Origin of the sequence: Corynebacterium sp. FDAARGOS 1242 (assembly GCF_016889985.1) — a bacterium.
Lineage (GTDB): Bacteria > Actinomycetota > Actinomycetes > Mycobacteriales > Mycobacteriaceae > Corynebacterium > Corynebacterium minutissimum_B.
This window is the reverse complement of sequence record NZ_CP069568.1, coordinates 2,585,346-2,700,688: the sequence shown is the minus strand read 5'-3', so window position 1 is coordinate 2,700,688 and position 115,343 is coordinate 2,585,346. Positions and strand designations below refer to the sequence as shown.

Below are 115,343 nucleotides of genomic sequence, written 5' to 3'. Positions count from 1 at the left end.
CATGGTGTTGCGCTGCTGCGTGGCCTTCTCCTCGGCGGCTGCGAGCTCCTTTTCCAGCGGCGGGATCTTGCCGTAGTTGATCTCAGAAGCCAGTGCTAGGTCACCATCGCGCTCAGCGATTTCCGCCTGGCGGCGCAGGTCATCGAGCTCTTCCTTGATGTTTTGGACATCATCGATGGCCTTCTTCTCATTAGCCCAGCGGGCCTTGAGCTCACCGAGCTTCTCGCGCTGGTCCGCCAGCTCCTGCTGGAGGGTCACTAGGCGGTCCTGGGAGGCGGCGTCGGATTCCTTCTTGAGAGCGAGTTCTTCGATCTCCATGCGGCGGACAATGCGCTCCAGCTCGTCAATTTCCTGCGGGGAGGAGTCAATCTCCATGCGCAGGCGGGAGCCGGCCTCATCGACCAAGTCGATGGCCTTGTCCGGCAGGAAGCGGTTGGTGATGTAGCGGTTAGACAGCTCCGCGGCGGACACCAAGGCGGAGTCCATGATGCGCACGCCGTGGTGTACCTCGTAGCGTTCCTTGAGTCCACGCAGAATGCCGATGGTGTCTTCGACGGAAGGCTCGGCGGCGTAGACCTGCTGGAAGCGGCGCTCGAGGGCGGCGTCCTTTTCGATGTACTTGCGGTACTCGTCCAGGGTCGTGGCACCGACCAGGCGTAGCTCGCCGCGGGCCAGCATGGGCTTAATCATGTTACCGGCGTCCATCGAGCCGTCACCGGTAGCACCAGCGCCGACGATGGTGTGCAGCTCATCGATAAAGGTGATGATCTGGCCCTCGGAGGCCTTAATCTCATCGAGCACGGCCTTGAGGCGCTCCTCAAATTCACCGCGGTACTTCGCACCAGCAACCATGGAGCCAAGGTCTAGGCTGATGAGAGTCTTGCCCTTGAGCGACTCGGGGACGTCACCGGCCACGATACGGCGGGCGAGGCCTTCGACGATAGCGGTTTTACCGACGCCAGGCTCACCAATGAGCACCGGGTTGTTCTTGGTACGGCGGCTCAGAACCTGCACCACGCGGCGGATTTCCTGGTCACGGCCGATAACCGGATCAATCTTTCCTTCGCGGGCACGGGCAGTAAGGTCCGTGGCGTACTTTTCTAGTGCCTGAAACTGATCCTCCGGGTTCTCCGAGGTCACCTTGGCGGCACCGCGCACGGACGGGAAAGCGCCTTTAAGCGCGTCATAGGTTGCGCCACGGGAGGTCAACAGCTCAGCCGCGTCTGATTTGGAACCCGCGATGGCAGCCAGCAGCACCTCGGTGGACACGTATTCATCACCGAGCTCCCCGGCCAGCTCCTGGGCACGGGTAAGAACGTTGAGGGCGTCGCGGTTAAAGTTCGGGTTCGCCATGTTGGCGCCCTCTGCCTTGGGCAGGGCATCAATAAGCTCGCGCGCCTCCTTAAGAACCGTGTCCGGGTCCACGCCGGTGGCCTTAAGGACCGGGGCGGCAATGCCGTCCTTTTGCTCGAGGATGGCTGCTAAAAGGTGTGCCGGGCGAATGTCCGGGTTGCCGTTAGCGGAGGCGACTTTCAGCGCCTGCTGCAGGGCTTCCTGCGTCTTGGTGGTGGGGTTAAAAGAATTCATGTGTTTATCTCCTTGTGTTTATTGCCCTCCCTCGCGCCAAGGTGATTGTGGTTGTGCCCTGTGCGGGGAAGGTGGCTTCACCGACTATAACGCCAAAGAACTTGAGTCTGTTCCACTCAAGTCAAACTTTTGTGGAGATTTTCTATCCGGGCAGGTTGATACAGGTTCGCTCAACTTTGTGGGAGGGTTTGCAGGCTTGCCCCGAATACAGAAAGCACGAAGCGCCCTCGGTGCGCGTGCAGGAGGGCGGGATGCGGTGCGTAGGTAGCGCGCGCGGTGTGGGCGCGCTACGTGGAGGGAGTGTTAGGCGCGGAGGCTGTGCTCGAAGGTGGCGAAGACGATGCCGATAACGGCGTAGTAGATCGACCACTTCTGTTCGAGGTCAATGGAGCGGAACTCGCCTACGGAGGCCAGGTGGCACATACCGTCGGCGCCGGCCCACAGGGTGAAGTTCTTGATGTAAACCAGGCGGTCCTTGGGCTCGAGGCCGGCTTCCCGCAGTGCTTCACGGTTAAAGCGCATGAGCTGCGCGAAGGACACGCCCATCTGAGTTTGGTCTACCTCGCCGTCCTCACTCAGCGGAACCACGGAGCCAGACGCAGCTGCGATGCAGGCACCGTAGCGGTCCGGAGCGGTCATGGCGTAGTGGAAGTAGGCCACGGCACTGCACAAGAGTTTGTCCTTGGCACTGGCATCCGCCGGCAGCTTGTCCAGGAGGTAGAGGATCATGTCCTCAAGTTCTTGGTCAGTTTCATGCTCGACGCGCTCACGCAGCACAAAATCATTGTCCACGAGGGATGCCACAAAAACGTCAGACACACCAAAGTATTCAGCGACGTTCTCAATGGTCACCGCCTTCATGCCCTGCCGGCCGGCAAGCTGAATGGCGCGCTCCATAATGGCGGCGCTGGCCCGCTCCGTAGGCAGTGCCGTGAGGTCCTCAATAGCGGAAATATCCGGTAGCGTTTCGCGGCCTGGGTCGTAGGCGGAAATACGCTCGCGGAAGACAGACATGCTATCGCTGACGTCGAGAAGCTCACAGGTCTCAGCGGAATGGAAAAGCGTTCCGATGAGCGCCTTGCACACCTCGCGAAGATTAAAGCGGCGTACCACCGGGTGCTGGTGACGCAAGACGCCAAGAACACTCAAGTGCGCCATGCCGTGAACGGTGGCCCAGCTGGCCACGCTGAGTTTTGCCAGGGTCTCCGGGCACACATCCGGGCCTACCTCAAGCCCAGCATGGTCCACGATGAGAGCCATGTTTTGGTGAACAAGATCCAATGCCAAATTGTTGGAGGGGCCACCCTTCAGCAACGCCTGCCATTCATCATTGAGAACGCGGGCCTTCTGTTCAAAGAGGTAGCGGAAAAGCTCCGGTTCACGCTCGGCATACTCGTAGTAGGACTCCACAAACGTGGTGAGCCTGTCAAACAAATCCGCGTAGCTCGGGACTGCCTCGAGGGTGTCCTTGAGGAAGTTCACCTTGCGTTGGGAGACATACTCGGGGATAGCGGAGATAATCTCCTCACGGTTAGGAAATACAGCAGTGACATCGGAGGGTTTCAGATCCGCGTATTTAGCCACCGATTCCGCAGTGACGGCATCGTCGCCCTGGGCCGCAGCCACGTGGATCGCCGACTCGAGGACGGCCTCGCGAGGCGAGTCCCCATAAAGATGCTTCATGTATTTTCCTAAAGATTGTGCCCAGCAGGCGAAAGAGAAGGATAGAGGCAGATTAACAGCCCCTCAGATTTTAGCCTGAGCAATCTTTAAACAGCAATGCGAGAAGGGTATTTAATTGCTATCTCACAGCAGCTATATAGCGTGAGTTCAATTAACCCAGCCGCAGCGCCTGCTGTAATTTCTCCTCAAACTATTTTAGTATTTTGACCATTTGCTCAGTTCCCCTTTTTCCAGGGCGAGCACGCGTGGCGGTGGGTTCTCTTGTCGCGGATTCTGATGGCTGTTGATCCTGATGGCCGTGGACGCATAGTAAAGCCCCCAGGCTGCTCGTTCATGCAGCCTGGGGGCCGAGGGATAAGGGCAATCTACTTTTCTACTTAGAGGCGCCGACGTGCCCGATGCCGTCTTTGAAGATGGTGCCGCGTGGCGGCATCATACCGGTGAACTTGAACACGAGGTAGATGACCACTGCAATACCCAAGGAGAGCCAGCCAAAGCCTGCGGTGAAGCCGTACATGACAGCCAGCGGGGCGATGATGGTCCAGGAAATCTCAAAGGGACCGAAGCCGATGTAGGCCATGCCGTACTCAGACAGCGTGCCGGACTTGAGTTTCGGGTCGACGATCTTGAGGATGGCAATACCCGTCGCCACGGTGGCGGTAGCCCAGCCCCAGCCAAAGATGCCGCGCTCGATCCACCGCTCGCCAAAGAACTCGGCGGGGAACCACATGAGGAAGAAAATGCAGTAGACAGTACCGAGGACGAAGAGCAGGAGGAGTGCCTGCCAGTAGGCGGCCACGGCAGCCGGCACGATGGCGGCCACGCCGAAGGCAATGAGGTAGTCGGTTGCTGCACCGGATACGGAGCTCACGGTGTCCTTATCCAGGTAGTCCTTGGCACCGATCATGTTCATAATGGCGCGGAAGAGGAGGCCGACGACCATGGACATGGCAAACAGCGGGATGGAGACGTTCTCCCAGAGGGAGGCGATGCCCTGAGTAATGCCGTAGGCGGTCATCACGGTCAGCGCAATGAAACCGACGTGGAGGGTGATGGGCTCAATGGCAGACGGGTTGGTCGTCGCACGGCCCAGGGACGGGCGATCTTCAAGGCGGGAGATGTAGCCGCGGCGCAGCTCCTCCGGAAGTTCCTTCGGAACATGGGACACCTTGCCCTTGCGAATACCCCAGTTACCGGCCACGATGCCGCCGACGATGGCAGCCAGCGTACCCACGGTGGCGGAAGTAAAGCCCAAGGAGGAGGCTGCATCCGCGCCCACGCCTTCGAGTGCGCCGCCCACGGCCGCGGCAGTACCAAAGCCACCGATAAAGCCCGCCGGAAGCATCATGCCGAACCAGTCCGGGGTGTCGAAGGCCGGCTTAAAGACCAGAAGACCCAGCACAATGAACAGGCCCCACTGGCCGGTGAACATCATGGTGGAATAACCCCACATATTGCGGGCACCTTTGCCCATGTTGCCGCCCATCTCCATGGAATACGCCATGGAGGCGAACACCACGGCGATGAGCAGGGAGGTGTAGCTGCCCAGGTTGTCCGATAGGCCGATCCAGCCTAAGACGTTGGGGCCTAGGATCAAGCCGAGCAAGCCGGCAGTAATGGGCGCGGGCAGGAGCAAATCCTGGAATACGAACTTGACCTGGTGGCGCAGAACGTTGCCGATGACCATGAGCAACGAGATCCAGCCGACATCGACCATGATCGTATACGCAGAGAATTCTTCCATGCGAAAACTTCCTTCCATGCCGCTGAACGCGGCGTCATAGAGATACGAGTCACCCTCTTCCGGGAAATGGACCGTAGATTACACTACAACCAGATGCCCGCTATGCCACCCCCTGCATATAACCCGTGGGTAATTGGTGGTTACCCCCGGCGACTAGGATGGGCGGGCATGAGGGAACTGGGTGAGCATCTGCGCAATCATGCTGAGGACTATCGCGACGCAGTACATAGCCACTTTTTCAGCACTGTGGCACAGGCTCGCCAGATCTTCGCTCTCTCCATGAAGGACACGCACCCTTCGATGGCGCCGGCCTTGGCGTGGGTGCTGGAGAATTTAGAGGATGGGGAGGTTCGGGGGGACGTCGCCAAGCGCATGGCCCTCATGGGCCGCGATCATCGCCGCCATGGGTTCCCACCGGAGGTGTATCCGCAGTTTGAGGCCTCGCTCATTCATGGGCTGGGGGTGCTGGGGCTCACGCCGCATCAACATGAGGTGGCGGCGCGGACGATTTCCCGTATCTGCGCGCTGATGCAGGAGGCGGCACAGCTTGACGACGCCTCCGGGATCCCCCCTGCCCACAGCGCCCAGGTCGTGGCCGTGGAAAAGCCGAATCGACGCACGGCCGTGGTGCGGCTGGAATCGGGTGTGCCGCTGGAGTACCGCGCGGGCCAGCACGTTCCGGTGACGTCGCAGCTCACGCCCGGTACCTGGCGCCTGCTGACTCCGGCTGCCCCGGCGGATCCTTCGGGTCAGTTGACTTTCCACGTGGCGTTGGCGGGCGAGGCCTCGTCGATGTTGGCCATGGCGCAGCCGGGCGATTGGTGGACGCTGGGCGCGCCTGCTGGCGAGCCGGTGACTTTGGATTCCTCCACGACGCTCATCTCGTTTGGCACGGGGTGGGCCGGTGCGCGGGCAGTGCTTCTCGACGCCCTCCCCGACCTCCCCGCCGGCCTGCGCGTGGTCGTCGTTGCTCCCACGCCGGGCAAGCACTATGACACGGAGTTTCGGGCCAACCTGATGGCCCTTGTCCCTTCCCTCGACATTCAGCACATTGTGCGCGATGCCCACGATCCCTGGCTGCTGGGCGCAACGGCGCCAGCGGAGGGCTTTGAGCCCCTCCTGGCGGAAGAACCTATGGAGCCCGTCCTTGCCCGCGGCACGGATCGCCGTTTCGTGCTCATTGGCCCGGCGGATCGCGTCGAGGTAGCCCAGGCGGCGCTACTCAAGGGCGGGGTGTCTCCTACATCCATCGTGACGGAGGGCTGGCAGCGCGGCAGTGAGTGGACGGCGTCGGCCGCCAAGCTCGACGGCTGGGGTGATGACTGGGAGGCCTGGGCTGCGTGGAAGAAATCGCAATGGGCCTAAGCGCTTAGGCGTCCAGGACGGGGAGGGATTCCCTAACCTTCGTCACGGTGTCCGCGTCCACCTCGCCGTAGAGGATCTCCGATTCATATCCGGCTTCGGCCACGCGGGTGCCATCGGGTGCCACGAGTACTGAGTGGCCAATCCCCGTTGGCCCCGAGGCCTCCCCTGCCTTCGCTTCCCCGCCTGGGCGCGCCTGGCCGGCAGCGAGGATGTAGCTGGTGGAATCCAGTGCGCGGGCAGCGGACAGCAGGCGCCATTGCTCTAGCTTGCCCGGCCCATCGGCCCAGCTGGTGGGCACGACGATGAGCTGCGCACCTTGGCGGGCGAGCTCCTTAAACTGCTCTGGGAAGCGGATGTCGTAACAGGTAGCCACGCCGACGGTGATGTCGCCGGCGTCGAAGACCACGAGGGACTCGCCGGGGCGCACGGTATCGGATTCTTTGTATTTAAACGCGTCGTAAGTGTGGATTTTTTCGTACCCGCCCAGCACACCTGGGCCGGCGATGAGCGCCACATTGGCCACGCGGTTGATTGTCTTGCCGTCACGCTCGACGGTATCGGCGGGGGCAAACATGCCCAGCACCACATAGACCTCGAGCTCTTCTGCTAGCTCGCGCACTGCTGTAGCCACGCGGCCCTCGAGCCCCTCCGCATTGGTGTCGAGGCGGCCTGAGTCAAAGCTTTGGGTGGTGGCCTCTGGCAAGACGATGAGCGTGGCGCCATTCTCGGCGGCCTCCCGAATCTTTTCGAGCGCTACCGCGAGGTTCTCCTCCACGTCTCCGGTGCTGGTCAACTGTACTGCTGCTACCTTCATGCGGCCCACGGTAGACGAGCCCGGGCTAGTTATCCACAGATTTCGTTCTTCAGTGTCTGTGCCTCTTTACCTTGCCGCGTTCGTGCCGCACTCTGGTCTGCATGAACCACCTCGACATTGACCCCGCAGCGCTTCCGCATATCCGTTCTCTCTACGACCACCGCCCGCCACCCGGCCCTACAGCTTTAGATGCCCCGCCCCGCACCGCGGCGGCTCTTGCACGTTTAGAATCGCGGTGGGAATCTTCCCGCCATTCCAGTGACACCGCGCGCGTGGCCCAATTAGAGGACCTGGAGCGTTTCGTGGTGGCGGCCCACGATATCGATTCTGGGCTATCAGCTCGCTTGGGTGGCGCCCGATGAGTATCGCTTATGCTCTCTATGCGACTTCCTCTGCGCTCGCCAGTTCATCCCGTGAGCTGGATCGTTATATCGATGCGTCCCACCATCATTGGGTAGCTCTAGCTATCTCCGGCGCCGCCGGCGATGCTGCCCGCTCCTCTCTTCGCCGCGCCACGGATAGCCTTCTCAGCCCTGCTCAGCAGATGCGTATGGCCGCCCAGATCGTGTCGCTCTATGCTCCCCTCCAGGAGAAGATTGAGAACCTTCGAGCTCGCCTCAGTACCTCCCCTCTTGCCCATCCACGCAGCAGTCTCATGGGCCAGCTCGATGCGCTTGCCGACGCCCTCGATTGGGCCTGCGCCCGCCAACTCCACGCCCTATGCACTCCGGAAATGTCCGCTCCCCCGACTCGCCTGGAGGACTTCGCCGACCTTTCTTTGGCTGAGCTCCATCAGGTGCAGCTCAGCGTCGCCAGCGACGAGGTCCGCGCGCTGGCCGCCGCGAACCCCGACATGACCATCCTGGAGACCAGCCCCGGGCGGCTCGTGGCTCTTATCGACCCTTCTGGACTCGCCACTCAGCCCGCACAGGTGCCTCAGGTCAACACCTTCGTGGGCGGCGTGGGTTCCTCCAATACCGCAGGCTGGCCAACCTCGCTTGAGCGGGCTCGCTCCATTGCCCGCGCCACCGGTGGGCCCACGGTGGCGTGGCTCGGTTACTCCGCACCCTCCTCCTTATCCCGCGCCGCGCACGAGGAGCCTGCCCAGCGCGGTGCTGCCGAGCTCATTCGCTTTCAACGTGCGCTCCGCGCCCGCTTCCCCCAGGCACAGCACATGCTTGTCGGTTATTCTTATGGCTCGGTCGTCGTGGGCAAGGCCGCGCACGAGGCGAAGGTTGCTGATGACATCGTGCTCGTCGGCAGCCCTGGTGCCTCCACCACCAGCGCGGACCAGCTCCACGGCCGAGTGTGGAGTGCAACCAATGCCGAGGATCCCATTGCTCTGACCACCGGCCCCCTCGGCGGCATCCACGGGCCCAGCCCGTCCTCCCCCAGTTTTGGCGCCTCTCCCCTCCCCGGCGCGAACGGCTTGCCGGGCGACCACGGCACCTATTGGAAAGACCCCGCATTTCTGCGAGGTCTAGGCTCTATTGCTCAGCGCCCTCATCTTGAAGACCACAATGTCCTACCGTAACGACGACGGGAACGTCCGAATGGTCTACGCTTGGGTCAATCGTGTCGAGATAGTCGCGTACCTGCGCTTCGGCGTTTTTAAGTTGAGCGGTACTTGTTGCGTTTTCCTCATCGATCACCAAGTCCCAGCCATGCTCCCACCGAGAGGCGGTAACAGCTACAGGAGCCACAGTTTTAGTCACCGCCGATCACCTTCCTCACTTCTTCGATATCTAGTCTCTAGAATAGGCCAGCGTGCTCCTCTGAGTAAGACACGAGCATGTTCTTAGTCTCCTGATAGTGCCCCAGCATCATAAGGTGATTCTCACGGCCGATGCCAGACTCCTTGTAGCCGCCGAAGGCACTGTGAGCGGGGTACACGTGGTAGTGGTTAATCCACACGCGTCCGGCCTGAATCTCGCGGCCAGCGCGGTAGCAGGTGTTCTGGTGGCGCGACCACACGCCGGCACCGAGGCCGAAGTTGGTGTCGTTCGCAATCTGGATGGCTTCCTCGAAGTCTTTGAACGTGGCGACAGAAAGCACCGGACCAAAAATCTCCTCGCGGAAGATGCGCATATCGTTGGTGCCCTTGAACACGGTGGGCTCGATGTAGTAGCCATTCTCCAGGCCTTCCACCTTGTTCACGTGGCCGCCGACGAGAGTTTCGGCACCTTCCTTCGGGCCCACTTCGAGGTACTCGGTGATTTTGTCCATCTGTTCCTGCGAGGCCTGGGCACCCATCATGGTCTCAGTGTCGAGCGGATGCCCAATCTTGATCTTCTTTACGCGCTCCACGGCCAGCTCAAGGAACTTGTCCGCGATGTCCTCATGGATAAGCGCACGCGACGGGCAGGTGCAGACCTCGCCCTGGTTGAGGGCGAACATGACAAAGCCCTCGACGCACTTCTCTAGGTAGTCATCGTCCTTGTCCATGATGTCAGCGAAGAAGATGGACGGTGACTTTCCGCCCAGCTCCAGGGTGACCGGAATGACCTTGTCAGCAGCGGTCTTGTTGATGATCTTGCCTACCGGGGTGGAGCCAGTAAAGGCAATCTTGGCAATGCGGTCAGAGCCGGACAATGCAGCACCTGCTTCCTCACCGACACCATTGACGATGTTGAGCACGCCCTTGGGCAGGAGGTCCTCGATAATCTCAATGAGCAGCAGGATGGATGCGGGAGTCTGCTCGGCCGGCTTCATCACGATAGTGTTGCCCGCAGCCAGGGCCGGGGCAATCTTCCATGCGGCCATGAGCAGTGGGAAGTTCCACGGAATAATCTGGCCCACCACGCCCAGTGGCTCGTGAAAGTGATACGCCACGGTGTCCTGATCAATTTGGGAAAGGCGACCCTCCTGAGCACGGATAGCGCCGGCAAAGTAGCGGAAGTGGTCCACAGCTAGCGGGATGTCAGCGGCGAGGGTCTCACGCACGGCTTTACCGTTCTCCCAGGTCTCCGCGACAGCAATCTTCTCTAGATTCTCCTCGATGCGGTCCGCAATGCGGTGCAGCAACAGTGCACGTTCTGCCGGGGTGGTCTTGCCGAAGGTCTCGAAGGCTTTTTCGGCGGCGTCGATTGCCAGGTTAATGTCCGCTTCCTTACCGCGGGCTACCTGGCAGAAGACCTCGCCGGTGACCGGGGTGATGTTGTCCATGTACTCGCCATCGACGGGCGCGACCCACCCGCCGCCGATGTAGTTGTCGTAGCGCTCGCGGAAGGAGACGATGGCATCAGCGGTTCCGGGGTTTGCATACAAAGTCATGTGCGTAGTGCCTTTCTTGTGGGTTCTTTTCCATCACGGCGGCCGCCCACACAAAGCCTCATGACAGTGATGGGCGACACAACGTTGAATGCGAGTGTAGCTATATATTTTGCCAAACTCACGTTTTTCCTCAAGAAAGCTTTTGGTATTGGGAAGTTGCCAAGAAGTTGGTTTAGAAAAAGGTGCCCTAACTGACGGAGATCTGGGCCCCAGAGCAATTTTGGGCAGGATCTTCGTCAGCTAGGGCCCTTGGGAGCGCGGCAGGCACGAAGGCCGGGCCCAAACAGTCGGCCGGGCTCAAGCGGGCGGCCGGGCAGGACCGAACGAGGCTAGAAAGGCCGAAAACAGTAGAACCCCCTCCATCGAGGAGGGAGTAAAGGCGCCTAGTTGTGGCGACCGCGGCGCGGTTTCCACATCACCACGGAGGTGGAGCGCGGCACGTGGACGAGCTCGCCACGCGAGGGACGGGCCTGGCTGCGCAGCCGTTCGACCTCTGCCTGGAGTTCATCACGCTCAGCAGCAAGGCGGTCACGCTCGGCAGTGAGCTCGATAATGGATTTGATGCCTGCCAGGTTCACGCCATCGTCCTGCGACAAGGTCTGAATCTTACGCAGCAGTTCAATGTCGTTTTCAGAGTAGCGGCGGCCGCCGCCCGAGGTGCGGGCTGGGGAGACCAGCCCCATCCGGTCATACGTGCGCAGGGTTTGCGCATGCATACCGGACAGCTCCGCCGCCACGGAAATGACGTACATGGCCTTCGGCTTTGCGGTATCGCTTCTGCCTGGTGTTTCCTTGTTCATCATTTACCTCTTTCTAACGCATGACCGGGTTTCCGGCCCAGCCCTTGCGCGGGTCAAAGCCGGAGTCCTTCTCCGCCTGCGCGTACGTGCGTAACGCCGAGGAGGCGGCAGCGTCCAAGGTAGAGGGCACGGCTACTTGCACGGCCACCATGAGGTCGCCGGCCTTGCCGGAACGCTTGGGCACACCGCGGCCCTTCACGCGCAAGGTGCGGCCGTCCGGGGTGCCGGCAGGAACCTTGACGCGCACCGGCGAATCGAGGGTAGGAACCGTAATGGTGTCCCCCAACGCCAGCTCGGCAAAGGAGACCGGAACGGTGACGTGCAGGTCATCGCCCTCACGGGTAAAGACCTCGTCCGGCTTGACAGTCACGGCAACGAAGAGGTCGCCGGATGGTGTGCCGTTAGGACCGGCCTCGCCTTGGCCTGCCAGACGCACCTTCTGACCATCAATCACGCCGGCCGGGATGCGCACCGTGATTGAGCGCGTGCGGTGCACCGTACCGGAGCCGGAGCAATCCGCACACGGGTCCTCAGCGCGCTGACCGGTGCCAGCGCAGTCGGTACAGGGAGCAGACAACCCAAAGGAGCCACGCTGCTCCGAGGTGAAGCCGGTGCCGTCACAGGTAGAGCACGTCGACAACTTACCGGTCTTCGAACCCGAACCGTGGCAGGTCGTACACGGCGCCTCGCCGCTGAGCTGCAGCGGGATGGTCGTGCCCTTGGCGGCCTCGCGGAAGGAAAGGGTTATGTGCGTTTCGACGTCGGCCCCCCGCGACGGCCGAGCTGAGTGGCCAGCACTACCGCCGCGGTTGAAAACGCCACCGAAGATATCCCCAAAACCGCCGCCTTGAGCCGATCCTCGAGGGGATCCTCCGAAGATGTCGGAGAGGTCGAAGTCTTGCGCACCCGGGCCACCCATGTGCGTGGATCGAAACCCGCCGGGAAACCCGGCGCCTCCTCTCCGTCCAAAGCCGCCGCCGCCGCTGCGCATCATGGCCTTGAACTGATCGTAGTTCTTGCGTTCGGAAGCATCTGACAGCACGTCGTAGGCTTCAGCCACCTGCTTGAACTTCTCCGCTGCCTCCGGGTTATCCGGGTTGGCGTCGGGGTGGTTCGCGCGGGCGAGCTTGCGGTAGGCGTGCTTAATCTCGTCGGCGGTAGCGGACGAGGAGACCCCCAGATCCGCGTAGTAATCTTTGTCTGCCCATTCTGGCTTAGCATTCACTGGGCATCTCCTCCTTTCAGGAGAATCTCAAAAGCTTGTATCTAAAAGAAGAGTGGCGCCAAGGACTCAACACCCTGACGCCACCATCTGTTGTTATTCTGCGCTATCCGGGTTGTCCGGACTCTCAGCCGAGCCGGCTGGGTCAGCAATAATCACCATGGCGGTGCGCACAACGCGCTCGCCTACCTTGTAGCCGCGGCGCAGCACGGTACCCACTGCCTGCTCATCACCAGTGGAGAGGTCCTGGACGGCCTCGTGCACCTCGGGGTCGAAGACATCGCCTTCCTCACCGAAGGGAACCAGCTGGTTGTTAGTGAGCACGCCGTTGAGCTTGTCCGCGATGGCCTTGAGCGGGCCCTCGTTGAGGTCGCCGTGCTGGCGTGCGAGTTCCAGGTCATCAAGGATAGGCAGGAAATCTGCCAGGACCTTGGCCTTAGAAGTCTCGATCACGGCCTGACGGTCACGCTCGGTGCGGCGGCGGTAGTTGGTGTACTCCGCGTTGAGGCGTTGGAGGTCCTCGGTGCGCTCAGCCAGCTGAGCCTCCAGGGAGTCCTCCACTGCCGCGTCGTCACCGGCAGCTGCTTCCTCGGCAATATCGCTCGCGGCGTCATTCACAGCAGCCTCGGCCTCAGCAGTGCCCGCAGTAGCGGCGTTGGCCTGAGCCTCAGCGGCCTCGTCCACGGCACCGTCGGCAGCAGCGGCCTCGGCGGCGGCAGCCTCCGCGGCGTCGGCGGAGGTTGCCTCAGGGTCGGTATTGGCCGGGTTGCCCGGGTCCTGAGGGGAGGTCATCGTTTACTTCTCCTTGTTCTCGTCGTCCTCGTCGACAACCTCGGCGTCGACAACGTTCGGGTCACCAGCGGCCTCACCAGCAGCACCCTCTGCGCCTGCCTCAGCTGCCTGGGCCTCGTACAGGACCTTGCCCAGCTCCTGGGACTCGGTGCCCAGCTTCTCGACGGCCGACTTGATGGCCTCGATGTCATCACCCTTGAGGGCCTCATCGACGGCGTCGGCAGCCTCGGTCACGCGGGTCTTGAGATCCTCCGGCAGCTTGTCGGAGTTCTCATCCATGAACTTGCGGGTCTGGTAGGAGGTGGATTCCGCCTGGTTGCGGGTCTCCTGCTCCTCGCGGCGCTTCTTGTCCTCCTCGGCGTGAGCCTCGGCGTCCTTGACCATGCGGTCGATCTCCTCCTGGGAGAGGCCGGAACCATCCTGGATCTTGATGGTGTTTTCCTTGCCGGTGGCCTTGTCCTTGGCGGTCACGTGGACGATGCCGTTGGCGTCGATGTCGAAGGTGACCTCAATCTGCGGAACACCGCGCGGTGCCGGGGCAATGCCACCGAGCTCGAAGGAGCCGAGCAGCTTGTTGGCGGAGGCCATCTCACGCTCACCCTGGAAGACCTGAATCTGCACGGACGGCTGGTTGTCATCAGCGGTGGTGAAGGTCTCAGACTTCTTGGTTGGGATGGTGGTGTTGCGCTCGATGAGCTTGGTCATCACGCCGCCCTTGGTCTCGATACCGAGGGAGAGGGGGGTGACGTCGAGAAGCAGCACGTCCTTGACCTCGCCGCGCAGAACACCTGCCTGCAGAGCAGCGCCCACAGCAACGACCTCATCCGGGTTCACGCCCTTGTTCGGGTCCTTACCGGTCATCTCCTTCACCAGGTCAGACACGGCCGGCATACGGGTGGAACCACCGACGAGGACCACGTGGTCAACCTGGGACAGGGACAGGCCAGCATCCTTGATGACCTGGTTGAACGGCTCCTTGGTGCGGTCCAGCAGATCCTGGGTGATCTTCTGGAACTCGGTGCGGGACAGGGTCTCATCCAAGAAGAGCGGGTTCTTCTCGGAGTCCACCGTGATGTACGGCAGGTTGATGTTGGCGGACTGGGAGGAGGACAGCTCAATCTTGGCCTTCTCAGCAGCCTCACGCAGACGCTGGACAGCGCGCTTATCCTTGGTCAGGTCAACGCCCTGGGAAGCCTTGAACTTATCGACGAGCCAGTCGACAATGCGCTGGTCCCAGTCGTCACCACCGAGCTGGTTGTCACCAGCGGTAGCCATGACCTCAACAACGCCGTCACCGATCTCCAGCAGGGAGACGTCGAAGGTACCGCCACCCAAGTCGAAGACCAGGATGGTCTGCTCCTGCTCGCCCTTCTCCAGGCCATAAGCCAGCGCGGCGGCAGTCGGCTCGTTAACGATACGCAGGACGTTGAGGCCTGCAATCTGGCCGGCCTCCTTGGTGGCCTGGCGCTGGGAATCCTCGAAGTAAGCCGGGACGGTAATGACGGCGTCGGTAACGTCCTCACCCAGGTAAGCCTCGGCGTCGCGCTTCAGCTTCATGAGCGTGCGGGCCGAAATCTCTTGCGGGGTGTACTTCTTGTCATCGATATCGATGGTCCAGTCGGTGCCGATGTGGCGCTTGACGGAGCGAATGGTGCGGTCAACATTGGTGACCGCCTGGTTCTTGGCGGACTGGCCAACGAGAATTTCGCCGTTCTTGGCAAAAGCCACGACGGACGGGGTGGTGCGGGAACCCTCGGAGTTAGCGATAACGGTTGCCTCGCCACCTTCCAGCACGGATACAACCGAGTTGGTGGTACCAAGGTCAATTCCTACTGCGCGTCCCATAATCTTTTCTCCTTGCGTGTTGGGGTTTGTTTTAAGTTGATAGTGCGCGACTCAACTTCTGCCGCGTCCAGTCAGCGACTCTAACAGAAGCGACACTCAGAGTCATCCAAACCTGAGCGCCGGTCACTCAACCTACACAACGCAGGCAAACTCAAAGTTGTTCCCGATCGACTCAACTTTTTTATTTATCGCCAACACGCTGGGAAAACAAACCCGGTTTGGCGGAGACTCACCCTACAGGGACGATTGCCGGCTCACCGTCCACATCTACAACGCGGACTGACAGCCCATAGAGTTCCTCAATAAGGGCAGGGGTGATGACCTCGCGCGGCACGCCCGCGTCCCGCACCGTTCCATCTTTCATCGCCACGACGTGATCCGCATAGCGCAATACATGCGCCAAATCATGAATGACCGCAATAAGGGTTTTGCTTCCTGCCAGCTGCCGCATCAGCCGCATGAAGGAATGCTGGTATCCAATGTCAAGCGCGCTCGTTGGCTCATCCAAGAAGAGCACAGGCGTTTCCTGGGCGAGGGCCATGGCCAACCAAGCACGCTGACGCTGACCGCCAGACAACGCCGCTACCTCGGCCGTCTCCAGTTGTTCAAGGCCCACCTTTGCTAGCGCACGACTAACGGCACGCTCGTCCTCCTGGCTCCTCCACCCCATAAATCCTTGGTGGGCGAATCGCCCGCGCGCAACCAGTTCCCTGACATTGATCCCTTCGGGAGCTATGGATTGCTGCGACATCACGGCGACGCGCCGAGCGTAGCTACGCCGAGAGAATGCGGCTGCATCTTCTTCGCCAATGCACACCGCGCCCGCGTTCGGCATTTCCAACCGCGCCAACACCTTCACCAAAGTGGATTTTCCACAACCATTGGGGCCGATAATGGCAGAAAATTTCCCGGCCGGAAAAGACACATCCACCGAGTCGAGAATTAACGGGGCAGTCCTCCCATAGGACATGCTCACCCCCTCAGCCCGCACGCTCGGCGCACCGTCACATACTTTTAGTTGGTTCACTTTACTGACCTTTCATTCCGGCAGATCGGGATTGCCACAGCAGCAAACCCGCCAGGTAGATGCCACCGGCGCAGACCGTAATAAGACCGGCAGGCAGAGTAATTGGGAAAAACAGCCGCTGCCCTGCTAAATCGGCAGCGAGCAAGAAAAGTGCACCGAGGACTCCAGAGAGCAACACCGGCGTCCTGTCTGGACGCGAGAGCAACCGAGCCATATGTGGGGCCGCGAGGGCAATAAATGAGATTGGGCCCGCTATCGCCGTCGATACAGCGACAAGAACTGTGCCAACCAGAACCATCACCACACGTGCACGACTCACGTTCAACCCCAACGCACTCGCCGTGCTATCCCCCAGGGCAAGCGCGTCACACCAGCCACGCAGCAGCAACCCAGCGACGCACGCCGCGCCTCCCAGCACCCCCAATGGAATAACTCGCGCCCAGGACACAGCATTCAATGTTCCAGCAGCCCAAGTCGCCGCACCTAGGGACTGCTCCAACTCACCACTAAGAATCAACCACTTGTTTATTGCTGAAAGGAAGAACGTCACTCCAATCCCCACCACAACCAGCCTTGCTCCCGTGAGCCTTCCGGCAAATGAAAGCCCCATGATGAGTAACGCAGTGATAGTCCCACCCACCAACGCGCCTAGCGCAATGTTGAATGCGGAGCTAAAGCTCGCCAAGGAGACCGCGATGACACCGGTATAGGCACCGGTATTAAACCCGATAATGTCGGGTGACCCCAGCGGATTGTGGGTGAGGATCTGAAAGATGGCGCCCGCTATGCCCAAACACATTCCTACGACAATCGCGGCAACCACCCGCGGAGCACGCCATTGCCACACGACGGTGGCTGCAAAGTCAGTGCTATTGGGATTCGTAGCCACGGACCACAACGCTGCACTATCCTGCCCGGCACCAGGCGAGAAGAGCGAATAGGCAGCAATAGCCAGCGCGACGATCACAATGCCCGCAAAGGACAAAACACTTCTCACGCTCACAATCACAGCCTCCTTCCAGCGCGATGGGACAGCGCAATCAATACTGGGGCACCAATGAGCGACACCGTGACGCCAGCCGGCAACTCAGCAGCAGTGAGGTAGCGGCCCACAATATCGGCGCCCAATAAAAACAAAGGCCCCACCACGGCAGCGGCGACAAGCTGTGCCCGCTCTTCGTATATCCCGCACAGCCTGACAACATGCGGGATAACTAGTCCAACGAACACAATCACCCCCGCCGCTGCGGTGGCGGTAGCAGCCAACACCGTTACCGCCGCGACAAGCCCCAAACGAGTCAGTTTGAGGTTAATGCCGAGACTCGCCGCAACGTCATCCCCCAGAGCAAGGGGCGGCAAGTGGCGAGCAAAGACAATCAGTAGCACCACGCCTACCACCAGTCCGCCGAAGGCAATCACCACTGGCGTCCACGAAGCAACGTCAACGGAGCCCGTCACCCAAGCACGGATTCTTGCAAAGGCGTGAGGATCTATCAGGATCAGCGCGGAGGACAGGCCCTCACATACCGCCCCGATGGCTACGCCTGCAAGAATCAGTCTCAGCGGATCAACATCGCCCGCTCTGCCACGCCCGACCGCGGTGACCAGCAGCATGGTCACTGCCGCACCGATGATGGCTGCGAGCGAAAACGCAAAAGGTGATTGCCACCCCCACCAGCCCAGAGCAATGGCGGCGGCCAAGCTGGCGCCTACGTTAATCCCGAAAACTCCGGTATCTGCCAAAGGGTTGCGCGTCATGATCTGCAGAACTGCACCAGCGAGGGCCAAAGCACAGCCTGCGCAAACAGCAACGAGTGTACGGGGAAGACGCCTCTCCCACACGATCGAGGAAGCTATACCAGGCTGTCCCCGAAGGGCGGCCAACACGTCGCTGAAGGGAATGCTACGCGCGCCCAACGCCAGTGACAGCGCCACGCCGATACAGAGAATGGCAAGGCCAGCAACTACTACCCAACCAAGACGCCGGGTATTTCTCTTTCCGGCGCGCAACCCCTGCTCAATCACCGACACCACCCAAATACCTTCATATGCTCACGTTTCCTTAGCTCGACCTAATTTAGGTTAGGCTACCTTTTATGAACATTCGAAAGAAAATCGCACCCCGCACCCCTCTCCTCCGCCTCACTGCTGTTGGTCTTACCGCAGCGCTAGCGCTCACCGGCTGCGCCAGCCTCGAAAACACCAACTCAAACGCTGACGCTTCTAACCCTGCGTCCTCACCGTCCGGGAAAGAATCAGGAAACTCCAATTCAGCCTCGGGAAATGACTCCGTGGCCACCGGAGGCGAAGGCTTTGCCGGGGCGAGAGAGAAAAGCCAAAGCTTTGGCAGCGATGCAGCCCCTGGTCAATTCCCACGCACGGTCACGCATGCACGCGGAACGACCGAACTCAAAGAAAAGCCACAACGGGTGGTTGTTCTAGAAAGCGGCGAACTCGATTCCGTCCTAGCACTCGGCATGAAGCCAGTCGGCATGACCACGTCCAAGGGCCAGAATCCCGTCCCGGATTACATGGCCGACAAAGCAAGTGACATCGAAACGGTAGGCACGATCAACGAAGTCAATATGGAAAAGATTGCTTCGCTCAACCCCGACCTCATCATCGGCTCGCAGCTGCGCATGGATAAGCACTATGACCAGCTCAATTCCATCGCACCTACCGTTTTCTCGATCCGCCCTGGATACACCTGGAAAGAAAACTTCCGACTCATCGGTGAAGCCCTCGGAGAAGAGGAGCGCACCGAACAAGTCATGGCCGACTATGACAAGAAGATCGAAGAAGTAAAGAAGGTCATTGAGGACGGGCCAGCTAGCGAAGACACCACCGTCACCATTCTGCGCTTCATGCCGGGCAAGGTACGCCTCTACGGGCGCCTTTCACTCATTGGAACGGTGCTTGATGACGCCGGCCTCGCCCGCCCCGCCAACCAGGACATCGAAGAGCTCGCTGCGGAAATCTCGCCGGAGAACATTGACCAAGCGGACGCCGACTACATCTTCTACTGCAGCTACGGAGATCCCTCCGCCACCGGCCAAGACACCGCCGTTTCTACCGCGGCGTTCCAACGGCTACCTGCGGTCAAAGACGGCCATGCCATCGAGGTCAGCGACGATACGTGGGCACTCGGCTTGGGGCCTCTGGGCGCACAGAAAATCGCGTCAGATCTCGCGGACTATCTCAGCCACTAACACGGGGGTAGCACCCTCCCCTCAAAACAACACCTGTGGGATTGACTCACCCCAACTTAAGGGGCTAGCTTTCATGTAAGCGAGATGGGTTACACGTCTACGATTTCTGTGCGGCGGGCCATATCAAGGTCACCGATTTCTCGCTAATCAGGCCAGGCCGTTGCCTGGCTGCTCCCCACACGCAAGAAGGGTGGTCGCACATGAATGCTCACTTCATTAGGCAGCGTCGTTCTTCCGATCGGCCACCGGTTGTGTACGCCAGCGTTAAATAAGCACCTCTTTTCACACAGACTGAACGGTACGGCGCAGAGTATGCGCCCGTGTTGGACTAGAAAGTCTGCAGTTTCCGCTTTCCGCAAGGCCGCACCAGTGTGCCTTGAGACCCATAAAGGTTGTAATCCATGACTAACGATGCTCACACCCCCGTTCCCGAATCCACCGACATTGACGCCGCGCTGATCGCCGACGCCGCGGCCCAGGCCCACTCCTGGCTCGCCTCCACCGCCGACGAGCAGGACCCGGCCACAGAACAACTCGCAGACTTATTGCGCAACCCGGACGGAGTAGCCTTCACCATGGACTTCGTCGACCGCGTCATGCGCCCCGAAGATGACAAGGTAGCCGCCCACGCACTGAAGTCCGTTACCACCACCTATGACGCCTCCTTCCTCGGCCTCATCAACGGTTCCCTCGTAGGCCTGGGTGGGTTCTTCGGGCCCATCCTGCCCAACCTGGTCATGCCGCTGGCACGCATGCGCATGCGCCAGATGGTCGGCCACCTGGTCCTCGACGCCGAGAGCGACGCCCTCAACAAGACCTTGGACAAGGCCGCCGAGTCCGGCGAGCAGCTCAACCTCAACCTTCTCGGTGAGGCTGTGCTGGGCGACGACGAAGCGCGCTCCCGCGCCGAGCGCACCCTCAAGCTCATCAATAACCCGCGCGTGACCTACGTGTCCGTCAAGGCCTCCTCCATGGTGGCCCAGCTCAACCCGTGGGATATCGAGGGTTCCTTGGTCCGCCTCAAGGAACGCCTGCGCCCGCTCTACGAGGCCGCCGCGCGCCGCCCCGATAAGGTCTTCATCAACCTGGACATGGAGGAATACCACGACCTCCACCTCACGGTGCGCCTGTTCACCGAGCTACTCAGCGAGCCGGAGTTCACCAACCTCGAGGCAGGCATCGTCCTGCAGGCTTACCTGCCGGATACCTTCGACGCCTTGGCGCACCTGGCAGAATTTGCCAAGCAGCGCGTGGCCGAGGGCGGATCCCACATCAAGATTCGCATCGTCAAGGGCGCAAACCTCTCGATGGAGCACGTCCAGGGTGAAATCCACGGCTGGCCGGCAGCACCTTATGCCACCAAGGATGAGGTGGACGCCAACTACTACCGCCTGCTCGACTACATCCTGCGCCCCGAGTTCGCCGACTGCGTGCGCATCGGCGTGGCCACCCACAACCTCTACACCGCGGCTTTTGCCTACAAGCTGGGCACCAAGCGCGGTGTCATGCGCATGATGGATTCCGAAATGCTCCAGGGCATGTCCCCGGCCCAGCAGGCCGCGGTCCGCGATGCCTTCGAGGGCCGCCAGATCCTCTACACCCCAGTGGTGCACATGGAGGACTTCGATGTCGCGGTCTCCTACCTGGTGCGCCGCTTGGAGGAAAACTCCGCACCACAGAACTTCCTTTACGCCCTCTTCGCCCCGGAGGAGCAGGCGCTTAAGGACCAGGAGCAGGTCTTCCGCGAGGCCGTCGAGCAGCGCTGGGATACCTTCGCCGGCCCGCGCCGCACCCAAAACCGCCTGGAGGAGGCCGAACACGCAGCCGGCCGCCAGGCACCGCGCACCGGCCGCTTCGCCAACGAGCCGGACACTGACCCGGCCCTGGAAGCCAACCGCGAGTGGGCCATCCAGGCTCTCAACAGCGACCCCGGCGCGCATGGAGTGGATGAGCTGACGGACACCACCGTCGTCGACAAGCACGTGCTCCGCGCCGCCGAACTCGGTGCCGAATGGGGTGCCCGCCCTGCTGAGGACCGTGCCCGCGCGCTGGAGGCCGTGGCCGATGAGCTGGCCAACCGCCGCGGCGAGTTCATCTCCGTCGCTGCTTATGAGGCCAACAAGACCGTCACGCAGACCGACCCGGAGATTTCCGAGGCCATCGACTTCTGCACCTACTACGCCCAGTCCGCGCGTCTGCTGGAGAACTACGCCGCTGAGTTCTCCCCGCACCGCGTGACCGTGGTGACCCCGCCGTGGAACTTCCCGGTGGCCATCCCCACCGGTGGTATCGCCGCAGCCCTGGCCGCAGGTTCCGCCGTCATCATCAAGCCCGCGCCGCAGGTGGTGCACTGTGCGAAGCTCGTCGTCGACGCCTTCCGCACCGCACTGGAAGCCCAGGGCCTGGACCCGGATCTGGTCCAGCTCGTCTTCACCGATGAGGGCGAGGCCGGCCGCGCGCTCATTTCCCACGCCGACGTCGACGCCGTCATCCTCACGGGTGCGTCCGATACCGGCCAGCTCTTCCGCTCCTGGAAGCCGGAGATGAACATCATGGCGGAGACCTCCGGCAAGAATGCTCTCATCATTACCCCGTCTGCCGACCCAGACCTGGCCATCCAGGATCTCTACCTGTCCGCCTTCGGCCACTCCGGCCAGAAGTGCTCGGCGTCTTCTCTGGTCATCTTCGTCGGCGCGGCCGGCGATTCCCAGCGCCTGCGCTCACAGCTTGTCGACGCCGTCGAGACCCTCATCCCCGGCCCCGGCCACGAAATCACCACCACGATGAACGGCCTGGCCGAAGCGCCCGGCGAGAAGCTCCTGCATGGCCTTACCCAGCTGGAGCCGGGCGAAACGTGGCTGATTAAGCCTCAGAAGCTCAACGAAGAGGGCACGCTGTGGTCGCCGGGTATCCGCGATAACGTGCGCCCGGGTTCCTGGTTCCACGTCAACGAGTGCTTCGGCCCGGTCCTCGGCATTATGCATGCGGAGACTTTGGATGAGGCCATCGAGTGGCAAAACTCCACCGGCTACGGCCTCACCGGCGGTATTCACACGCTGGATAACGACGAGATTGACTACTGGCTCGAGCGCGTCGAGGTGGGCAATGCCTACGTCAACCGCGGCATTACCGGCGCGATTGTCCAGCGCCAGTCCTTCGGCGGCTGGAAGCAGTCCGTCATGGGGCCGGGTGCCAAGGCCGGTGGCCCGAACTACGTGGCACAGTTCGGTACCTGGGCCGATGGCGCGCTGCGCCCCTTCGACGTCGACATTTCCCAGCCGGTGGCCGCCCAGCTGCGTGCCTTCGCTAACCTGTCCCTTTCTGATGAGGACACCGCCTGGCTGTGGCGTGCTGCCGAGCTCGACGAGCTGGCCTGGCAGCAGGAGTTCGGTCGCGACCACGACCGCGCTGGCCTGGTCTGCGAGGCCAACGTCTTCCGCTACCGCCCGCTGCTAAGCCCGCTGCAGGTGCGCATTTCTGAGGACGCCGAGCTTCGCGACGTCGCCCGCCTCACCCTCGCCGCTACCCGCACCAACTCCCCGGTTCGCTTCAGCGCCGCCCCGGAGAAGGCTGCGGAGCTGCGCGAGCTCGGCTTTGGCGTCGATGGCGTAGCACTCGAGGCTTTTATCCGCGAGGTCTCCAGTCTCGAGTCCGGCCGTGTGCGCTCGGTAGGCTCCGTGGAAGAGGGCGTCTTTGAGGCCGCAGTACAGTCCAACTCCGTGGTGCTGGACCAGCCTGTGCTTGCCGACGGCCGCCGCGAGCTCCTCCCCTTCCTCCTCGAGCAGGCCGTATCGGTGACCATGCACCGCTTCGGCATCATCCGCGAGGTGGGCAGCATCCGCGCATAGTTAATTTCCTGCGCTCATATGAGAAGATGTAGCGCATGAGTCAAAACACCGGTGATGCCACCGCTTCGGACGCCCAGCACGCTGAAGCCCCCGACGCGGTGGCGAAGCCTATCAATGAAGAAGCCACCCTTCACCCCTCAGAAACCGACGACAAGTCCCGTGTCCTCGGCCGCGATGCCATTTCCCTGGCGAAGATCTGCCTGATCTTCATCATCGTGGTCGCAGGTGTGGGCCTGGCCGGCTACCTGCTGAAATTCATCTGGGTAGGCCTTCTGCCCGTCATCCTGGCCATCCTGGTCTGCACGGTCCTTTTCCCGGTGACCGCTTGGCTGCGGGCTAAGAAATTCCCCCGCGCCCTTGCTGCCATCACCACCCTGCTCGGCTTCTTGGCCATTATCGGCGGTGTCTTCGCCGCGATGGCGCCGGTTGTCTCCTCGCAGGGAGCAGCCCTGGTCAACCAGGCAGAGGACGGCCTGAACAAGCTCGTCGTTATGGCCAAGGACCTTCCCATCGAGATTGATCCGGCGAAGGTGCAGGAAGTGCTTGATGACGTCATGGCGTTCGTCAAGGGCCAAGCCTCCCAGATCGCGACCGGCGTCATTTCCGGTGTCTCCATGGCCAGCTCCATTGTCATGGCCTTGGCCATCATGCTGTTCGTGTCCTTCTTCATTCTCAAGGACGGCGATAAGTTCCTGCCGTGGCTGCGCACCTACACCGGCTACTCCGCCGGCTGGCACGCCACTGAGCTACTGACCCGCGTGTGGAATACCCTGTCCGGCTTCATCCAGGCCCAGGCGGCCGTGGCGGCTGTCGACGGCCTCCTCATCGGCCTCGGCCTCTGGGCCCTGCAGGTCCCGCTTGCCCTGGTTATTGGCATGGTTACCTTCTTCGCCAGCTTCATCCCCGTCATCGGCGCGGTGACCGCCGGCGCCTTGGCCGTCATCATCGCACTGGTTTCCGACGGCCTCACCAAAGCCCTTCTCGCCCTGCTGCTCATCATCGTGGTCCAGCAGGTAGAGGGCAACGTCCTCCAGCCGATGCTCCAGTCCAAGGCCATGGGCCTGCATGCTGCCATGGTGCTGCTCTCCGTCACGGTCGGCTCCGCCCTGGCGGGCATCATCGGCGCCTTCCTGGCTGTGCCGGTCGCCGCCACCATCGCCGTGGTCTTCCGTTACCACCAGGAGATGGCCAGCCTTCGCGCCGGCGAGATCGAGGCGAAGAACATCAAGATCTCCACCACCGAGGGCCACGACACCGTCATGAAACTCTACGAGCACCTGGAGGCCAGCGGCGCCCGCTAGCCACACAACCGGCGCATGGCTCGAGCTTTCTCGGCCGTGCAACTGCCCTAGTTGCCAAACTTCTCCCCCGCCACCCGCGGCGGGAGCAATGGTTTTGGCAACTAGGGCACTTTCCATATGTAGGGCCTAGTCTGCGGTGACCGTGCCGAAAGCCTCGGCCAGCTCCTCCGCTGCGCGGTCCAGCACAGACGCCCACGTGCCATAGGACTCCTCGTTGGCGGTATCCGAGACCTGCTTGAGCAAGGTGCACGGCACGCCGAACTTCCGGCACACCGCCGCGATGGCATAGCCCTCCATGTCGCACAGCTCGGAATCCTGGGCAAGGCGCGTGCGGGTTGGGGTATCGGAGATAAAGGAATCACCCGTCGCCAGCGAGGCGGTGGGCAGCTTGCCGGAGGTCTCGAGCTCGATAACCTCCGGAAGGAGATAGCGGGAAACATCGCTGAGCACGTCCAAATGGAAGTCGTGCTTTCTTACGTGGGAGATCTCGAATACGCCTGAGAAATCGTCGACAAGCGCGCCCGCAGTACCAATGTTGATGACGCGCTCCGGCAGCACCTCAGCCGAGGCCAGCGCGTTCGTCAGCTCAATCGCGGCGGGCACCGTGCCGATCCCCGTGATGAGCAACGGCGCGCCGTCCGGGACGTGGGAAGCTTCAGCGTCAACGGCGGCAACAAACAAGACATTCTCCATGCCTGCGAGACTACCCGGTGACCCGAGGAATGTTCTCCGCGGCTCTGGTCTGGGGTCCACGGCCGCTTGTAGGGTCTGGAAACACACCGAGACCTCAGAAAGGAGAACACCATGTTCACACCACGAGCTTTCGCCGGAGCAGCACTACTCTGCCTCCCCCTCATCGCCTGCAGCAGCCCCGAAGAAGTCCAAGCCAGCCCCGTCGCCGAAGTCTGCGGGGTAGGAAACGCCCAAGCGGCTGTCAACGCCAACATCGCGCAGGTTCCGCAGTGGAATGGCCACAACTGGAAGGTTGTCGATAGCTCCCACTTCGACCCGTGCGCGGATCTGAGCTGGCAGACCATTTCCATCGAGGGCGGCACCGCTTCCTCGCCGCACCACATCATGCTCTTCCACAAAGGCCAGTACCTCGGCACCGCGACCGCTGAGCCCTATGGCTTCTTCCCCAGCATCGAGCAGGTCAACGGTAACGAGATTTCCGTGACCTACCACTGGCCGCAGGAAGGCGACGCCAATGCGGCGCCGACGGGCCAGACCCATGCCGGCTTCCGTTGGGACGCCGCCCAGCAGAAGGTCATCATGAACGGCGATGTTCCCCCGAAGGCCTAGATAAGATAGAGCCAGTCGTGCGCCCCACAGGAGGCGCACAATGCGAGGAAGGAACATCAATGTTGAGGCGTAGCTGTGCACTTTTGGGCGCTGCCCTTCTCTGCCTCCCGCTCGCCTCCTGCTCCGGCGACGCGGCGCAGGATAATTCGCCAGCGTTCGACACCGTCCGAAACAGCACGACGGACAACGCTCCGGATAACACGGAGAGCACTGATGACCCCGAAGCACCGGCCGCGGGCGTCTCGCCGACGCTTCCTGCTGAATCCCCGGCAGAAGAAGAGGACGCAGAATCCTGCGAGTCTATCGACGCCCACGCGGCCTATGAATCAGGAACCGGCACGATTCCTCCGTGGCAGGACAACAACTGGACGCTGGTGGATTTCTCACAGTTCGATCCTTGTGCGGAGCTGAGCTGGCAAATCATCACCATCGAGCGCGGAACGGCCTCTTCGCCTTACCACATCATGCTCTTCCACAAGGGCGACTACCTGGGCACCGCGACCGCCGAGCCCTACGGTTTCTTCCCCACCGTCGAGCAAGTCAGCGGCACTGAGATTGCTGTGACCTACCACTGGCCGCGCGAGGGCGAAGCCAATGCGGAACACACCGGAACTACGGAGGCCGGCTTCCGCTGGGACGACGCCCAGCAGAAGGTCATCATGAGCGGCGACGTCCCGCCGGGAAGCTAAGCGCGGCGGTTCGGCCGCCGCAACGCAACCTTTAACGTAGCCGCTGGCCCACAAACCCTGCGGCCAGCGTGTTGCCGCTGGAGGCATCGATGAGCAAGAAGTTGCCCACCGCGCCACGCGCGGCATAGTCCTCCACCGGCAGCTCCGTCTGGGTCTGGATGGTGACGTAGGCGATGTCGTTGAGCGAGGCCTTCTCCGGCGACTCGTCGTCGGCCACACCGTCGAGGTCGAGGATGCGATCCACCGATGCGATACGGGCCTTGACCAGGTCGGTGCCGTAGCGCAGCTTGAGCATTTGGCCTGGTGTGAGGTCCTTGTCGGTGAGCACGACCGCAGTCGCGGCAAACTCGCGGACCGCCTCGGGACGCTGCGAGCCGGCGAGGAGATCACCGCGGGCAAGATCGATGTCGTCAGCCAACAACAGCACGACAGAATCCCCAGCCGTGGCCTGCTTGCCTTCAGCGAGGGGGCCATCAGCGGTATCGATACCCGTTACGGTGGTGGAACGCCCGCCCGGTGTTGTCACGGTATCCCCCACCGCCACGTGGCCAGCCTTCACGCGGCCGGCATAGCCGCGGTAATCGGAAGCATGCTCACGGATGACATACTGAATCGGGAACCGGAAGTCTAGATCATCGGCGCGCCCGGTTGCCACGGGGACGGTCTCCAAAACATCCAGGACGGTTGGCCCGGAGTACCAGTCCATATTCGTGGAGCGCTCCACGACGTTGTCGCCCTTAAGCGCGGAAATCGGGATAGCCACAGAGTCGCTAAGGCCCAGGCGAGCGGCGAGTTCGGAGAACTCATACTCAATGGAGCGGAAGGTGGCCTCGTCATAGTCCACCAAATCAATCTTGTTCACGCCCAGCACCACGTGGCGCACGCCCAAGAGCGCTGCGACGTTGAGGTGGCGGCGGGTTTGCTCGACGACGCCATGGCGGGCGTCGATGAGCAGCACCACCACCTGGGACGTCGACATGCCGGTGACCGTATTGCGCGTGTACTGCACATGTCCCGGGGTATCGGCGAGGATGAAGGTGCGCTTATCGGTGGCGAAGTAGCGGTAGGCCACGTCGATGGTGATGCCTTGCTCGCGCTCGGCGCGGAGGCCGTCGACAAGCAGCGACAGATCCATGCCGTCAAAACCGCGGTCGGCGGAGGAACGTTCCATGGACTCCACTTGGTCCGCGAGCACGGACTTGGTGTCATAGAGCAGGCGTCCGACGAAGGTGGACTTGCCGTCATCGACGGAGCCGGCGGTGCACAGACGCAGGGTGTCGCGCTGCTTGAGCGCGCTAACATTGGGCGCGAGAGTCATCAGAAGTAACCTTCCTTCTTGCGGTCCTCCATGGCGGACTCGGAGAGTTTGTCGTCGGCGCGGGTAGCACCCCGCTCGGAGAGGGTAGACACAGAAATCTCGGCGAGGATCTCATCCGTCGTGGAAGCCGTGGAATCCACCGCGCCGGTGCAGGACATGTCACCTACGGTGCGGTAGCGCACAGTCCGGGTCTCCAGCGACTCGTCCTCGCGGGGCCCGCCCCATTCGCCCGGGGTCAGCCACATGCCGTTGCGCTTGAACACCTCGCGCTGGTGGGAGTAGTAGATGGACGGCAGCTCCAGGTTGCGGGCGCCGATGTATTCCCAAATATCGGACTCGGTCCAGTTAGAAATGGGGAACACGCGCACGTTTTCGCCGGCCATCTTGCCGCCGTTGTAGAGGTCCCACAGCTCGGGGCGCTGGCGACGCGGGTCCCAGCCGCCGAAGGAATCGCGGATGGAGAAGATGCGCTCCTTGGCGCGGGCGCGTTCCTCGTCACGGCGCGCACCGCCAAGGACGGCGTCGTAGCCGCGGTTGGCGATGGTCTCCACGAGCGGCACCGACTGCAGCGGGTTGCGGGTGCCGTCGGGGCGCTCCTGCAACTCGCCGCGGTCAATCCAGTCTTGGACCAACGCCACGTGCAGGCGCGCGCTGGATTCCTCAACGAGGCGGTCGCGGAATTCGATGACCTCCGGGAAGTTGTGGCCAGTATCCACGTGGATGAGCTCAAACGGCACGGTGGCGGGGGCAAAGGCGCGGCGAGCAAGCTCGAAGACGACGACGGAGTCCTTGCCGCCGGAAAAGAGCAGGCCTACCTTGTCGAATTGCCCGGCGACTTCGCGCAGGATGTGAAGGGATTCGTTCTCTAAGTCTTTAAGGTGTGGTGAAAGAGTCATTAGTCGTGCAACCCGCATTCTGTCTTGCCGTCAGCGAAAACGCGCCCGGAGCGCGCATCCTCGCCCTCGCCTACCGGGAAGGTCAACGGCGCGCAGCCGATAGAGCGGTACCCCTGGAGGGTGAGGGGGTGGATGATGAGGTCGTGTTCCTTGATGTAGGCGTCGGTGTCATCGAGGTCCCACGTAATAATCGGGGAAATCTTCAGCCGCCCCGTGCGGTCCAGACTCAGCGCCGGGGCGGTGGCGCGGTGCTCGGAATCGGCGCGGCGCAGGCCGGTGACCCACCCGACATACGGGTCCATAGCCATGTTGAGCGGCTCCACCTTGCGCATGCGGTTATACGCCGCCACATCGCGCGCATACAGGCGCGGACCGTAAATCTCGTCCTGCTCCTCGGGGCTCAGAATCGGCAGAACCCTCACCAAGGGCAGGTCCGCATAGCGCTTGGCGACGTCCCCCGCCACCCCCAACGTCTCCTCAAAGTGCCACCCAGTATCGATGAAGAGCAGGTCAGCGTCGAGCTTTGCTTGGTGGGCCAGCTCTGCGAGGACGGTGTTTTCCATAGACATCGTCACTGCCAGCCGGCCCGGCGCGTGCTCGGCGGCCCATTCGGTGATGGTCTCGGCGGAGGCGTCGTAAAGCTTGTCGGCCCAGGCGTCGACGAGTTCTTGGTTGCGCTGTGCCACTGAGGGGTCGAGAGGTGCCGTGTCTCGCGTGCCCTCGGGGCTGATGCTGGGGTCGCGGTAGTCGCCGCGGTCCAGCAGGTTGGTCGGTTCGGTCATGACACCTCACATTAAAGGGAGGCGGGCGTGTGCGCAGCCCCACAGTGGGGCGCGGGGGCTGTGAGCTTGGGTACTAGGAAGAATAAAAATTAGCCAGAATGAACCGAGCGGACTAGATTTACAGACTAGATAGTCTATTTGTTCCGAATTGATAGGGGTTCTCATGCAGCGTGTTGCCATCGTCGGCGATAGCCCGGCGGCGCTCTCCACCGCGGAACGGCTCATTGCGGCCGGTTTGTGTGTGGACCTCTTCTGCGAGCGCCCCGCGCCCTTCGGATTGCTGCGCCGCTTCGCTGGGCTTTCCGGTGCTGAATCTGCTCCTGCTCCGTGCCCGAAGGGAACAACGCCTAGGCTGCGGCTCATCGGCAACGTGCGCGTGGGCTCTGGCCCCGACGCCGATATTAGCCACACGGACCTCAACCAGCTCTCCGCGTCTGGCGACCGCCATCTGGTTTTGCTGGAGCTCATGGCGCGTGGTGTCGCCATCACGACGTGGGAGGGCCTATGCCGCCCCACTGCCGACATTGAGGATTGGGCTACCGTCGCGGCCCGAGCTCAGCGCGCCCCGGTCTGCTTCTAACGCGCGAGCTCATCGCTCGCGCAAAGTCCTCATCACCACGCGGCCTCCGCCCATGCGCGAGCGCGCGGGCTAGACGCGCGAGCTAGCGCTCGCGCAGACATTACGGATAAAATTGCGCGGTCAATGCCCTTCAGCGGCCCAGCGCAGAAACCGCGCGGCCGCCAACACGTATGAAACGCTGGCACATGGAACTCGTTCGCATCCTTTTATCCCGCTCCAAGCCCTATACCGGCTACGTCATCGCGGTCCTGCTCCTCCAAGCACTATCCACCGCGGCGACGCTCTACCTGCCGTCGCTCAACGCCCGCATCATCGACGAAGGCGTCGCCAAGGTCGACATCGACTTCATCTGGCGCACCGGCGGCATCATGCTGGGCGTGGCCTTCGTCCAGGTCACCGCCGCCATCGCCGCAATCTGGTTCGGCTCCCGCACCTCGATGGGCCTAGGCCGCGACCTGCGCTCCGACATCTTCCGCCGCGTGACCCGCTACTCCGCCGAAGACATGAGCCACTTCGGCACAGCTACCCTCATCACGCGCGGCACCAACGACGTCCAGCAAATCCAGATGATCTACATGATGATCCTCAACTTCATGGTCACCGCCCCCATCATGTCCATCGGCGGCATCATCATGGCCATCCGCGAAGACGCCGGAATGTCCTGGCTCGTCATCGTGTCCGTCGTCGTGCTGCTCGCCGCGCTCTCGGCAATCATCGTGCGCCTCATGCCACTCTTCCGCGCCTGGCAAGACAAGCTCGATACCATGAACGGCACCCTGCGTGAGCAAATCGCCGGCATCCGCGTCGTCCGCGCCTTTACCCGCGAGGAGCACGAGTCCGAACGTTTCCGCGAGGCCAACCGCGACCTTACAAACCTCTCGCTCAAGGTGGGCCAGCTGTTCATCCTCATGTTCCCCATCATCACGGTCATCCTCAACGTCGCCACCGGTGCGGTCCTGTGGTTCGGCGGCCACCGCGTGGACGAGGGCCTCGTCGAGGTCGGCTCGCTCACCGCCTTCCTCCAGTACCTGCTCCAAATCCTCGCCGCCGTCATGATGGGCACCTTCATGGCCATGATGCTCCCGCGCGCCATCATCTGCGCCCGCCGCATCACCGACGTTCTCGACCACGCCCCCTCCATCGAGGAACCCACCAACCCCGTCACCCCGGCCCGTTCCGAAGGCGTCGTCGAGCTGCGCAACGTCACCTTCCAGTACGCCGGCGCCGAGGAGCCTGTGCTTCGCGACGTCTCCTTCACCGCCACCCCCGGCACCACCACTGCCCTCATCGGCGCAACCGGTTCCGGCAAAACCACCGCACTTTCCCTCATCCCGCGCCTCTACCTGCCCACCGAGGGCCACGTGCTTCTCGACGGGACGGATGTCGCCGAGATGAAGCGGGGGGACGTCGTCAAGCGTGTGGGCCTGGTGCCGCAGAAACCGTACCTGTTTAGCGGCAGCGTGGCCTCCAACCTGCGCCTCGGCGCCCCCGAGGCGAGCGATGAGGAGCTGTGGGCCGCGCTGCGCACCGCACAAGCAGACTTTGTCGAGGACCTTGACATGCACATCGCGCAAGGCGGCACGAATGTATCGGGTGGTCAGCGCCAGCGCTTGTCCATTGCTCGCATGCTCGTCGCGCGGCCTTTGGTGTACTTGTTTGATGATTCCTTCTCCGCACTCGATGTCGTCACCGACGCCGCGGTGCGCGACGCCATGCGCGAATACACCGCCGAGGCGACGACGATTATCGTGGCGCAGCGCGTGAGCTCGATTGTGGATGCCGACCAGATTCTCGTCATGGATGCTGGGCGCATCGTCGCGCGCGGCACGCACGAGGAACTGCTTGACAGCTCCGAAACCTACCGCGAGATTGTGGAATCCCAAAAGACCGCGGAGGTGGCATAAATGACTGAGCAAGACAACGCTACGTTGAGCGAAGACGCTGAGTTTGAGCAGAAGACCGGCGAGAACGCTCCGCGCAAGGCCAAGAACTTCTGGCCTTCCGCCAAGCGCCTCTTTGGGCTGCTTGCGCCGTTCAAGGTGCAGCTTTTCGCGATTGCCGCCATGAATATCGTGTGCGTGCTGCTGGCTGTGGCCGCGCCGAAGGTCATGGGTATGGCCACCGACGTGATTTTCTCCGGCGTTATTTCGCGCCACATGCCAGCCGGAATCACCAAGGACCAGGCCATCGAGGCGCTCCGCGCGGGCGGGCAAGACAAGTTTGCCGACATGGCCTCCGCCATGGACTTAAACCCTGGCTTCGGCATTGATTTCTCCAAGCTCGGCACCATCATCCTGATTGTCATCGCGATGTATCTGGTGTCCTCCCTGTTCCAATGGTGGCAGGGCTTTATGCTCAACTCGCTGGTGATGAAGGTGGTCTTCGACCTACGCGAGAGCATCGAAGCCAAGCTCAACCGCTTGCCGCTCAATTACTTCGATACGCAATCGCGCGGTGACCTGCTCTCGCGCACAACGAACGACGCCGACAATATCCAGTCCGCCCTCCAACAGGCCATCTCGCAGCTGTTTTACAACCTGCTCATGGTCGTGGGCATTACGGTCATGATGTTCTCCGTGTCCTGGCAGCTGGCCCTCGTGGCGCTGCTCGCGCTGCCGCTGACCGCCGTCGTGATTGCGGTCATTGGTTCTCGCGCGCAGAAGCAGTTCAAGGCGCAGTGGAAAGCGACCGGTGACCTCAACGGCCAGATCGAAGAGGCGTTCTCCGGCCACGACCTCGCCACCGTCTTCGGCCGCATCGATGCCATGACGGAAGACTTTGACAAGCGCAACGAGGAGCTGTTCCGCTCCGCGTCGCTGGCGCAGTTCCTGGCGGGCATGATGATGCCGATCATGCAGTTCATTTCCTACCTGTCCTACGTGGTCATCGCGGTGCTCGGCGCGCTCAAGGTGGCCTCCGGCTCCCTCACGCTGGGCGGGGCGCAGGCCTTTATTCAGTACTCGCGTGAGTTCAACCAGCCGCTGGGCCAGCTCGGTGGCATGATGCAGCAGGTGCAGTCGGGCGTGGCGTCGGCTGAGCGCGTCTTCGAGTTCCTCGACGCCGAGGAGGAGCCCCTCGAAGAACCCACCTCCCGCCTCGGCGGCCGCGCGAAGGGCCTCGTCGAGTTCGAGGACGTCGATTTCTCCTATGATCCCGACTCCCCGCTCATCCAGGACCTTTCCCTGCGCGTGGAGCCCGGCCAGACGGCGGCCATCGTGGGCCCCACGGGTGCTGGCAAAACCACACTGGTTAACCTCATCATGCGCTTCTACGACATTGATTCGGGCACCATCCGCCTCGATGGCATCGACACCGCGGAGATTTCCCGCCACGAGCTGCGTTCCCAAGTGGGCATGGTGCTCCAGGACGCCATGGTCTTTGAAGGCACGATCATGGACAACATCCGCTACGGCCGCCTCGATGCCACCGACGAGGAGGTCATCGCCGCGGCGAAGGCCACCTACGTCGACCGCTTCGTCCATTCCCTCCCCGAGGGCTATGACACGAAGATCGACCAGGATGGCGGTGCAATTTCCGCCGGCGAGCGCCAGCTCATCACCATCGCGCGCGCCTTCCTGGCCCAGCCGGCGTTGCTCATCCTCGACGAGGCCACCTCGTCTGTCGATACCCGCACCGAGATGCACGTCCAGCAGGCCATGAACGCCCTGCGCCAGGGCCGCACGTCCTTTATCATCGCGCACCGCCTGTCCACGATTCGCGACGCCGACGTCATCATCGTCATGGAAGAAGGCCGCATCGTCGAACAAGGTACCCACGCCGAGCTTCTCGACGCCCACGGCGCCTACCGGCGCCTCCACCAGTCCCAGTTCCGCGAACCCTAACCCCCGCGCGGTGCTCCCGCACCGCGCGCTAGTCCACGCTCACCGCAATCACCGGCGCGGAGAAACTATCCCCGGTGAGGTTCGCCAGTTCGAGGGTGACGTTGGTGAGGGAGAGGCGGTCCATGAGGGCGTCGGGAAGCGCGGCGTCCGGGACGGGGTGTGGCTGAGGAATGCCGAGCTGGTCGAGGACGTGATTGATATCCCCGGTCAGATCCACGGTGACCGGCACGGTACGCGCGCCTTCAATGGTGGGCGTAGCGGTCAGAGACGTCGCGACGATGCGTACGGACCCCTCCACCGTGGTCTGCGCACCACCGGTGGTGAGTAGTCCATCACCGGCGTTGCCGGGCAGCGTGATGGCGAGATCCCGCGCGTCTAGGCGGTCCCCGGTGAGTTCCAGGACGCGCACCTCGCCGTCGCCGGTCGGTGTCGTGCTGATGGTGGCGCCCACGTTACCCCGCAACGCCACCTCCTTCGCGGTCACCGTGGAGAAATAAGGCTGGTCGGGGGCAACCTGCGCGCTCACGACCTCCACCCCGCCCTTCGCGCTCACCGCGAGGGCCACAACGGCCGCGATCACTGTGCTCCGTGAGCGCGAAGGGCGGGGCGCGCGGCGCGGGGTGTTCGGGCGGTGCTTAAACATCGCTCGGTTCCCAAGCCAAGGTGAGTGCGCCGCCAACAATGCCGAGCAGCGAGCCAACGAGGAAGCCTCCCAAATTAGACGCCGGCAGGGCAATGACCGCCACGATGATGCCCAGCACGCCAAGATACGTCGCGGTGGCGGGGCGAAACCACGCGCCGAGGCCAAACATGACGAGAAGCGCGCCGATGAGCAGCGTGGATACGCCCGACACGGTGGAAATCATGACGAGCAGGTCCGAAATCTGGACCGTGAAGTAGGCGGGCATGGCAATGATGATGCCCGAAAGGATGAGCAGCAGCCCCGGGATGAAAGGCCGCTCGCGGCGCCAGGCTTTAAAGCGCCTCCACGCTGACGGTTCGGGTGCTACAGAGCCAGATTGATCGGCATCGATTGAATCAGGTTCCACGGCGCTCGTTCCTGGAGCGCCACTAGCGTCATCAGCAGGCATGGCCACGGCCCCGCTCCACGGATACGCCCACGTTCTGCGCGGACAGGGTCTTCGCGCCGATGGAGGTGGCGCGGACGTCGTCGGCGGTCAGCGAAACCTGCTTGGAGTAGAGGCCCCAGGTGCCGGGGTCGGCGGCGTCGGAAAGCTGGCGGGCGTCAATACCCACGTTGGCGTCCTGCATGACCAGCGATCCTTCGATATCTGAGGCACCGACGAGGAGGTCGGTGGCCTCCACGCTGTTATCGCCCTTGGCCTTGAGCGCGAGCGTGGACTCCCCCACCGCGGGCAGATCTGTTGTGACATAAAGGCACAAGTCCGAGGCCACGGCGTGCTCCAGCTTGAGGCGCGCGGTGGGAACCTCCTCCTCGCCCTTCTTGTCGCTATCGATGAAGAGGGAAAAGCCCTCGCCCTCCAAGTGCCGCATGTTGACGTTAAAGAACGTGCCCGACAGCGCCAGGTTCGCCGTCAGACCGCCCTGCGCCACCGCAAAGCCCGCCACGCCAAATGCCGCGAAGCCCGCTACTAGGCCCGCCGCGGCTTTCGGCACACTGATTCTGCCCACAACGCCTCCTGAAAAGTTGACCCTCAGAATGATAGCTGAATCCCGACTCCCGGAATTGAGCAGTAAGGCTTTAAGGTAGGAAGCAGCATTGAGCCAAGCAATAAAGGAGCGCGCATGTTCGGCTGGGTTGCCATCGCCGCATCGATCCCGGTGTGGCTGTATTTCTTCTACCGAGTCGGTGTGCTCTTCCGTTTCATCCGCTCCGGTGGACCCACGCAGCTCAACCGCACCGACCGCCCGATGTCGCGCCTCGGCCGCGTCCTCGTCGAAGTCTTCGGCCATACCCACTTCAAGGGCCGGCCGCTGGTCAACGCCGCGCACTGGCTTGTCATGGTAGGTTTCCTCTTCGGCATTCTGGTGTGGTTTGAGGCCTATATCCAAACCTTCGCGCCCGATAAAGGCTGGCCGTGGCTCAGCGACTGGCCGGTCTATCACTTCATCGAGGAGGTTCTCGGCATCGCAACGGTGCTGGGCATTGGCTTCCTCACTGCGGTACGCCTCAAGCTCGGCCACACCGAGCGCGGCAGCCGCTTCTACAACTCGCAGGTCTTCCCGGCGTACTTGGTGGAGGCTATCGTGTTTATCGAAGGTCTCGGCATGCTCCTGGTCAAGGCGTCCTCCATCGCGACGTTTGGCGGTGGGTCGCCGTGGGCTGATTTCTTGACGATGCATGTGGCGGGGGTTATGGGGGCGTCGCCAAGCATGGTGCAATTCTTTGCCCTGGTGAAGCTGCTGTCGGGCCTTCTCTTCATCGCCTGCATCGCCCGCTACTTCCAGTGGGGTGTGATGTGGCACCGTTTTATGGCGTTCTTCAACATCTTCTTCCAGCGCAACGCCGACGGTGCAAAGGCGCTGGGTGCTGTGCCCACGCCGGACCTGGAGGACCTCGAGCCGGGGAGCTGGAAAATGCTTCTCGACGCCTCCTCCTGCACCGAATGCGGCCGGTGCCAGGACCTCTGCCCCGCGTGGAATACCGGCAAGCCGCTGAGTCCGAAGAGAGTCATGATGGACCTGCGCCAGGGTGCGCTGGATAATTACAACCCGCACGAGGGACTCAACGTGCTGGCGATGGCGGGCACGATTGATGATGACGTCCTGTGGTCCTGCACCAACTGTGGTGCGTGCGTGGACCAGTGCCCGGTGGATATCGAGCACATCGACCACATTGCGGACCTGCGCCGTTTCAAGGTTCTGGCGGAGTCGGATTTCCCGTCCGAGCTGACGGGGCTGTTTAAAAACATGGAGACCAAGGGCAATCCGTGGGGCCGCAATGCTTCGGAGCGGCGTACGTGGATTGATGAGGCGCGCGCCGACGGCATTGAGGTGCCGATTATCGGCGAGGATGCCGCGGATTTTTCGGACCTGGAGTACCTGTTCTGGGTCGGTTGCGCGGGTGCCTACGACTACCAGGGCCGCGCCACGACGCGCGCGGTGGTGGATATGCTGCACACGGCCGGCGTGAAGTTCGGCGTGCTGGCCACGGGTGAGACCTGTACTGGCGACCCGGCGCGCCGTGCCGGCAATGAGTTCCTGTTCCAGGTGATGGCGGAGCAGAATGTCGCCGCGCTTAACGACGCCTTCGCTAACGTCCCCCAAGGCCAACGCAAAATCATCACGACGTGTCCGCACTGCTTTAATACGATTCGCAACGAATACCCCGATTTCGACGGTCATTTCGACGTGCTGCACCACACGCAGCTGCTCAACCGTTTGGTGCGCGAGAAGTTGCTTGTGCCCGTGCCGCGCTCGCCGGAGAATCGCCGCCCCGTGACGTATCACGACCCGTGTTTCCTGGGCCGCCACAACAAGGTTTTCGACCCGCCACGTGAGCTCGTGGAGGCGACTGGTGCGTCGCTGGCAGAGATGGACCATAATCGCGACGAGGCCTTCTGTTGCGGTGCCGGTGGTGCGCGCATGTTCATGGAAGAAAAGCTGGGCCAGCGCATCAACGAGTTCCGCTCGGAGCAGGCGGTGGCCACCGGTGCTTCTGAGATTGCGACCGGTTGCCCGTTCTGTAACGTCATGCTCACCGGTGGCGTGAAGTCCGTCGCGCCGGAAACTCGGGTCAACGATGTGGCGCTAATGCTTCGCGACGCCATCGCCCCCTCCGGCACTCTCCCTTCCCCGCGCGAGAAGGCTTTCCTCGACACGCCGCGTCGTCTCTCCCCCGCTGCGTCGTCCGACCCCACCGCTTCCTCGCGGCCTAACACCTCGTCGGTGCCTGACTCCTCCGCGCCCGCCGTTGCCGCCGATAAGCCCACCACCCCGGAGCCTCAAGCATCTTCGGCAACGCCCCCTCCAACCCCACCGGCGGCTCCTGCAGCTCCCGCCACCCCGCCGGCTCCAACCGCCCCATCCGCGCCTTCGGCCCCTGCCACTCCCGCCACGCCACCGGCTCCAACCGCCCCAGCTGCGTCAGCTGCGCCAAGCGCACCTGCTGCACCGGCCGCTCCCTCCACTCCGTCGGTGCCCACAGCACCCAGTGCCCCCGCGGACTCTTCCACCCCGTCCGCACCTGCTACTCCGAAGCCACCTAGCGCTCCGGCAGCAACAAAGGCGCCAACCGCACCGTCCGCGCCCACGGCCCCTGCAGCTCCCGCCACGCCGCCGGCTCCAACCGCCCCATCCGTGCCAAGCGCACCTGCGGTACCGGAAGCGCCGAAGGCAGCGGAGACTCCTCGTGCGCCAGGAGCGCCGAAGGCTCCAGCAGCGCCCGCTGCGCCGGATGTACCGAGTGCCCCGGCGGCGCCTAAGGCTCCGAGCGCGCCAACAGCACCCCAGGCACCTGCGGCACCCGCGGCGCCGAAGGCACCAAGCGCGCCGAAAGCCCCCGAAGTGCCGGTGGCGCCGGGGGCGTCGGAAAGCGTGGCACAGGTGCCGAAGCCGCCGAGCCAGGACTAGGTCTTAAACTAGGCGCGATTGGGACGGCACAGGTAGTCTCTAGACATGCATTTTGACGTGACGTACGTCCTCGCCGCTGGCGAAAGCAACTACACCGACTCGCTCGTATCCTTCGCGTGGATTATGGCGGTGTCCCTGCTGGCGCCACTGGTCTCCCACCTGACGGGCAAAAAGATGCCGGCCGTGGCGCTGCTTATCTTTTTCGGCATGATTATCGGACCCTCGATGCTGGGTTTGGCGCACGAGGACCCGGGTATCGGCATGCTGAAGGAACTGGGCGTCGGCGCACTGTTCCTGCTGGCAGGTTTCGAAATCGACATTGCTGCGCTGAAGTCCAAAGAAGCTGTGACGGGCTTTTCGACGTGGGCCATCTGCATGGTGGCATGTGGCGTCGGCGCATACTTCCTCATGGACGACATCCCGGGAGCCATCGTGATGGCGATTGCTCTGACGTCGACAGCGCTCGGCACGATTACCCCAATGCTGAAGCAAGACAAGCTACTCGGCACGCGCGTGGGCGATTCCGTGTTGATTCACGGCGCGATTGGTGAGGTCGCGCCGATTACCGCGATGGCGCTGCTTCTGGGCTCGCGATCGACGTTGGCAACGATGCTGATCCTGCTGGCCTTCATTGGTATTGCAGTGGCCGTGGCAATCATGCCGTTTGCCATTACGACGCTCATGCCGTGGTTCAAAGACGCGTTCATCTCAAGCGCGGGGTCGACGAACCAGACCATCATGCGCCTCATCATCCTCATTCTGGCGATTCTTATGGCGGTGACGGCCGTGTTTGAGCTAGACATCGTGCTGGGAGCGTTCGCGGCGGGCATCATTCTGAACCGCATCATCCCGGATGAATATCACAAAGGCCTGGAAAACCGCCTTGACGTGGTGTTTTATTCCATGCTCATCCCGGTGTTCTTCGTGATTTCCGGCATGGCGATTGACTGGAACGTTATCGTGAGCGAGCCCATCAAGGTGCTGGGTATCCCGTTGTTGATTTTGGTTACGCGCGGCCTTCCGGTGTTCCTGCGTGAGAACATCCACCACACTGGCTCCGATGTCGAGACCACCCGTGAGCGCATCCAGGTTGCGCTCTATGCCGCGACGGGTCTGCCGATCATCGTGGCGGTGATGTCGCTGGCGGTGGCGTCAGGAATCGTCGACAACGAAATAGCCTCCATCTTCATCGCCGGCGGCGCGCTGACGGTGGCGATCTTCCCCTTCATTGCCAGCCTGGTGCGTGAAAAGGAGCCGGCTAAGTCGGAGAAATAGCCTGCTAGGATAGGTGCTGTGACTAATCCATTCAGTATGCGGCTTTCCGACGCCGAACGGACCGACGCCGTCAACGACCTCGCCCAGGCCTTGGGTGAAGGCCGTCTGACAATGGATGAGTTTGAAGAGCGCACCGACGCGGTAATGCAAGCCACGACCCGCCGCGAGTTGGCGGAAGTCTTCATGGATATTCCTACCAAGGCCAGCACGGAGCTCAAGATTTACTCCCACGGCGAGATGGAGCGCGCGTACCAATCCACGCGGAAGCCGCGTTTGGCCACGGCCATGGTGGGTACGCTGGGGCTGTCTTTTGGCGCAATCGCTTTTGGCGCACTCGCAGTCTTCAACGTGTTGCCGGGGCTGGCGGCCGCTTTGACGGGAACGGGCCTGATTTTCCTTATCCCCGCGCTGTGGATCATGCTTTACGTGGCCAAGGTAGGTCCGGAATCCTGGCACCGCCCCTCACCGCGGCAGATTGAGCGCCAGCGTATGCGAGAGCTCGAGGCGGCGACTGCGGAGGAACGCGCGCAGACGAGGGCGTTGGAGCAGGCGCAGTGGGTGGAGAGGCGTCGGCAAGCAAGTGAAATTACGGGAAATGCGATGAATCTGGCGAAACGTAAGTTAGACGAGTGGAACCGGAAGTAACATATCCCGCATGACTCACCACCGGATTTTTGATCAATCCACCAAACTACAAGATGTTGCCTACGATATTCGCGGCGAGGTGTCCGCGGAGGCCGAACGCATGGAGCTCGACGGGCACAACATTCTGAAGCTCAATACCGGCAACCCCGCGGTGTTCGGTTTCGATGCGCCGGATGTCATTATGCGCGACATGATTGCGGCGCTGCCGACCTCGCAGGGTTATTCCACGTCGAAGGGTATTATCCCGGCGCGGCGTGCGATTGTGACGCGCTATGAGCTGGAGGATTTCCCGCCCTTTGATGTCGATGATGTCTACTTGGGCAATGGTGTTTCAGAGCTCATTTCGATGGTGACGCAGGCGCTGCTTGACGACGGCGATGAGGTGCTCATCCCTGCCCCTGACTACCCCCTGTGGACGGCGGCGACGTCGCTGGCGGGTGGCACGCCCGTGCACTATTTGTGCGATGAGGAGGATGATTGGAATCCGTCCATTGAGGATATTCGTGCAAAAGTAACGGAGAAGACCAAGGCAATTGTGGTCATTAATCCGAATAACCCGACGGGTGCGGTGTACTCGCGTGAAACGCTGCAGAAAATCGTTGAGGTAGCACGCGAATACAATCTGCTCATTCTGGCGGATGAGATTTATGACCGCATTCTTTATGACGGCGCGAAGCACATTTCGATTGCCTCGCTGGCACCGGACTTGCTGACGATCACGTTTAATGGCTTGTCGAAGGCCTACCGCGTGGCCGGCTACCGCGCCGGCTGGATGGTGCTGACGGGCCCGAAGTCCCATGCCCGCGGTTTCATTGAGGGCCTGGATTTGCTGGCGGGCACGCGCCTGTGCCCGAATGTGCCGGCGCAGCACGCAATTCAGGTCGCGCTTGGTGGGCGGCAGTCCATTTATGAGCTCACCGGTGAGGGTGGTCGCTTGCTCAAGCAGCGCAACATTGCCTATGAGAAGCTCAACGAGATTCCTGGTGTGTCTGTGGTGAAGCCGATGGGTGCGCTGTATTGCTTCCCGCGTCTGGATCCGGAGGTCTACGACATCCACGATGATTCGAAGCTCATGCTCGACATTTTGCGCGCGGAGAAGATCCTCATGGTGCAGGGTACGGGCTTTAACTGGCCTACCCCGGACCATTTCCGTGTGGTGACGCTGCCGTGGGCATCGCAGCTGGAAAACGCGATTGAGCGCCTCGGTAATTTCTTAGTGAGTTACCGCCAGTAGCGCGGATTCGACCGACCCTGCGAGAAATGGAGTCGGCGCAAGGCTAAGCACCGCGGGGCGGGTCTGGTCCAGGCTCGGAGAGGGAAGCTGCGGTGGATTCGGCGGGGCCTGTCGACGAGCGTGGGTAATCACCGCGGCCAGCAGCGGGAGCGGCAGAGCCGGTGCTGCCAGCGACGCCGGCGGAGACAGTGCGGGCGTTGCGCAGACGCTGGGAGCGAGGCGCGCGGTGCGGATTGACCGGTTCGCGCGGATCGCGAGGCCCTGGCGGCTGCCACTTAATGCGCCCGTTCTCCCGCACAATGCGTCCACGGCCGGGCAAACCATTGATGGCATTGTGGTATTCACAAAGTGGGGTGAGGTTCTCGGGGTTAGTGTCGCCGCCGTTGCGCCACTCGGTGATGTGGTGAATCTGGGCGTAGTCCGCACCACATAGGCAGTCATGCCACGCGCAGATGGGCTGCTCTCCGATGGCCATGGTGCGCTGCTTGTCGGAGGCGAGTCGCTGGGTGCGGTGCAGTTCGACGGGGCCTTTGACGCGGTCGACGAGCATGACGAGGCCCTCCTCAGCGAGCTCACGCTCGATAAGTTCCGCACCGGTAATTTTCGCACCGTTGGAAAGCTGGACAACGATGTCTCCGAGGTCAGGTGCGGGGCCGGAGCTAGCTGCAGAAGTGGCTGACGCCCCTGCGGTGGTTGACGCGCCGGGGGCAGCAGTCGCGCCGGCGGTGGTTGACGCGCCGGGGGCAGCAGTCGCGCCGGGGGCAGCAGTCGCGCCGGGAAGGTGGGAATCGGGACGCGGGGTGGCGGGATCCCCGAGGCGGCCGAGAATCCGGGCGTACTCGGGAAGCTCCATAACGGCGAAGGTTTGGGCGACGGGGCGGGCGAGGCGGCCCTCGCGAAACGCGGCGGTGAAAGAACCCACGGGATCGTCCTCGTCAATGTTGTAGCGAAGGTCCTCGATGACCGACGGCGGGGCCGTCACCGTAAGCTTCGACATCTCCTTGCCGCGGCGAACGTTCACGCCGGGCTTCGGCGCGGGCGGAGGGGCAAGCTCGCGGATGCGAGTGCGGGCATGCCGAGCGACTGCCTCTTCATCGCCGCTGATGCTACACAGCTCAATGCGCAAGTCCCAGGCCTCACGCTGTTTCGTGAGGCGGCGGGCAAAGCGCTCGATAAGCATCAGCGTGGGCAAGTCATGACCATTGGCGCGGGCAGCATCGACGGCGCGGGCTTGTTTGCGGGAAAAGGAGGTGTGGGAAAAGTAGACGTCGTAAAGCGCTAGCAAGGACCGCGCCACCGACTCCGGGCCCCACGCCCGGAGCTGGTCAAGGCTGAGGCCCGCAACGGCGGCGACGAGCTCGATACCCGCCGCCTGGCTGCGAAGATGCGCTTCAACAAGGTTCATGACAACGACGCTATTGGGTGCCAAGAAAGTGCACAATGGTTCAAGAAAAAGCCTGTGGACAACTTGTTGACCGCGTCAGCATAAGTTTTCATTCTCATGACAATCGTTCACAATAGTAGGCATGACTAGCCTAAGCCCTTGGCGGACGGGACTTCTCGGATTCTTGGCAGTGGCAGCGCTCGCAACGGTGGCTGGCCTGCTTATACTCCGCCCCACCAGTGCACTAATGGAGCACACCAGCCCCGACTTCGCGTCGACGTACGCTCTCAACCAGCCGCAAGTTGAAGGTACGGTCACGACTGTGGATAACCACTTATGCAGCGACCCGCACACAGGCAAAGCCTTCGACGAGGCACCGCTTATCCCCGCCTCGGGCGATGACACGTCCTGCACGCGCGTACTCCTTGACCTGACGTCCGGCGACGACCAGGGCCGCTTAACGCAGCTCGTGTTTTACGGGGTGGCGGGCGACCCGACACTGAACCCCGGCGATGAGGTGATGCTGTCGCGCTCGGCTGACGGAACATATGCCTTCGCCGACTATCGACGCGGCGGAAACCTCGCGTTGTGGGCCATCATCTCAGCACTCATCATCGTGGGCTTTGCCGCGTGGCATGGCCTGCGCGCGCTGGTGGGTTTGGGGATTAGCCTGGCTATCGTCCTGTTTTATCTGGTGCCTTCGCTAGTGGAAGGGCACGCGCCGCTGCCGCTGGCGATGGTGGCCTGCGCCGCGATCATCTTCCTCGTCGTACCACTCGTCCACGGAGTGAATTGGAAATCCGCCTCAGCGCTGGGTGGCGTCTTGGTGGCGTTGGGGGTTGCGGGGGCGCTGGGGTGGGCGTCGATAAGCAGCACGGCGTTGACCGGGGCCAGCTCGGAAGACAACCTCAAGTTACTGCTCTACATGCCCGGGGTACCCGTCGTCGGCGTGCTGTTGTGCGGGTTCATTGTGGGCGCACTGGGCAGCCTTAACGACATCGCCGTGGCGCAGGCCTCGACCGTGCGGGAGCTGCACGCTGCCGACCCGACGGCGGGCCCCGGAAAGCTGTTTGCATCAGCAATGAAGGTGGGACGCGACCACATCGCGTCCATGGTCTACACCATCGTGCTGACCTACACCGGTGCCACGCTGCCGCTGCTCATTCTTATTGCGGCGGCGCAGCGCCCAGCGGGTCAGATTCTCTCCAGCGACCTCGTGGCGACGGAGGTCATGCGCTCGCTACTCGGTGCCATGGCCTTGACCCTAGCGGTGCCACTGACCACGGCAATTGCGGCGTTTACGATGCCGGAAGGACGCGCCCCAGGGCGTCGACAGTCCAGCCGGCGGCACGCCAAGCATCGACGTTGAGCACATTCCGGCCGTCAATGATGTGGCGGCGGGCAACAAGCTCGCCGGCGACGGCCGGGTCCAAATCGCGGAACTCCTGCCACTCGGTGGCCAGGATGACGAGCTCGGAGTCCTTGAGGGCGGCGTCGGCAGTCGGCGCGTAGTTGAGGGTCGGGAACACCTTCTTGGCGTTCTCCATGCCCTGCGGGTCGAAGACCGTCACGGCAGCGCCGGCGAGGGAGAGCGAACCTGCGACGGACAGCGCCGGCGAATCGCGGACGTCGTCGGAGTTCGGCTTGAAGGCAGCGCCCAGGACGGTCACGCGGTGTCCTAGGAGAGAGCCGTCGAAGGCCTGCTTAGCCAGGTCCACGACGCGGTCGCGGCGGCGCATGTTAATGGCGTCGACCTCGCGCAGGAAGGTCAGCGCTTGGTCCGCGCCGAGCTCGCCAGCACGCGCCATGAATGCGCGGATGTCCTTGGGCAGGCAGCCGCCGCCGAAGCCTAGGCCAGCGCCGAGGAACTTGCGGCCGATGCGCTCGTCGTGACCGATGGCGTCCGCAAGCTTGACGACGTCCGCGCCGGCAATCTCGCAGATTTCAGACACGGCGTTGATGAAGGAGATCTTGGTAGCCAGGAAGGCGTTGGCGGAGACCTTGACCAGCTCGGCGGTCTGCAGGTCCGTCACGATGAACGGGGTGTCCTGCGCGAGCGGCTGGGCGTAGACCTCGCGGGCGATTTCCTCGGCGTGGGTCTCGCCCTCGCCAACGCCGAGGACGATGCGGTCCGGGGTGATAGTGTCCTTGACGGCGTAGCCCTCACGCAGAAACTCCGGGTTCCACGCGATTTCCACGCTGGTGCCCTCCGGGGCGAGGTCATCGGCCATCTTCTGCAGCTCCGCCGCGGTGCCCACTGGGACGGTGGATTTGCCAAAGATGATGTGCTCGCCCTTGAGACGCGGCACGAGCTCCGTGATGACGGACTTTACGTAGGTCAGGTCCGCGGCATAGGAGCCGTGGGCCTGCGGCGTACCCACACCGAGGAAGTGCAGGTTGGCAAACTCCGCGGCGTCATCATAGCTGGTGGAAAAGCCCAGGCGGCCGGACTCGATGTTGCGCTCGAGTACCTCCGGCAGGCCCGGCTCGTAGAACGGCACGCGGCCATCCTTCAACGCCTCAATCTTCTTTTCATCAACATCTACACCGAGTACCTCGTGGCCGAGCTCCGCCATACAGGCGGCGTGCGTCGCACCCAGGTAGCCGGTACCAATAACAGTCATACGCATAACCAGCCATTTTAGGCGCTACGCGGGCGGCATGCGCGACGGAGCAGAAAAGTTTAACGGAAGTTCAGATAGGACTTCGACGGCGTCGGCCCGCGCTGGCCCTGGTACTTCGACCCCAGCGCGCCGGAACCGTACGGCGCCTCCGCTGGCGACGACATCTGGAAGATGGCCAGCTGGCCCACCTTCATGTTCGGCCACAGAGTAATGGGCAGGTTCGCCGTATTGGAGAGCTCCAGCGTGATATGGCCGGAAAAGCCCGGGTCAATAAAGCCTGCCGTGGAGTGCGTGAGCAGACCCAAACGTCCCAGGGAGGACTTGCCCTCCAAACGTCCCGCCAGGTTCGCCGGCAGGGTGAACTTCTCCAGCGTGGCGCCCAGCACGAACTCGCCTGGGTGTAGGACGAAAGCATCGCCCTCGGCCACCTCCACCTCGCTGGTGAGGTCCGGCATCTCCTGTTTGGGGTCGATATGCGTGTAGCGCGAGTTATTAAATACGCGGAAGAACTTGTCCAAGCGCACATCGATGGAAGAAGGCTGGACCATCTCAGCGTCGAAGGGCTCAACGCCCAGACGCTCGGGAACATCAGCGGCAATGGCGGCACGGATATCACGATCAGAAAGAAGCACGGATCATAGTCTACCTCCCCACTGGGGTATTTATGGCCTCAGGCGGCGGCAGTGCTAAGCTTTAGAGCGATGCACAATCTGCATTGCGCCGACGTAGTTTAATGGTAGAACTGCAGCTTCCCAAGCTGCTGGCGCGGGTTCGATTCCCGTCGTCGGCTCCACTTAATTTCCCATTTCATGGACTAATTTCATACCTACAGGATGGACCATGACAGCCCCGATCTTCACGCCCAAAACCACAGCGGAGTTTTGCGCTGAGCGTGAGCATCTACTCCAAGAGCTTGCGCCCCGCACAGTCGATGAACACCGCGAATTGCGCGCGATTGATCAAATCTTAACCATCGATGAGGCCACTCTGAATCGGTATGAAGCCCTGTGCTTCGTTATCGGTGACTAGACACAGAAACGATTTCTTTTAGATCTGCTTCTTCCCTAGTCTGAGGTTCTAAGAATCTCTTAAAACGCCCCACGTCAGCTCAGGGGCGTGCGGCAACAGACCCCACACAGGCAGGACACAATGGGCAAGCACGAACCAGCGGGAATCACCGACGCAGCCAAGAAAAAAGGCACCAACCACAACGCCATCATCGCGTTGATCCTGATTCTCGTCGGACTTGGCGTCCTGCTCTACCCCGTCGTTGCCACGCAATGGAATAACTACAACCAGTCCCGCGCCGCGGAGGAGTACGCGAAGCTCGAAAAGCAAGCCCCGCCTGAGATTCTGCACACAGCGTGGGACGAGGCGCAGTCCTACAACGCACAGCTGGGCCAAATCAGCGTAGGCGACGCATGGACCACCACCGATGACGAAGACTCCCCCGAGTACCAGCGCTACCGCCAATACCTGTCTGTGTTGTCCGAGACCGATGCGATGGGCCGCATTGTTATCCCCTCCATCGATTCCGATCTGCCCATTTATCACGGCACTTCAGAAAAGGTGCTCTCCCGCGGCGCTGGCCACCTCTACGGCACGGACCTACCTGTCGGCGGCGTAGGTGAGGGCGAGGGTCGGCACGCAGCACTTTCCGCCCACACAGGCCTACAAAACGCCACGCTGTGGGACAATCTCACCAAGGTCAAGAAAGGTGATGCTTTCTATATCGCCGCCGGCGGCGAGAAGCTCAAGTACGAGGTGCACGATATTCGCGTCGTCGAGCCAGCAGACACCAGCTCGCTTCACCGTGAGTCTGGCCAGGACCTCGTTACGCTCATTACCTGCACTCCCTACGGCGTAAACACCCACCGCTTGCTCGTCACAGGCCACCGAGTGCCGATGGATCCGGAAGACGAGGCCGCATTCAACAGCTCGGGTGTTCACTGGCAGTGGTGGATGTGGGCCATCCTGGCTGCCGCTGCCATCATCGTGCTTCTGCTCATCTACTGGTGGCGCAAATATGTCAGCAACGCCAAGGACGCCGCGCTTGACGACGACCCACAAGAGTCCTAACCGACAATGAACATGCAATAAGGCCCGCCCTTCCCTGGTTGGAAGAGCGGGCCTCATCTAAAAGTAGCCGCAAGCGCTGGTTCTATACCCGGCGACGTCGCAAAGCGAGGCACCCTGCCGCGACAATAGCGGCACCAGCGAGAGCCCACAGGCCTACGCCCTCACCACCGGTCTTGGGCAGTGCACCCTTGGTGATGTCAGCGACCTGAAGGACGCCGATCTTCTTCACGCAATTGGCAGCGGTGTCGGACTCAGCGCACCTATTACTCGTGATCGCGGTCTTTCCGGAGAGCACCTTGATGACTGCATTGCCATTCTGATCCCACTCCGTCGAGAACTTGATTGGCGCGGGCAGCAGGTTATAGCCGTCCGGCGCCTTGGTCTCGATGAGGTAGTACACGCCAGGGGCATCCAAGCCTTCGAGCTTGACGCGACCTCTGGTGGTGGTCGTGGACTGCTTCACTACGGGGTTAGCATCAGTATTGACGGTGCCATCCGCGTTGAGCTTCAAGTTGCCGTCAGCGTCACCGCGGTGGACGGTGAACTGCGCGTCGTCGAGCAACTCGTCGGTTTGGATCTCCTTCGGCTTGTCCGGGTTGTAACTTACCTTTTCAAGCAGGACATCCATCTGTTTGCTCTCCAGCGGGATACAGCCGGTATCCTTCCAGCCACCCATTTCCGCCTCGTTCATGAGGCCAAAGTTGGGCTCATAAAGGCCACCCTTGGTGTAGCAGCGGGAGTTACCGGCAGGCTGGCTCGGGTATCCATCCGGCACGGAGGTGCTATCCAGCTTTGTACGGTCCAGCTTGAAGCGCACCGTCACTTCGTAGACGTGCTGCCTGGTGCCCTCGGGCTTAATGATCTTCGGAGTCTCATTTTTATTGAGTTCGTACGGACCGGCACCCTGATAGGACTGCGGCTCGCTGGTCTTGTTGAACTCGTCCTTGAAGACCACAGAGGCTCCAGTAACCGAGGCTGCGCCAACGAACTTCGGGGTGTCCGTCAGCTTCCCGTAGATCACGTCGTTGGTGTCGAAACCAGGTGCGTCCGGTGCCTCCACCACGACGTTGTACTTCGCGGTGTATTCGTTCGACTCACCCGGGACCGGCTGCGGTGCACTGTCGACGGCAACCTTGCTGAAGCAGGCTTCAGTAGCGACGTTGTCATCTTCAGCCGGGCTCGACTCCCCGTCCGTGGCCTGGAAAGCCACCTTGTTCGGACTACACACCGTCTTAAGATTGCCGTTCTCATCTTTGCGTACAGGCGCCGAGACGACATACTCTACCTTTGCGCGTCCGGGAAGAGTACCAACGTAGCCCATCATGTACGGCGACTCACCAGCTGTAGCTGACGGCAGGGTCATTCCGGCATAGATACCAGTCCCCGAACCAATCTCTTTGGGACCTGGCGGACGTCCGTTGACGAGTGTGGAACCCGGCCCGAAGCCTTCAAACTTAGCAGTAGGATCCGAAGCGTTCACACCATAGTGGGTATCCGTCGGCAGGTACTCCCAAAACGTACCACCTGAGCTTGGGTTGTTTGTTGTATTTTCCACGGAGATGGTCCAGAAAGTACGCACCTCTCCGTCTACTACTTTGGTTTCAGAGCGTTGCTTCTTCACCGCAATGTTTGATTGCAGCGCTGGCGGCGGCGGAACTAGGTCGGAGGCCGCGTCCGTGTTAAATGAAGCAGGCAGGTTGTTCATTATGTTGACCAACTCGAACGTCGGACTATCGAGATCCGGGTTAGTGATTTTCAACTCAAAGCCCAGCTGATTCGCATTCGCACTACCCGAGCCAAAACCCAGGTTTCCATTGGAATAGGTCCACGCCTTACCCCAGGAAGCAGAAGGGTTAGAGATCGTACGCCCATCCAACGTCTTGATACCGGTGAGATCCCAAGTCGTGATTTCGCCGGTCTGTGTGTCAATGCGTTCAAGGATAAGCTTGTCGCCTGCCTTAGACTTACTCTGGAAACCCCACATATACTTCTGGGCTTGCGGGAGCACCGCCCAGTCCTCCGAAAAAGACTGCTGGTTTCCGAACACACGTTTAGCAGTGGCCTTACCGACATCGTTGACGTTACCGACATCGATTCTATAAAGGTGCCGAGTACCAGAGGTAGATGTGTTGCCCACGAAGAAACCCTCGCTGGTATACACGCCCGCGTTAAGCGCATCCCGGTCGCCGCTCGTTTCGAACGGGGTACCGGTACTTCCGGCCGCAAGGATAGGCCCAAGGTTATGTACCTTACCGGTCGCCGGATTAATCTGCAGGAGATTTCCTGCCGGATAGCAAGGATCACCATTTAGGCCGCGAATCTGACTCACCGCATAGAGCCAGTTATCGCTCGAGTTGAAGGCCAAAGAGTTATAGACCCATGGTGTCTTCTCGCCGACTTGCTGATAGTCACGCCCTTGGTCGATCTGGCGGCGCAGGACAGAGGTATCTCGATTCAGGCCGAGGGGCTCACTGGTCACCACGTAGATGGGGTTGCCGTCGGCAAATTCAGCTGGGGTAAGTTCACGCTTTGGTTGTCTGCTTGTTACCGGATCCTTGCATTCTTCCTTCGCAGGAACAGTAAAAGAAGCGGTAAACACTGTATTGGCCGGCCCGCGATGAACGCCTTTGAATTGTATCTGTGCATTACCGCCAATAGTGATCTGTGGAAGGGTGACCTGGTACTCTTTAGCGCTAATCTTTTTGTAGGTCACCTTCGCCTCGTACCAACTTCCGTTGGCACCTGTGTAATAGATCGTCAGGTCCTCATCGTTGGTCGATAAATAACTGTTAACACTGGATTTGAGGGTAACCACCGTGCCTTGTGGAATGGACAGCTGGCCGCCAAAAAGCTCACCGGACGGAATCTTAAAGTTCGGGATATAGCGGCTTCCCTTAAGCACGTATCCATCGTTTTGCATCGTGATGGTTCGGTCGCCTGCAGCGTACGGGGTAATGTTCGGTGCTGCCATCAGGCGAGCTGGAGCCTCGTCTACGTCAGCAATTTCCAGCGGCTCAGTCACTTCCGAAGGAGCTTCTGAGGTTTCGCTGGATTCCGTTGAAGACGTGCTGGTAGTCTCCTCGGCTACTCCACGCGCATCGACGGATATCCCGCTCAGTTCGGAATCTTCTGCGACCGCTGGGATCTTCAATGAGAAAGCTGCTCCCTCTGGCACGTCAGTAGAAAGGCCAGTGATGCGGAAAGTCACTGAAGAGCTGGTCGATTTTACAACGAGGTTGTCTCCTTCGCGGACGGGGATCACTTCGCCGTCGATAGTCAGTGTGTAGGCCGAGCCGTCGAACTCTAGTCCTGCAGTCTCAACAGTGAACTCCAAGTCCTCCACGGTTCCGGCGTCAATAACGTGGCCTTCAAACGTTGCGGAGTCGCCAGCAGTCAGGCTCAGCTGGTCTGCAGAATCGAGCTCAGCGCGCAGGGCCGTGGTTTGTGCTTCAGCGACAGCACCAATGATGCCGGGCAGAGCAGCCGGTGCAGCAACACCAACAATGAGAGCCAGTGCAGCAATGAACGCCGCTAAGACGCGCCAGCGGTACACTACCGGCTCGGCCGAGTGAGTATCTGTCCAGGACATTAGCGTCCCTCGCTTTCTGAATTCTTCCTGCGGCTAAAAGCAATCATCACGAAACCGGTAGCAATCAATGCCAACGCTCCGGCCACCACACCGAGTACTTCTGCACCGGTCATTGCCAATGAGCCTCCATTCCCTTGCGAACGGTTCGGGGAATCTGAAGTTGTGTTTGTACCAGATTCCGGGTTGTTAGGTGGCGTTGTCCCAGGCTCGTGCGGAGTCTCTCCTGGCTTTGTCGGTGGTACCGGGGGAATCAACGGAGGGAACACCGGCGGAAACTTTGGCGTTGTCCGCGGAGTACTCGAGGTTGTCGATGGAGTATTCGGGGTTGTCGGGGCCGTGGGGGTCGTCGGCGGCGTCGGCGTTTCACCCGGCTTGTGGGTCTTGGCCACAATCACTCCTGGCACTGGGTTCGGATTGTCCACCACTGTGTGGAACGGAACCACCACCACAAACGGACTAATCTCCCGGTAGGAGTCATCCGGGGCCGTCGACGTCACCACATAGAAACCATTGGCAAGACCACCAAACGTCACCTCTCCATTGGCATCGGTGACTTTCTCCGCGTGCATATCAGTGCGCCAATCACGAACCTCGTCGAGATTCGCGTTCCGTACGCGGGCTGCGTCGTCAGCGTTGGTCGGGTCCAAGCCGGCAAGCCGGGCCAGACGAATCGTAACTCCCTGAATCTTTCCCGCAGGCGCATGACCATCGTCATTCGGATTACCTTGTGTAAGCCGCACTGTCACCGTATCCGTAGCCATAGTGCGCTCCGAACCAGTGGACTGCTGCCCGGCAACCTGCACCGCTTCCGCAGCAACCGTGCCCGGCCCTGCGAACGCAACCGCACACGCTACTCCGACGGCAACCACTCGGGCCGACCATGCATTTGTCAACCTCTTCATCGCTTTACTCCCGCACGCTACTTTCCTTATTAATTACTTCTTGCACCCCGGTAGCCGCCTTCTGGCGCCGCAGCCACCAAACTAGCCAACAACCAATAACAATCACCGCAGCTAGCAGCACAAACATCCACCACTGCCAGCCCGGGCCATGGGAGCCTTCAAACAACGTTTCTTCCCCCGGCTCTAAGGCCACCTGATGGCCACGCACCAACAAGCGATGCGTATTGATCCCGTACGGGGTGCACGTAATCAACGTGACGTAATCCTTATTGGCGACTGGCCGCAGACTATCTACCTCACTCGGCAGAACCACTTGTATGTCATCTACAACATACTTCATTTTATGGCCAGCAACCTGGATATAGAATGCATCGCCCTTAGCGGCCGAATTGAGGTGATCAAACATCGTCGAATTTGATAGACCCGTGTGCCCGGTGATGACGGAATGAGTTCCTGCTCCTCCTACCGGCAAATCAGAGCCATACAAGTGCCCTAACCCACGCTGCAGTGTTTTGTCCGCAGTGCCATGAAACACCGGCAGATCGACGTCTATTGCTGGGAACACGAGGCGGGCCATCGCTTCGGTCTCACCCAACTGTTCCAGGTAAGCCTCATAATCGGGATTATCCACACCGATACGGTTCAGCCACGGATCCAAGATCGGACCCGACGTATGCTCCTCGTTGTACGCATGCGCAGCATCCCATACGGAGTCCTGCACCTGCGCCGGTGTCTCTTTGTCCAGTCGCGCATACTCTTGCGCCACCCGTGAGGCATTCCAGTTGTTCCAGGCGGTCGAGACCACTGGGTACAGCATCACCAACAACCCGACGACAACGATTACCGCCGGAAGAGCTAAGCCTCCACGGCGCCTGTGCCGCCTGCCAGTTTCTTGGCCTACCACCGAAGTCAACGACCCGCACCACCCAAAACAATGCCCCACGCGCTAGCGCAGCGCGACCGGGATTACAACGAAAGATAAAGATAGGGACCGGAATCTACGCCTAGTCCAGTCCCCTCATTGGGTCGGGCGGCCTACCTTGGCTACCCGACCCGCAGCGCAGACCACCATGGACAGTCTGCGCTACCGGAACTACGCCCGGCTATTAGTTACGCGCGGTACGACGAGCGAACCAAGCACCTGCCGCAACAATCGCTGCACCGATAGCTGCCAGGATGCCCACACCGGCGCCACCAGTCATCGGCAGGTTCGGGGTGTCGCGCTTGACGTTCTCAATCTCTGATACGAGGGTGATGGCATCGTCGCCCTCACCGGTCTTCGCGATATTCTCGCGGGTGAAGTCAATCTCGGTAACGTTCTTCTCCGGCAGTACATAACCAGCCGGAGCCTTGGTCTCCTTCAGACAGAACTTCTTCGTAGCCGGTGCTTCCTTGTTGTCCTCGAAATCCGTGACGTGCAGACCGTCGATGGTGATGGTGCCATCGGTACCCGTGGTCCATTTGTCCTGTTCCTTGACAATCAGCTTCGCGCCCAAGTTAGCTGCCGAGGTGCACTGGTAGAGCTCAAACTCAGCGCCTTCCAGGACCTTGCCAGTCTCCTTGCCATCCTTCTTCACAACCTTCAGCTTGCCGTGGTAGGTCACGACCTCGTTGGTCTTGTTCGTGACCTCGTTACCGGTATTCGGGTTGTTGAAGATGACGTCAGCCTGGTTCTTCAGCTCAGTGGTGTCGCCAACCTCCTTGCGCTTAACCTCGAAAGTCAGGGACATTTTGTCACCGGACTTGACCTTGGCAAGACCAGCATCGGTCAGCTTCACGACAAGCTTGTTGCCGTTCTCAGCGGGGTTGTTCACGGAATAGTCGCCGGCCTCAAGAACGGTGTCGCCGGCCTTGACCTCGGTAACCTGCTGGAAGTCCAGGCGCTTGTCCAGCTGATCCTCGAAACGGAAAGCAGTCAGCTTCTTGCCTTCGCCCCAGGTTGGGGCATCCGCATTGATGGTGTAGGAGTAGGCGTCCTGGATGTTCTTATCCGCATCCTTAACGGTCTTCTCGGTCTTGGTTTCCGTGTTCTTCGGGTAGGCCACAACATCGTAGTTCCACGCGTCGGAGGCCTCGTTAACCATCGGCACCGACACGATGAACGGAGCACCAGAAACGATGCCAGCCGGAGCGCCGGTCTCCTCAACGAGGTAGATGCCCAACGGAAGATCAGTGAAGGCTACCTTGCCCTCAGCATCGGTGGTCAGCTCGAACGTCGTGTTAGTCTTGTTTTCGTCCTTGACATCTGCAGCCGACTTCGGGAAGGTCGACCAGTCACCATTCTGCAGGTCGTAGTCAAGCTTGGTGATCTTGTAAATCACACCAGAAAGAGGGTCACCCGGTACGTTCCCCATCTCCCCACCGGTCGCGGGGGTGTCGGACTCAGCACCCTTCTTCTTGTAGAGGGTAATCGAACCCTTCTTGCTGAAATCGATGTTTGCCTTGTTCACGGCACCCTGCTCAACGGCAGGTGCTTCCTCGGCCAGGGCGCCCGGAGCGGAGATTCCCAGGGAGAGGCCTACGACTGCTGCGAAAGTGACCGAACGAGCGGTACGAGAGATCTTGTTCACGGAAACAGGTCCTTTACATGAGTTGTGTAATGAGACACCGCGCCTCATCAGCTGTACGCAATCCACTCCACACGGTTTACACACCATGGCCCGGCCCATCGCTAAGAGTCTTTCACCCACATAGAGCGACGTCCCCAAGAAGGTAAGGCACCTACCCGGGCCCCTTGTTGCGCGGGGGTATCTAGTAACACCGTGGTGACTATCCAGTAACGGGATGGTGAGTATCGAGTAACACTTTGGGAGAAGATTCTTCTGACCGCGTGACAAAAGGGCTCGCGGCATAATCAGAGGAGTCCGATCGTGACTGATTACCGGGCCGTGATGGATCTTGTCTTACAAGGCTGGTCCGTCCGTCAAATCTGCTCGACTGTGCGTTGCTCGCATACCACAGTTCAAAAGGCCCGCCAGGCAATGGCGGCACACCAGATCGCAACCGATGAACAACTCGCCGGTATCACCGACGAAGAAATGGCCACATGGTTTGTTGATGGTCGAAGTCTTGCCCAAGGAGATTTCGTGCCCATCGACTTCGACGCGGTGGCTAAAGCACGCACCGGCCGAAACAAAGTCACTCTCCAAGTCTTGTGGGGTCGCTACACCACCCAACCTGCTCGTCCGTCTCAGCGTTACTACAGCTACGAGCGGTTCCGCCAGCTTGTCGCCGAACACGTTGATGCCACAGGACTTACCGCACGCATTACGCATATCCCGGCACACACTATGCAAGTCGACTGGGCCGGTACCACGATGCGGCTGTTTGACCCGATTGATGCCCGGGGTACAAAAGTCAGTATTTTCGTGGCGTCACTGCCATATTCGGGAATGCTGTTTGCCTGTGCTTGCCCGAACCAGCGGCAAGCGGCGTGGCTGTGGGCACATATCCAAGCGTTTGAATACTTCGGTGGCGTTGCTGAAGTCATTGTGCCTGATAATGCTTCGACAGCGTCACACGCAATTGGTGCTGCTGACCGCAACCGGCAGGTTAATTCCACCTACGAGGAATTCCTCGAGCATTACAACACTGCCGCGCTGCCTGCTCGTGCTCGGCGTCCGAAGGACAAGGCGAACGTGGAAGCGGCTGTCAAGATCATCACCCAAAAAGTCATCCATACCCTCCACGGGCATCAATGCGTTGGGCTTGATGAACTCAATGCACGCATCCGCAGCCTAGTTGACGATATCAATGACGCGGTCCCGTTTCGTGGCACCTACACCAGCAGAAGAATGCTCTTTAATGAGTTTGAACGTGATGTGCTTGGCCAACTTCCCACAACACCGTGGCAGCATACCGAATGGAAACGTGCGAAAGTCGCCCCCAACTTCCACATCACCGTCAATACTGCTCACTATTCGGTGCCCTACCAGCTCGTCGGCCGGACTGTCGATGTACGTATCACTGGCAACGAAGTTACTGTCTTTGACGCTGGGCAGCGTGTTGCCACCCACCGGCTTGCCCAAGCCCGGGGGATCTATGTCACTGACGTGGATCATATTCCTGCCAACATGGCTGATACCACAGGGCTGTGGACCAGTGACTACTTCTACCGTGAAGCGGCCAAGATCGGGCCAGCGACCCAGAAAGTCATCGCAGAACTCATCAGCGCAAAGGCAATCCCTGCCCAGGCGTATCAGTCGTGTCGAAACGTACTAAATATGGGCAAGCACGCCAACAAGGCGATTTTGGAACAAGCCTGTGCCCGCTTGATCGCACCTGATGGCGCAAGGAGGGCCGTGTCGTATACCGCGGTGAAAAACATGATGGCTGCGGTACGCAAAGACCAATCCACCCGCCCGACAGGCCATGATCTTGCGCCAACAACACCGCCTGAAACACCACCAGCAGTTCACGCACGTGATACCCGCGGCGCGTATCTGGGTGGGTCTGCCCAGTTCAGCATGGAAAACCTTAGGAAGAAAGGACCTTCGAAGTCATGACACAGCCACAACCAGCATCAGCATCAGCACGCTTTCTAGATGAATCGGTCCTGCCGATCTTTACCGATCTGCGAATGACGGCCTTCGGGCGAACCGTGATTGATATTGCCGCAGATCCTGTCTTCGACTCGTGGAGTTTTTCCGACAAGGTGCTCTACGCACTCGATAAAGAAGTCGCGGCCAAGCGTGAGAGACGAGTCAACAAATTACTCAAAGCATCCCGATCGCCAAATCTCGATGCATGTATCGAAGACATCACCTACGCGCCCAGCCGCAACCTCAACAAAGAGCAAATCACCAGACTCGCTCACTGCCAATGGTGTCAAAAAGCGCAAAGCATTGTCATCCTCGGCAAATCATCCGTCGGCAAAACCTACCTGGCCCAAGCACTGCTTACCGCCGCGTGCAGAAACGACTACTCCGCCCGTTTCTTCCGCACAGACACACTAGCCAACCAGCTAATGGTGCTACGCCATAATGACACAGCACGCATGGAGTTTCTTCAAGACCTGCACCTGGCAGACGTCCTCGTTCTTGACGACTTCCTAACAACCCCGATTGATGCTGCCACAGCACACCAGCTGCTCAATATTCTTGCCGAACGCGAACACCGGGGATCAACGATCGTGACCTCCCAGTTCACGCCCGATGAGTGGTACAAATCCATCCCGGACGCTGTCATCGCCGAGTCAATCCTGAATCGACTCGTCGTTGGCGCTGAGATCATCACACTGGAAGGACCCAACATGCGCCTAGAAGCCAACGCAGAATAGTTGCTCATAGTCAACGCCCGGGTGTTACTCAATACTCACCCGGGCGTTACTGCTTGCTCACCACGGCGTTACTAAATCCGTGGTCCTAACACCCCTAGCCTAAGTAACGGTAGCCTGTGGATTACATAGCTAGACCCTATACCTAGAAGAAGAAATGCGATATCGAACAAATGCCCGCTTCCCATAAAACCAGCTAGCCCTCTCAAGTAATCGCCCCATTACGTTGTTAGCAGTTCCGCTTGAAGGAGCCCAGGATTCGTACTCCTAGCCCCATGCTGGGGCAGGCTATGTTTATCTGCGTTCCTTCTGCCTTGTGGCAGCGGAACTAGTCGCTGGCTTCGGTATGGCTTGTTTTCGTCCCTGTCTGAAAATGATCCGGGGGGTGATGCCGCCGAAGGCAGTGACATACTCCAGACTGCTAATAGGAACCTGACCCACACAGGATGTGTGAGGTCTCAAGTAATGTGGATGCCAGCGTGAAGTATGTCCGACCACCAGCGATGAAATAAGTCTCATACTCGTTCAATTCGCTAGGAGGTCTGGCATGACCTACGACTATGTCATCGGCATGGACGTTGGCAAATACTTTCACCACGCTTGCGTCTTAGATATCGACGGCGCCCAAGTGCTATCAAAGCGTATCAACCAAAACGAAAAATCCCTGCGCACACTCTTTTCAACGTTTAGCGCAAACGACCACAAGGTCCTTGTCGTCGTGGACCAGCCCAATAACATTGGGCGACTAACTGTCGCGGTTGCCCAAGATATCGGAATCGATGTGCGCTACCTTCCAGGTTTGGCTATGCGTCAACTCTCACGTATCCACGCTGGTAATGCCAAAACTGATATCCGGGATGCATATATCATCGCCCACGCTGCAAAGAACCTTCCGGAATCCCTCCGCAGTGTCGACCGCGTCGAAGAAGCCTTTCTCCAGTTGAAAGTCCTCAACGGCATCGACGAAGACTTAGCGCGCTCCTACACCAGGCTCATCAATCAGATTCGAAGTGCACTAGTTGGCTGCTACCCGCAATTCGAGCAAGCCCTTCGCGGCCAGGTGATCCACCGCAAATGGGTTCTGCACCTACTTGCACGCTACGGCGGGCCGACCAAGATAAAGCGCCTCGGAAAAGCCAAAGCAGCTGCCTTCGCTCGACGCTATAAGGCACGCAATCCCGAGCCCGTCATCGATGCCATATTCGCTGCCATCTCTGAGCAAACAGTCGCCATTGCTGGTGCACAATATGCCGAAATGGGCGTAGCAATGTCGGCGAAGGACGCGCTTTTAAAGCTCGAGCACCGCAAACAAATCGAGCAGGAAGTCATCGAGCTCATCAACGACATCCCCCACACTCAAATCCTGCTATCCATGCCAGGAATCGGGCCGAAGACGGCTGCCCAAATTCTCATGACCGCGGGCGACATGTCCGACTTCCCGACAGCTGCGCACCTAGCCTCTTACGCTGGCTTATCACCCCGAACGAATCAGTCCGGAACCTCAATCATGTCGAACTCACTGAACAGAGCTGGCAATAAAAAATTAAAGAACGCCCTATGGCAATCATCTTTTGCATCCATCAGATTCCACGAGCGTTCACGGCAATTCTATGAACGAAAGCGCCGTGAAGGCAAGAGACACAACGCTGCAGTCGTAGCACTAGCCCGCAGACGGCTCAACGTCCTATACGCCATGATGAGCAACCACGAGTACTACCGCGATCCCGACCAATCACAGGAAGTCAAAGCAGCCTAAACCCCAAGAACCAAACAGCCGACTGGGAAACCCCAGTCGGCTAACAGCCATGCCAGAAAACAACACGGCCAAACAACCCCGGCTGAAAAATCAACCCCGGCTAATCCACCCGCGAGGTTGACAAACTATATAGGAACACCCCCCCGCAGATAATAATTATATTCGCAGTTAAACTGCGGTATTGGTAGCTGCCATTCCACTTTGAGTGATATCGACCTCACCGCCCCCTTACGGGGGCTCTAGCAGCCTTGCCCGGGCACATTGGTGGCAACCATCTCGCTGCGAAACGCTTACCAAGAGTGCCATGCAACCACCAGCCCAACCATTAACACCGTCAATATCGCCAGGTAGACGTGAATCTTCATGGGCAACCACTGGGGCGCGGCAAGAAGGTACCTCAGGACAATCCCGAAGCCATATATTTTCTCGGTCTTTAACAAACTCCAGATAGAAAGTTAACATCCCTAGGTTTCTTGGCGGGGCTCTCTAAGAACGATCACCAGTAGTTTTCGCGGCACGAAGGAGCGCCGCATAAGCGCCATCGCGGGCAAGCAGCTCAGCGTGGGTGCCGCGCTCGGCCACGCGGCCGGCGTCGAGGACGATGATCTGGTCGGCGTCGTAAATCGTGGACAGGCGGTGGGCGATGACTAGGCGGGTAGCATCCGCACCAAACACCGCTTCCTGGATGGCGCGCTCGGTTTCATTGTCGAGGGCGGAGGTGGCCTCATCGAGGATGAGGACCTGCGGGCGGCGCAGCAGCGTGCGGGCCAGCGAGATGCGCTGTTGCTCACCACCGGAGAAGCGGTAGCCACGCGAGCCGACGAGGGTATCGAGGCCATCGGGAAGCTCCTTGACCACGTCGGCCACGTGTGCGGCATGAAGGGCCGTCCACATGTCCTCCTCCGTGGCATCGGGTTGTGCGAAGAGGAGGTTCTCCCGCACGGTGCCGTGGATGAGGTAAGTCTCTTGGGAAACTACGCCGATGACCTCCGCGCGCTGCTCAGGTGGAATATCGCGTAGGTCGACACCACCCAAAAGCACGGAGCCGGAGGTCGGGTCAGCCAAGCGCGCCATAAGTGCAGCGACGGTGGACTTGCCGGAACCGGTATGCCCCACAAGCGCGGTGGTGGTGTGGGCGGGGATGGAAAGGGAGACGTCGGAAAGCGCGTCGGTGTCCGTGCCGGGGTAGCGGTAGGAGACGTTGTGGAGGGTGAGGGAGGCGTCGGCAAGCTGCGCGGGCTCGGTGGTCTCCGTGAGTTCGGGCTCCAAGTCCAGGTACTCGAAGATGCGGCTGAACAGCGCCATCGACGCTACCCACTGCGCGCCCACGTTGAGCAGGCCGGTAATCGGGCGGAAGATTTGGGTCTGCAGGGTGCTAAACGCGATGAGGGTGCCGATGGTTATGCCCGGGCGCAGGCCGGCCACGAGATAAATCAGGGCTGGCATCACGCCGAAGATGATTTGGGTCAGCGCCATGCGCCAGCGCCCGGCCAGCTGGGATTCGAGCTCCAAGCGGATAAGGGAGCGCGAGGTGGCCGAGAAGCTCGAATAGACCCGGTCCTGCGCGCCCAACGTGGTGGCCAGGCGCATGCCGGAGACAGACAGGTTCTCCGAAATGGTCTGTTGGAGTTCCGCCTGGGCTTGGCTGTTTTTCTCCATGAGGCTGCGGCGCAGAACAGCGGCGCGGCGCGTGAGCCACACGGCGGGAGGCAACACCAGCAAGGACAGCAACGAGAGGGTCGGCGAGAGGGCCACCATCGCAACGAGGGTAGCCACCGTCATCGTGAGGTTGCTGGCCACGGACGTCGCGGTGGTGGTTACCATGCCACGCATCGCCGCGATGTCATTGGTCAGGCGCGATTGAATCTCGCCACCGCGGTTGTTGGTAAAGAACTGCAGGGATTGGCGCTGCAAGTTGGCAAAGACCTGCGTGCGCAGCTCGTGCATGATGGTGTGTCCCACCCGCGCGGACAGGAAGGACTGGATAACGCCAATGGCTTGGGAGACCACGGTGATGGCGAGCATACCGCCCACCAGCCACAGAAGCAGCGCGGTGTCGTGGTTCGGGATGGCCTCATCCACGGTGCGGCGCACGAGGAACGGCTGCACCACCGTAAGCCCCGAGGTCGCCACGATGAGCGCGAGCACAAGCAGCAGCGTGCCGCGGTGCGGGGCAAAGAGGCCAGCCACCCGACGGAACTCAACCGGGTGCTGGGCCAGCTGATCGACGTCCGCGGGGTCCTTCACCGCGGTATGCATCGGCCGCGTCATAGTTTAACCGCAGGTGACGATGGGCTGCGGGTCATAGACCGTGGTGGTGGTCTCCCGGGAGATTTCCTTGCCGGAGAGGTCCTTGATAACGCGGGTATCGGACGTCGTGAAGCCTGGCGCACCAGACGACGGCGAGCAGTCCTCGCTCACCGACTTGCGCTGCGGCTCGGTCTTGGCCCAACGGCCGTTGTTGATGGACTCAACCTCAACAGTCTTCACGCCCTTGAAGCGCACGGTGATGTCGCTGCCAAAGCTGGTCTCGATGCGCACCGGGTGGTTCGAGGTGTTCTTGAACTGCAGGTCAATCGCGCCTTCGTACACGGTAGCCTCACGGCCGGCCGGGTAGCGCGAAATGTAATAGGAGTGCGGGGTATGCGCCACATCCTCCATGCCGGCGAAGTACGCGGCGTTGTAGAGCGTGGTGGCGAACTGGGAGACGCCACCGCCCACGGCCTTGCCCGCGTGGCCGTCGATGATGATGCCGGATTCCACGTAGCCCTGCGCAGTGCCGCGCGGGCCGGTGTAGCCGTTGAGGGAGAAAGTCTCGCCTGGGTTGACCACGGCACCGTTGACCTGCTGGGCCACCAGCCGGATGTTAGTGCCGGAGGCCCCGGAGAAGCCGCCGGTGGAGAACTCCGACACGGTGTCATCGAAGGTGGCCTTCTCCGCCATCTCCGTGGTGAAATCCGCGGGGTCCGGCTTGTAAGCGGCGTCCCATTCGCGGTCCTCCTCGCTACTCACTCGGTCTTCGAAACCATCGAGGGTCTTGTCCCAATCGATGATGGAGCCGTCCACCGAGGGCGTAATCTGCTTGTCGTTGCCGCTGAAGGAAATCTTGGCGTTGGTGCCGGGCACCTCGGAGCCTTGCATGCGCTCTTGGAAGAGCTCGCGCGCGCGGTCTTTATCTACTTTGAGGCGCAGCTCGCCTTCCTCGGCAGCGATGGAAACGAACTGGGAAATCTCCGGCTTGCGCAGGGTTCCGGCGGTGTTGTTCTCACCTTTCAGAGTGAGCGGATTATCCAGCGCGCGGGCGGCATCACCGGTGCGCATGGCCTCAATCGCCGCGGCGTTAATTTGTGGTTCCACCACCATGGGAGTGACCTCCACACCGTCGGGGTCGAGCCAGTGCTTCTCGACGTCCCCCCTCAACGCCTCCTTCTCCACCGCCTGGCCCAGTTTAGGTGCGGTTTCTTTGAGGGAGCCGTCGATAAGCTCAAGGTTTCCGTCCTCCGGCTCGATCGCGAGCTCTTCGCCTACGCGATCCAGTGTGCTGTCGAGCTGGGCATCATCGACGTCGACGGCGACCGGGATTTCCTCGGTAGGTTTGATGAAGCTATAGAGGCGGGCAAAGGGGTTGAGCGAGGCATCCGGGATGCCGTCGACAGCCTTCTGGTAGTTCAGGCTCAGCCCCGAATCCTGCGGGATGAGCTCGGAGGTTTTCTCGCCTGCGCGCACGATGACGGGCCGGGTGGCCACGTCACCGAGTTCACTTTCCAGCTTTTCTACCGCGGCGGTGCGCTCCATGCGGGAGATGTCCACGCCGCCCACTGACGTCGCGCGCGGCACTTTGTGCTGATTAGCCATGACATCCCACGCGTAGGCGATGCCGGCGATGAGCACGAGGCCGACGAGCACGCCGAGGGTGACCTTGAGTCCCCGACGGTTGCGGTCGCGTCGGTATTGGCTGTGTCCGATTGCCTTTTTCACGTGTATGAGATTAACGTCTGCCAGCTAGTTTTTCCTAGTCGGTATCCTGCTGGGCCACTACGTCCGCCGCCGCATCGATCACCGCGTCAATGTCGTCATCGGTGGACCACAGCGGCATATCGGCGCCCGCGGCGAGGGCGGCGGCCACGGCTTCCGGCACACTGAAGTTCTCCGAAATCGAGGCCATTCCTCCCAGGTCATCGGTATAAATGGTGCCTTCAAAACCAAGTTCTTCGCGGGCCAGCTGGTAGGCGCGCGGGTTAAGGGAGGCCGGTTCGTCCCCCAGCCCCGGGACCACGAGGTGGCCCATCATGAGTGCTGCTTCCGGGGCTTGCGGAAGAGCTGTGTGGAAGGGGACAAACTCGTGGCCCGACAGTTCTTCCAGGGGCGGGGTAACAGCTTCACCCAGGTGCGTATCCCCGGAGGCGCGCCCATGGCCGGGGAAATGTTTGAATACGGCCTTGACTCCTGCTGCCTTAAGCCCGCGGGCAAAAGCCGCGCCATAGTCGCCGGCGGCCTCCGGGTCGGTAGAGAAGGAGCGGTCGCCGACGACCTCCAAGCCTCCCCCGTCTACGTCAAGCACCGGGGCAAAGTCCACCGTCACTCCATGCGCGCGGAGGCTGTGTCCAATCTCGGTGGCCATCTGCTCCACCTCTTCTGGGGTATGGCCCTCCGCCATGGCCTGTGGCGAAGGATAGTCGCCCAAAATTTCAGAAAAGCGCTGGACGCGGCCGCCCTCGAAATCGATGGAGACCTCGAAGTCGCGGCCCACCTCCTCACGTAGGGCGTTGATTCCCCGCGGACCATCGCTGAGTAGTTCCGGGTCAGCCCAACTCGGGATGAACAGCCCGCCAACACCCGCGTCCAGCTTCGCGCGGGCATCCTCATAGTTCAGTGCCGGCGGCATGAGCTTCGCTGCCGCACGGGCCCGCACGTCCTCGGGCGTCTCGGCCTCGGTTGTCTCAGCCTCGCTGGTCTCGTCCGCTGCGCCTGGGGCGGCGGACGAAGTTGGGGTGGGCGTTGTAGGGACGTCGGAAAGCACAGGCTCCGAACCGCACGCACTGAGGGTGCACGCGGTACTCAACAGGAGGGCGGAAGTTGCTTTTCTCATACCCACCAGTCTGCCTGAAGGACCCGCGCGGGCAACATCCGGTTGTTAGGATGGTCACATGAGCAACGGAGAAACCCTGCTAATCGCCTACGACGGCTCCGACCGCGCCGACCGCGCTCTCGAATATGCCGCGCACTTGCTACGTCCCACCGACGTCGAAATCCTCACCGCGTGGGAAACCTCCGCGCGCCAAGCCGCGCGCGCTGTCAGCCGCACCGGCCTGCACCAGTCCACAATCTCGCCGGACAGCGTGGAGGAGGACCCTGCTTATGAGGAAGCAGTGGCAATTTGCCGCCGGGGAATCGCCAAAGCGGAATCCTTGGGCCTGCGTGGACATGCCCACCTGGTGGAGTCGGTGACGTCGATTCAGAGCGCGATTGTCGACGCCGCCCAGGAACTCGACGTCGACGTCATCGTCACCGGCACCCGCGCGCTGACCGGCTTCCGCTCGCTGTGGACGAACTCAACTGCGGAATACATTGTGCGCAACGCCGGCCTTCCGGTCTTTATCGTGCCGCCGGAGAACGACGACGAAGACGACGACTGCTAGAATCTGGCGCCATGGCATTCGATAGCGATTCCCTCAACAAGCGCACCCTGGGCCCGGCCCTGGGCAGTGCTGTCGTTGGCGTGGCGTTGGGAGTCGTCACCATCCTGGGTATTGCCCAGTTCTCGCAGGCAGACGCCGTACCGAGCGATAACTCTGTCAAAGCCTCCGACGCCGTGATGGGCGGGCCGGAGTACGGCTCCCGCGAGTAAGCGTGCGCGCACGCATCGGGGGGCTTTTCTTTCTAGCCCTCGTGGTTCTGGTGCAGCCATGGGGGCTGACCGCCGCCGATACCAAACACGACTTGGTGGCTAACCCGGCCCACTTTCTGCGCGGCGCCCTGCATGCTTATACCGATACTTTCACGCTGGGCCAGCTGCAGAACCAGGCCTATGGCTACATCTTCCCACAGGGCTTGTTTTTCCTGCTGGCGGACCCGCTGCCGGATTGGATAGCGCAGCGCGCCTGGTGGTTTGTGGTCTTGGCCGTGGGCTTTCTGGGTTTCTCCCACCTAGTCCGCGCAGTACTTCCCGCCGCGCCGGATTATGCCGCGCTTGTGGGCGGAGTGCTCTTTGCGCTCTCACCGCGCACGCTGACCACGCTAGGGGCGATTTCCTCAGAGACCTGGCCGGTCATGCTGGCACCCTGGGTACTGCTGCCCTTCCTGCGGCCGGGCCGGCTTTGCTGGCGGGATGCAGCACCTTCGGTGGTGGCGGTGGCATGCATGGGCGCGGTCAACGCCACAGCCACACTTGCCGCTTGCCTGCCGGCGGGTTTGATCCTCTTGTGGCGGCGCGCGGGCAAAACCGGTCTTGCCTGGCTCGCTGGGTGCGCCGCGGTGTCCGCATGGTGGATTATCCCGCTTTTCATCCTGGGCCGCTATGCCCCGCCTTTTACGGAATTCATCGAGTCCGCTGGGGTGACCACGCGCTGGCTCAACCTGGCGGAAATCCTGCGCGGCACCACCAGTTGGGCGCCCTTTGTGGATACCGAGCGCATCGCCGGCAATGAGCTAGCCACCGAGCCGGTCTTCGTGCTTGCCACCGTGGCGGTTGCCGCCCTGGGTCTTGTGGGGTTGCCCCGCCTGCCGCGCGTGTGGAGTTTCATGCTGCTGGTGGGCGTGGCCGTGCTCGGCACGCATGCCGCGTGGTACCTCGATGCCCTTGACGGACCGTTGGCCGCGCTGCGCAACGTGCACAAATTCGACCCGCTGGTACGCATCCCGCTGGTGCTCGGCGTGGCCGCGCTGGTGGCGCGGGTGGAGTTGCCGCGGACGTTGAGCTTGGGGCGTCGTGAAGCAGCGGGCCTTCTGGTGTGCCTCGTGGTGATGGGTGCGACCGCCCCCGCGTGGGCAGGACGGCTGCTGCCCAAGGGCGCGTACGAAGAGGTTCCCGACTATTGGCATGAAGCTGCCTCCTTCATGAATAGTCTGGACACACGCGTGCTCATCTACCCACCAGCCTCCTTCGCCCGCCAGGACTGGGGCTGGACGCGCGATGAGCCGGCGCAGCCGCTTCTCGACGTCCCCTGGGCCATCCGCGACGCCATCCCCCTCATCCCGCCTGAAGCCATCCGTGGCCTGGACGGTGCGATGGCGCAGATTTCCCGCGACCCCGCGTCCGCACCGTTAGTGTTGCAGCGCCTCGGCATCGGGGCCGTCGCGGTGCGCCACGACCTCATCTCTGCTTCCTCGGCCCACATCCCGGGTGAGGTCCACACCTTCGGGGAGGTCGACGTCGTGGTCTTCGACCCCGACCTCTCTATGAACCTGGCGCCTGCCAACCCGCCGCGTGTGGCGGGCGGCGGGGAATCGCTCGCGCTCCTTTCCGGACCCCACGAACTGGTCTCTTCCAACGCAGACATCGTCACCGATACGCCCTCCTTGCGCGACCGCAACTACGGAACGCTTTCCGGACCGGTTTCCGCGCCGCTGGCCCCTGATGACCCCTCCACGGTGCGCAACCGCCTGCGCGACTACCCCTCCGCCGGCCCGCTGACCCAGGTGGTGGAGCACGATGGCCGGGTCACAGCGTCGTCGTCTGCCGCGGATGCCTCTGCCTTCGGCGGGGCGAACCCGGCGCGTTCTCTTACTGCGGCCGTCGACGGCGAGAACTCCACTGCCTGGTGGCCCGCTCCCGGCGATTCCGGCTGGCTGGAGCTGCATTCTTCCTCCACGTGGGCCTCACCTACGCTGCGACTGATGACCACCGGCACGACTGAGGTGACCATCCACAACGGCGCTTCCAAGGTGACTGTCACCATGGAGGCCTTCCGCGCCCGCGATATTCGCGTGCCCGGCGCGCAGGCCTCCACTATCCGTATCGAGCCGCAACGCCGCACCGGAATTGCGGAGGCCTCCATCGTCGACCAGCCCACCCCGCGCCGCCTCGTCACCGTTCCCGACACCTCGCCCGATGTCGAGCAGTTCCTCTTCCAGCAGGACAACGAACGCATCCTCATCCGCTCCTTTACTTCCCCGCGCGATATGACCGTGCGTGTGTTGGGTGAGAAGCCCGTGCTTATCGACGGCTCCCCCCACTCCCCCGGCTCCACCTTCGACCTGTCCGCCGGACAACACCTCGTGCGCACCACCGGCGATTGGGCGGCCCTGACAGATACCGCGTCCTCCTTGCCCGCGCCCCTGCCTGCCTCGTTTCCTGACATATCCGGTTCCGCCGCCGACTCGGCCGCCGCATCCGGCGCGGACCCGACAGCCACTTCCGGCGCGGTCCACGGCTATGCCCCGCTCGCCGCTGGTTCCCCCATCGAGCCCGCCGACCACGACCGCCTCCTTGTCACCGGCCGCGCCTTCAACGAGGGCCTGCGCGGCGAGCTCCGCTCCCCCAGCGCAACCGCGGTCTCGACGTCAGGTTCAGCACAAGATTCAGCGCGGGCCTCCGGCTCGGAACAACTGCTCCTCGAGCCGCGCTCCATCGATGCCGACACTCAAGCCTTCCTCATTCCCGCCGACGCCGGTGGCACCTTCAACATGACTTTTGTTGCTGACCGCGCCTACCGCGTCGGCCTCGGCCTCGGCGGCGCGCTCGCCGCGCTGACTACCGCGCTGTGCCTGCTCGTCATGGCCCGCGGCCCTTCCCCTGCCACATCCGCGTCTTACACAGCTCACGACTCGACCAGCCCGGCTGCCCTCCCAGCGAGCTCCACCACCTCCGTGGCTTCCCGTACGCGCTCTCCTGCCCGATCTCTCTCGGCGCGTGTCCTTCTGGCACTACTCGTCGCGGCAACGATGACGCTCGTCGCGGGCCTGCCCGGCGTGGCCGCCGCTGTCGCGGCGTGGGCCATCACGCGCTGGACCACGCTGCGCCCCGACTACTTGGCGGGCGCGCTCACCTTGGCCGCGGGCGCGATGCTCGCCCGCGCACCCTGGCCCTCGGAGGGCTACGCCGGTGATTCGCTGCTCGTGCAGCTGCTCTGCGTCGCGGCTATCACGTGTGCCTGCCTCCCACCCCGCCGCGCCGCTTAGGGACGCAGCCGCGCTGTGCATAGCTGTCCGCCCCTGCTGCTTCCTTCCGGGCCGCTGGTTTCGACGCGGACCCGCTACGCATGGTGCTCCGAGCAAAGCGCCTCTCAAAGGGCATCCCACAGATGGCTCCCCACAGAAGGCATCCCACAGACGGCATCTTCAGCGCTAAAAACGCCATCTAGAAGGGGCAAATGGCGTTTTTAGGAGCAAAGACGCCTTTTGACTGATGCCTTGTACAAAATGCCTTTTGTCAGATGCCTGCTGTGAAATCGGAGGCGAGGCCAAGAAGGCTAGTTAGGAAGCAGAATCAGTCGAGCCAGCGGTGCTGGCAAGGGATGCGGACCCCACGGTAGCGGAATGGGAAGCGGAGCCGGCAGGGCTATCTGCCTGGCGCGGCAGGGAACGCGGGACGGCGATGAGGCCGCGGGCAAGGGAGCGGATGAGGTCGCGGCCGGGGACCTCGACAAGCACGTAGGTCGCAGCAGACAGCACGCAACTGACCACCACTGTAAAGACCAGCACCACCGCGAAATCCCCGGCAGAACCGGAGAAGGCCGACACGCCTAAAAGCGGAAAAGCGATGGCCAGCACCGCCACATGCCACATGAAAACACCATAAGACCAGCGGCCCAACGCCCGCATCACGGCAGAGGAGAGCCAGCTTTCCCGAGGGGCCAGCGCCACCGGCACCACGATGCAGGCCCCACACACAGCGCCCACAGCAATGCGACGCGCAAATTCGTCCGGTGAAGGGTGGACCAAGCCCTGCGGTCCGAACCACTCGCGGCTGGCCAGCCACACGCAGCCCGCCGCCACCACCCAGCAAACCGGACGCACGATCCGCCCAGCGCGCACGCGCACGCCGGCCGACTCAGCCTCCGCGGCCAGCATCCCCACCGCGAACCACGAGAAGTACGCCGGCGGCCAAATCTGCGTATTGATATCGCCGGATTCATACCCGGCCACGAACGGCAGGAAACCCCAGAACAGACTCAGCACGCCAGCACCCGCAATAAGCACCACCCGCGGGCGCGCCGAAAGCTTATCCAACAACCACACCAACAGAGGCAACACCGCGTAGAAGGCGAACTCCACGCTCAACGACCACAATTGCGTTAACCCAGGCACCAGCCCATCGGCGATATACAGCTGCGTGCCGGTCAGGTTGGTGAGGAGTTGCGGGAGGGTTAAGGGGGAGGCGTCGGGAAGCAAGGCGAGTACCGCCACCACACACACCAGATAAAGCGGCGCCAAGCGCGCCACGCGGGAGAGCACATACTGCCGCGCCGTATGCGCGTGCCGCCGGCGCCACAGCAAGAACCCACTGAGCACGAAGAAGACCGCCACGCCGTAGTCCAAGCGCTCAGCCCAGTCCCAGCCGGTAGCCGTCTGGAAGGACACGTGCGTGACCACGACCGCCATTGCTGCCAGCGCACGCACGCCTTCGAGCTCAGGGAGAAAGCGCATGGCCCACTACGATACTATTTTTGCAGTACATCCCTCGACCGATCGGAGCTGACGTGTTCCTTCGCTCGCGCCTAGCGCAGGTGACGATTGCCGCCGCGGTCTTCCTCATCCTCGGGTCCATCCTGCCGCCGCTGTACAACAACCAGTCGAGGCCCCTAGCCACGGACCTTGCCTTCGAGGTCCGCGCGAACGAGGACGGCACCGCGCTGACCCGGCACACCGCCACCTCCCCTGCGGACAAGGATGCGGTGGCACGCACGCAGTCCACCATGGACCTCACCGTCGATGGCGAGACCGTCGTGCACATCACCGAGGATTCCCTGCTCAACCGCGAATCCACCTATCCGGTCGCCGGCCCGAACACGACGCAGCACATCGAGATCCCGGCTTTTGACCTGCAGGTGGACAGCGAGATCGAGCGCGATGGCATGAGCTATTTCTTTCCCGCCGGCGCGGAGCAGCGCTCTTATCCCTTTTTCGATCCCCTGACGCAAAGCGCCAAGCCCATCGATTTCCTTCGCGATGAAAAGCTCGACGGCATCCCCACCTACGTCTTCCACCAGGACGTCGCGCCGGTGTCGCTCCTCCAGGTCTTTGGCTTTGATGCTCACCGCGCCGGCCCCGCGGGTGACTTCTACTCGCCGGAATCCCTGGAGCGCTACCACCTGAAGCCGGCTTCGCACGTCATCCTTGAGCCCTTCTACGCGGTGAGCCGCACGGTGTGGGTGGAGCCCACCACGGGCACCATCGTGAAAGAGGTGCAACACCCGCGCATCTTCTGGGCCACCGACGCCACCCAGGCCCAGGCCATGGTCGACGCCGATGACACTAAGGAGCGTGCGCTTCTCGACGTCCCCCTCACCTGGTCCCCCGATACCCTCACCGAGCACCTCGACTCGGTGCGCCGGGTGATCGACACGGTGAAGGTCTTGGGTATCGTCGGCTGGCTGGGCAAGGCCATCGGCGTGGTGTTGTTGGCGGTAGCGGCCGCGATGTTCATGCGTGGCCGTGGCCAGAACGCTTAAGGGCGTCTGCTGTGTCCTCCTCGCAGTGCTCTGTTCCTCCGGTGTCCGGTTCCCGTGCGGTGAGCTGGGCCCTTGGGCTCTGGGGCGGGGTGCTCGTGCTTGCGGTGTGCTGGCCTTTTCTGCTGCCGGGTGAATTCGTGTGGCGCGATATGGTGCTGCTTGACCGGCCAGCTTTGAGCGCTTCTGCCTTCGGCGCCGGCGACCTGCCTGCGCGCAATGCGCCGCAAGATGGCGTGCTCGCTCTTCTCGGCGGTGCGTGGCTGGCTCGAGTTTTCATCCTTGCTGCTGCGAGTGCCTCGGCGTGGGTAGCGTGCCGGTGGGCGCGCACGTCTGGCCCGTGGGCAGCGGCCGCGGCGATGGCGTGCGCGGTGGCCAATCCTTTCGTCATTGAGCGCCTCTTGCAGGGCCAATGGTCCCTGGTGGTGGCCGCATGGTTAGCGCCCGTGATCGCGTGGGGTTGTCTGCAGGGGCGCCCCCGTCTGGCGTGGCTGGCGTTGTGGGCTGCGTCCTTGACGCCCACCGGCGGGCTCTTCGGGGGGCTCATCGCGGTTGTCTGTGAGCGCGAAGGGCGAAGAAGGTGGCTTTTTGCGGGCGGCTCGGTGTTGTTGTGGCTGCCGTGGTTGGTTCCAAGCCTCGTGGCTGGACATCCAGGCGCCTTTGGGGACCCCGCCGCCCAGGCCGCGGCCTTCGCCCCGCGCGCGGAGGCCTATGTGGGGACGATCGGCTCACTGCTTGGTTTCGGCGGCATCTGGAATGCCGCCGCCGTGCCGGCTTCCCGTGAGAACGGCTTCGCCGTGGCGGGACTAGCGGTCGTCGTCCTCGCCGTCTTGGGCGCCACTCGCCTTCCTCGGCGCGAGCTGCGCCCCCTCGCAGTTTTGGCAGTTGCCGGCATGGGCCTGGCCATCCTCGGCGCGCTGGCGCCTGGGTTGACTGCCTTCGCCGTCGAGCACATCCCCGGTGCGGGTTTGCTGCGCGATTCCTCCAAGCTCACTCTTCTGGCTTTGCCGCTGGCCGTCGCGGGTATCGGAGCCTTGCGCCACCTACCCGCCGCGCTCGCCCTGTGTGCCTGCCTGCTCCAAGCCCCTGATGCCCCGCGGGAACTCGCCGTGTTGAAGCCGCGCGAAACGGGCATCGACCGCCAGCTCGCCGAGGAACTCGACGGGCGGCTCACCTTCTTCGCCGACCGCCCAGCCATGGTGCCGCTCGACGACGGCATTGCCCTCGACCCCTACTCCAAGGCGGCGAACAAGCTCGATTCCGGCGAGCTCACCGTCGACGGCGTGACCGTGGATGAGCCATCTCCGCGCTACCTGGCCGCTGCCGAGGCCTGGACCACGCGCGACCTCGACCGGCTGGAGGAACTCGGCGTGGGCGCGGTCGTCGAAAAGGGAAGCATCGTTGCCACCACGAACGCCCAACCGGCACCCGTACCGTGGGGGCTTAGCGTCGCCTGGTGCGCACTTCCGCTTCTAGCAACTCTTCGAAACGCGCGCCGGTTTTCTCCCACGAAAAAGTAGCCGCCAACTCCCGCGCCGCGTGGCCTAAACGGCGGCGGAGGAGGGGGTCGTCGACAAGCATGCGTACCGCCGGCGCGAACTCTTCCTCGCGCTGCACCAGCACACCAGTCTCACCGTCGATAACGCTGTCTTGCAGGCCAAACGCGTACCCTACCGTGGGAACCCCATGTTGGGCTGCCTCCATGACTGCCAGTCCCCAGCCTTCTTTTCGGGAGGGCATCAGGTGGACGTCGGCACGCGCGAGCAGCGCATGTTTATAGTCCTCGGTGACCTGACCGCGGAAGCGCACGCGATCCTCCACCCCGTGGGCCCGGGCGTACTCGCGCAGTTGGGATTCCCACCAGCCGGAACCGATGACATCCAGAATCGCGCCCGGAATCCTAGCCACGGTGTCCATGGCGTGCTCGATCTGCTTGTGTGGCACCAGGCGGGACAGCGTCACCAGGTGGATATCGGCCTCGCGCTCCAAGGTGGGCACGTGCTCCGGCAGGGGATCCACGCCGTTCTCAATGATGTACGCGCCACGAATGCCCAGCTTCTCCAGGTCACGCTTCGAGGCCTCCGAGACCGTCACCCACGTGTTCTTTCGGTAGAGCGCGGGTACCACGCGGGATTCCAGGAACCAACCCAGCCGCGCCAGGACGGGTCCGGCCACCGGCCACTGCTCACGGTGGCAGTGGTGCGTCAGGATGACGACGGGCGCGCGGGTAGCCAGGCGCGCGAAGAAGGGAATGCCGTTGTGGGTATCCACCACGACGTCAAAGTCGCGCGCGCCAAACAGCATCCACAACAGCGCACGCGGATACACGCTGAACTTGGCGCCGGCACGCGAATAGAGCACCCCGTTGCGGCGCTCGCGGCTGGCGGCGTTCATGTGGCGCGCGGTGCGGAAGACCACCTCATGGCCTTGGGCAGCGAGGTACTCGCCGACGCGCTCGAGGTAGCGCTCGGAACCGCCACCTTGCGGGTGGGTAGAATCGCGCCAACAGAGTAGAAGGATTTTCATGTCGAGGAACTAGCCTAGTGGGTTATGAAACGCACCCGTGCCTTGGCCACCCTGCGCCGCTCCTGGCGGCTGCTGCGCTCCTTCCGCTTCGAGCAGACAGCGCCCGCCATCTTTTATGGCGGTTTGGCTGAGGACACCGCTGCGCTTATCGACGCCCTCTGCCACGACCTCTCCCTCCCTCTCACCGGCGCGCGCGTGCTCGACGTCGGGGGCGGGCCCGGCTATTTCGCTTCCGCCTTTGCCCAGCGCGGGGCCAGTTATGTGGGGCTGGAGCCGGACGTGGGCGAGATGGCCGCCGCCGGTATCTCAGTGGCCCAGGCTGTGCGGGGCGATGGCACGTGTTTGCCCTTTGCGGATGACACCTTTGACATCACGTATTCCTCCAACGTGGCCGAGCACATCCCGAATCCATGGGACATGGGCGAGGAGATGCTGCGCGTAACCAAGCCCGGCGGGCTGGTGGTCTTGAGCTACACGGTGTGGCTGGGGCCTTTCGGCGGGCACGAGACCGGCCTGTGGGAGCACTACGTGGGCGGCGCTTTTGCCCGCGACCGCTATACCCGCCGCCACGGCCACCCGCCGAAGAACGTCTTCGGTACCTCGCTCTTTGCGCTCTCCGCTCGTGAGGGCCTGGACTGGGCGCGACGCATATCGTCGCGTGATGCGACGCTGCTCGTCGCCGCTTTTCCGCGCTACCACCCGTGGTGGGCCTGGTGGGTAGCAAAGGTGCCGGTGCTGCGCGAGTTCCTCACCTCCAACCTGGTCCTCGTCTTGCGCGCTTAACCCCCGTAAAACGCCGAATGCTCCCCCGCAGGGGAGCATTCTTAACAGTAAAGGTTAGGAGGCAGCCTCAACGCGCTCCTTGAGCGCCTTGAACTGGTCCCACACCTCAGACGGCACGCGGGAGCCCAAGAAGTGCAGGTACTCCTTGTTGTCTTCCATGTCGCCAGCCCAGTCCTCCGGGTTGACGGCAAGGGCCTCGCGGACGTCCTCGATGTCGAAGTCCAGGCCGGTGAGGTCGATATCCTCTGGGCGGGCGGTGTGGCCCACGACGGTCTCAACGGCCTCGACGTTGCCCTCGATGCGGTCCACAATCCACTTGAGAACACGGGAGTTCTCACCGAAGCCCGGCCACAGGAAGCGACGGTCCTCGCCACGGCGGAACCAGTTGACCAGGAAGATGGCCGGCATGCGGTCGCCGCCGTTTTCACCCATGTCGATCCAGTGCTGCAGGTAGTCACCGGCGTTGTAGCCCATGAACGGCAGCATGGCCATCGGGTCGTGGCGCAGGGCACCGACCTTGCCCTCAGCGGCAGCGGTCTGGCCGGAGGAGAGCAGAGCACCAATCATGGTGCCGTGGTTCCAGTCGAAGGCCTGGGTCACCAGCGGAACGGTGTCTGCGCGGCGGCCGCCGAAGAGGATGGCGTCAATCTTGACGCCCTTCCAGTCGTCAAATTCCGGCGCAGCGGACGGGCACTGCGTAATCGGCACGCAGTAGCGGGAGTTCGGGTGCGCAGCCTTGGTGGTCGAAGCCGGAGTCCAGTCGTTACCGTGCCAATCGATGAGGTGCTCTGGGGCCTCGCCCATTTCCTCCCACCAGACATCGCCGTCGTCGGTCAGCGCGACGTTGGTGAACAGGGTGTTGCCCGGCTCCATCGTCTTCATGGCAATCGGGTTGGAGTCGTAGTTGGTACCCGGTGCCACACCGAAGAAGCCGTTCTCCGGGTTCACGGCGTACAGGCCATCCTCGCGCAGCTTCATCCAGGCGATGTCATCGCCCACAACCTCAGCCTTCCAGCCCGGGATGGTCGGGGTGATCATGGCCAGGTTGGTCTTACCGCAAGCAGACGGGAAGGCGGCTGCGATGTGGTAGTTCTTGCCCTCCGGGTTGGTGAGCTTGAGGATGAGCATGTGCTCTGCCATCCAGCCCTCTTCCTTCGCCATGACGGAAGCGATACGCAGCGCGTAGCACTTCTTGGCCAGGATGGCATTTCCGCCGTAGCCGGAACCGTAGGACCAAATCTCCTTGGTCGCCGGGAACTGCGTGATGTATTTCTTCTCGTTGCACGGCCACGCGACGTCCTCCTGGCCCGGCTCCAGCGGGGCACCGACGGAGTGCAGAGCGTGGACAAAGTCGCCATTCTCACCAATCTTGTCCAGAGCCTGCTGGCCCATGCGGGTCATGATGCGCATGGACAGCACAACATAAGCGGAGTCAGTAAGCTGAACGCCCAGCTTCGGGTCCGGGTCGCTGATGGGGCCCATGCAGAACGGCACGACGTACATGGTGCGGCCCTTCATGGAACCTCGGAAAGCCTCGGTCATCTCTTCCTTCATGGCTGCCGGCGGGGCCCAGTTATTGGTCGGGCCTGCGTCCTCGGCAGTCTCGGTGCAGATGAAGGTGCGGGACTCCACGCGGGCGACATCCGACGGGTTCGAGCGAGCCAGGTAGGAGTTCGGACGCTTCTCCTCGTTGAGCTTGATGAGGGTACCCTTCTCAACGAGCTCGGCAGCGAGGCGATCGGCCTCCTCCTGGGAGCCGTCAACGAACACGACCTCTTCCGGCTGGAAGAGCTCGACGCTCTCACTGATCCACGAAATGAGCTTCTCATTCTTCGTGGGCAAGTCACCTACAAGGCCTGGAATAGTTGCGGTCATTTCATATTCTCCTGTGTTCGGTGGGCCAGGGCACTTCTTAGCGTCGGTGGGGATCTTCTCCACCATCGACGTCTCGCCTTCCAGAGTACGGACGCTGGTGATACCAAGATGTGTAATAAGGGCCACCCTGGTTATATCCACCCAGCTCACGCCGACTATCCCAAGGGTATAGGACTGTGAAATACAGCACGGCAGGGAGAAACTCACCCCTGCACGGGGGTGAAAAATCCTCTATCGGCACGTACCGTACGGCCGTACTCCTACCCCCGACTCGCCCGATAGGGCATGACCGGGACCTTCTGCACGGCGCGGCACGTTGCCTCAAACCCCTGCTTAAGGGAAAGATATAAGCCGATGAATAGCGCAGACTCTTCCCAGAACCCCGCCGCCGAGATGCCCCATGGCCGCGGCCTCCAGACGGACTTCAATGCAGAGTTCAACAACGATCTGGACTACCCACGCCTGGGCAACGTCACCTTCCGCCGCGGCACCCTGACTGACAACCAGAACGCCCTCTTCGAGGAGCACTGGCCCAAGCTGGGGCAGATGCTTGCCGACGTCCCCCTCGACATCCCCTCCTGGTTCGGCCGCGAGGGCGCGAAGACCATCGTGGAGATCGGCTCCGGCACCGGTACCTCAACCGCAGCCATGGCGCCACTGGAAAAGGACACCAACATCATCGCCGTCGAGCTCTACAAGCCGGGCCTGGCCAAGCTGCTGGGCTCCATCGTGCGCAATGATATTGAGAACATCCGCATGGTGCGCGGCGATGGCATCGAGGTGCTCATGCGTATGTTTGCGCCGGAGTCCTTGGATGGCATCCGCATCTTCTTCCCCGACCCGTGGCCCAAGGCCCGCCACCACAAGCGCCGCATTATCCAGTCCGGCACACTCAACTTGTTCGCCTCCCGCCTGAAACCCGGCGGCGTGCTCCACGTGGCCACCGACCACGCCGGCTACGCCGAGTGGATTGATGAGCTCGTGGAGGTCGAGCCCTCCCTGGATTACAAGGGCTGGCCCTGGCCGGAATGCCCCATCCTCACCGACCGCCAGGTCATCACCAAGTTCGAGGGCAAAGGCCTGGATAAGGAACACGTCATCACCGAGTACCTGTGGGAGAAGAAGTAATGGCCGGCACCTATCTTCTGGTGTGGGATGCACCCAACATGGACATGGGGCTCGGCGCCATCTTGGGCGGGCGACCCACCTCCGCACACCGCCCGCGTTTTGATGCGATTGGCCGCTGGCTGGTGGAGCTGGCCTTCGACAACGACGCCACTCCCGAAGCCGCCGTGTTTACCAACGTCACTCCCGGCGGCGCCGACGTCATCCGCCCGTGGGTCGAGGCCATCCGCAACGTCGGCTTCGCCGTCTTTGCCAAGCCAAAGCTGCACGAGGACGATGACGTCGACCCCGACATGGTCGAATACATCAAGGCCAACCGCGAGAACCTCTCCGGTGTCATCGTGGCCTCTGCCGACGGCCAGAACTTCCAGCACCTGCTGGAACAGCTCTCTGCTTCCGGCCTGCCCACGTGCGTCCTCGGCTTCCACGAGCACGCTTCCTGGGCTGTGACCCATCCGGAGATTGAGTTCGTCGACCTCGAAGACATCGAGGGTGTCTTCCGCGAACCGCTGCCACGCGTTAACCTGGATAATCTGCCTCCAGGCGGCGCCTGGCTGCAGCCTTTCCGCCCGCTGTCCGCGCTGCTTCCGGACCGCGCGCCCGAGCACAGTTAGGAGCCGCATGTTTTATTCTTGGGGCCGCTTCTCCTATGCCCACCGCAAGGTCATTCCGCTTATTATCGTCGGGCTCATCCTCGGCCTCTTCTTCGGCTTCGGTACCCGCCTGGGTGACCGGATGAGCCAGGAGGGCTGGGAGGACCCGGGGGCGGCGTCGACAAGCGCTGCACAGATCGAACTGGAGACCTTCGGCCGTGACAATTCCGGCGACGTCATCCTGCTGTTCGATGACCCCGACGCCCACGCCGCTGAGGCCAAGGCCTTCCTGGATGAGCTCAAGGCGCAGCACCCAGAGCAAATCGACTCCGTCACCAGCTACTTCGATAAGCACAACCCAAACCTCATCACGCAGGACCACTCCACGGCCTTCGCCGCCATCGGCCTGAAAGGCGACGGCGAGCAAACGCTCAAGGATTTCCGCGCCATCGAGGATTCGCTGCACTCCAGCGGCCTACCCGTGCAGGTAGCGGGTGCCACCGCCGTGGCCGATGCGCTGGACGAAGGCATGGCCAAGGACATCTCCCGCGCGGAGAAAGCCGCCCTGCCGATCGTCGGCCTGCTGCTGCTGGTTGTCTTCGGCTCCGTCGTCGCGGCCTTCATGCCGCTCGTGGTGGGTGGTCTGTCCATCTTGGGTTCGCTGGGCATTCTCTCCATCCTGGCCGGTTTCCTGCAGGTCAACGTGTTTGCGCAGGCCGTCGTCACGCTGCTGGGCTTGGGTCTGGCCATCGACTACGGCCTGTTCATGGTCTCGCGTTTCCGCGAGGAGCTGGACAAGGGCCGCGAGGTCAAGGAGGCCGTGGCGATCACCACCGCCACCGCGGGCCAGACCGTGGTCTTTTCCGCCGCGATGGTGGCGGTGTCCCTCTCCGGGCTTTTCCTCTTCCCGCAGGCCTTCCTCAAGTCCGTGGCTTACGGCTCCATCTCCGCCGTCGGCCTGGCCGCTCTGCTCTCGGTCATGGTGCTGCCCTCGCTGTTTGGCATGCTGGGTCACAACATCGACAAGTGGACCGTGCGCAAGACTTCGCGCCGCGGGCGCCGCATCGAGGACACCTGGTGGTACCGGATGCCGCGCTGGGCCATGGGCCGCGCAGGTCTGATGACCACCGCCATCTGCGCCTTGCTCATCGCGCTCACCCTGCCGGTGCTGGGCGTGAAATTCGGCGGTATCAACGAGACCTACCTGCCGCCCAACCAGGACGCGCGCGTGGCGCAGGATCAGTTCAACGAGCAGTTCCCCTCCTTCCGCACCGAGCCGGTCAAACTCGTGGTGAAGAATGCGACGAATGAGCAGCTTGTCGACGTCGTCATGCAAGCCCGCTCCATCCAGGGCCTCACCGAGCCGATGGGCCCGAAGACCGCGACTGTCGACGGCACCACCGTCCTCGGCGCCGGCATCCAGGACCGCGAGGACTACGCACGCATCGTCCACGAACTCGAGGACATCGAGGCACCCGACGGCGTGGAGCTTTATGTCGGCGGTACCCCGGCCATGGAGGTCGAGTCCCTCGATGCGCTCTTCGACACGCTGCCCTGGATGGCCCTTTACGTGGTGCTGGCCACCTTCCTTCTCATGGCGCTGGTCTTTGGCTCGTTCATCCTGCCGCTCAAGGCCATCATCATGACGCTGTTGTCGCTGGGGGCCACGCTGGGCATTTTGACGCTCATGTTCGTCGATGGCCTCGGCGCCGGCCTGCTCAACTTCACCGCTGGCCCGCTGATGAGCCCGATTCTGGTGCTCATCATCGCCATCGTCTTTGGCTTGTCCACGGACTACGAGGTCTTCTTGGTCTCGCGCATGGTGGAAGCCCGCCGCCGGGGTGCGTCCACCGATGAGGCCATCGCTGCTGGCACCGCGCACACGGGCGGCATCATCACGGCAGCCGCGCTCATCATGATTGTGGTCGCAGGCGCCTTCGGTTTCTCCGACATCGTGATGATGAAGTACATCGCCTTCGGCATGATTTTCGCCCTGCTTATCGACGCCACCATCGTCCGCATGCTCCTCGTCCCCGCCGTCATGCACCTGCTTCGCGAAGACAACTGGTGGGCCCCGCGCTTCCTTACCCGCCTGACCCATCGCTTGGGCGGCGACAACGCTCCAGCTGCCGATCCGGCAGAGTCGCACCCGGCCCCCGTAACTCCGGCTGAACCGGCGGAGCAAGTCAAGATTCCGGAAGAGGGGGCGTCGCAAAGCACCGCGAACGAAGCCGCCGTACGCGGGGACCGCAGTGCCGATACTGACGAGGAGCTCATCCCCTTCTCTGAGCTGGTCAAGCGCCTCAATTCCACGGATGGTCGATGAATAAGAAGAACTGGCTGACCTGGATAATCTCCCTGCTGATTCTGGCTGCGCTGGCGTGGTTCTTCCGCGACCAACTGGACTTCATCTCCGAGGGATTGCGCCGCCTGCGCCACGCCGAACCTTTCCCCGTGGCGCTGGTGGTGTTCTTCGCGCTGCTCTCCATCGCGGGCATGGCCGAGGTGATGAAGCGGCTTATAGGTGCCGGCGGCGTCAAGGTCCCGCTGCGCGAGACCTACGCCATCACGCTGGCCTCCAACGCGTGGTCCACGACGCTGCCCGCGGGCCCTGCCTTTTCGGCCTTGCTCACTTTCCAGGTACAGCGCCGCTGGGGCGCGTCGGTGGCGTTGTGTAGCTATTTCCTGTTCTTGTCTTCGATTATCAGCTCGATGTTCCTCGCGCTCATTGGGCTGGGCGGGGTGTTTTTCCTCAACGCCGACATGGCCCTGGGATCGCTGATCACAACGATTGTCCTCATGCTCGCGGCACTCGGCGGAATTTTTTGGCTGACCTCGCATCCGGCGACCCTCGAGGGCTGGCTGCGCAAGCTGCGGCCCGGGCCTAAGCGGGATCGCGCCATCCAGGAGGTCCGCAACCTGGGAGAGGTCCACCTGTCGCGCGGCCCCTTTGCCGTGGTTGCCGGGGCGTCGCTGGTGCACCGACTGGCTGATATGGGTGCACTGTGGGCATCCGTGTGGGCAGTGACCGGGGAAATCCCCTGGCTGCGTGCGGGTGCTGATGACACCACCATTGCTGGCGTCGCCCTGGCTTTCCTCGCCGCGAAGCTGGCGGGTTCCGCGCAGGTCACGCCGGGCGGTGTGGGCACGGTGGAGGCCGCCCTCATCACCCCGCTGGTGGCGACAGGGTTAACCGTGGTGCACGCCACCTCCGCCGCCATCATCTACCGGCTTATTTCCTTTGCGCTCATCACTATCATTGGATGGGTCATCTACTTCGCCCACTACGCCCGCGATGGCTTCTCTTACGCGGCGTTGAATCGGAAGGAATCCTAAATGCGCATTGCCCCGCTTATCGACGTCCTCGCTCTCGCCCTCTTCGCCATCTTCGCCCGCCTGGCGCATGGCGGTTTGAGCTTCAGCTCCTGGCTTGATGCCTTCTGGCCGTGGACCGTGGGCGCGCTCGTGGGCTGGGTCATCATCATGGCAGCCAAGCTGAGTGGGTTGTGGAAGGAAGGCGTCGTCGTGTGGCTCAGCGCCATCATTGGCGGCATGGCTTTGTGGATACTGGTTAACGGCCGCCTGCCGCACTGGTCCTTCCTCATCGTGGCCACCGTGATGTCGGCGCTGCTGCTCTTTGGCTGGCGCGCCATCGCTGCTTTTACCTCCCGCTCCCGCGCCTAAACCCAACTGCGGACCCACTGCGCTGAATCGCATAGTCTGATTCCCTTGGTCTTACTCACCTGCTTGCACCCCGAAGAACCTTGACGGATGGGCGTTTGAACTGGACGTTTGCTGCTCCGGTTGCGGGATAGGTGGAGCGGGTTTAGTGTGTGAGCCATGAAGTTGGGGGACTTACTCGGGGTACTCGCACGCGGCATGCACGTCGTTTCTTTGTGCGCAGGCCACACGCTCAATGAGATGATCGCACTTGGCGCGACTCCTCGGGTGGCACGGCAGTTAGATGCGCTCCGTCGCGTCTATTTCGGGCAGACCGCCTACAGCGCCAAGCAGCGCCGCGCGCGGGAGACCACTCACGCGCTCGATACGCTGCTCACCATCGAGCGCCACGTCGCGCGCGTGAAAGATTCCCGCAAAGCCTGGGACCTGCGGGTGGAATTGTGCGAAACACCAGTGGGAGAGATTGCGGGTGTGGCGAAGCGCCGGCTTGCCGAGCTCACCCCGAAGCCCAGCCCCAGTGTCCGTGTGCGCCGCAGCGCTACCGGTCTGCACAGCATCACGATTACGGACCGTCCACGAGCGATCGCCGACATGGTGGGCACACTTCGGGCGACAAACGACGACCTGCTTAAAGCCGCCCACGAGGTCTTTAAGGGCAGCGGCGCGCCCGCGCCGGCGCTGCATGCCCATGTCATCGTGCGCCTCGACGAGCTGGACAAAATTGCGCGCGGCGAAGGCGATGACATCGTCCTGCAAGCCACCGACGGCGGCACGATGACCGGCGCGGAGTTCGTGCGCGCGAAGTTTGCCGAGCGCGGATTCGTCACTCTCATCCACCCCTCACAGGGCCCTGTGAGTCTCTACTTCACCAGTCGGTTCGCAAGCGACAAGATGCGGCTCATGTTGGGCGCGGAGCATCCGACGTGTGCGTGGGTGGGATGTAATAAACCCGTCACGGAATGCCAGATGCACCACATACAACGCTGGCAGGATGGCGGTCCTACCAACATCGCCAATCTGGTGCCTTTATGCCAGTACCACAACGCCATTAATGACGACGATCCCACTCGCCCCACCGGCCGGGGTCGGGTCGACCGCATCAACGGCAGAGTCCATTGGTTGCCGCCCGGTGGCGGTCCTCCAGTTCCCAGCCCCAGTCCTGCCTGGCCCTAAAGCACGGATCGAAAAAGCCCCTCCACAGGAGGGGCTACAGGCGCTGGTCTGCGACTACTTCGAGCTCAGAGAGGAACCGGAGACGGTAACACCGGCGCGGTTGAGCAGCATGATGACGAGGTTGATGATGTCGCCACCGAGGTCAATAACGCTAGACAGCATGAGGATTCTCCTTTATTCGATTACCGAGACTTAATGTTTATCGTGCGAGGATGCCCTTGACGTTACGCCTTGCGCGAAAAATCCGGCAATTTTTGGGGAATGACCCTAACCGGCCCCAGCCCCCACCCAGCACCGCGGCAGCATCATGGCAAGCCAGAAGGTTGACCGCCCCAGTAGAGGATTCGGCAGGGCAACCATCCCGCCGGCGCTGGCGATGCGCTAGAGCGGGGAGATGGTGTGCTTCTTGGGCAGGTCCTTCTCTTGCTTATCGGCAAGCTGGCGCAGCGCGCGGCGCAGGGCTAGACGTGACTCGGAAGGCTTAATCATGCCATCGAGGTATCCGCGCTCCGCGGCGACATAGGGCGCGGTCATGGTCTCGTCGTAGAAGTCCATGAACATCTTCTTCGTCATGGCGCGCTGCTCCGGGGTCTCGGCGGCCTCGAGCTGCTTGCCGGCAATCATGACCACAGCGGCGGCCGATCCCATCACGGCAATCTGGGCCGTCGGCCACGCCAGGTTGATATCTCCCGTCAGGTTCTTCGAGCCCATCACGGCATAAGCACCGCCATAAGCCTTGCGCACGATGAGCGATACCTTCGGCACGGTAGCCTCCACCACGGCAAACGCGAACTTCGCGCCGCGGTGAATCAAGCCCGCCTTCTCCTGGTCCACGCCCGGCAGGTAACCCGGCGTATCCACCACGAAGACCAGCGGGATGTTGTAGGCATCGCAAATACGGATAAACCGTCCACCTTTATCGGCGGCGTCAGCATCGATACAACCCGCCGAATGCATCGGGTTATTCGCCACAAAGCCCACGGCCTTGCCATCGATGCGCCCAAAGGCGGTGATGACGTTGGGGGCGTAGTTTTCCTGGATTTCGATGAGCTCGTCGTCGTCGCCAAGCTGCGTGAGCAGGTCCATCATGTCGTAGCCGGCATTCGTGTCATCCGGCATGAAGGAATCCAACTCGGTGTCCTGGGCCACCTCTTCATCAGACGGCGCGTCGAAGACCGGCGCCTCATCGAAGCAGGTCAACGGCAAATGATCCAGCAAGTCACGAACCAAATCGAAGGCATCATCCTCCGAGGGCACCACAACGGAGACGTTGCCGTTGAGCTCCTGCTGGCGGGCGGAACCTAGGTCGTGGGAAGAAATCTCCTCGCCCGTGACCTCCTTGATCACGTTCGGGCCCGTCACGTACATTTCCGCCTCACCATCGACGGCGATGATGAAGTCCGTGGTCACCGGCGCATACACCGCACCACCGGCGGACTTGCCCATCATGATGGAAATCTGCGGGCTGCGGCCACTAAGCGGCAGCTGGCGGCGGGCAATCTCGGAATACATGGCCAGAGACGTCACCGCATCCTGGATGCGCGCACCACCGGAATCCTGGATGCCGATGACCGGGCAGCCAATCTTGATGGCCAAATCCATGATGTCGGTAACCTTCTTACCAAAGGTCACGCCCACGGATCCGCCGTAGACGGTCTTATCGTGCGCGTAAATGCACACCGGGCGGCCGTTGATGCGGCCGTGGCCGGTGACCACGCCGTCGGAGTAAATCGCGTCCGGGTCGCCGGGGGTCTTGCCCAGGGCGCCGGTTTCGACGAAGGAGCCTTCGTCGAGAAGCGCGGCGATGCGTTGGCGCGGCGTGGAACGTCCGGCCTCGTCGCGGCGGGCACGGGAGCGCTCGCTGCCGGGGTCCTGGGCACGCTCGAGGCGCTCGCGCAGGTCCGCTAGCTTGTCAGCGGTGCTAGTCACTTCCGAATCTTCTCCTCGATCCAATCCTCCATGTGCTTGCCCACGATACCGATTGCCGGCTCGTCGGGAACCGCCAGGTGGTCGCCCGGCAGCTGCACAATCTCCAGATCCTTCACGATAACGCCCCAGCCGCCGTCCGGGTTAATCTCCGCATACGCCGGCTCGAGTTCGATGGCGCCGTCGTGCATACGCTCGGAGCGGAAGAGGATGACGGGCACGCTAACCGACGCCCACCTTCCCATATCCAGCGAGCCCAAAATCTGGTTGTCGACGAAGGACGCACGCTGGTGCTCGAGTACACCGGCGGACAGGCCGTGTTCGGAGGCGTCGGTAGAGCTGAGGAATTCCGCGAGCATGGCCATGAGCGCATCCTCGCCGACGGTTTCCAACATCTCGTAGGGCGGCTCGAAGTCGAGGCCATAGGTCTTCTTGGCGAAGGCGGCGTAGCGGCCCCAACGTGCCTTGGTTTCCTCCAGTGTCTTCGGGGCCGGATGCGCCGGCTGGGTGGTATCCAGCAGAGCGATGAAGGCAACCTCGGCAGTATCCTCACCGCGGGCTGCACGCTCTTGCAACTGGTAGGCCACCTCGTAGGCCAACGCGCCGCCGAAGGACCAGCCGCCGAGCACGACCTTGCGGCCGCGCGCGTAGTGCAGGATGTCCTCGATGTAGGCAGCGGCGCGATCCTCCAAGCTGCCTTCAAGGCGCTCCACGCCGTAGACGGCGACGTCGGCAGGCAGGCGGCGGGTCAGCGGCTGGTAGACCACGGTGGTGCCGCCGGCCGGGTGGAACATGAAGACGGCGGGGCCATCGGCCTCGCGCAGGACGCGGATGTTGCCCTCAACCTCGGTCTCCAGGCCCTCGCGGACGAGATCCGCCAGGGCCTCCAGTGCTTCGGCTTCCTGGACCTGCTGTGCGGTGACCTCGATGCCGGCGCGCTCGGTAAGGCGCTCGGCAATCTTCTCCGCTATCTCATCGCTGACCTCCGGCAGCGCGGAAGTCACGCCGGCGGCGGCCTTGCCGGTGAAGGTGGCCCAGGTGCCAAAGACCATGCGCTCGGAAGCATCACGCGGGGCGACGCCCACGCCCTCGGTCTCGCCGTCGCGCTCACCGTCGTCCTGTGCTCCATCCGCGCCGCGGTTGTCACCGCGTGCCTCGTCTGCGCCGCCCTTCGCGCTCACCGTGGAGGCGTCTGGGGTGGTGTCGTCGCTCTCGGTGAGCGCGAAGGGTGCAGTGTGAGCGTCTGCGGGATCGGTGGCCGGCGCGGCGGGGTCGGTTTGCTCGGCGACGGCCTCCTCGACCATGGTGATGACGTCGGCGAGGGAGGCGTCGCGAAGCGCCTGCACCTGCAGCGGCGGGATCTGGAAGTCGTTCTCCACGCGGTTCTTGATGCGCATGCCCATGAGCGAATCCAGGCCCAGGTCAATGAGCGGCAGCTCGCGCGGGAGGTCAGAGACGTCGTAGCCCATGGACTCAGAGACGATGAGCGCCAAGCGCTCCTCCACGCTCTCCTTCTCCGGGTCCCAGCGCACCGCATCAACGCCCACCTCGGGGTCGGCAAACTGCGGCGCGGTCACGGCCTGCGGCAGGCTCGGCTCCGGGGTGGCGGCGGGGGCTGCAAGATTCAGAGTAGAAGCGAAACCTTCCGCGATGAGCTTGGTCGAAGCACCATCCACGAAGTGCACCGCCACGGACAGGCCGCCGAGAGTGCGGCGCACAATGGTGGTGACCTCACCCTTCGCCGGCAGGTCCGCATGTTCCTCGCTGGCGGCAATCTGCGCGCCCGGGGATACGGCCTCGGCAGCAGCCTCCAGGATGGCCAGGGCACTCGGCGCCTGGTCCGCGTTCGTGGAAAAGGACACAGCACCTTCCGGAAGGGTGACGCGCGCGCCCGGCAGACCGGAGATACCAGCGGAAGGGCGGGCGTTGGTCCAGAAACGCTGGCGACGAAAGTGGGTCGAGGGGGCGGCAACAAGCGCGCCGGAGCCGAAGACCTTTGTGTAGTCCACTGGGACACCCGCAACGTAGAGCTTGGCCAGCACATCCAGCAGCGACTCGGTGGGGTCCACCTTGCGCTTCAGGCTGTACAGCAGCTGCGCGTCCGCCTTGCCTGCGGCGAAAGCAGTGGACATGAGGCCCATCAGCGCAATCGGGTTCGGGGAAATCTCCACGATTTGGGTATGGCCCGCGTCAAAGGCCGACTCGGTCGCGTCCTGCAGGTAGACGGAGTGGCGAGTCATGCGGATCCAGTAGTCTTCGTCGTGCAGCACAGTGCCCGGACGGTAGGCCTTGCCGCGGTCCACGGAGGAAAACAGCGTGGTATGCAGCGGGCGGGCCTCAATGCCGGCGATTTCCGCATAGAGCTCTCCCAGCAGCGGGTCGACGGCAGAGGTGTGGCCGGCAGCCTTCACGTTGAGCGCGCGAGCGAACTTGCCCTCGCCGTCGAGCTTCTCCACCAGCGCGAGGACCTCCTCGCGTGGGCCGCCCACTGTGGTCATGCCGGGGCCGGTGTAGACGGCGGGCTCGATACTGCCGGGCAGGGCGCCAATCTCCTCGGCGGAGAGTTCGACGACGGCCATGGCGCCTTGTTGATCGTCGGGAAGCGAGGCCTCGCCCTCCCCCATGAGGCGCGCGCGGTGGCAGGCAATGAGCATGGCGTCCTCCGCGGAGATGCCGCCGGACGCGTAGGCCGCGCCGATTTCGCCCATGGACATGCCGATAACGCCGGCCGGGCGCACGCCGAAGGCGGCGAACAGGTCCGTCAGCGCAATCTGGATGGCGGTAATCGCCACCTGCGCGGTTTCGGTGTTGTAGGTCTGGGAGTCATCGTGGACGAGCTCCAGAATGGACCAGCCGGATTCGCGCTGGACAAGGGCGTCGAGTTCCACCAGACGTTCTTTAAACAGCGGCGACATCTCAATCATGTCCTTGGCCATCTTGCGGTGCTGGGAGCCGAAGCCGGAGTACATGAAGACGGGGCCGTGTACCGACGGGGAATCCGCCGCGGCGATGCCCACGGAGACGGTTCCCTCAGACACCTGGCGGAGGCGCTTGATGGCTTCCTCGCTTGACGACGCCATCACTACCGCCCGCGAGCGCCCATGATTGCGGCGGGCGAGGGTGCGGGCCAGGGAGAGCAGGTTCGGATTCTCGGTCTCGATGTATTCCGCGAGGTCGGCCGCAGCCGTGGCGCGGCGTGAGGGCAGCAGGCCGGAGACCGGCAGGGCAACCGGCTGGCCTTCACCTACGGCGACCTGCGGGGCAGCCTGGTGGGTCAGCCCGCGGTAATCAGTAAGGACGACGTGGGCGTTGGTGCCGCCGAAGCCGAAGCCGGAGACGCCGGCGATTTTTTGGCCGGAGTATTCGGGCCATTCGCGTGGGTCCTCGACCACTTCGAGGTGCTCGGCGTCGAAGTCGATGTAGCGGTTGGGGCCGGCGTAATTGATGTTCGGCGGGATGACGCCATGGCGCATACCTTCGATGACCTTGATGAGGCCAACCACGCCCGCAGCGGATTCGGAGTGGCCGATGTTGGTCTTGGCGGAACCCAGAAGGGTCGGGGTGGCGGCATGGCGGCCTGGGCCGAGCACGCGGCCGAGGGCGGTGGCCTCGATGGGATCACCGAGGATGGTGCCGGTGCCGTGGGCCTCGACGTAGTCCACGTCTTGGGGGCGGATGCCGGCGTCGGCGTAGGCGCGCTCGAGGACGTCGACCTGCGCGTCCGGGTTCGGAGCGGTCAGGCCGTTGGAGTGGCCGTCGGAGTTAACGGCAGAGCCCTTGATGACGGCGGCGATGTTGTCGCCGTCGCGTTCGGCGTCCTCCAGGCGCTTGAGAACAAGGACACCGGCGGCGTCCGCGCGGACGATGCCGTCGGCGTCATCGGAGAAGGCATGGATGGCACTGGTGGGCGAGGTGACGCCGAGCTCGCTAAAGCCGATGGAGGCATGCGGCGAGGCCAGGATGTTCACGCCGCCGGCCAGGGCGACGTCGGCAGCACCCACGCGCAGGTCCTTCACGGCCTGGTTGACGGCCACGAGAGAGGCGGAGCAGGCAGTATCCACGTTGAGGGACGGGCCGCGCAGATCGAATGCGTAGGACAGGCGGTTGGCGATGATCGCCGAGGAGGTGCCCGTCATCGCGTAGGGGTGCATCTCTGCTGGGTCGGCGGTGATGAGCATGCCGTAGTCGTTATTCGTAGAGCCCATGTACACGCCAGTAGCGGTGCCGCGCAGCTGGTTGGCTGGGACCCCGGCGTCTTCCAAGGCCTCCCACGCCACTTCGAGGAGGATGCGCTGCTGCGGGTCCATGTTGGCGGCCTCGAGCGGGGAGAGACCAAAGAATTCGGCGTCGAAGCTGGCGATGTCATCGATGTAGCCGCCGTCGGTGTTCTGCTGCTCCATCTTCTCGCTGGTAATCGGGTCGGAGGAATACTCCGACCAGCGGCCCACGGGCAGCGGGCCGGTACCAGGCCGGCCCTCCACGAGCATGTTCCAGAATTCGGCGACGTTCTTTGCGCCTGGGAAGCGGCCGGCATAGCCGATGACGGCGATGTCGCCGCCCGCGAGAGCGGCAGGGCGAGGTGCCGACACTCCTTCCCCTGCCACGCTGTGGGAGGCGCCGTTGACCAGACGTTCCGCCAGCTGTGCAATCGTGGGGTACTCATACGCCACGGTGGGCTCGAGTTTAATGCCGAGAAGGTTTTCTAATTCACCGGAAAGAACCACGGCGTCGCGCGAGGACAGTCCGAAGTTCTCCAGCGGTTTGGTGTCCGTGATTTCCTCTGCGGAGAGGCCGGTGGTCTGCGCAACCCAGGTGCGCAGCCAGCCACGAAGCTCTTCAACGGTCATAAATCTCTAGCTTTCTAACGCGGACTATGGTCACAAGGCGGTCGATTGTGCGCAGCACGAAGGCGCGCTCGACGACGCTCCTATACGAGTTATCGGACAATTATCTCACTCCGTTAACTCAGGTTTCATAACCGACATACCCATTTACTCCCCCACCAGCGAAAACTCGCCACAGATCCGCACACTTACGCGCGCACGCGCGCGCGAGAGAGTAGGCGGCTTGGGCTGCGCGGGCAAGTGTTGCGGGGGCGCGCACGCGCGCGCGAGAGAGTGGGGGTTGCTCTAACGTGGCACGGTGAGCTCGATAGGCGCTAGCTCGCCTCATGCACGACAAATCCCACCCAGCCATAGTGAGCAGGGTGGGCAGCGCAGGGCGCGGACTAGGAAGCGAGGTACTCCTTCTTCGCCACACGGCGGGCAATCTTGCCCGAGGAGGTGCGCTTAATCTCGTTGGCGTTGAACCACTGAATGGCCGCCGGGGTCACGCCGTGGTGCGAGGAGACGGCGGAGCGAATGGCCTCGGAGGCAGCCTCGTCCTCGGCGGAGCTTGCACCATCCGCACGTTCAATCAGCAGGACGAGCTCTTCGGTGCTGCCGCCCTCGACGGAGAAGGCCGCGATGGAGTCGGCACGCACGTGGGACGAAGCCTCCTGCACGGTTCCTTCGATATCCTGCGGATAGTGGTTGCGACCAGCCACCACGATGAGGTCCTTGAGGCGGCCGGTGATGTAGACCTGATTATCAACAATCGCCGCCAAGTCACCGGTGGCGAGCCAGTTGTTATCCTCCGGGGCATTCGGCACACGGGAACCTTCAGCCAAGCGCTCACCTAGCGTGTTGTGGAAGGTGGACGAGGTTTCCTCTTCGCGGCCCAGGTAGCCGGCGGCGCGGTTTTCGCCGTGGAGCCAGATTTCGCCCACGCGGCCGTCGGCAAGCTCGGCTCGGGTCTCCGGGTCCACGATGGTGAGTTCCTGGGCAATAACGCTCTGGCCACAGGAAGCGTAGGCCACGGAGTCCGCAGACTTCTCCACGATGACCGCCTCGCCCTGCGCCAGGCGCTCGCGGTCGAAGTGCGAAATGATGGGGCGCTCCGGGGTCTGCGGCGTGGTGACGATGAGGGATGCCTCCGCCATGCCATACGACGGGCGCAGGGTCTCGCGACGCAGGCCGTACTCTTCCTTACCGAAGGTCTCCCAGAAGGAGTTCACTGCGCTCTCCGTCACCGGCTCCGAGCCAATCACGATGCCATCGACGTTGCTGAAGTCCAACTCCTCCCCCGCTGCCGGCGCTCCATACCGCGCTGCCAGCTCGAGGGCGAAGTTCGGGACTACGGCGTAGGTGCCTTGCAGGTGGGCGTCGACAGGCTGGCGCTTGAGCTGATCTACCCAGCGCTTGGGCTGCTGGACGAAGTCGCGCGGGGTCATAATCTCCAGGTTGAGACCCAGAATGGTAACGAAGACAGCAAGAATGATGCCCATATCGTGGTGCATCGGCAGCCAGGAGATCACGCGCGCAGGCAGCTTAATCTGCACGGCGGTGAAGATCTGCAGCACGTTAGTCATGATGTTGCGGTTGGTCAGCAGCACGCCCGCCGGAGTGCGCGTGGAACCGGAGGTGTACTGCAGGAAGGCCGGGTGATCCACCGGTGCGGTCTTCAGAGCAGCGAGGGCGGCCTTACCCTCTTCAGTCTCCAACGAGTTCACCCAGCTGGCGGCAAGGGAATCCGGCAGGGAATCAATAGAGATGATGCGCGGGCGCTCGGCGGCGGGGCGGTCGGAGAAGTACGCACGGTTGGCGGCCGCAGAGACGTTGTTGGTGAGAACAATCGGCGGGTTGGCATCCCCGAACACCGCGCGCAGGTGGTCAGTGTGGCCCGGCTCGTTCGGGTCATAGAGCGGAATCGGAGTCATGCCCGCGTACATGGCGCCGAGGAAGCCGAAAATGTATTCCGGGGAGTTGCCAGCCAGGATGGCCACGCGGTCACCCATCTTGCCTACCTGCTGCAAACGCGCGGCCACCACCTTGATACGGGTATTGACCTGGGAGCGGGTGAAGTCACGCGGGGTGCCTTCCGGGTTATCGGTGAAGACCCACTGGCGCATGACCGGGCGATCCGGAATTCCTGCCTGCTGCTCGGCGGCATAAACGTGTTCCGTCAAGCCTGCCAAGGTGAGGTGCGGCGGCAGGGTGATGGCGCCCTTCTCGTCGAAGAACTGGCCGATCAATGCTTTCAGGTCCATGTGGGACTCCTTTGTGGGATAGACAGGTCACGTACTTTTGACACTGAAAATATCAGACGCAGCGTGGCGAATGTTACATGGCGCGCCAATTTTAGTGTGCGTCGATGGTGTCCTTAGCCCACTGCGTGACCCACTGGTTGGCCGTGGTGCCCTCAATAACGTCCGGGTTTGAGGCATACATGGCATGCACACCGTTGGCTTCAATGAGGTCCATCGCGCGATCGAGCCCGTTACTGGCATCCAGCGGCGCATCACAAATAGAGTCGTTGGGCGCGCAAATCTGGAAGGTGCGGTCGGCCAGTTCGCCAAAGCCATTGGGGCGGGCTCCGCGCATGGTCGCTCCCGGCACGATGCCCTGGATCAGGGTCGAGACCGGCTGCAGCGCAATCTCCGCGCCGACGCCGCCAACTGAGGCGCCGGGATTGATACCGACGCCTTCTTGACGACGCCCATCCGCAATCACCGCCACACCAGCCACGCTGGAGGCAGGAATGGGACCATTGCCGCCACCGATACGGTCAGCGATATCTCCCACAATGACCGCGCCTTGGGAGAAGCCGGACAAGATGAACTTCGTATCCGGGCAGGTCTCGTGCATGTAGGTCAGCTCGCCCTCCAGACGGGAGGTTCCTTCATCACGTGATTCGTCGTAGCTCATCTCGTGCTGGGCGTTGATGTTCTTGAACTGCGCGGTATACGGCAGCGTCCACACCTTGACGTCCTCGGGAACGTACGCCTCCTTAAGAGGATTGGTGATGGAGAGCATGAAGGAGTTCGGGTTGGCACCGGGGTTGATGGGATCATCATCCGCGGCAGATTCCCACGTGCCCGGCGCGGAGACAAACTCGAAGCGCGGGCACCAGTCCGGCTGTGCGGGAGGCTCCTCCGCGGGCTGTGCCGGCGTGTCGGAGGGTTCGCTGATAATCCCGGGTTCGCCTTGGTCGCGGGTGTTGAGGAAGTGGACCACTCCGCCGCCGATGACTACGAGGAGGACAACGACGGCGAGGACGGTGATTGTTTTACGCATAAGGAAATTTCTACCTTGGGAAGGTGCGGGATTCCCTGGAGAATCCCTGCCATGGGGCTGGGTGCGCTTGACGACGTATCCCCCACCGCCCCGCCGCACCTACTCGGTGCAGAGCGCGCTGCCCTTCTCGCTGATGAGCTGGGTCAGTTGCTCGTGGCTGAGCTCGCTGCGGCCTTGCTCGATGAGCTGGCCGGCGACGGCGGGCACGGTGACAGTATCGCCTTGGCAGGCAGCCTGGGCGGCACCGACGAGCTGATCTTCTACACCTTCGGTGTTGACGCCGTCGCCGGAAAGCGCGGCCAGGAACTCCTGGTGCGGGCCTTCCGCGGGTGCGGGGGCGGGGATTTCGGAGATTTCGCGCGCACCGCGGTCCTCCGGTTCTTCGCCGGAACCGCGGGAGGAGCCGCTGCCGGACGAGGCCTTGTCGCTCGAGCTCGCTGCCGATGAATTCGACGTCGAGGAGGATTCCGCCCCTTCAGACGAGCCGGCAGAGCGCTCGAGCGGCGCCACGGAAGTTTCGGTGGCTTCGCTTTCGTCGACAGTGGCGGAGCCACAGCCGGCCAACAGGGCGCCGGCGGCCAGCAACGCTGCGGCTGTCACCCGGGCCGAGGAGCTTAGTCGTCGCGTGCGCATGGCTTAGTTCTTGTCTGCCTGGATGTTGCCCATGACCTTGCGGATGACTCCATGCTGGAAGGTCTGGGTCAGACCGCCAGCTGGGATCTCCTTGTAGTCTTCGGTCGGCCAGCCGAACTCGCCCTGCTCGAAGCCATGCTTGCCCCACTCGTCAAAGATGTCGCCCTTGAGGATGTAATGCGCGCCGGAGTCCATGGACCAGTAGATGTTGCCGTGCTCGAATTCCTGGAAGAAGCCGCCATTGACGGCCTTCTCTTCGCCGACGGGGTAGCCGAGGTCGGATTCAGCGGCCTTGAGCTCCTTGTACTTGGCGCCAATGGCGCCATGCACGATGTTGAAGGAACCGTCCGGGTTGTGGGTCAGCACGCCATTCTCGAATTCCTGAACCACACCGTCGCCGACCTTGCGGACGTCGGAGGTCGGGTACTTGAGGTCGCCCATCTCGAAGCCGTTCTTGCCCCACTCATCGTAGAGGTCCTTCGGAATCGGCCACGCGCCGTTCTCCGGGGTCCAGTAGATGGAGCCGTGCTCGAAGTGGACGAAGCGGCCGCGACCGTCGAGGGTCTTGCCTTCGCCGGTCGTCGGGAAGCCCAGCCAGGAGGTGGGTCCGCCCAGCTCAGAGTAGCGGGCGCCGATGCGGCCGATGATGGCGTGGGCGCCTGTCTCCGGGGACCAGTAGGCGGTACCAGCCTGGAAATCCTGGGCCTTGCCGCGCTCGGCGACGTCGTACTCGTTGTTCACGCAGGAACCAATGATGCCGGACTTGGTGGCCTCCGCAATAGCGCCCACCGGGGTGCAGTCAGCGCCGCGGTCAGACTTGTCGAGTCCGAGGGAATCAGCAATGAATGGCCATGCCTCGGTCATTTCGAACTGCCAGTATTCCCAGCTGTGCACGCCGGTTGGGCGGAACTTGACCACCGGCTCGACCTTGGCACGCTTGGCGTAATCGACGAAGGTTTGAGTAGACATGCGGGAAATCGCCTCGAGGCCCACGCCTGCCATGTTGGCCTGGCCCTTAGCCACGGAACCGATCTGGCCGTAGTCATCCTTGCCGTTGCCGGCGGAGACGTAGACCTTCATGTCCTTGAGGTTCTCAATGCCCAGCTTCGGGTCGTGGTCAATCCAGTCCTGGGAGTAGAGGTCGCCCCACATGTTGGTGGAGGTGTAGCCGCCGGCATCTGCCTGCGCAGCGGTAATGGCCTCCGGCATGCCGGTGGTCGTGGTGTCGAGGTAGCCCGAGAAGGAACCGACAAACTTGAAGGCCCACGGATTGCGCTCCGCCAAGTTCATAGCTGCAGTACCACCCATGGAGATTCCGGTAACAGCACGCTGGCCGTTGGAGCGGTAAGCCTTTTCCAAGACTGGGATGAGCTCCTGCATGAGGAAAGTTTCCCACTTGTAGTGCTTCCCATTGTCGGGCTTCTGCCAGTCGGCGTAGAAGGAGGACTCGCCACCGACCGGCATAATGAGGGTGACGTTACGGTCAGCAAACTGGGACAAAATGTTGGTCTCGATGGTCCAGCCGGACTCGTCATCGCGGGCACGCAAGCCGTCGAGAGCCCAGACCTCCGGGAACTTCTTGTCCGGGTTGGAGTACCAGTCGCGGGCCAGCTGAATCTGGACGACCTGCTCCTTGTCCGGCATAGCGGCGGACTTAATGTAAACCTTGAGGTGGCGGTTGGTCAGGTACTCAACACGGGAGACGGACACGCCGTCCGGCAGGCCCTCAATGTCCGGGTACTCGGTCTCAATCGGGGTGCGCTGCGGCGGGTTCGACGGCGCAAAGGAATCGGAGAAGTTGGAGCTTCCCAGAATGTCAGTAATACCCTCCCCGGAGCTGGAGCCGGAGGATTGGGCGTTGGCCATAGGTAGCAGCGCGAAGCCGACGGCCACGGCGGTGGGCAGTGCAGCGATGGTCAGGCCCTTGCGAGCGGCGGACGGGGAACGCAGGCCTGCTGCCTTGGAGGGCTGAGCAGACTTCTGAGAAGGCGCAGTGTTCGGCATTGGTGAATCCTTGCGATGTGTCGAGTGAAGGCACGTTGCATCGAGCGGGCTCCGCAGGTTCCCCTCCTGCGGAACACGCCACTGCAGACGCGGTGAGCGGTCTAACGTGAGCTCAAGTTTAAGTTGAACTTGAGACTTTTGGAAGAGGGACACGCCCACACTTTCCTTATCGAACACGACAAAGCCGGCTCGCCCAGCGCCTCTAGCGAATAATTCCGCGAGAAGGCGACGGCCGAGCCGGCGAAAGTAAGGTGCCTACCTGTTTACCAAGCGTTCATCACGTTGAGCACCTGCGGCTTGGAGTGCTCCAACTCGTAGCCAAACTGCTCCCAGTTGTGCAAGCCCTGAGCCGGGTAGTTCGTCTGGAGACGCACGCCCATCGCGCGCGCCTTGAGCTCCCACATGCGGGTCGTGGCATGCGCAAAACCTTCCAGCGCAATACCGGAGGCAATGTGCTCCGGCTTATAGCGCTGTTGATCCAGCGGACCCGGAATGCCGGAAGCGGCGGACACAAACACGTCGGTACCGTGAGCGGCCAGCTCCGGAATCAGGTTGAATGGGTCGTTGCTAAAGCGCTTCGGGTTGATGACGGAACCGTACATGGCGTTGATGTTGAAGCCGCCGGCGTCGAGAAGCGCGAGGCGCATAAAGGTCTGCGCACCCGGCAGAGTCGTGGTGAGGTAACCGGAGTAGGACAGAGCCTGGCGGAACTGCTCTGGGTGCTTGCCGGCCAGAGTAATGGCCGCGGTAGCACCCATGGACAGGCCAGCAACGGAGTTATTGTTGCGGGCCACACCGAAGTTGCCCTCAAGGTAAGCCGGCAGCTCCTTAGTGAGGAAGGTCTCCCACATGTAGTTCACCGGTTTCACCAGGTCATAGGTGGCAGGGCCGCGCCAGTCCGCGTAGAAGGACGCAGCGCCACCCACCGGCATTACGAGGGTGATGTTGTGGTCGACGTAGGTACGCGCGGCGTTAACGTCATTGATCCAGGCGTTGGTGCGGTCGGTAGCGCGAAGACCATCGAGGAGGTACAGGCCTGCGTTGCCGCCGTTCTTGGCCGGTTGAATCTGCACCGGGATGGTGCGGCCCATAGCATCGGACCAGACATCACAACGCTGAACCCAAAACCCCACGCGGTCCCACTCGCAGGCGCCGGTAGCATCGCCACGCAGCCAGTCACGGCTAGCTGCTGAGGCCTCCTGGGTACCGGCGGTGACGACGAGGCCCAGAGCAATAGCAATGGCGGCCACAACCGCCATGACACGCGTCCGCAGTGCGGAACTTAGTGCACTCATGTTTCTCCTTAACATTCTTACTGCCACTAGTACATCGCCAACACGCCAGCGATGGTTACGGATCAATAACGAGAATCTTCTGTAGCGTAACCTACCCGCCCGCGTTTTGTCTTCCTACGGGGGTGCCTACTTGGCGGTGAGGTAGTCCGCTGGATCCTCTGACAGCTGCAGCGAGCGGCCCGTCGTCAGGGAAAAGGCCAGGTTGGCACGGAAGCGCTCCCAGGACATGGGCTCGCTGTACGAGGCCACCAGCTCCTTGAGTTCCGGGGTCTCCAGCGCAGCGCGGGCCTGGCGGGTGATGTCCTTGTCGTACCACGGCGGCAGGTAGGCGATGTCTGCGCCCGACTGCGCCGCCTGCCATTCCAAGGCGAGGGATTTATCGTGGCCGATGCGCCCGCCTTCCTCGCGCGGCATCCGCGCCGCCAGCGGGGTGGCCAAACCGACGGTGTCCTGGATTCGAACATCAAGCGGCGCGTTCATCGACGTCATGCCAAGGTTCACTAGGAACAGCGACGGCGCCTGCTCGCGCCCTTCTGCACGCGGCACGGTGAGCCAATTGAGCTGGTCGGTAGCCTTATCCTCGACATAGAGGACGGCGAGGGCATCGCCGTCTTCGAGTTTGTCCATCGCGGCCGGGTAGCCATTCATGAACTTCATTGTGAGGTAGTCGCGCGCTGAGCGTGGCGGATGGCCGGCCTCACGATTGGTGGCGTAGGTCCAGAAATCGCGCTCATCCACGATGGACAGCGTCTGTTCATAGGCATCCCAGTCCGTGTCATGCCCCCTCAGCACGATGACGAGCGCCCACACCGCACACGCGCCCGCAGCCAGCCAGGTGACGAGCCCCTTGAGCGGCAGCACGAAGACCGGTAGCAGCGCTGCAAAGAGCGGCAGCAAAAGCATGCGGCCGTGCATGAAGTCACCGCCAACGCGCAGGATATAGAGCACATGGATGAACACCGCGCCAAGGAGCAGGTAGGTCACCGTCGTAGAACTGCGCAGTTCAGTTGGGCGCAGCTGATCGCGGAAGGCCCAGATACCTCCGGCCGCCAGCACGATGACGGGCAGGTACAGGGCGTAGGGCCCCACGAAATCCTGCAGATAGTTCAGGCCGCTGGCCCATGCGCTTTCCGACGCCGACTTCGCCACCGCCGTGTGCGGCGTCACCAACCCGTAGTACCCCATGCGGAAAATCTGGTACGCGCCCGGGATAGGAAGGGCCGCGCCAAGGATGCCGAGCCACACCTTCCAGTTGCGGTGCGTAGCCAAGAGCAACAGGCCGGTCAGCCCGCCATACAGTGCGAGCTCTGGGCGCACGAGCCACGATAGACCCGCCCAAAAGGCAAGCCAATAGGCGCTCATGACGCTGGTGTCCTCGGCCCAGCGCTGCAACAAAGCCCACAAGGCCGCGAGGTAGAAGATGGACAGCCCCCACTCCAAGCCAGAGGTGAAGAAGTCCCGGGCAGGCGGGAGCGCTAGGTAGACCAGCGCGCCGGCAGGTGCGACGAGCGGCACGGCGTTGCGGCCCGCCTCAGCGGCTTCGGAGCGGGAACGGTAGAGCCCGCGGGCCGTGGCCCACGTGCCCACCACCATGGCTGCCACCGAAAGCAGCAGACCCAGATTCACCGCAATGGATTCCAAAGAGGCATCAGAAACCCAGTGCACCAGCAGAATGAGGTACTGCCATAGCGTGGACGTGTTGGCTTCGACGCGTTCGCCCACGTTAAAGACCGGCCCATTGCCGGCCTCGAGATTGCGGACGGTGCGCAAGACAATGAGGCCGTCATCAGAAATCCAGCGGCGCGCGAATCCTCCCCAGAACGAGAAAACCCCGATCACCAGGACCGAGGCCAGCGCGCTTAGCGCCGCCAAAGTACGTGAATCGGGTTTTCGCATGAGGAGAGAGTCTAGCACCGAGACAGCTGAGAGTACTTATCCGCCCATAACCGGCATGACGTAGACCGCCATGGCAATGCAGGCCAGCCACGCCAGCGCAAGGATCTGCAGGACGCGATCCTCCAACGCAATCTCGTCCGGGGCTCCACCATTGCCGCGGTCGACGTCCGCAGCATAGCGCAGGATGGCAATAGTAAACGGAACCATGGACACCTGGTACCACACGCTTGCCGGACCAGCAGACTCGTTGGAAAGCTGGAAGCCCCACAGCGAGTAGGACATCACCACCGCGGTGGCGGCCAGGGTCCACACAAAGCGCAGGTAGGTCGGCGTATAACCCTCCAGGGACTTGCGAATCTTCGCGCCCGTGCGCTCCGCTAGAAGAATCTCCGAGTAGCGTTTACCGGAGGCCATAAACAGGGAGCCGAAGGCCGCCACCAGTAGGAACCACTGGGACAGCTCAATGCCCGCAGCCACGCCGCCGGCCATGGTGCGCAGCATAAAGCCGGAGGATACCAAGCCGATATCGATCACCGGCAGGTGCTTCCAGCCGAAGCAATAGCCCAGCTGCAAGCCGATGTAGATCGCCATAACGATGGCCAGGTGTGGGCCCGCAGTGGCCAAGAAGGACAGACCAATGGAGCCGACGATGAGCACACCGGCCATCGCGTAGGCCAGGCCGATCGGCAGCACGCCCGCCGCAATGGGGCGGAAGCGCTTCGTTGGATGCTCGCGATCCGCCTCCACGTCGCGGGCATCGTTGATCAGATAGATAGAGGACGCGCCCATGCAGAAGACGATGAAGGCGAGGAGGACGTCGAGAAGCACGCGCGTATGGAACAGCGCTTCTGCACCCGCCGCAGCGGGGGCAGCGAGGACGAGGACGTTTTTGACCCACTGCTTGGGCCGCAGCGCCTTGACCATGCCATCGGCGAGGTTTTTCGGCGGCTTGCGCTTGCGACCGGTATCGATGCCAGACGTGTGCGGCTCCGAGTGGAAGACTTTCTGGTCGCCGTCATCAACGCGTCGGGTGCTCATCGGGTCTTCCTTTCATAGCGGTGACAGGCCTCTGCGGTGGCGGCGCCGAGGAGGGCGCCGAGCGCGGTATCGGACGGATAATGTACTCCGAGCACCATACGCGAGGCCATCATGACCGGCACGCCCACGAGCGGCGCTGGGGTTCCCATAACGTGGGCAGCGCCGACGAGGAACGCGCTTGTCGACGTCGCGTGGGACGACGGAAACGACAGCTTAGACGGCGTTTTCACGCCGACCTTCACGTAGTCGTAGTCTGGGCGCTTACGGCGCACAATGCGCTTGATCACAACGCTGGCCGCGTGGGCGGCAAATGCGCCCACACCGACATAAACCCACTGGCGGCGTACCGCCGGTTTCTTGTAGTTCATGCCCGCGCCCACCGCGGACAGGGCCATCCAGCCCAGGGCGTGCTCGCCGAAGTGGCTAAGCGCTCGGGCAGTGGGCAGGACGCCGGGGGCGTCGAAGGCCACATCCTGGATCTTTTCCAGGACGTGGGATTCGGCGACGGAAAGCTTACTGGGCATCGAACACCTTTCGCCAGGATTCACGAGAGGTCAGCTCCGGCAAGGCTGCACGGTACTCGGCCCGCAGGTCATCGAAGTTCTCCTCGATTTCCTTGAGCAGCTCGCGGGTAGAGCTCACCAGCTCCTTGGCCAGGTCGCGGTCGCGCTTGCGGAAGGCCACGCCGGTGCCACCTGCGGTGGAGACCGTGGCGGAGTCGACGCGGGAAAGCGTAAACCACCGCGCCTCCTCCGGGGTGAGGTTGAGCTGCGGCGCCTCGTGATGGGCCGGGTCTTCCTTGGTAACCAGGTGCTTGGCAGACTTGATGAGCCACGGAATCTTCTTGATCTTGCCCAGGCGGCCGCCGATGTTGCGGGTGGGCACGCCCGGCGCGCCGGTGGGCGCGGGCAGCTGATCCGCCGACTCGATGATGACGGCGTCCGGGAATTCCTTGCGGATCGCCGCGATGCGCGGCAGCGAGGACTCCAGGATGTCGAAGAGCTGATCCGGGCCGGCCAGGAAGTCCTTCATGGCCTCCAGCTGGATGGCCATGGTGGAGTACTCCATGCACATGGTGTGCTTGAGGGTGGACTTGAAGATGGACTTGGTAATCCCGCGCGCATCGCCCTCGTGGTAAAGGGCCGCCACGATGAGGCGGTTGCGCAGGTGGAAGTAGGCCTGCCAGTCGATGGCATCGTCCTTATCCGCCCAGGCCATGTGCCAGATGGCTGCACCCGGCCACGTCACCGTGGGGAAACCCTTGGATGCTGCACGTAGGGAGTATTCGGTGTCATCCCACTTGATGAACAGCGGCAGTGGCTGACCGGTGGTCTCCGCCACGATGCGCGGGAAGAGGCACATCCACCAGCCGTTGTATTCCACATCAATGCGGCGGTGCAGCGCGCGGGAGTCGTACTTCTTCGGGTCCAAGCGGGATTCCTTGGTGCCGATGGCGCGCAGCGGGTACTTGGCAAAGTCGTGGTCGTACACAGCATGCTCGGCCGCGCCCCACATAAAGTCAGCGCGGTTGACGCGCTCACCGGTGGTGCGCAGCTGGGAGCGCTCCTGCAGGTTGAGCATCTCACCGCCCACAATGAAAGGCTTGGCCGCATAACGTGCCGCTTGGACTGCACGGAGGATGGAATCCGGCTCAATCGCGATGTCATCATCCATATAGAGGATGTAGGGCGAGTCGGTATTCTCCAGTGCTTCAAACATGATGCGGGAGTAGCCGCCCGAGCCGCCCAGGTTGCCCTGGCGGAACTCGCGGAAGCGCTCACCAAAATGCGCGACGGCCTCGTCGTAGCCCGGCTCGTCCGCTGGGTGCTGGTTGCCCTGGTCCGGCATGAGGACGTAGTCGATGATGCCATCCACGACGGGGTCCTCTGCCAGCGCCTGCAGCGCCGCGACGGCATCCGTCGGGCGGTTAAAGGTCGGGATACCCACGGCCACGCGCTTGTCCTGCGCCGGGTACTCGCTGCCGTCCGGGAGGAGCTGCGGGTTCGGGGCGTGGGGTGCGGCCCAGGAGGCGTCGGCAAGCACGGTGTCTTCCACCGCCGCGACGTCGAACCACAGCAGGCCGCCGTCCTCGAAATTCTTCAGAGGCAGCTCGAACTCGTGGTGGCCAGTGGTCACCACGTGGTTGGCCACGGAAATGCGCTGGCCGTCCTGCTTGGAGCGGTAGAGGGAAATGTTGGCCTCGCCCTCGACGTCCATCACCAGCACGATGGACTTCAGCTGAGACCAGCGGCGCCAATAGGCGGCTGGGAAAGCATTGAAGTAGGTCTCGAAGGAGGCTTCCTCGCCGGCCGGGATGGTCACGGAGGTGCGGCCGCTCCAGCTGAGGCGCTCGCGGTTGCGCTCCGATTCGATGAGGTAGAGCATGCGGACGTCGCTCGGCTCGCCGCGCTTAGGCAGCAGGATGCGCTGTACGGGTTCTAGCGTTTCGCGCGCAGCAGAATTGTTGGCAGTCACGATATCTTCGGTTCTCCACACAGTTTTCGACAGTTATCAGAAACCAAGATTAGTGGTTCAGCACTGCTGCGCTGGGTTCCCACGCGGCTGAAAGCTAAGCCGAGAGGGGTGCATCCTCCGAGATGGGTTCGATGCCCAGACGGTTGAGCATGTAAAGCACGCGGGCGCCGAGGTCGTCAGCCAGCTCGCAGGTCTCCTCTACGGTTTCTGCCGTAGCGATATCCCAAATCTTGATGTCCTTGCCGACTTCGTCGCCTATGATTGCGGCGCCAAAAGGAAATCGACCTCGATGGTCACGAACTCGTGGCCGCAATTGTCAGAGGCTCAAGAGAGTGTCGAATCGGAGGGAGATTGAGAAAGTAGAGAACAATACTGACTAATTTTTTGCTAACTGACAACTATTAACTCTGTACAATAAGAAGGATACTCCTCATAGCAACACATGATCAGAGTGTCTTTCTTCCTATTTCAGTCAGCTCAAAGAGTCGACTTTAGCGAACCTCTTCCCAACTGCTCCCCAAGTGAGATAAACGCCGGTACAAACAAGAAATGCTGCAAAAAGAACGCCAGCAAGGGAAAACGAAACCTTCAGAGAAATCCCCGCCATCACATGCCCCAATGAGGAACCAAGGATAGCCAGATGCAATGTAGAACTCAGCACAGCGAAAACTACCGACAAGGCCATTGACAAAGTCAAGTAACAAAAAGGCAAGCCGATGAACCGTGCGACATTGATCATCGGAGTTGCAACACCAATTCGCGCGAGCCGCTCAGTGGTGACTTTAATCTGGTCCACCCCCGCGAAAAAAGAAAAAACAGATAGCAATCCAACGAATAGCAAGGGAAGACCAAAGATGATAAGAAAATCCCAGTCTTGAATGCCCTGGCCAAACTGCTCTAATGCCAGCACCTCTGTCTGGGAAACCGACAACACAATAGCGGGAATGCCAAGCACGTAGCACAACGGGAGAACTATTGCCTTTGTCGCTGAATGAAGCTCGGCCGAAAGAGCACCAACTATTGAAACACCCGCAGCAATCTTCGAAAAAGACGCCAATAACCTTTCAAGAGAGACAACTACAAAAGCACTGTTCGACTCGAGAGCCAAAACAGAAAAAGCACCATCGGGGCAAACCTCACCCGCGGCCGCCCGGGCCCTGTCCATGGCCAAGCCCGGTCTGGTGCCCCCGGCGCCAACGACTTCCGGTGCCGCCCCGGGACGGTGAATTGCCCGTCATCCTCATTCCCGGGACCGGGTCGTCGAACAGCTCATCGGTACCGGTGCCTCGAACCACGGGCCCCGGGCGCACAGCGCAGCCGATCGCTTTGACGTCCACCCCGAGATGCGCCACGGATACTCCCGAAACGCCGGCAAAACGAACGCGCTTGCCTGGGAACAGCAGATCTCCGGTTCCATGCTGCTGAATGAGCTGACCATCGGCGACATCACTCGACCGGGCGTGCGGTACACCTTCCTGGGCACGCGGCACGACAATGCCGTGCTCCCCCACTAAAACTCCTTCGTGCGGGAACCCGGCGTCACCAACATCACCGTCCAAGACGTGTGCCCCGCCCACCGCACCGAGCACTACGGCTTCAATTACGACCCTGTCGCCCAGGGCATCGTCGAGGACCCGCTGACCGGGACGGCGTGGCGGGACCACTGCACCGGTACCGGACCGGAGCGATAGTCCTCGACGGACGAGGATCAGGCGCCCGGGGAGCCTCCCGTCCGGCACGTCCACGACTCGGCGTAGCGGCCGCCCTTCGCCAGCAATTCATCGTGCGTGCCCCGTTCTGCGACCGTCCCGTCCTCCGAAAGCACGACGATGAGGTCGGCATCGCGGACGGTGTGCAGGCGATGGGCGACGACGATCACGGTGCGATCGCCGCGCAACGCTTCCATCGTGCCGACAATCGCCCGCTCAGTGGCCGCATCCAGCGAGGACGTCGGCTCGTCGAAAAGCACCACCGGGGAATCCTTCAGAAGCGCCCGGGCGATGGCGACGCGCTGCCGCTCGCCTCCCGACAGCAGCGTCCCCTCCTCTCCCACCGGGTTATCCCACCCGGAAGGCAGCAGCTCCACGATGCGGTCCACCCCGGATCGCCGGGCGGCCTCGCGCAAGCGGTCTCCGTCGCCGGGCCCGGAACCGAATCCGGGGTCGGCGAAGACCACGTTGTCCCGCACGGACGCGTCGAAGAGGAACGTCTCCTGGAACACCGGGGTCACCAGCGAGTTCACGCCGTCGGTGCCGATCCGAGGCAAGGGCACCCCGCCAATGAGGATCTCCCCCGAGTCCGGATCATGAAACCGCGACAGCAGCCGCATGACCGTCGTCTTGCCCGCCCCCGAAGGTCCCACTATGGCGACCAGCGCTCCCTGAGGCGCACGGAAGCTGACGCCGTCGAGGACCTTCTTCTCCCCGTACCCGAAGCTCACGCCGCGGAACTCCACGTCATGCCCGTCGGGCAGCTCCGGTGCGGCAGGCTCGGGAAGGGCGGGGATCGCCCGCAGGTCACGCAGCGCAGCCAACGTGTTGCGGCCCGCGCCGAAACCGCCGGACAACGCTCCCGCCGTGGTGATCGGTCCGGTGAACTGGACGACCACAATGAGCATCGGCGCCAAATGCGCCGGTGACATCCCGCCCGTCGCGGCGACCGCCACGGCGACGACCACCGCCGCCGTGAACACCGCATGGACGACCGAGCCCAACCGTCCGATGGCCGCGCCTTGCGTCGACGTCGCCTTCGCGAACGCATCGTGTTGGGCCTGGATCGCCTCATCCACCATCGCGTCCGCCGCCGAACCGTCGCCCGCGGCGCGAATCACCTGCTGGCCGCGGGTGAACTCGATCAGCCTGCCGGAGACGGCAGCGACGGCGTCAGCATGCGCTTCGTCCGACTCCCCGCCAACCCGGCCAATGGCCCGGTAGGCGAAGAAGAGCACCGGCGCCGACGCGACGAGAACCAACCCGACGCGCCAATCCACCGCCAGAATTCCGAGAGCGATGACGGTCGGCGCAACCACAGCAGCGATGACGGGCCTCAGGATCACGTGCGGCACGGACGCCGCGAACGCCATGCCCGAAGACGCCATCTCCGAAAAGCGGCCGGCCGTGGACTTGGTGACGTACCCGAGTGGCAACGTCAGCACGCGTTCGCCCAGGGAACGCAGCAGGGACGACAGCACCGCTGCGGAATTCGCCCTGCCGACCGTCCCCGCGGCGAGGGACAGCACCGCATGGGCGGCCGCGAGGCCGGCGATGACGCCGGTGAAACGCCACGCCGTCGCATCATCTCCCACGGCCAGAGCCGACAGCAGCGGCAGCAGCGCGACGAACGCCGCACCCTGTGCCAGCGCGGCAAGCGCGGCCAACGCAATGAGCCACGCCAGCGTCATCTTCGAGCGCCGATCCGTCATCGACCACAAGTCCCGGATCATCGGTTCCCTACCTTTTCATCGTCTGCTTCAGTGCCCCGCGGGGCGGATGGTTCGTCGTCGAGCGCGAACGCGCGCCACAGATCCCGGTAGCGGCCACCGCGCGCAAGCAACTCGTCGTGGGTGCCCGCCTCCGCGACCGCTCCCCCATCGAGAACGAGGATGCGGTCGGCGTTGCGGATCGTGCTCAATCTGTGCGCAATCACGATCACCGTCCGCGAACGAGCCAAACGCTCGATTGCGGACTGAATGAGGGCCTCGGAAGCCGGATCCGCGTAAGCGGTTGCCTCGTCGAAGATGAGCACCGGCGCGTCCGTGACAATCGACCTCGCGATGGCCACGCGCTGCGCCTCACCACCGGAAAAGGTCACGTCGACGTTGACCACCGAATCCAGGCCCTTCGGTAGCGCCGCGATGACCGTATCGAGGTTCGCGAGCTTCGCGGCCGCCATGATTTCGCCGTCGGTGGCGTCTCTCCTGGCCAGCCGGATGTTCTCCCGCAAGGGCAGCGTGAGCAACTGCGGATCCTGGAACACCACCGACACCGAACGGTGCACGTCGCGCACGGCGATGTCGCGAAGATCGTCGCCGCCCAGCAGCACCGAGCCTTCGACAGGGTCGTGGAAACGTGCCAACAGCCGGGCGACGGTGGACTTTCCGGAACCGGAGGACCCCACCAGCGCCGTGAGGGTCCCCGGTTCGAACGTCGCGGACATCCCGTCGAGGACCCGCGGCCCATCCCCGTAGGAGAAGACCAGGTTCCGAACCTCGAGCGCGCCCCCGCGCGCGGGCACCGGATCGGCGGGCTCGGCGATCGGCGGCGTGCTCAGCACCTTCGCAATGGACTTCAGAGCGGCGAGCCCCGCGATGATGGGTTCGGAGTTCATAGCCACCCGCACGATCGCCGCGGAGAGTCCAAGGCCGAGAACCAGCCCGGCGACGAGACCCTCCGGTTTGCCGCCCGCGGTGTCCCTCAAAGCGAGGCCGGCGGCGCACACCACTGCGAGGACCGTGATCGGGGACGTCACCACGTCGATGAGCCCGAGATAGATGTTCGACTGCCGGGACCAGGCGGACCACGCGCGGACGAACGACGACGCCGCGGCATCGTAGCGGCCCGCGCCCTGGTTGGCGCGTCCGAAGGACTTCATCACAGGGATGCCGCGCACCAACTCGATGACCGCAGCCGTCACTTTTTCAGAGGCTCGCTCGTAGTCGCGCTGAAGATCGGCTCCGCGCGAAATCATCATGCCCATCAGGGCGAAGGTGACCAGCACTGGGACGACCGCCACCGCCGCGATCCGCCAATCGACCGCGACGAGCGCGATGAGGGAAAGCAGGGGAACCAGCACCGCCACCACGGTCTCGCCGACGGTGTGGCCCATGAGCTGGTGGACGGCCGCGACGTCCTTCTCAACCGACCCGATGATCCCCGACGAGCGCCGGGCGTCCAGCCAGCCCAGCGGCAGCTTCCGGATATGGGCAACCAACCGGCGCCGGAGGTGGAGCTGCAGGTCGTTATCCGCCCGGTGCGAGAGCATGCCGGCGGCGCCGTCCGCAGCCATTCGCACCGTCGCGGCGACGACGATGACAGCCACGGCCAACCACGTCCGATGCACCGGGGCCTCCGGGTACGTCATCGCGATGTCGATGATGCCGACCAGCGAAGCGACGGTAGCCACCGACGACAGGACGGACAACGCGACCACCGCACGCATCCGGGTCCGGATCGGGGCGAGCAGCGACCACGGGCCGACGGTCCCGTCCACGGCGCTCACTTCCCCGCCTCCCCGATCGCGCTTTTCTTCGCGAGAGTGCAGAAATACACCATGCCGGCGCGTGAGGCTCCGTCCAGCTTCAGCCCGTTGGCTTCGGCGAGGTCCTCGAGCTCGCTGCCCCGGAACACCCGGTGGCCCATCTTCGCCATGACGGCCATGTCGACCCGCTCGTTCACGTCGGGATCCTCGACGAACGTCTGCACGTAAGCGATGCCGCCGTCGGCGAGCAGCCCGGAGACCCTGCCGAGCGCGGCTCCCGCATCCTTCATTTGGTGGAGCGCACCACACACCCAGATTTCACAGGCCCCGCCGGGCTCTCCCGCGAGCGGCGTGAGGATGTCGGCAACGTGGAATTCCGTCCGGGCCCCGAGCCCGTCGGCGGCGGCGCGTTCGCGGGCGATGCGGATCGCATTGGGCGACAGGTCGTAGCCGACGATGTTCGCCCTGCGATAGCGAGACTCAGCGGCGAGCGTGCGGGCGAGCCACCCGGTTCCACAACCGAGGTCGAGGACCCGGGCCGGCGCATCCGGCCCGGGATCCAGCGCACGGAGCTTCCGGTACACGGCGGCGGCGTCCATCGGTTCGCGCGCATAGCGGCTTAGGAACCTCGGCTGGACCTTGTCCTCGTAGGCCGCGAGGAGCCTGCGGTTGTTCTGGACGATCTGGGCGATCGACTTCATCTGGTTCTGTCTCCGGGTGTGTGGGCCGCGTCCACGCGGCGGTTTCGGGTTAGATGCTCGGATTCGCGGGCCGTCATGCAGACTCCCCCGGCCTCGTTTTCACGGCGATGCCCCACGCCGCGAGCACGGCGATACCAAAGAACCAGGCCGCGCAGACCACCAGACCCGCAGCCCCGGTGCCGTTGACGGCCTCGCCGGCCGCGGATACGGGGGTGTGCCCGGCGATTCCGCGCAGGAGGGGACGGAAGTGGTCGGCGGGCATGAGCACCGTGTTGACGAACATCGCAACGATGATCAACGGGATAAGGGCCACGGATCCCTGGGGGCTAGTGATGGAGAACGCGATGTACGTGCCGGTGCATGCGGCCGCCGCGGCAACCATCGCGCTGGTCACCGTGATCCTCCACCACCAGGACACCTCCGGGGGGCCGTCGGAAAGCAAGGCGGCCACCGCCGCGACGACGACCGTCATCGCCATGATCCGGATGAACTCGGCGATGATCCGTGCGGTCGGCACGGCCGCGTACGGTGCCGGCATTGTGATCAACCGCTCGTGGAGGCCATTGCTGCGTTCAACGAACACGGTGGACGATCCCGTGATGGCCAAGATGAACGCCCACGCCGTCACGACAAGGATGACCGCGTCCCGGAGTTCGAACTCTCCGGTGAGCTGCCTGACCAGGCTACCGAACATGCGGTTGACGATGAACAGGTACACGAGCGGAGCAATGAACGTCATGAACCAGAAGTCAGGGCGCCGCAGCCAAGTGTGGACGATGCGCCGCAGATGCACGAAAATAGCGTCGATCATGATTCGCTCCTCAAGGTGAACCGGCGGATGAACAGGATGATTCCGACGACCGCCGCGACACCGAGCCACAGGGCTGCCTCTTCCCCGGCGTGATCCGGGAAGGCGCCCGGGGACGCCGCCCTGATCACCTCGATCACCGGCGAAAAAGGCATGTGGCGCACGATGTCGCGCAGGGAGCCGTCCAAAGCGGTCGCCGGAATGAACGCGGTGGAGAACATGAGCAGCAGCATTTCCAGCGCCTGGATCGATGAGGCCGTCGACACCGGGGCGGGCACCATCAGGATCACCCCGTCCGTGACCAGGGACAGGACCGCGGCGGCGAGCAGTGACCACAGGACTGTCCACGCGACGTCACCGAGAGCCATGTCGAGGCCACAGGCCCACGCGACGATCAGCAGCGCCGCGATCGACGCGGACATCCGCAGCACATCGGTGGCGAGCCTGCCGGCGACATAGCCGCCCGTGGCCCCGGGCAACACGCGCACACGGTCGACGAGCCCGGATTCGACGTCCTGTCCCACCGCCATCGCCGACGCCGCGGCGGTGAACATCGCCGCCTGGAACAGGCAGCCGCCGAGCACGAAACGCAGGTACCCGAAGCCGGATTGCCCTGCCGAGTACCCAAACACCGCGTACAGGCACAGCAGGAAGAGGGGAGGAACGACGAACATGGAGATCAGCGACGCGGTGTTGCGTCGCAACAGCAGCAGATCCCGACGGAGGAACGCCGCGACCGACGTCGCACTCATCGCGCCGCACCCCCCGCGTTCATCGATATGAACACCTCGTTGAGGGTGGGCGGCGACACGCTCAGCGAATCCGGCAACGCTTCCGAGGCCTCCATCGCCCGCGCCACCGCCTCGAGGACCTGCGGTCCGGGGTCGACGTCGAGGGACACCAACTTCCCCGCGACGCGGGCGCGGTCCAGACACGCTCCCCTTAGGCAGCGGGCGAATGCCTCCGCCCCGGCGGCGGTGGCGAAGGACACGCGGAGCACGTGCGACCCGAAGTTGCGACGCAATTCCTCCGGCGTTCCGCTGGCGACGATGCGGCGGTCCTTGAGCAGATGGACGTGGTCTGCCAGCGCCTCCGCCTCTTCCAGGTACTGGGTGGTCAGCACCAGGGTCATTCCGTCGTCCCGCAGTTGCCGGATGAAGCCCCACAACTCTTCGCGGCTGACCGGGTCCAGCCCCGTCGTGGGTTCGTCGAGGAACAGCAACCTGGGCACGACGCACAGCGACGCGGCGATGTCGAGGCGGCGCCGCATGCCACCCGAATAGGCCGACGCCAGCGTCGAGGCGCTGTCCGCGAGCGAGAATTGCGCGAGCAGTTCCGTCGCGCGGGCGGCCGCGTCGGCGCGGTCGAGTCCGCGCAGACGCCCGAAGAACTCCAGGTTCTCCCGGCCGGTGAGGTTCTCGTCGATCGCCGCGAATTGGCCGGTGATGGCAATGTCGGCGCGCACGCCCGCCGGATCCTCTTTCACATCGCGCGAGAAGATGCTCACCTCGCCGGAGTCTGCGGTGATGAGCGTCGACAGGATTCGGATGAGGGTGGTCTTGCCTGCGCCGTTGTGGCCGAGGAACGACACGATCGACCCGGCGGGCACGGTGAAACTCACGCCGTCGAGCACATGCTTGCGCATCCGGGCGCCGCGCTTTCCCTTGCGCCCGCCGTCCGGCGGAGCACCTGCCCCGCCTTCGGGCACGGTGCCGGCTGTGCCCGCAATCGGGTAGCTCTTCGTGAGGTCGCGGACGACGATCGCCGCACCCCGTTCAGCTTGATCCGTCATCGTTTCTCCTTTTCTTTGGTGTCGCAGTGGGCCGCTGCCGGCAGTGGCCCCGTGGTCGGGTTGTCATGCGGCGTTTCGATATGGATGCCCGCATCGCGGGCGAAGGCGAGGACCGGTTCGAGGAGCCGGGGGTGGCCGACGAGATCCCGGCACCCCGGCGCGACCGGCTTCCCCGCGACCGACGCAACGGTGGCGGCGGCAATGGCCGCGGTCATTTTGTAGGAACCCGGGCCAGTCGCCCGGACGACGGTTGTCTCGGCCGCCGACCCCGCATCGCCCGCGCCGGCGGAGGACAGTGCGACGACCAGCTCGGCGGGTTGCGGAGTGCCCTTCGCCCGCGCCTTCCGCGACGTCACGGCCGCCCCGAGACGGGCGAGCAGACCGGAGACGACGGGCATCGCGTACAGTCTCGACGTGCGGATCTTCTCCACCGACTCATCGGGGAGAGCATCGAAGGCGACGTGGTAGGAATATCCGAGGATCGAGGGGCACACCTCGCGTACGACGTCGATGTCCGGGCATTCGTAGCCGATTCCGCTTTGCGACGACACCAGGTTGCGCCGCACTTCGACGATGGCGCCGCCGAGCATCGCGCGGTATCCGCCGCGAATGGTCCGGAACATCGACTCGACCGACGCTGCCCCGGATTCCTGGTCGGCGCCAATTCGCAGATCGACCCGCACATCGCGGACCTCTTCGGCCCCCGCAGCGCAGGCCCCGAGCATCAACAGGGCCGTCGACAAGCCCGGGCACAGGCCGAACCCGGTGAGCACGGGAACCCCCTCCCGCCGAGCATCCCCGTCGAGGGCCATGATTGCGCGGCGGGCGTCGATCGAATCGTTGACGTCGATGTACCCGGTGCCTGAGTCGATGCAAGCACGGGCGAGTGAGTCTGCATGCACCTCGAACGGGCCGGTGCAGTTGACCACCCAATCGTGTTTGCGGAAGACCCTGCAGATCTCGTTGTGGCCGGCGGCGATCCTCAGCGGGAAGTGCCGCCCCGGGCCATCGTCCGGTTTCTGCCGGGAAGTGTAGGCCAGCTCAATCCCGTCGACGACGCCGAGCATCCCCCGGACGAGCCGTCCGGTGACGCCGGTACCTCCGGCCACCAGCACTTTCACGGGTTCGCCCCCGTCGCGGTCCCGTGCTTCCCCGCCGTTTCGTCGGTCAGTCACTTTCCATCTCCTTTCCCCGGTCCCGCGACCGGTCGATTCCATCGGACGACGGGTCCACTGCCCTGTCATCCGTTTCCGGCGCCCGGCGCCGGCGTTCGATGTACTCCCCGATGAGAGCCCCAGTCAGCGCGGCATCCTCTCCGAGGACGAACGAATAGTGGTTTCCCGCGACGCCGGCAACGCAGAGGTCATCGACGAGGTGGTCCCGCCACTGGTCGTGGTTGTGGGCCTCGCCGTCATCGGGGAGAACGAACAACGCCTCCCTCACCCGCCCCTCGGGCCGGTACCGGGTGCGGGCATCGATGAGCGAGCGCAGCGAGTTAAACTCCGTAGCCGTCACCCGGTCGCCGGAAAGCCCAAGGTCCTCCAGGAGCGTCGGTGCGACCGCCGCGGCCAGGGCACGCAGGCGGACCCCCCGCTCCCCGTCGGTCTCGTCGACTCCGCCGAACTCCGCCCAGAGGCGGGAAACCGGCGTTCCGTGCGGAAGATCGGCGATCGAGGGCACCACCCGGGACAGCAGCCTCTGTTCGGATTCCGCGTCGAAATCCCCCACGTCGACCGCGATCCCCGGAGCCAGGCTGTCGAGAAATACCAGCGCGGGATCGAGATCGGCCAAACGGAGCACCATCTCGGCCGCGATGGTGCCGCCGAGGCTCCATCCGACGATCGCCGGGGCGGCACCGTCGACGAGCACCTCGCGGACCCGGCCCGAGTAGTGGGCCGCGATGTCGTCGATGCCGGTGGTGCGGGGGAATGGTCTCTCGAACTCCGCGAAGCCGACACCCCACACCTGCCCGCCACCGGGGATCGCGAGTGCCAGGTCTCGGTAGATGTCGACGGTGCCGAATCCGCCGTGGACGAGGAAGATCGGGCGCGCCTCATCGCCGCTGCGCAATAGGACCAGCGAACGGTCCGCGGCCGATGCGCCGGGGTCATCCGCGTCCCGCCGGTCGGTCGGCGTGGCCGTCGACTGGCCGACGAGCTCGGCCACGCCACGTGGCGTCGGCTTGGCCAGCGCTTCCGCGAGCGGCACCGACGCCCCGGTGATGTCCTGAATCCGCTGCATCAGCTTCACGAATCGCAGGGAGTCGTAGCCGAGGAGGAACAGGTCGTCGTCCGCGCCGGCTTCGGCGCCGCCGAGGTCGGCCCGGACCATCCCGGTGATGACCGTCAGGTATCCGCGAGCTCGGCCCAACAGGTCCCCGGATGCGATCCTCGAGATCGCGCCCGACCTGTCGCGCTCCGCCGATGACGCGCCCGCGACGCCGTCGTCGATCGCCCCACCGCCGGAAGAAGTGCCCCCGACCGCCAGGCGCAGGTGCCGAACCTGGCCGACGCTCAGCGGCGCCGCTTCGGGGCAGCCCCCGGCGAAGCCCGACACCGACCTGATGTAGTGGTCGAAGATGTCCTCCACCAGTTCCGGTTTCAGAATCTGCTCGACGAAATCCCAGGCGACGTTGATACGCCCGTCGACCTCCATCACCTGGTTGTCCAACAGCACCTGCGGGGTCTGGGAGATGGCGTAATCGACGTCTCCCAGGACGTGGGCATCCCTGCCCGAGCCATCGCCTGCCGCGGAACCCTCGCCGAACAGCAACGAGGTGTACACGAACGGCGCTACGGCCTGTCCGACGGGCAGACCCCGGTGGCGCGCGATGGCACCGAGCAACGACACCCCGGAGTACCCGGCCGCCATGTGCCCGAGCAGCCGGTCGCGCAGTTCCGCCGTCCACCAACGGAGATCATGGTCGGCGGCCGCTTTCACCGGCATCAGAATCACGCCGGTGAAATCACCGAAGACGCCGGCGACGTCGGCGATTTCGGGATCACGATTGTACGTGGTGATGTTGATGCCGACCGAATCCCCCCTCGACCACAGCGACAGGCTCGTCGCATAGCAGGCGAGAAGCAGTGCGGACACGCTGCCGTCGGCGGCGCTGGCCCGTTCCCGCAACAGTGCGGTTTCCGCAGCGGTGAATGTGTACGTCAGGCGACGCATCCGCGGCACATCCACGTCCGCGGCCGCACCGCTTGATGGAAGGGTGTTGCCGGGCGGGAATTCCTCGACCACCGTCCGAGTCAACGTCTCTTCGCCCCGCCCGACCGCCGAAGCTTCCCGGCGCTTCATCTCCAAGACGTACGTGCGGTAGTCGCCAGTGACGGGGGGAAGCTCCATTCCCCGGTACAGCTTGTCCAGGTCGTCGATGAAAATCCGCTGGCTCGCCCCGTCTCCGATGATCATGTCCACGCTGAAGAACAGGCGGTGCCGCCCGTCCGGGAGCGCGAACGCCGACAGATGGAACAAGGGCCAGCTGCCCAGATCGAATACCTGGTGGCTCAGCTCATCGCGCTTGCGCCGCACCGCCTCGACCACGGTCGCCTCATCGGCGGCCCGGTAGTCGGCGACGTCAATGCGGTAGCGCGGAACCTCCGGCAGGATCCGCTGCATGGCTTGTGCGGTGAACACGACGCGCAACATCGGATGCCTGCGGATTAGATTGTCGAGGGCTTCCTCCAGGCGGTCGATGTCGATACCTGGTTCTGTGACGGATTCGATGTAGTAGTGCTCGGTGACGCCGCCCAGCTCGAACCCGGAGTTCCGGCCAACGTAGTAGGCCTTCTGCATGTCGGTCAGGGGGAACGGCGCGTGGGGGTCGTCCCCGAATTGTTCCACCGGATCCTTCCCGTGGGCCCTCGCGGAACATTCTCGGGCGCCTCCTGCGGCTGAACCGGCACCGACGGCGCAATCGGGGGAAGACATTGCCTCGGCGACGTCTTCAGACTCGGCCCTGGACTCCCGCATGGCTTCCGAGACAAGGCCGGCGATGTGCGCGATGGTCGGGTCGGCGATGACGTCGCGGAAACGGAGGCGGACTCCCGTCTTCTGCCGGATCGCGCGCATCATAACCTGGAATTGCAAGGAATCGCCGCCGCGGCGGAAGAAAGACTCTCCCGCGCCGCACGCCGGATCGGCGGCACCCGTCGACGGGGCTTCCCCGAGGATCTCGTCGAAGACTCCGGACACCAACTCGATCGCCCCGGGGTCGGCGACGGAACCAGGCGCGCCCACGGCTCCGGCCCCCACCCCGGCGGCCTCGCTATCGGCCGTTGCCCCGCCGCCCGCGGCGCCGACGTGCCTACGAATTTCCTCCTGATCCAGTTTCCCGTTGACGGTAACGGGCAGGTGCGCCACCGGCAGCAGGACCGTCGGTACCATGTACGCTGGCAAGCAGCGGGCAAGCTCGGCCCGGACGGCATCCCGCGAGCCGGTCATGTCGTCCGCCGGAACGTAGAGGCACGCCAGGAGTCCCCGATCGCCCGATTCGACGACCGCCGCCATCGACGCGGTCACCAGGCCGGACCGCTCGAGGACCGATTCGATTTCTCCAAGTTCGACGCGGAAGCCCGCGATTTTCACCTGACGATCGCGGCGGCCGAGAAATTCCACAAAACCCTCCGCATTGAACATGCCCACGTCTCCGGTCCGGTAGCAGCGCCCGATACCTGGGACATGCCCGAAGGCGGCAGCGGTCCGCTCCGGATCGGCCGCGTACCCCTGCGCGACGCCGAGACCGCTGATGTGGATTTCCCCCGGCACGCCAACGGGGCAATGCACCCCGTCGGGCGCGAGCACGTGGATGCCCTGGTTCGCCAGCGGGTACCCGTAGGGAATGCGGTTTTCCAGGCTG

The 115,343-nt window shown here is 62.8% G+C and carries 86 protein-coding genes, 1 tRNA gene and 1 pseudogene (2 of these 88 cut by a window edge); 34 read left to right on the top strand and 54 right to left on the bottom strand.

Translation table 11 applies throughout. The features are described from left to right. The 3 genes from clpB to I6J72_RS12775 form a co-directional block, all read right to left on the bottom strand. Positions 1-1,587, bottom strand: partial view of an ATP-dependent chaperone ClpB gene (gene clpB, locus I6J72_RS12785; RefSeq protein WP_204099459.1) — the 5' portion only. Its footprint begins 972 nt before the window's first position; only the first 1,587 of its 2,559 coding nucleotides appear in the window; it begins with the start codon at positions 1,585-1,587; its stop codon lies beyond the left edge, outside the window. Between the two features lie 303 nt (positions 1,588-1,890). Further along, a complete protein-coding gene (locus tag I6J72_RS12780) occupies positions 1,891-3,270 on the bottom strand; it encodes a TetR/AcrR family transcriptional regulator (protein ID WP_204099458.1) in 1,380 nt (459 codons plus the stop codon). A 373-nt stretch (positions 3,271-3,643) separates the two neighbouring features. Further along, entirely contained in the window at positions 3,644-5,014 is a 1,371-nt protein-coding gene (locus tag I6J72_RS12775) for a sodium/glutamate symporter (RefSeq protein WP_204099457.1), read from the bottom strand. 168 nt (positions 5,015-5,182) lie between these two features. Here I6J72_RS12775 and I6J72_RS12770 point away from each other — a divergent pair, with 168 nt between their 5' ends. Next, positions 5,183-6,379, top strand: a complete 1,197-nt coding sequence (locus I6J72_RS12770; RefSeq protein WP_204099456.1) for an FAD-binding oxidoreductase — start codon at positions 5,183-5,185, stop codon at positions 6,377-6,379. 4 nt (positions 6,380-6,383) lie between these two features. Here the strand turns inward: I6J72_RS12770 and I6J72_RS12765 are convergent, their stop codons facing one another. Then, on the bottom strand, positions 6,384-7,193 hold the full coding sequence (locus I6J72_RS12765) for a carbon-nitrogen hydrolase family protein (RefSeq protein ID WP_204099455.1): 810 nt from the start codon (positions 7,191-7,193) through the stop codon (positions 6,384-6,386). A 101-nt stretch (positions 7,194-7,294) separates the two neighbouring features. On the opposite strand from I6J72_RS12765, the gene I6J72_RS12760 reads away from it, so the two are divergent. Both I6J72_RS12760 and I6J72_RS12755 read left to right on the top strand, forming a co-directional pair. Continuing rightward, positions 7,295-7,555 (top strand): hypothetical protein, encoded by a 261-nt coding sequence (locus I6J72_RS12760; RefSeq protein WP_204099454.1) that lies wholly within the window; start codon positions 7,295-7,297, stop codon positions 7,553-7,555. Next, positions 7,552-8,727 carry an alpha/beta hydrolase gene (locus tag I6J72_RS12755; protein WP_204099453.1) on the top strand — a complete coding sequence of 392 codons (1,176 nt, stop codon included), beginning with the start codon at positions 7,552-7,554 and terminating at the stop codon, positions 8,725-8,727. The genes I6J72_RS12760 and I6J72_RS12755 overlap by 4 nt, the downstream gene beginning before the upstream one ends. A gap of 218 nt (positions 8,728-8,945) precedes the next feature. Here I6J72_RS12755 and I6J72_RS12750 read toward each other — a convergent pair whose 3' ends face one another. The 8 genes from I6J72_RS12750 to I6J72_RS12715 form a co-directional block, all read right to left on the bottom strand. After that, positions 8,946-10,466, bottom strand: a complete 1,521-nt coding sequence (locus I6J72_RS12750) for an aldehyde dehydrogenase family protein (RefSeq protein ID WP_204099452.1) — start codon at positions 10,464-10,466, stop codon at positions 8,946-8,948. Between the two features lie 383 nt (positions 10,467-10,849). Next, positions 10,850-11,266, bottom strand: coding sequence for a heat shock protein transcriptional repressor HspR (locus I6J72_RS12745; RefSeq protein ID WP_070673249.1), 417 nt, complete (start codon positions 11,264-11,266; stop codon positions 10,850-10,852). 13 nt (positions 11,267-11,279) lie between these two features. Next, positions 11,280-12,491: a molecular chaperone DnaJ gene (gene dnaJ / locus I6J72_RS12740; protein WP_204099451.1), complete on the bottom strand. Its 1,212-nt coding sequence runs from the start codon at positions 12,489-12,491 to the stop codon at positions 11,280-11,282. 93 nt (positions 12,492-12,584) lie between these two features. After that, entirely contained in the window at positions 12,585-13,280 is a 696-nt protein-coding gene (gene grpE, locus I6J72_RS12735; RefSeq protein WP_204099450.1) for a nucleotide exchange factor GrpE, read from the bottom strand. A gap of 3 nt (positions 13,281-13,283) precedes the next feature. Continuing rightward, entirely contained in the window at positions 13,284-15,125 is a 1,842-nt protein-coding gene (gene dnaK / locus I6J72_RS12730) for a molecular chaperone DnaK (protein ID WP_204099449.1), read from the bottom strand. A gap of 229 nt (positions 15,126-15,354) precedes the next feature. Next, positions 15,355-16,095, bottom strand: a complete 741-nt coding sequence (locus I6J72_RS12725) for an ABC transporter ATP-binding protein (RefSeq protein ID WP_209167872.1) — start codon at positions 16,093-16,095, stop codon at positions 15,355-15,357. A gap of 58 nt (positions 16,096-16,153) precedes the next feature. Beyond that, complete coding sequence (locus tag I6J72_RS12720; RefSeq protein WP_168162993.1) at positions 16,154-17,155, bottom strand: iron chelate uptake ABC transporter family permease subunit; 1,002 nt, start codon at positions 17,153-17,155, stop codon at positions 16,154-16,156. A 2-nt stretch (positions 17,156-17,157) separates the two neighbouring features. After that, a complete protein-coding gene (locus tag I6J72_RS12715; protein ID WP_232748486.1) occupies positions 17,158-18,039 on the bottom strand; it encodes an iron ABC transporter permease in 882 nt (293 codons plus the stop codon). A 209-nt stretch (positions 18,040-18,248) separates the two neighbouring features. Here I6J72_RS12715 and I6J72_RS12710 point away from each other — a divergent pair, with 209 nt between their 5' ends. The 3 genes from I6J72_RS12710 (at position 18,249) to I6J72_RS12700 (ending at position 24,510) form a co-directional block, all read left to right on the top strand. After that, positions 18,249-19,361, top strand: a complete 1,113-nt coding sequence (locus I6J72_RS12710; RefSeq protein WP_070532059.1) for an ABC transporter substrate-binding protein — start codon at positions 18,249-18,251, stop codon at positions 19,359-19,361. A gap of 401 nt (positions 19,362-19,762) precedes the next feature. Further along, on the top strand, positions 19,763-23,209 hold the full coding sequence (locus I6J72_RS12705) for a bifunctional proline dehydrogenase/L-glutamate gamma-semialdehyde dehydrogenase (RefSeq protein ID WP_204099448.1): 3,447 nt from the start codon (positions 19,763-19,765) through the stop codon (positions 23,207-23,209). Between the two features lie 35 nt (positions 23,210-23,244). After that, positions 23,245-24,510 (top strand): AI-2E family transporter, encoded by a 1,266-nt coding sequence (locus tag I6J72_RS12700; protein WP_239107389.1) that lies wholly within the window; start codon positions 23,245-23,247, stop codon positions 24,508-24,510. Positions 24,511-24,636: 126 nt separating this feature from the next. Here the strand turns inward: I6J72_RS12700 and I6J72_RS12695 are convergent, their stop codons facing one another. Continuing rightward, positions 24,637-25,203: a nucleosidase gene (locus tag I6J72_RS12695; RefSeq protein WP_204099447.1), complete on the bottom strand. Its 567-nt coding sequence runs from the start codon at positions 25,201-25,203 to the stop codon at positions 24,637-24,639. A gap of 111 nt (positions 25,204-25,314) precedes the next feature. Here I6J72_RS12695 and I6J72_RS12690 point away from each other — a divergent pair, with 111 nt between their 5' ends. Both I6J72_RS12690 and I6J72_RS12685 read left to right on the top strand, forming a co-directional pair. After that, entirely contained in the window at positions 25,315-25,812 is a 498-nt protein-coding gene (locus I6J72_RS12690; protein ID WP_070685822.1) for an LppP/LprE family lipoprotein, read from the top strand. Between the two features lie 59 nt (positions 25,813-25,871). Further along, positions 25,872-26,501 carry an LppP/LprE family lipoprotein gene (locus I6J72_RS12685; protein WP_204099446.1) on the top strand — a complete coding sequence of 210 codons (630 nt, stop codon included), beginning with the start codon at positions 25,872-25,874 and terminating at the stop codon, positions 26,499-26,501. A 31-nt stretch (positions 26,502-26,532) separates the two neighbouring features. Here I6J72_RS12685 and I6J72_RS12680 read toward each other — a convergent pair whose 3' ends face one another. Genes I6J72_RS12680 through I6J72_RS12670 form a run of 3 tightly spaced genes read right to left on the bottom strand, consistent with a single transcriptional unit; the run spans position 26,533 to position 29,497 of the window. After that, on the bottom strand, positions 26,533-27,819 hold the full coding sequence (locus I6J72_RS12680) for a sulfate adenylyltransferase subunit 1 (RefSeq protein ID WP_204099445.1): 1,287 nt from the start codon (positions 27,817-27,819) through the stop codon (positions 26,533-26,535). Beyond that, positions 27,819-28,715, bottom strand: coding sequence for a sulfate adenylyltransferase subunit CysD (gene cysD, locus I6J72_RS12675; protein WP_204099444.1), 897 nt, complete (start codon positions 28,713-28,715; stop codon positions 27,819-27,821). Before cysD ends, I6J72_RS12680 begins: the two co-directional genes overlap by 1 nt. Next, positions 28,715-29,497, bottom strand: a complete 783-nt coding sequence (locus I6J72_RS12670; protein ID WP_204099443.1) for a phosphoadenylyl-sulfate reductase — start codon at positions 29,495-29,497, stop codon at positions 28,715-28,717. Before I6J72_RS12670 ends, cysD begins: the two co-directional genes overlap by 1 nt. A gap of 163 nt (positions 29,498-29,660) precedes the next feature. On the opposite strand from I6J72_RS12670, the gene I6J72_RS12665 reads away from it, so the two are divergent. From I6J72_RS12665 to I6J72_RS12655, 3 genes are all read left to right on the top strand, one after another. Further along, entirely contained in the window at positions 29,661-30,077 is a 417-nt protein-coding gene (locus tag I6J72_RS12665; protein ID WP_204099442.1) for a methylenetetrahydrofolate--tRNA-(uracil-5-)-methyltransferase, read from the top strand. A gap of 185 nt (positions 30,078-30,262) precedes the next feature. Next, the gene (locus tag I6J72_RS12660) at positions 30,263-31,981 is read left to right on the top strand and encodes an ABC transporter ATP-binding protein (protein ID WP_204099441.1); all 1,719 of its coding nucleotides are present in this window, start codon (positions 30,263-30,265) and stop codon (positions 31,979-31,981) included. Then, entirely contained in the window at positions 31,982-33,919 is a 1,938-nt protein-coding gene (locus I6J72_RS12655) for an ABC transporter ATP-binding protein (protein ID WP_239107387.1), read from the top strand. 28 nt (positions 33,920-33,947) lie between these two features. Here I6J72_RS12655 and I6J72_RS12650 read toward each other — a convergent pair whose 3' ends face one another. The 3 genes from I6J72_RS12650 to I6J72_RS12640 are packed head-to-tail and all read right to left on the bottom strand — an operon-like array spanning position 33,948 to position 35,572. Next, entirely contained in the window at positions 33,948-34,562 is a 615-nt protein-coding gene (locus I6J72_RS12650) for a hypothetical protein (RefSeq protein WP_204099440.1), read from the bottom strand. After that, positions 34,555-34,968 (bottom strand): DUF6114 domain-containing protein, encoded by a 414-nt coding sequence (locus tag I6J72_RS12645; RefSeq protein ID WP_239107378.1) that lies wholly within the window; start codon positions 34,966-34,968, stop codon positions 34,555-34,557. The genes I6J72_RS12650 and I6J72_RS12645 overlap by 8 nt, the downstream gene beginning before the upstream one ends. Positions 34,969-34,999: 31 nt before the next feature. Further along, a complete protein-coding gene (locus tag I6J72_RS12640; protein WP_204099439.1) occupies positions 35,000-35,572 on the bottom strand; it encodes a DUF6230 family protein in 573 nt (190 codons plus the stop codon). Between the two features lie 114 nt (positions 35,573-35,686). On the opposite strand from I6J72_RS12640, the gene I6J72_RS12635 reads away from it, so the two are divergent. Genes I6J72_RS12635 through I6J72_RS12620 form a run of 4 tightly spaced genes read left to right on the top strand, consistent with a single transcriptional unit; the run spans position 35,687 to position 41,627 of the window. Beyond that, on the top strand, positions 35,687-38,473 hold the full coding sequence (locus tag I6J72_RS12635) for a (Fe-S)-binding protein (RefSeq protein WP_204099438.1): 2,787 nt from the start codon (positions 35,687-35,689) through the stop codon (positions 38,471-38,473). Between the two features lie 45 nt (positions 38,474-38,518). After that, positions 38,519-39,748 carry a cation:proton antiporter gene (locus I6J72_RS12630; RefSeq protein ID WP_204099437.1) on the top strand — a complete coding sequence of 410 codons (1,230 nt, stop codon included), beginning with the start codon at positions 38,519-38,521 and terminating at the stop codon, positions 39,746-39,748. 18 nt (positions 39,749-39,766) lie between these two features. Further along, positions 39,767-40,393 (top strand): DUF1707 domain-containing protein, encoded by a 627-nt coding sequence (locus tag I6J72_RS12625; protein ID WP_370552148.1) that lies wholly within the window; start codon positions 39,767-39,769, stop codon positions 40,391-40,393. Between the two features lie 10 nt (positions 40,394-40,403). Then, a complete protein-coding gene (locus tag I6J72_RS12620) occupies positions 40,404-41,627 on the top strand; it encodes a pyridoxal phosphate-dependent aminotransferase (protein WP_204099436.1) in 1,224 nt (407 codons plus the stop codon). Positions 41,628-41,670: 43 nt separating this feature from the next. Here the strand turns inward: I6J72_RS12620 and I6J72_RS12615 are convergent, their stop codons facing one another. After that, positions 41,671-43,032, bottom strand: a complete 1,362-nt coding sequence (locus I6J72_RS12615) for an HNH endonuclease signature motif containing protein (RefSeq protein WP_204099435.1) — start codon at positions 43,030-43,032, stop codon at positions 41,671-41,673. Positions 43,033-43,153: 121 nt separating this feature from the next. Between I6J72_RS12615 and I6J72_RS12610 the strand changes: the two genes are divergently transcribed. Further along, positions 43,154-44,380 (top strand): YibE/F family protein, encoded by a 1,227-nt coding sequence (locus I6J72_RS12610; protein ID WP_204099434.1) that lies wholly within the window; start codon positions 43,154-43,156, stop codon positions 44,378-44,380. On the opposite strand, the gene I6J72_RS12605 is transcribed toward I6J72_RS12610, so the two are convergent. Beyond that, the gene (locus I6J72_RS12605; RefSeq protein ID WP_204099433.1) at positions 44,310-45,641 is read right to left on the bottom strand and encodes a UDP-glucose/GDP-mannose dehydrogenase family protein; all 1,332 of its coding nucleotides are present in this window, start codon (positions 45,639-45,641) and stop codon (positions 44,310-44,312) included. The two genes, I6J72_RS12610 and I6J72_RS12605, sit on opposite strands and share 71 nt — an antisense overlap. Positions 45,642-45,694: 53 nt before the next feature. Then, a complete protein-coding gene (gene dcd / locus I6J72_RS12600; protein WP_204099432.1) occupies positions 45,695-46,267 on the bottom strand; it encodes a dCTP deaminase in 573 nt (190 codons plus the stop codon). 87 nt (positions 46,268-46,354) lie between these two features. Here dcd and I6J72_RS12595 point away from each other — a divergent pair. From I6J72_RS12595 to I6J72_RS12585, 3 genes are all read left to right on the top strand, one after another. After that, a tRNA-Gly gene (locus tag I6J72_RS12595) sits at positions 46,355-46,428 on the top strand. A gap of 47 nt (positions 46,429-46,475) precedes the next feature. Next, positions 46,476-46,664 (top strand): hypothetical protein, encoded by a 189-nt coding sequence (locus I6J72_RS12590; protein WP_204099431.1) that lies wholly within the window; start codon positions 46,476-46,478, stop codon positions 46,662-46,664. Positions 46,665-46,784: 120 nt separating this feature from the next. After that, positions 46,785-47,714: a class C sortase gene (locus I6J72_RS12585; RefSeq protein ID WP_204099430.1), complete on the top strand. Its 930-nt coding sequence runs from the start codon at positions 46,785-46,787 to the stop codon at positions 47,712-47,714. A gap of 82 nt (positions 47,715-47,796) precedes the next feature. Here the strand turns inward: I6J72_RS12585 and I6J72_RS12580 are convergent, their stop codons facing one another. The 4 genes from I6J72_RS12580 to I6J72_RS12565 all read right to left on the bottom strand — a co-directional run bounded on the left by I6J72_RS12580 (position 47,797) and on the right by I6J72_RS12565 (position 54,775). After that, complete coding sequence (locus tag I6J72_RS12580; protein ID WP_204099429.1) at positions 47,797-51,303, bottom strand: prealbumin-like fold domain-containing protein; 3,507 nt, start codon at positions 51,301-51,303, stop codon at positions 47,797-47,799. Then, the gene (locus tag I6J72_RS12575; RefSeq protein ID WP_082254423.1) at positions 51,303-52,205 is read right to left on the bottom strand and encodes a hypothetical protein; all 903 of its coding nucleotides are present in this window, start codon (positions 52,203-52,205) and stop codon (positions 51,303-51,305) included. The genes I6J72_RS12580 and I6J72_RS12575 overlap by 1 nt, the downstream gene beginning before the upstream one ends. 4 nt (positions 52,206-52,209) lie before the next feature. Next, positions 52,210-53,148, bottom strand: a complete 939-nt coding sequence (locus I6J72_RS12570; RefSeq protein ID WP_052750529.1) for a class C sortase — start codon at positions 53,146-53,148, stop codon at positions 52,210-52,212. A gap of 163 nt (positions 53,149-53,311) precedes the next feature. Continuing rightward, positions 53,312-54,775, bottom strand: a complete 1,464-nt coding sequence (locus I6J72_RS12565; RefSeq protein ID WP_204099428.1) for a SpaH/EbpB family LPXTG-anchored major pilin — start codon at positions 54,773-54,775, stop codon at positions 53,312-53,314. A gap of 300 nt (positions 54,776-55,075) precedes the next feature. Between I6J72_RS12565 and istA the strand changes: the two genes are divergently transcribed. The 3 genes from istA (at position 55,076) to I6J72_RS12550 (ending at position 59,236) form a co-directional block, all read left to right on the top strand. After that, positions 55,076-56,710: an IS21 family transposase gene (gene istA / locus I6J72_RS12560; protein ID WP_204098642.1), complete on the top strand. Its 1,635-nt coding sequence runs from the start codon at positions 55,076-55,078 to the stop codon at positions 56,708-56,710. Beyond that, entirely contained in the window at positions 56,707-57,483 is a 777-nt protein-coding gene (locus I6J72_RS12555) for an ATP-binding protein (RefSeq protein ID WP_204098643.1), read from the top strand. Before istA ends, I6J72_RS12555 begins: the two co-directional genes overlap by 4 nt. A gap of 544 nt (positions 57,484-58,027) precedes the next feature. Beyond that, a complete protein-coding gene (locus I6J72_RS12550; RefSeq protein WP_070672735.1) occupies positions 58,028-59,236 on the top strand; it encodes an IS110 family transposase in 1,209 nt (402 codons plus the stop codon). A gap of 486 nt (positions 59,237-59,722) precedes the next feature. Here I6J72_RS12550 and I6J72_RS12545 read toward each other — a convergent pair whose 3' ends face one another. The 3 genes from I6J72_RS12545 to I6J72_RS12535 are packed head-to-tail and all read right to left on the bottom strand — an operon-like array spanning position 59,723 to position 64,325. Beyond that, positions 59,723-61,507 carry an ABC transporter ATP-binding protein gene (locus tag I6J72_RS12545; protein WP_204099427.1) on the bottom strand — a complete coding sequence of 595 codons (1,785 nt, stop codon included), beginning with the start codon at positions 61,505-61,507 and terminating at the stop codon, positions 59,723-59,725. Positions 61,508-61,510: 3 nt separating this feature from the next. Beyond that, a complete protein-coding gene (locus I6J72_RS12540; protein WP_370552147.1) occupies positions 61,511-63,214 on the bottom strand; it encodes a VanW family protein in 1,704 nt (567 codons plus the stop codon). Positions 63,215-63,248: 34 nt separating this feature from the next. Beyond that, positions 63,249-64,325 carry a glycoside hydrolase family 3 protein gene (locus I6J72_RS12535; RefSeq protein ID WP_204099426.1) on the bottom strand — a complete coding sequence of 359 codons (1,077 nt, stop codon included), beginning with the start codon at positions 64,323-64,325 and terminating at the stop codon, positions 63,249-63,251. 58 nt (positions 64,326-64,383) lie between these two features. Here I6J72_RS12535 and I6J72_RS12530 point away from each other — a divergent pair, with 58 nt between their 5' ends. From I6J72_RS12530 to I6J72_RS12520, 3 genes are read left to right on the top strand one after another with little or no spacing between them, the layout of a single operon-like run. Then, a complete protein-coding gene (locus I6J72_RS12530) occupies positions 64,384-64,875 on the top strand; it encodes a universal stress protein (protein ID WP_204099425.1) in 492 nt (163 codons plus the stop codon). A gap of 11 nt (positions 64,876-64,886) precedes the next feature. Further along, positions 64,887-65,084: a DUF2613 domain-containing protein gene (locus tag I6J72_RS12525; RefSeq protein WP_039672548.1), complete on the top strand. Its 198-nt coding sequence runs from the start codon at positions 64,887-64,889 to the stop codon at positions 65,082-65,084. A 2-nt stretch (positions 65,085-65,086) separates the two neighbouring features. After that, a complete protein-coding gene (locus I6J72_RS12520; protein ID WP_204099424.1) occupies positions 65,087-68,356 on the top strand; it encodes an alpha-(1->3)-arabinofuranosyltransferase family protein in 3,270 nt (1,089 codons plus the stop codon). 294 nt (positions 68,357-68,650) lie between these two features. On the opposite strand, the gene I6J72_RS12515 is transcribed toward I6J72_RS12520, so the two are convergent. Further along, positions 68,651-69,823, bottom strand: coding sequence for an acyltransferase (locus tag I6J72_RS12515; protein ID WP_204099423.1), 1,173 nt, complete (start codon positions 69,821-69,823; stop codon positions 68,651-68,653). Between the two features lie 53 nt (positions 69,824-69,876). On the opposite strand from I6J72_RS12515, the gene I6J72_RS12510 reads away from it, so the two are divergent. Both I6J72_RS12510 and I6J72_RS12505 read left to right on the top strand, forming a co-directional pair. After that, positions 69,877-70,848, top strand: coding sequence for a DUF3068 domain-containing protein (locus I6J72_RS12510; RefSeq protein WP_204099422.1), 972 nt, complete (start codon positions 69,877-69,879; stop codon positions 70,846-70,848). Between the two features lie 11 nt (positions 70,849-70,859). Continuing rightward, positions 70,860-72,365 (top strand): hypothetical protein, encoded by a 1,506-nt coding sequence (locus I6J72_RS12505; protein WP_239107375.1) that lies wholly within the window; start codon positions 70,860-70,862, stop codon positions 72,363-72,365. Here the strand turns inward: I6J72_RS12505 and I6J72_RS12500 are convergent. After that, positions 72,289-73,371 carry a glycosyltransferase family 4 protein gene (locus I6J72_RS12500; RefSeq protein WP_204099421.1) on the bottom strand — a complete coding sequence of 361 codons (1,083 nt, stop codon included), beginning with the start codon at positions 73,369-73,371 and terminating at the stop codon, positions 72,289-72,291. The two genes, I6J72_RS12505 and I6J72_RS12500, sit on opposite strands and share 77 nt — an antisense overlap. Before the next feature lie 24 nt (positions 73,372-73,395). On the opposite strand from I6J72_RS12500, the gene I6J72_RS12495 reads away from it, so the two are divergent. Continuing rightward, positions 73,396-74,154, top strand: a complete 759-nt coding sequence (locus tag I6J72_RS12495; RefSeq protein ID WP_204099420.1) for a class I SAM-dependent methyltransferase — start codon at positions 73,396-73,398, stop codon at positions 74,152-74,154. A gap of 54 nt (positions 74,155-74,208) precedes the next feature. On the opposite strand, the gene I6J72_RS12490 is transcribed toward I6J72_RS12495, so the two are convergent. After that, positions 74,209-76,029 carry a phosphoenolpyruvate carboxykinase (GTP) gene (locus tag I6J72_RS12490; protein ID WP_204099419.1) on the bottom strand — a complete coding sequence of 607 codons (1,821 nt, stop codon included), beginning with the start codon at positions 76,027-76,029 and terminating at the stop codon, positions 74,209-74,211. Positions 76,030-76,383: 354 nt separating this feature from the next. Between I6J72_RS12490 and trmB the strand changes: the two genes are divergently transcribed. From trmB to I6J72_RS12460, 6 genes are all read left to right on the top strand, one after another. After that, positions 76,384-77,157, top strand: coding sequence for a tRNA (guanosine(46)-N7)-methyltransferase TrmB (trmB, locus tag I6J72_RS12485; RefSeq protein ID WP_204099418.1), 774 nt, complete (start codon positions 76,384-76,386; stop codon positions 77,155-77,157). After that, positions 77,157-77,768, top strand: coding sequence for an NYN domain-containing protein (locus tag I6J72_RS12480; RefSeq protein ID WP_070673316.1), 612 nt, complete (start codon positions 77,157-77,159; stop codon positions 77,766-77,768). Before trmB ends, I6J72_RS12480 begins: the two co-directional genes overlap by 1 nt. 7 nt (positions 77,769-77,775) lie before the next feature. Then, entirely contained in the window at positions 77,776-80,073 is a 2,298-nt protein-coding gene (locus I6J72_RS12475) for an MMPL family transporter (RefSeq protein ID WP_204099417.1), read from the top strand. Next, entirely contained in the window at positions 80,070-81,083 is a 1,014-nt protein-coding gene (locus tag I6J72_RS12470) for a lysylphosphatidylglycerol synthase transmembrane domain-containing protein (RefSeq protein WP_204099416.1), read from the top strand. Before I6J72_RS12475 ends, I6J72_RS12470 begins: the two co-directional genes overlap by 4 nt. After that, entirely contained in the window at positions 81,084-81,431 is a 348-nt protein-coding gene (locus I6J72_RS12465; RefSeq protein ID WP_204099415.1) for a DUF3054 domain-containing protein, read from the top strand. A gap of 156 nt (positions 81,432-81,587) precedes the next feature. After that, positions 81,588-82,601: an HNH endonuclease signature motif containing protein gene (locus I6J72_RS12460; protein WP_204099414.1), complete on the top strand. Its 1,014-nt coding sequence runs from the start codon at positions 81,588-81,590 to the stop codon at positions 82,599-82,601. Positions 82,602-82,982: 381 nt separating this feature from the next. On the opposite strand, the gene I6J72_RS12455 is transcribed toward I6J72_RS12460, so the two are convergent. From I6J72_RS12455 to I6J72_RS12350, 22 genes and pseudogenes are all read right to left on the bottom strand, one after another. Beyond that, a complete protein-coding gene (locus tag I6J72_RS12455; RefSeq protein ID WP_042532625.1) occupies positions 82,983-84,530 on the bottom strand; it encodes an acyl-CoA carboxylase subunit beta in 1,548 nt (515 codons plus the stop codon). After that, complete coding sequence (locus tag I6J72_RS12450) at positions 84,527-89,374, bottom strand: type I polyketide synthase (protein WP_204099413.1); 4,848 nt, start codon at positions 89,372-89,374, stop codon at positions 84,527-84,529. Before I6J72_RS12450 ends, I6J72_RS12455 begins: the two co-directional genes overlap by 4 nt. Before the next feature lie 380 nt (positions 89,375-89,754). Then, on the bottom strand, positions 89,755-91,614 hold the full coding sequence (locus I6J72_RS12445; RefSeq protein WP_204099412.1) for a FadD32-like long-chain-fatty-acid--AMP ligase: 1,860 nt from the start codon (positions 91,612-91,614) through the stop codon (positions 89,755-89,757). Between the two features lie 91 nt (positions 91,615-91,705). Further along, positions 91,706-92,641, bottom strand: a complete 936-nt coding sequence (locus I6J72_RS12440; protein ID WP_204099411.1) for a cutinase family protein — start codon at positions 92,639-92,641, stop codon at positions 91,706-91,708. A 99-nt stretch (positions 92,642-92,740) separates the two neighbouring features. Next, positions 92,741-93,274, bottom strand: a complete 534-nt coding sequence (locus tag I6J72_RS12435) for a DUF732 domain-containing protein (protein ID WP_204099410.1) — start codon at positions 93,272-93,274, stop codon at positions 92,741-92,743. Between the two features lie 3 nt (positions 93,275-93,277). Further along, positions 93,278-95,278: an alpha/beta hydrolase-fold protein gene (locus tag I6J72_RS12430; RefSeq protein WP_204099409.1), complete on the bottom strand. Its 2,001-nt coding sequence runs from the start codon at positions 95,276-95,278 to the stop codon at positions 93,278-93,280. A 263-nt stretch (positions 95,279-95,541) separates the two neighbouring features. Then, positions 95,542-96,573, bottom strand: a complete 1,032-nt coding sequence (locus I6J72_RS12425; protein ID WP_204099408.1) for an alpha/beta hydrolase family protein — start codon at positions 96,571-96,573, stop codon at positions 95,542-95,544. Between the two features lie 126 nt (positions 96,574-96,699). Beyond that, positions 96,700-98,469 (bottom strand): hypothetical protein, encoded by a 1,770-nt coding sequence (locus tag I6J72_RS12420; RefSeq protein WP_204099407.1) that lies wholly within the window; start codon positions 98,467-98,469, stop codon positions 96,700-96,702. A gap of 36 nt (positions 98,470-98,505) precedes the next feature. Continuing rightward, on the bottom strand, positions 98,506-99,507 hold the full coding sequence (locus I6J72_RS12415) for a decaprenyl-phosphate phosphoribosyltransferase (RefSeq protein ID WP_204099406.1): 1,002 nt from the start codon (positions 99,505-99,507) through the stop codon (positions 98,506-98,508). Further along, positions 99,504-100,031, bottom strand: a complete 528-nt coding sequence (locus I6J72_RS12410; protein ID WP_204099405.1) for a phosphatase PAP2 family protein — start codon at positions 100,029-100,031, stop codon at positions 99,504-99,506. The genes I6J72_RS12415 and I6J72_RS12410 overlap by 4 nt, the downstream gene beginning before the upstream one ends. Further along, positions 100,021-101,982, bottom strand: coding sequence for a glycosyltransferase (locus I6J72_RS12405; RefSeq protein WP_204099404.1), 1,962 nt, complete (start codon positions 101,980-101,982; stop codon positions 100,021-100,023). Before I6J72_RS12405 ends, I6J72_RS12410 begins: the two co-directional genes overlap by 11 nt. Positions 101,983-102,076: 94 nt before the next feature. Beyond that, positions 102,077-102,253 (bottom strand): annotated as a pseudogene (locus I6J72_RS12400) (protein tyrosine phosphatase); the annotation flags it as partial. A 201-nt stretch (positions 102,254-102,454) separates the two neighbouring features. Next, positions 102,455-103,147 (bottom strand): hypothetical protein, encoded by a 693-nt coding sequence (locus I6J72_RS12395; protein ID WP_204099403.1) that lies wholly within the window; start codon positions 103,145-103,147, stop codon positions 102,455-102,457. Beyond that, entirely contained in the window at positions 103,119-103,721 is a 603-nt protein-coding gene (locus tag I6J72_RS12390) for a hypothetical protein (RefSeq protein ID WP_204099402.1), read from the bottom strand. The genes I6J72_RS12395 and I6J72_RS12390 overlap by 29 nt, the downstream gene beginning before the upstream one ends. After that, positions 103,691-105,424 (bottom strand): ABC transporter ATP-binding protein, encoded by a 1,734-nt coding sequence (locus I6J72_RS12385; RefSeq protein WP_204099401.1) that lies wholly within the window; start codon positions 105,422-105,424, stop codon positions 103,691-103,693. The genes I6J72_RS12390 and I6J72_RS12385 overlap by 31 nt, the downstream gene beginning before the upstream one ends. Then, complete coding sequence (locus tag I6J72_RS12380) at positions 105,421-107,199, bottom strand: ABC transporter ATP-binding protein (RefSeq protein ID WP_204099400.1); 1,779 nt, start codon at positions 107,197-107,199, stop codon at positions 105,421-105,423. Before I6J72_RS12380 ends, I6J72_RS12385 begins: the two co-directional genes overlap by 4 nt. Continuing rightward, the gene (locus I6J72_RS12375) at positions 107,196-107,879 is read right to left on the bottom strand and encodes a trans-aconitate 2-methyltransferase (RefSeq protein WP_034668635.1); all 684 of its coding nucleotides are present in this window, start codon (positions 107,877-107,879) and stop codon (positions 107,196-107,198) included. Before I6J72_RS12375 ends, I6J72_RS12380 begins: the two co-directional genes overlap by 4 nt. Before the next feature lie 73 nt (positions 107,880-107,952). Then, positions 107,953-108,690, bottom strand: a complete 738-nt coding sequence (locus I6J72_RS12370; RefSeq protein ID WP_204099399.1) for an ABC transporter permease — start codon at positions 108,688-108,690, stop codon at positions 107,953-107,955. Then, a complete protein-coding gene (locus I6J72_RS12365) occupies positions 108,687-109,439 on the bottom strand; it encodes an ABC transporter permease (RefSeq protein ID WP_144792419.1) in 753 nt (250 codons plus the stop codon). Before I6J72_RS12365 ends, I6J72_RS12370 begins: the two co-directional genes overlap by 4 nt. Next, positions 109,436-110,479, bottom strand: a complete 1,044-nt coding sequence (locus tag I6J72_RS12360; RefSeq protein ID WP_204099398.1) for an ATP-binding cassette domain-containing protein — start codon at positions 110,477-110,479, stop codon at positions 109,436-109,438. The genes I6J72_RS12365 and I6J72_RS12360 overlap by 4 nt, the downstream gene beginning before the upstream one ends. After that, entirely contained in the window at positions 110,476-111,654 is a 1,179-nt protein-coding gene (locus I6J72_RS12355; RefSeq protein WP_239107373.1) for a saccharopine dehydrogenase, read from the bottom strand. The genes I6J72_RS12360 and I6J72_RS12355 overlap by 4 nt, the downstream gene beginning before the upstream one ends. Continuing rightward, positions 111,647-115,343 carry the 3' portion of a non-ribosomal peptide synthetase gene (locus tag I6J72_RS12350; RefSeq protein WP_204099396.1) on the bottom strand. 2,630 nt of this gene lie beyond the right edge of the window, so only the last 3,697 of its 6,327 coding nucleotides appear in the window; its start codon lies beyond the right edge, outside the window; it ends in the stop codon at positions 111,647-111,649. Before I6J72_RS12350 ends, I6J72_RS12355 begins: the two co-directional genes overlap by 8 nt.

What these genes read in the sequence shown, in the direction of transcription:
- I6J72_RS12780 (WP_204099458.1), bottom strand. Translation starts at nt 3,270, where the DNA reads ATGAAGCATCTTTATGGGGACTCGCCTCGCGAGGCCGTCCTCGAGTCG.
- I6J72_RS12775 (WP_204099457.1), bottom strand. Translation starts at nt 5,014, where the DNA reads ATGGAAGAATTCTCTGCGTATACGATCATGGTCGATGTCGGCTGGATC.
- I6J72_RS12770 (WP_204099456.1), top strand. Translation starts at nt 5,183, where the DNA reads ATGAGGGAACTGGGTGAGCATCTGCGCAATCATGCTGAGGACTATCGC.
- I6J72_RS12765 (WP_204099455.1), bottom strand. Translation starts at nt 7,193, where the DNA reads ATGAAGGTAGCAGCAGTACAGTTGACCAGCACCGGAGACGTGGAGGAG.
- I6J72_RS12760 (WP_204099454.1), top strand. Translation starts at nt 7,295, where the DNA reads ATGAACCACCTCGACATTGACCCCGCAGCGCTTCCGCATATCCGTTCT.
- I6J72_RS12755 (WP_204099453.1), top strand. Translation starts at nt 7,552, where the DNA reads ATGAGTATCGCTTATGCTCTCTATGCGACTTCCTCTGCGCTCGCCAGT.
- I6J72_RS12750 (WP_204099452.1), bottom strand. Translation starts at nt 10,466, where the DNA reads ATGACTTTGTATGCAAACCCCGGAACCGCTGATGCCATCGTCTCCTTC.
- I6J72_RS12745 (WP_070673249.1), bottom strand. Translation starts at nt 11,266, where the DNA reads ATGAACAAGGAAACACCAGGCAGAAGCGATACCGCAAAGCCGAAGGCC.
- grpE (WP_204099450.1), bottom strand. Translation starts at nt 13,280, where the DNA reads ATGACCTCCCCTCAGGACCCGGGCAACCCGGCCAATACCGACCCTGAG.
- dnaK (WP_204099449.1), bottom strand. Translation starts at nt 15,125, where the DNA reads ATGGGACGCGCAGTAGGAATTGACCTTGGTACCACCAACTCGGTTGTA.
- I6J72_RS12725 (WP_209167872.1), bottom strand. Translation starts at nt 16,095, where the DNA reads ATGTCCTATGGGAGGACTGCCCCGTTAATTCTCGACTCGGTGGATGTG.
- I6J72_RS12710 (WP_070532059.1), top strand. Translation starts at nt 18,249, where the DNA reads ATGAACATTCGAAAGAAAATCGCACCCCGCACCCCTCTCCTCCGCCTC.
- I6J72_RS12705 (WP_204099448.1), top strand. Translation starts at nt 19,763, where the DNA reads ATGACTAACGATGCTCACACCCCCGTTCCCGAATCCACCGACATTGAC.
- I6J72_RS12700 (WP_239107389.1), top strand. Translation starts at nt 23,245, where the DNA reads ATGAGTCAAAACACCGGTGATGCCACCGCTTCGGACGCCCAGCACGCT.
- I6J72_RS12695 (WP_204099447.1), bottom strand. Translation starts at nt 25,203, where the DNA reads ATGGAGAATGTCTTGTTTGTTGCCGCCGTTGACGCTGAAGCTTCCCAC.
- I6J72_RS12690 (WP_070685822.1), top strand. Translation starts at nt 25,315, where the DNA reads ATGTTCACACCACGAGCTTTCGCCGGAGCAGCACTACTCTGCCTCCCC.
- I6J72_RS12685 (WP_204099446.1), top strand. Translation starts at nt 25,872, where the DNA reads ATGTTGAGGCGTAGCTGTGCACTTTTGGGCGCTGCCCTTCTCTGCCTC.
- I6J72_RS12680 (WP_204099445.1), bottom strand. Translation starts at nt 27,819, where the DNA reads ATGACTCTCGCGCCCAATGTTAGCGCGCTCAAGCAGCGCGACACCCTG.
- cysD (WP_204099444.1), bottom strand. Translation starts at nt 28,715, where the DNA reads ATGACTCTTTCACCACACCTTAAAGACTTAGAGAACGAATCCCTTCAC.
- I6J72_RS12670 (WP_204099443.1), bottom strand. Translation starts at nt 29,497, where the DNA reads ATGACCGAACCGACCAACCTGCTGGACCGCGGCGACTACCGCGACCCC.
- I6J72_RS12665 (WP_204099442.1), top strand. Translation starts at nt 29,661, where the DNA reads ATGCAGCGTGTTGCCATCGTCGGCGATAGCCCGGCGGCGCTCTCCACC.
- I6J72_RS12660 (WP_204099441.1), top strand. Translation starts at nt 30,263, where the DNA reads ATGGAACTCGTTCGCATCCTTTTATCCCGCTCCAAGCCCTATACCGGC.
- I6J72_RS12655 (WP_239107387.1), top strand. Translation starts at nt 31,982, where the DNA reads ATGACTGAGCAAGACAACGCTACGTTGAGCGAAGACGCTGAGTTTGAG.
- I6J72_RS12650 (WP_204099440.1), bottom strand. Translation starts at nt 34,562, where the DNA reads ATGTTTAAGCACCGCCCGAACACCCCGCGCCGCGCGCCCCGCCCTTCG.
- I6J72_RS12635 (WP_204099438.1), top strand. Translation starts at nt 35,687, where the DNA reads ATGTTCGGCTGGGTTGCCATCGCCGCATCGATCCCGGTGTGGCTGTAT.
- I6J72_RS12630 (WP_204099437.1), top strand. Translation starts at nt 38,519, where the DNA reads ATGCATTTTGACGTGACGTACGTCCTCGCCGCTGGCGAAAGCAACTAC.
- I6J72_RS12620 (WP_204099436.1), top strand. Translation starts at nt 40,404, where the DNA reads ATGACTCACCACCGGATTTTTGATCAATCCACCAAACTACAAGATGTT.
- I6J72_RS12615 (WP_204099435.1), bottom strand. Translation starts at nt 43,032, where the DNA reads ATGAACCTTGTTGAAGCGCATCTTCGCAGCCAGGCGGCGGGTATCGAG.
- I6J72_RS12610 (WP_204099434.1), top strand. Translation starts at nt 43,154, where the DNA reads ATGACTAGCCTAAGCCCTTGGCGGACGGGACTTCTCGGATTCTTGGCA.
- I6J72_RS12605 (WP_204099433.1), bottom strand. Translation starts at nt 45,641, where the DNA reads ATGCGTATGACTGTTATTGGTACCGGCTACCTGGGTGCGACGCACGCC.
- I6J72_RS12590 (WP_204099431.1), top strand. Translation starts at nt 46,476, where the DNA reads ATGACAGCCCCGATCTTCACGCCCAAAACCACAGCGGAGTTTTGCGCT.
- I6J72_RS12585 (WP_204099430.1), top strand. Translation starts at nt 46,785, where the DNA reads ATGGGCAAGCACGAACCAGCGGGAATCACCGACGCAGCCAAGAAAAAA.
- I6J72_RS12580 (WP_204099429.1), bottom strand. Translation starts at nt 51,303, where the DNA reads ATGTCCTGGACAGATACTCACTCGGCCGAGCCGGTAGTGTACCGCTGG.
- I6J72_RS12575 (WP_082254423.1), bottom strand. Translation starts at nt 52,205, where the DNA reads ATGAAGAGGTTGACAAATGCATGGTCGGCCCGAGTGGTTGCCGTCGGA.
- I6J72_RS12555 (WP_204098643.1), top strand. Translation starts at nt 56,707, where the DNA reads ATGACACAGCCACAACCAGCATCAGCATCAGCACGCTTTCTAGATGAA.
- I6J72_RS12550 (WP_070672735.1), top strand. Translation starts at nt 58,028, where the DNA reads ATGACCTACGACTATGTCATCGGCATGGACGTTGGCAAATACTTTCAC.
- I6J72_RS12545 (WP_204099427.1), bottom strand. Translation starts at nt 61,507, where the DNA reads ATGACGCGGCCGATGCATACCGCGGTGAAGGACCCCGCGGACGTCGAT.
- I6J72_RS12535 (WP_204099426.1), bottom strand. Translation starts at nt 64,325, where the DNA reads ATGAGAAAAGCAACTTCCGCCCTCCTGTTGAGTACCGCGTGCACCCTC.
- I6J72_RS12530 (WP_204099425.1), top strand. Translation starts at nt 64,384, where the DNA reads ATGAGCAACGGAGAAACCCTGCTAATCGCCTACGACGGCTCCGACCGC.
- I6J72_RS12525 (WP_039672548.1), top strand. Translation starts at nt 64,887, where the DNA reads ATGGCATTCGATAGCGATTCCCTCAACAAGCGCACCCTGGGCCCGGCC.
- I6J72_RS12515 (WP_204099423.1), bottom strand. Translation starts at nt 69,823, where the DNA reads ATGCGCTTTCTCCCTGAGCTCGAAGGCGTGCGTGCGCTGGCAGCAATG.
- I6J72_RS12500 (WP_204099421.1), bottom strand. Translation starts at nt 73,371, where the DNA reads ATGAAAATCCTTCTACTCTGTTGGCGCGATTCTACCCACCCGCAAGGT.
- I6J72_RS12495 (WP_204099420.1), top strand. Translation starts at nt 73,396, where the DNA reads ATGAAACGCACCCGTGCCTTGGCCACCCTGCGCCGCTCCTGGCGGCTG.
- I6J72_RS12490 (WP_204099419.1), bottom strand. Translation starts at nt 76,029, where the DNA reads ATGACCGCAACTATTCCAGGCCTTGTAGGTGACTTGCCCACGAAGAAT.
- trmB (WP_204099418.1), top strand. Translation starts at nt 76,384, where the DNA reads ATGAATAGCGCAGACTCTTCCCAGAACCCCGCCGCCGAGATGCCCCAT.
- I6J72_RS12480 (WP_070673316.1), top strand. Translation starts at nt 77,157, where the DNA reads ATGGCCGGCACCTATCTTCTGGTGTGGGATGCACCCAACATGGACATG.
- I6J72_RS12475 (WP_204099417.1), top strand. Translation starts at nt 77,776, where the DNA reads ATGTTTTATTCTTGGGGCCGCTTCTCCTATGCCCACCGCAAGGTCATT.
- I6J72_RS12470 (WP_204099416.1), top strand. Translation starts at nt 80,070, where the DNA reads ATGAATAAGAAGAACTGGCTGACCTGGATAATCTCCCTGCTGATTCTG.
- I6J72_RS12465 (WP_204099415.1), top strand. Translation starts at nt 81,084, where the DNA reads ATGCGCATTGCCCCGCTTATCGACGTCCTCGCTCTCGCCCTCTTCGCC.
- I6J72_RS12460 (WP_204099414.1), top strand. Translation starts at nt 81,588, where the DNA reads ATGAAGTTGGGGGACTTACTCGGGGTACTCGCACGCGGCATGCACGTC.
- I6J72_RS12450 (WP_204099413.1), bottom strand. Translation starts at nt 89,374, where the DNA reads ATGACCGTTGAAGAGCTTCGTGGCTGGCTGCGCACCTGGGTTGCGCAG.
- I6J72_RS12445 (WP_204099412.1), bottom strand. Translation starts at nt 91,614, where the DNA reads ATGGACCTGAAAGCATTGATCGGCCAGTTCTTCGACGAGAAGGGCGCC.
- I6J72_RS12440 (WP_204099411.1), bottom strand. Translation starts at nt 92,641, where the DNA reads ATGCGTAAAACAATCACCGTCCTCGCCGTCGTTGTCCTCCTCGTAGTC.
- I6J72_RS12435 (WP_204099410.1), bottom strand. Translation starts at nt 93,274, where the DNA reads ATGCGCACGCGACGACTAAGCTCCTCGGCCCGGGTGACAGCCGCAGCG.
- I6J72_RS12430 (WP_204099409.1), bottom strand. Translation starts at nt 95,278, where the DNA reads ATGCCGAACACTGCGCCTTCTCAGAAGTCTGCTCAGCCCTCCAAGGCA.
- I6J72_RS12425 (WP_204099408.1), bottom strand. Translation starts at nt 96,573, where the DNA reads ATGAGTGCACTAAGTTCCGCACTGCGGACGCGTGTCATGGCGGTTGTG.
- I6J72_RS12420 (WP_204099407.1), bottom strand. Translation starts at nt 98,469, where the DNA reads ATGCGAAAACCCGATTCACGTACTTTGGCGGCGCTAAGCGCGCTGGCC.
- I6J72_RS12415 (WP_204099406.1), bottom strand. Translation starts at nt 99,507, where the DNA reads ATGAGCACCCGACGCGTTGATGACGGCGACCAGAAAGTCTTCCACTCG.
- I6J72_RS12410 (WP_204099405.1), bottom strand. Translation starts at nt 100,031, where the DNA reads ATGCCCAGTAAGCTTTCCGTCGCCGAATCCCACGTCCTGGAAAAGATC.
- I6J72_RS12395 (WP_204099403.1), bottom strand. Translation starts at nt 103,147, where the DNA reads ATGGACAGGGCCCGGGCGGCCGCGGGTGAGGTTTGCCCCGATGGTGCT.
- I6J72_RS12385 (WP_204099401.1), bottom strand. Translation starts at nt 105,424, where the DNA reads ATGATCCGGGACTTGTGGTCGATGACGGATCGGCGCTCGAAGATGACG.
- I6J72_RS12375 (WP_034668635.1), bottom strand. Translation starts at nt 107,879, where the DNA reads ATGAAGTCGATCGCCCAGATCGTCCAGAACAACCGCAGGCTCCTCGCG.
- I6J72_RS12370 (WP_204099399.1), bottom strand. Translation starts at nt 108,690, where the DNA reads ATGATCGACGCTATTTTCGTGCATCTGCGGCGCATCGTCCACACTTGG.
- I6J72_RS12365 (WP_144792419.1), bottom strand. Translation starts at nt 109,439, where the DNA reads ATGAGTGCGACGTCGGTCGCGGCGTTCCTCCGTCGGGATCTGCTGCTG.
- I6J72_RS12360 (WP_204099398.1), bottom strand. Translation starts at nt 110,479, where the DNA reads ATGACGGATCAAGCTGAACGGGGTGCGGCGATCGTCGTCCGCGACCTC.